Genomic DNA, 97,983 nt, shown 5'->3' with positions numbered 1-97,983 from the left:
AAACCCCCCCCCGCCGGGTGGGGGGGGGGGGGTGGTGGGGCCCCCCCCCCCCCCCCCCCCGCCCCGCCCCCCCCCCCCCCCGGGGGGCCGCCCCCCCCCCCCCCCGGGGGGGGCCCCCCCGCTTCGGGTCAGGCCAGCGGCAGGTAGACCCGGCCGCCCGAGGAGACGAACTCCTCCGACTTGTCCTTCATGCCGCGCGCCGCGTACTCCTTGAGCTCCTGGGTGATCTTCATGGAGCAGAACTTCGGCCCGCACATCGAGCAGAAGTGGGCCGTCTTCGCCGGCTCGGCGGGCAGGGTCGCGTCGTGGTACGACCGCGCGGTCTCCGGGTCCAGCGAAAGGTTGAACTGGTCCTCCCACCGGAACTCGAACCGCGCCTTGGAGAGCGCGTCGTCCCACGCCTGCGCGCCGGGGTGCCCCTTGGCCAGGTCGGCCGCGTGCGCCGCGATCTTGTACGCGATCACGCCGGCCTTCACGTCGTCCCGGTCCGGCAGCCCGAGGTGCTCCTTCGGGGTCACGTAGCAGAGCATCGCGGTTCCGAACATGCCGATCATGGCGGCGCCGATCGCCGAGGTGATGTGGTCGTACGCCGGGGCGATGTCCGTGGTCAGCGGGCCGAGCGTGTAGAACGGCGCCTCGTGGCACCACTCCTGCTGGAGGTCCACGTTCTCCTTGATCTTGTGCATGGGCACGTGTCCCGGGCCCTCGATCATCACCTGGACGTCGTGCTCCCAGGCGACCTTCGTCAACTCGCCCAGGGTGCGCAGCTCGGCGAACTGCGCCTCGTCGTTGGCGTCCGCGATCGAGCCGGGGCGCAGCCCGTCGCCGAGCGAGAACGTCACGTCGTAGCGGGCCAGGATCTCGCACAGCTCGGCGAAGTTCGTGTAGAGGAAGTTCTCCTCGTGGTGGGCCAGGCACCAGGCGGCCATGATCGAACCGCCCCGCGACACGATCCCGGTGACCCGGTCCACCGCCAGCGGCACGTACGGCAGCAGCACCCCCGCGTGCACCGTCATGTAGTCGACGCCCTGCTCGGCCTGCTCGACGACGGTCTCCCGGAACACCTCCCAGCTCAGCTTCACCGGGTCGCCACCGACCTTCTCCAGCGCCTGGTAGATCGGCACGGTGCCGATCGGCACCGGCGAGTTCCGCACGATCGCCTCACGGGTCTCGTGGATCCGCCTGCCCGTCGACAGGTCCATCACCGTGTCCGCGCCCCACCGGGTCGCCCAGGTCAGCTTCTCCACCTCCTCAGCGACCGAGGAGGTGACCGCCGACGTGCCGATGTTGGCGTTCACCTTGACCAGGAACGCCTTGCCGATGATCGCCGGCTCGCACTCGGGGTGGTTGACGTTGAGCGGCAGCACCGCCCGCCCGGCGGCGATCTCGTCCCGGACGAACTCCGGCGCCATGCCCTCCCGGATCGCCACGAACTCCATCTCCGGCGTGACGACTCCCGCCCGGGCGTACGCGAGCTGCGTCGGGCGCTTCCCGTACGCCCCGGCCAGCGGCGTGCCCGCGCCGCGCACCGGGGCCACGTCCCCGCGCTCGGCGATCCACGGCCCGCGCAACGGCGGCAGCCCGACCTCCGGGTCGGACCCGGGCCCGGAGGTGTCGTAGAGCCGGACCGGCGCGTTGTCGCCGGTCAACTCCACCTCGGCGAAGGGCACCCGGACATCCGGCCGGGACCCCTCCACATGGACCTTGCGACGTGCCTGCACGACAGCCTCCCCTGTGCTCATGCGGACCACCCGAAGTGGTCCAGCGGGCCGCGTCCCGCGCCCAACTCCCAGTCCCGCCCGCCGGTCAGCGCGCGGAAGACGTACTCCTTGGCGGCGGCGACCGCCGTCGGCACCGGGTCGCCCAGCGCCAGCCGGACGGCGACGGCCGCCGAGAACGAGCACCCCGTGCCGTGGTTGTGCCGGGTGGCGACCCGGGGCGCGCGGAGCAGCGTGGTGACCCCGTCGCCGTGCAGCACGTCGACCGCCTCGCCGTCGGAGTCCACGTCGCCGCCGGTCACCACCACGTGCTCCGGCCCGCCGGCGGCCAGCGCCTCGGCGGCGGCCACCATCTCCTCGACCGTGGTCACCGGGCGTCCGAGGAGGACCGCCGCCTCCGCGCAGTTCGGCGTCGCCACCCGGGCGTACGGCAGCAACCGCTCGGCTGCGGCGACCGTGCCCAGCCGGTGCCCGCTGGTGGCGACGAGCACCGGGTCGACGACGAGGTGCGGCAGCCGACCGTCCCGGGCGGCGTCGGCGACCGCGTCGGCGATGGCCGGGGTGCCCAGCATGCCCGTCTTGACGGCCCGCACGGCGAAGTCGGCGAGCACGCTGTCGAGCTGCTCGGTGACCGTGCGCGGCGGCAGCGGCAGGACGGCGTCGACGCCCCTCGTGTTCTGCGCGGTGACCGCGGTGATCACGCTGGTGCCGTACGCGCCGAGGGCGGCGAAGACCTTGAGGTCGGCCTGGATGCCCGCTCCGCCGCCGGAGTCCGAGCCGGCGATGGTGAGCACGGTGGTGGGTGTCATCGGCCCCCCAGGATGGTTGAGGTCGGGGGCCGCGGCATGGTGGCGCTGGGGGGCTGCGGCCGACCGTGCCCACTCCGGGCGGTCAGGCTTGATCCCTCCGTGGGCACGGTCGGCCGCAGCCCCGTACCGGAGACCTCCGCGCGGTCCTGCGCGGTACGCGGCGGCGGGGAGACCGCCGACCGGAAGGCGGCGGTGAGCGTGGCGGCGACCTCGGTCGGGTCGTCGGCGCGCATGATCGCGCCGACCACCGCCACTCCCGCCGCTCCGGCCGCGATGCAGGCGTGCAGGTGCTCCGGGGTCTCCACCCCGCCCAGCGCGAGGACCGGCACGGGGCTGGCCTCGATCAGTTCCCGCAGCCCGTCCGGACGTAGCGGTGGACCGTAGCCGGGTTTGGTGCGGCTGGAGAAGACCGGCGACAGGGTCGCGTAGTCCTCGGTGGTCAATCGGGCCAGCTCGGGGCGGCTGTGGCAGGAGCGGCCGACCAGGCCGAGACGCGGCGGCGGGTACGGGCCGGCCGACGGCAGGTGCACCGCGTCCCCGTCGAGCGGGTCGAGCCCGGCGACGACCAGGGTGCCGCCCGCCTCGGCGAGGATCGAACGCAGGTCGGCGGCGATGGCGACGCGGTCGGCGCGGGGCAGGTCCTTCTCCCGCAGCACCACCCACCGCACTCCCCCGGCCACCGCCCCGGCGACCACCTCGGTCAACGGCCGCCCCGCCTGCCACCGGTCGGTCAGCAGAACGACGCCGGACGGCCCACGCGGAATCCTGGTAGGAAACGGCCCCGCCAGGGGCGCTTCCGCACCAGGATCCGCCGGAACGGGACCGGGGCGGGTCACAGGTCCGGCCGTCCGTCGTCGGGGGTGGATGCCAGGGCGTGGAAGCGACGGGCGATCCGGCCCGCCCCGTACGCGAGCCGCCCCGCCTCGACCGCGTACCGCATCGCGGTGGCCATCGCCACCGGGTCGGCGGCCCGGGTGACCGCGCTGGCCAGCAGCACCGCGTCGCAGCCCAGCTCCATCGCCAGCGCCGCGTCGGAGGCGGTGCCGATGCCGGCGTCCAGAATCACCGGCACGTCGACGCTCTGCCGGATCAGCCGGATGTGGTGCGGGTTCGACACGCCCAGCCCGGAGCCGATCGGCGCGCCCGCCGGCATCACCGCGGCGCAACCGACGTCGGCCAGCCGCCGCGCCAGAATCGGGTCGTCCGACGTGTACGGCAGCACCACGAACCCGTCCGCGACGAGTTCCTCGGCGGCGCGCAGCAGCTCCACCCCGTCGGGCAGCAGCGTGCGCTCGTCGCCGATCACCTCCAGCTTCACCCAGTCGGTGCCGAACGCCTCCCGCGCCAGGTGGGCCACCTTGACCGCCTCGCCCGCCGTGTAGCAGCCGGCGGTGTTCGGCAGCAGCCGCACCCCGCACCGGTCGAGCAGGTCCAGCAGCCCGCCGGCGGTGCCGGGGGCGGTGTCGACGCGGCGCAGGGCCAGGGTGACCAGTTCGGTGCCGGAAGCGCGGATCGCGTCCTCCAGCACGCGCAGGTTGGCCGCGCCACCGGTGCCGAGGATCAGCCGGGACGTGAGGCGCACGCCGCCCAGGTCGAGGCTCACCGCGTCACCCGCCCTGGGCGGCGCTGAGCACCTCGACCCGGTCGCCGTCGCGCAGCACGGTCGCCGGCCAGCCGGTACGCGGCACGACCTCCCCGTTGACCGCGACGGCGAGGCCGCGCCGCTGGTCGGTGACCGCGCGGACCAGGTCCGCCACGGTCGAGCCGCCGGGCAGGCTGCGCCCGGCGCCGTTCACCGTCAGTTCCACGTGTGCTCCTCCTCGGGTGCGTAGGCGCCGGACCGATCGTCGGCGGCGGCCCGGACCACCGGCCCGGCACTGCCGGCCTGCCCAGCGCCGCCGGCCTGCCCAGCGCCGCCGGCCTGCCCAGCGGTGACAGCCGGATCGGCGGTGGCGGCCGGCGCGAACCGGTCCGGGGTGAAGGGGGCGAGCAGCGGGTCCGCCGTACCGGTGACCACCAGGTCGGCGACCAGGTCGGCGGTGATGGGGGTGAGCACGATGCCGTGCCGGTGGTGCCCGGTCGCGGCGAGCACGCCCGGCCGGCCGGGCAGCGGGCCGAGGATCGGGGCGTTGTCGGGGGTGCCGGGGCGCAGGCCGGCGAGGGTCTCGACGAGGTCGTACTCGGCCAGCTCCGGCAGCAGGTCGACGGCGGCGCGGAGCAGGCGTAGCACCGCCCCGGCGGAGACGTCGGTGTCGGCGCGCTCCTCGACGGTCGCGCCCACCACCACCTCCCCGCTGTCGCGGGGCACGAGATAGACGTGCTCGCCGTCGGCGTACCCCCGGATGACGTGCCGGAAGCCCGGCGCGCCGCCGCCGGGCGCGCGGAGCCGCAGCACCTGGCCCTTCACCGGCCGCACCGGCAGCCCGGTCAGGGCCGCCGCCCCGCAGCCGGCCGCCACCACCGTGACGCGCGCGTCCACGTCGGACAGCCGGCGCACGGCGGCGGGCACCAGCGTGACGCCGGCCCGTTCGGCGGCCGTGCGCAGCGCCGGCACCAGCCGGCGCGGGTCGACTTGGTGGTCGGTGGCGGCGAGCGCGCCGCCACGCACCCGGGGCGCCAACGCCGGCTCGCGGTCCCGCAGCGCCGAGGGGCGCAGCGGCGTCACCGGCAGCCCGAGACCCTGCTGGTACGCCCACAGCCGGCGTGCCTCGGCCAGGTCGTCGGCGGTGAGCCCGACCATCAGCGTGCCCTCGGTGCGGTAGCCGACGTCCGCGCCGGTGGCGGCGGTCAGCTCGGCGGCGAAGGCCGGCCAGCGGGCGGCGGAGGCGGTCAGCAGCCCGGTCAGCTCGTGCTCGCCGAAGTACGCCTCGGCGACCGGGGCGAGCATCCCGGCGGCGACGTGCGACGCGCCGGAGCCCGGGGCGGGGTCGTGCACGGCGACCCGGAGGCCGCGCGCAGCGCAGCGCCAGGCGATCGCCAGCCCGACCGGTCCCGCCCCCACCACGGCGACGTCCGGCCGGCTCAGCACCCCAGCGCTCCCAGCAGCTCCGCCGTCGCCCGGGCCGGATCGGCCGCCCCGGACAGCGCCCCCACCACCGCTACCCCGTACGCCCCGGCGGCCAGCAGCGCGGGCGTGTTCGCGGCGGTCACCCCGCCGATCGCGACCACCGGTACGTCCACGGCGGCGGTGACGGCGCGCACCCCGGCCGGGCCGATCGGCGCCGGCAGGCCGGTCTTGGTGCTCGTGGCGTGGCAGGGGCCCACGCCCAGGTAGCTGGCCCCGGCGGCGACCGCCTCGGCGGCCGTCCCCGGCTCGCGGGCGGTGGCCCCGAGCACGGCGGTCGCGCCGAGCACCCGGCGGGCCGCCCCGACCGGCAGGTCGTCCGCGCCGACGTGCCCGCCGGCGGCGCCCACCGCCAGCGCCACGTGCAGCCGGTCGTTGACGAGGCAGGGGACGTCGTACGGCGCGCAGAGCGCGACCACCCGGCGGGCCAGGTCGTACGCCTCCCGGTCGGTGGCGTCGTCGGTGACGCGGACCTGCACGACCAGCTCGGCGCGGGCCACCGGGAGGGCGGCCCGCAGCACGGCCAGCGGATCCCGCCCGGGTCGGGTGTCGGTGATCAGATGCAGTCGCCCAAGGGACGGCACGGCAACACTCCTCCCTGCGCCGGCATTACCCGGATCAGGTTCGACGGTCGGGGGCTCTCAGCCCCCCTCTCAGCCCGGTGCACCGGGCTCCCGTGGGTCACTTGCGCGTGTCACCGTACGACGGATCGCCGGATCCGCCAAGGGCGGGACGCGGATTTCACACCGACCGTCCGAAGCCGACGATCGGGGCGGCACGTGACCGGCCCGTCACGCGATGCTGTCCGGATGCCCTCCCCCGCCCGGGTCCCGCCCCGGCTCGCCTTCCTGCCGTTCCGCGGCAGCACCGCGATCACGCAGGGGCTGCTGACCCGCGCCATGCTGCGCGGTCCGACCTGGCAACGCCTGCTCCCCGACGTGTACGTGCACCGGGACGCCCTGCGCGCAGCCGACCATCGGCTCTGGTGCGACGCGGTCGCCCTGCTCCTGCCCGCCGGTGCCGCGATCGCCGGGCCGAGCGCCGCGTACCTGTGGGGCGTCGACCTGCTGCCCCGGGACGCGCCGGTCAGCGTGCTCCTTTCTCGGCCGGCACGGCTGCGCCCGCACCCACAACTGGCCGTCACCCGCTCGGCGCTGCCGGCCAGCGACCTGACCCGCTTCGGTGGCCTACCGGTCACCACGCCGCTGCGAACGGTGTTCGACCTCGCGCGACGAGGGCCACGCGACGAGGCCCTCGTCGCCCTCGACGCCCTGCTGCACCGCCGGGTGGTAGGGCTGCCGGCCCTGCGGGCGTACGCCGAGACGCGTCCCCGCTGGCCCGGGCTGCCGCTGCTGCGCGAGGTGCTGGCGCTGGCCGAGCCGCTGAGCGAGTCCCCGATGGAGACCCGGTTGCGGCTCCTCCTGCTCGACGCCGGGCTGCCCCCACCCACGGCGCAGCACGACGTGCGCGACGCCCGGGGGCGGTTCGTCGGTCGGGTCGACCTGGCCTGGCCCGCCCTGCGCGTCGCGGTCGAGTACGACGGCGACCACCACCGCGAGCGCGCCCCCTTCCGCCAGGATGTCGCCCGGCTGAACGCGCTGCGCGCGGCCGGCTGGATCGTCCTCCGCTTCACCGCCGACGATGTGCTCCGGCACCGGACCCGGACGGTACGCCTCGTCACCGCCGCCCTGCGCGAACGCTCCGACGAGCGGAACAGCACGGCTGTCACCCACCCACGGTGACAGCCGTCCCGTTCCACCCGCGCGGGCGCACGTTCCCCCGGCCAGGTAACCAGCGCCCGCCCGGCAGGCCCACGGGACAACCGCCCCGCAGCCGGCCGAGACAGGCGCGCGGGGAAGGGTGACGGGGACGGGTGGAACACCAGGGCTGCCTCCCAGTGTCGGAGACGTGCGTGGTGTTCCACCCGTGGCAGCCCGGGCCTGGGCGGGCGCGACGGCGGACCGCCCCGGCACCGCGATGCGGTGCCGGGGCGGTGTCGACGTGGGTCAGAGGATGGCGCGGAGGGCGTCGACGTCCTCGTCGGTGGGCTGCCAGGAGCCCGCCTCCGCGTTGGAGCGCACCTGCTCGGGCGTGGTGGCGCCGGCAATCACCGAGGTCACCGCCGGCAGGGCGGCCAGCCCGCCGATGGCCACCTGGAGCATCGACAGCCCCCGCTCGTTCGCGTACGCCTCGATCGCCTCGATGGTGTCCCAGTCGGCGGCGGCAAAGCGCTGGGCGTACCGGCCGCCTCCGGCGAGGCGGCTGCCGGCGGGCGGGGCCTGGTCGCGCTTGTACTTGCCGGTCAGCAGGCCGTTGGCCAGCGGGAAGAACGGCAGCAGCCCGAGGCCGAACCGCTCGCAGGCCGGCACCACCTCGGCCTCGGCGGAGCGTTCCAGCAGGCTGTAGTGGTTCTGCGCGCTGATGAACCGGGACCGGCCGGTGGACGACGCCACCCAGTCCGCGTCGGCGATCTGCCACCCGGCGAAGTTGGAGTTGCCCAGGTAGCGCACCTTGCCGGCGCGGACCAGGTCGTCCAGCGCGGCGAGGGTCTCGTCGATCGGGGTGCCCGGGTCGGGCTCGTGCATCTGGTACAGGTCGATGTGGTCGGTGCCGAGCCGGCGCAGCGACGCCTCCACGGCGCGGGCGATGTAGCGCCGCGCGCCCCGGGCGCCGAAGTCGGGGCCGTTGAGGCCGTGCATGTCCATGCCGAACTTGGTGGCCACCACCACGTCGTCGCGGCGGCCCTTGAGCGCCTGGCCCAGCAGTTCCTCGGAGCCGCCCTGCGGCTCGCCGTAGATGTCGGCGGTGTCGAAGAAGTTGATCCCGGCGTCCAGCGCGGCGTCGACCACCGCCCGGGTCCCGTCGAGGTCGAGCTTGCGGCCGAAGTTGTTGCAGCCGATGCCGACGACGGACACCACGAGCCCGGAGTCGCCCAACCGGCGGTAGGTCATCTCAGTCACGAGATCCACCCTATGCCGGCCGGCCCGCCGCCCGGGTTCGCCTCAGCCCACGTCCCAGACCGGCTCGGGGGTCTCCACCACCTCGTTGTCACCGCGGAAGAGGACGAACCGGTCGAACGAGCGGGTGAACCAGCGGTCGTGGGTCACCGCGACCACGGTTCCCTCGAACGCCGTCAGCCCTGCCTCCAGCGCCTCCGCCGACGCCAGGTCGAGGTTGTCGGTGGGCTCGTCGAGCAGCAGCAGCGTCGCGCCGGACAACTCCAGCAGCAGCACCAGGAACCGCGCCTGCTGCCCGCCGGAGAGGGTGCCGAAGCGCTGGTCGCCCTGCCCCGCCAACTCGTACCGGGACAACGCCGCCATCGCCGCGTGCCGGTCCATGCCGGCCCGGTGGTCGTCCCCCCGCCAGAGGATCTCCACGAGGGTCTTCGCCATCAGCTCCGGCCGGTCGTGGGTCTGCGAGAAGTGCCCGGGGCGCACCCGCGCGCCGAGCCGGGCCACCCCGTCGTGCGCGACCGGCGCGAGCGCCGCCGCGCCGTCGACCGGGCCGTTGGCCGGGTCGGGGTCACTGCCGCCGCGGGCGAGCAGCCGGAGGAAGTGCGACTTCCCCGTGCCGTTGGCGCCGAGCACCGCCACCCGGTCGCCGTACCAGATCTCCAGGTCGAACGGGTAGGTCAGGCCGTCGAGCTCCAGCTGCTCGCAGACCACCGCGCGCTTGCCGGTCCGCCCGCCGGTCAGGCGCATCCGGATGTCCTGGTCCTTCGGCGGTACGGGCGGCGGCCCGGCCTCCTCGAACTTGCGCAACCGGGTCTGTGCGGCCTGGTAGCGCGAGGCCATCCCGTCGTTGTACGCGGCCTTCTGCTTGTACATCAGCATCAGCTCGCGCAGCTTCTGGTGTTCCTCGTCCCAGCGTTTGCGCAGCTCGTCGAGGCGGGCGTGCCGGGCCACGCGCGCGGAGTGCCAGCTCGCGAAGCCACCGGGGTGCACCCAGGCGCTGCCGCCCTCCACGGCGACGACCCGGTCGGCGGTGTGTGCCAGCAGCTCCCGGTCGTGCGAGACGTAGAGCACCGACTTGGCCGACTCGCGCAGCCGCCCCTCCAGCCAGCGCTTGCCCGGCACGTCGAGGAAGTTGTCCGGCTCGTCGAGGAGCAGCACCTCGTCGGGGCCGCGCAGCAGCAGTTCGAGGGCGAAGCGCTTCTGCTGGCCGCCGGAGAGGGTCCGGACGGGCCGCTCCCGGGCGCCGTCCCACGGCAGGCCGAGCACGATGGTGGCGACGGTGTCGAAGAGCACCTCGGCGTCGTACCCGCCGGCCTCGCCCCAGGCCGCGAGCGCGTCCGCGTACGCCAGCTGGGCCTTGCCGGCGGCGGTGCTGTACTTGCCGCGGACCTCGGCCGCCCGCATGGCCGCCTCGGTCTCGGCGAGCCGGCGGCCGGCGTCGCGCAGCGCCGGCGGGGCGAGCGACAGCGCCAGGTCGGCCAGTGTGGACTCGTCGCCGATCATGCCGATGAACTGGCGCATCACGCCCAGCCCGCCGGCCCGCGCGATCGCGCCGGTCTTCACCGGCAGGTCGCCGGCGACCATCCGCAGCAGCGTCGTCTTGCCGGCGCCGTTCGGCCCGACCAGGGCCACCTTGGCGCCCTCCCCGACCCGGAACGAGACGTCGGTGAAGAGTTCCCGCCCGTCGGGGAGGAGGTGCCCGACGGCTGCCACGTCCACGTATCCCACGTCGGCATCCTGCCCGAGCACCCGCCGGGCGGCCCAACCAATTACCGGGTGACGCGCAGCACCCGGTAGCCCTTCTGGCTGGCGTGCCGCTCGACCTGCCAGCCCTGGTCGGCCAGCCAGCGGTGCAGCGAGTCGCCGCCGAGGTGGCGGGCGACCACCAGCCAGGCGACGCCGTCCGGGGCGAGCCGGGGCAGCCAGCGCAGCAGCATCCGGTGCAGGTCGTCCTTGCCGACCCGGATCGGCGGGTTGGACCAGAGCTGGGCGAACGTCACGTCGGCGGGCACGTCGTCCGGCTCGGCGACGCGTACCCGGTCGGCCGCGCCGACCCGCGCCGCGTTGGCCGCGGTCAGCTCCCGGGCCCGCTCGTTGACGTCGACGGCCCAGACGGTCGCCGACGGCGCCGAGGTGGCCAGCACGCAGGTGATCGGCCCGAAGCCACAGCCGAGGTCGAGCAGGGCACCGGCCGTGTCGGCGGGCGGCAGCTCGGCCTTGCGCAGCAGCACCGCCGTGCCGGGGTCGAGGCGGGTGGCGGAGAAGACCCCGCCGGAGGAGGTCAGGGTGTAGTCGCGGCCGGCGACGGCGAACTCGACCTCACGCGGGTGGGCGGCAGTCGCGGGTTCAGCGGTGAAGTAGTGGTCGCCGGTCACGCCGGCAATTCTCGCACCGCCCTCGCCACCGGCCGGTCCGGGGCCGAGGAGCGGACCAGCACGACACGAAACAGTCAGGCACCCAATTTCCCGTTATTACCCCCTAAAGGGACAATGCCTCCTACCCTGGGCGACATGGTGTATCGGTACGAGTCCGATGAGGAAGCATTCATGGAGTACCCGGAGCCCCGGTCCGGCCGCTCGGTGCTCGGTGCCGGTCCGCCGGCCGGTCCCTCCCCGTCCCGCTTCCCGACGCCGTCGCTGCCCCGGCCCAACCGGGTCGCGCCGCCCCCCGCCGAGCCGGAGCCGGTCCGCGCCGCGGCCCCGGTGTCCCCCGCGCGGCACACGCCAGCACCACAGGCGCCGCCATTGCCACAGGCAGAGGTACCGCCCGACCCGCAGGCTCCGCCAGCCCCACCGGCCCCGCAGGCTCCGCCGGCCCCGCAAGCCCCGCCGGACGCGCAAGCCCCGCCGGACGCGCAGGCCCCGCCGGACGTGCAGGTGTCGCCGGCGCGGCCGGACGTGCAGGTGTCGCCGGCACCGGCCGAGCCGGCCGTAGCGGCCGAGGCGCCCGTGGCCACCGAGGCACCCGTAGCGGTCGAGGCACCCGTAGCGGTCGAGGCACCCGTGGCGGTCGAGGCACCCGTGGCGGTCGAGCGCCCCGTGCCGCAGCGGGGCGGCGGCCGGCTGTGGCAGGTGCTCGTCGGCGGCGCAGCCGTCCTCGTGCTGCTCGCGCTCTGCGGCCTCGGCGCCGCCGCCCTGCTGGTCGAGCGCGACCGGACGCCGCAGGCCACGCCCACCGGCCAGCCCCAGGTGGCCGAGTCGGCCGAGGCCGGGGCGCACGACCTCGACTCCCGGGACACCGACCAGGCGCCGCTGACGGCCAAGGAGCTGTTCCCCGGCACGCAGTTGGTCGTCGCCGACGGGCAGCCCGCGTACCGGGTGTTGAAGACCCACTCCAGCGCCAGCTGCGCGGTCGCGGCCACCGGGGAGGTCGCCGACCTGCTGGTCCGGCTCGGCTGCAACCAGGTGGTCCGGGCCACCCTGCGCACGCCCGACGGCGACCACCTGGTGACCGCCGGCCTGTTCAACCTGACCGACCGCGCCAGCGCCGAACGCGCCCGCGACCGGATCCGGCAGATGCTCGACGAGCGGCAGGGCCGATTCCGGGGCATGCCGGCCGACAACGGCACCGAGGCGATCGCCACCGCGCCGGCGCGGGTCGGCTGGCAGGTGCGCGGCCACTACCTCGCGTACGCGGTGGTCGCCCGCGCCGACGGCGAGACGATCAGGTCGGGCGACACGAAGGCCAGAGAGATCCTCTTCGACATGATCGAGCTGCACCTCAACCAGGGCGTGCTGGAGCGCCGGGCGAACGGTGGGACGGCCGGCCAGCCGACCGATGAGGGCGCGGACCGCACCGGCACACAGGACGGGAGCGAACTGCCGGGCGCGTGACGAGCCCCCGGGTCTGGACGGGTGCGCGGGCCACCGGGCCGCGCACCCGTTCCCTTCGGCACCCCGACGGGGTCACCCGCCCAGCTCGACCCGGTACGTCCGCAGCAGCGCCAACGGCCGGCACCCTGGCCGGATCGGCGCCGACCCGCCGAGATGGCGTACGCCGGACGCGTCCCTGCGGTCAACCCTCCACGGGGACGCGCAGCCGGCGGGTCGCCTCGGCGCGGCGGGCGTACTCGGCCGGGTCGTCGGGGTAGCCCACGGCGACCAGGGTCAGCCCGTGCGCCGGGGCCACGGTCACCTCGCTGGAGCGTTCCCGGCGGGTCAGCAGGCTGCCCGGCCACCCGACCGGACGGCGCCCGTCCCCCGCGACCAGCATCGCGCCGACCAGGCTGCGCACCATCGCCTGGCAGAACGCGTCGGCCTGCACGGTGGCCACGAGGAGCCCGTCGGGATCCCGCCGCCAGTCCAGCCTGGTCACCTCGCGCAGCGTGGTGGCGTTCTCCTTGCGCCGGCAGTACGCGGCGAAGTCGTGCTCCCCCACCAGCCCCGCCGCGGCGGCGTTCAACGCGTCCAGGTCGAGCGGCTTCGGCCAGGCCAGCACCTCGTGCCGGCGCAGCGGCTCGGCGCCCCACGGCGCGTCGGTGACCCGGTACTCGTAGCGGCGGAAGGTGGCCGAGAACCGGGCGTCGAAGTCGGCGGGCACCTCGGTCATCGCCCGCACCCGCACGTCGGTGGGGAGCAGCCGGGCCAGCCGGCGCAGCAGCCGCCCCTCGTGCTCCCGCCACACGGCGGTGGGCAGGTCCACGTGGCAGACCTGCCCGGTGGCGTGCACCCCGGCGTCGGTGCGGCCCGCCACGGTCAACCCCGTCGCCGTCCCCGCGCCGAGCACCAGGTCGAGGGTCTCCACGAGCACCCCGGCGACCGTACGCCGCGTCGGCTGGGCGGCCCAGCCGGAAAAGCCGGTGCCGTCGTACGCGACGTCCAGCCGCAGTCGGGTGCGCTCGTCCACTCGTACCTCCGCCTCACGGGGTCGGGCCCGGCACCCCACAAGGGGTGCCGGGCCCGACGGTGGCCTGGATCAGGCCTTGTCGTTCTCGCCGGCCTCGTCGCTGTCCTCGCGGGCGGCGGCGGTGTCGCCGGACGCCGACACGGGCGCCTCGGCGTCCTGGTCGCCCGAGTTCGACTTCGGGGCCTCCTCGGCCGGGGCGAGCGCCTCGACCTTGTCCTGCTGCGCGGCCTTGCGGGCGGCGGTCTTCTTGTTCGCCTTCGGCTCGGCGACCTGAAGCTCCTCGACCAGCTCGATGATCGCCATCGGCGCGGCGTCACCCTTGCGCGGACCGGTCTTCACGATCCGGGTGTAGCCACCGTTGCGGTTGGCGTACCGGGGCGCGATCTGGTCGAACAGGGCGTAGACCACGTCCTTGTCCTTGACGACGCCCAGCACCCGCCGGCGGGACGCCAGGTCGCCGCGCTTGGCCTTGGTGATGAGCTGCTCGGCCAGCGGACGCAGCCGCCGGGCCTTCGTCTCGGTGGTCTGGATCTTGCCGTGCTGGAACAGCGCGGTGGCCAGGTTGGCCAGCATCAGCCGCTCGTGCGCGGGGCTGCCGCCGAGGCGGGGGCCCTTGGTGGGCGTGGGCATGCTTGGTGCTCCTCAGGTGTGGCGGCAGCGCGGACTAGAGCTGCTCGGTCTCGCGGTAGTCGTCGGTGTCGTAGTCGGCCTCGCCGAAGGTGTCCACGACGTGCGCCGGGTCGAAGTTCGGGGCCGAGTCCTTCAGCCCCAGACCCATCCCGGCGAGCTTCATCTTGACCTCGTCGATCGACTTCTGACCGAAGTTGCGGATGTCGAGGAGGTCGGCCTCGGTACGCCCGATGAGCTCACCAACGGAGTTGATGCCCTCGCGCTTGAGGCAGTTGTAGGAGCGGACGGTCAGGTCCAGCTCCTCGATCGGCAGCGCCAGGTCCGCCGCGAGCTGGGCGTCCTGCGGGGACGGCCCGATGTCGATGCCCTCGGCGGTCTCGTCCAGCTCCCGGGCCAGGCCGAACAGCTCCACCAGCGTCGAGCCGGCCGAGGCCAGCGCGGTACGCGGGCCCATCGACGGCTTGGTCTCGACGTCGATGATCAGCCGGTCGAAGTCCGTCCGCTGCTCGACACGGGTCGCCTCGACGCGGTAGGTCACCTTGAGCACCGGCGAGTAGATCGAGTCGACCGGGATCCGGCCGATCTCGGCGCCGGCCTGCTTGTTCTGCGCCGCCGTGACGTAGCCGCGACCCCGCTCGACGGTCAGCTCCATGTCGAGCCGGCCCTTGCCGTTGAGGGTGGCGAGCTTCAGGTCGGGGTTGTGCACCGAGACGCCGGCCGGCGGCTGGATGTCACCCGCGGTCACGTCGCCGGGGCCCTGCTTGCGCAGGTACATGCTGACCGGCTCGTCGTGCTCGGAGCTGACGCAGAGCTCCTTGATGTTCATGACGAGCTCGACCACGTCCTCCTTGACACCGGGGATCGTGGTGAACTCGTGCAGCACACCGTCGATCTTGATCGAGGTGACCGCCGCACCCGGGATCGACGACAGCAGCGTACGCCGCAGCGAGTTGCCCAGGGTGTAGCCGAAGCCCGGCTCCAGCGGCTCGATGGTGAACCGGGACCGGGTCTCGTTGATCGACTCCTCGGAGAGGGTCGGTCGCTGGCTGATGAGCATGTCTTCTCTTCTCTTCCGGGGCGCCCGCCATATGACGCCCACGACAAACTGTTCCGGTGGCCCGCCCGTGTCGGGCGGGCCACCGCAACGAGCTCCGACTACTTGGAGTAGAGCTCGACGATCAGCTGCTCCTGGACCTGCGTGTCGATGACCTGGCGGGCCGGGAGCGAGTGCACGAGGATCTTCATCTGGCTGGGGATCGCCTCGAGCCACGCCGGAACCGACCGCGAGCCGGCCTCGGCCTGCGCCACGATGAACGGGGTGAGCTCCTTGCTCTTGCCCCGGACCTCGATGATGTCGTGCTCCTTGACGCGGTACGACGGGATGTCGACCTTCTTGCCGTTCACCGTGAAGTGACCGTGCTTGACCAGCTGACGGGCCATGTCCCGGGACTTGGCGTAGCCGGCCCGGTAGACCACGTTGTCCAGCCGCGACTCGAGGATCTGCAGGAGGACCTCACCGGTCTTGGCCTGCTTGGCCACGGCCTCCTCGTAGTAACCGCGGAACTGCTTCTCCAGCACGCCGTAGACACGGCGGGCCTTCTGCTTCTCACGGAGCTGGAGCAGGTACTCCGTCTCCTTCGTGCGACCGCGGCCGTGCTGCCCGGGCGGGAACGGCCGGGACTCGAACGGGCACTTCGGGCCATCGCACTTGCTGCCCTTGAGGAACAGCTTCATCTTCTCCCGCCGGCAACGGCGGCAGTCAGCACCGGTGTAACGAGCCATCTCTCTCTAACCTCTCAGACCCGGCGACGCTTCGGCGGACGGCACCCGTTGTGCGGCTGCGGGGTCACGTCGGAGATCTGACCGACCTCCAGGCCCACGGCCTGCAGCGAACGGATGGCGGTCTCCCGGCCGGAGCCGGGGCCCTTGACGAACACGTCGACCTTGCGCATGCCGTGCTCCATCGCCCGGCGCGCGGCGGCCTCGGCGGCGAGCTGCGCGGCGAACGGGGTCGACTTGCGGGAGCCCTTGAAGCCCACCTGACCCGCGGAGGCCCAGGAGATGACCGCACCGGTCGGGTCCGTGATGGACACGATGGTGTTGTTGAAGGTGCTCTTGATGTGCGCCTGCCCGTGGGCGACGTTCTTGCGTTCCTTGCGCCGGACCTTCTTGACAGCGGCTCCGGCACGAGCCTTCGGTGGCATAAGTCTGTGCGCTCCTATTTACTTCTTGCCGGGCTTCTTCTTGCCGGCCACGGTCCGCTTCGGGCCCTTGCGGGTCCGCGCGTTGGTCCGGGTCCGCTGGCCACGCACGGGCAGGCCCCGGCGGTGCCGGATGCCGGCGTAGCAGCCGATCTCGACCTTGCGGCGGATGTCAGCGGCGACCTCGCGGCGCAGGTCGCCTTCAACCTTGTAGTTGCCCTCGATGTGGTCGCGGAGCTGGACCAGCTCCTCGTCCGTGAGGTCCCGGGCGCGCTTGTCCGGCGAGATGCCGGTGGCGGCGAGCGTCTCCAGGGCGCGGGTCCGACCCACGCCGAAGATGTAGGTGAGCGCGATCTCCATCCGCTTCTCGCGGGGGAGGTCGACGCCGACTAGACGTGCCATGTGCGGGCGTGCTCCTCGTGGTGTTCTGGCGGAGGTGTGGACCCGTCCCACCCCGCTACCGACCGTTCCGCCTCCGGCGTCGTGCGCCGGCGACCGGAAACGGTCGCTGCCCGAGCGGGCCCCGGCCTCCGACCGGGGGTCAACCACGAAGAGGTACGCGACGCGCACCGCCCGCGGCTGGGACGAGCAATTGATTCGTTGTCTGGATCCGCGGCCCGGACCGATTACGACCGACCGTTGTCACACGGCCGGTCGGAACTGGTTCAGCCCTGGCGCTGCTTGTGGCGCGGGTCGGTGCAGATGACCATGACCCGGCCGTGCCGGCGGATGACCCGGCACTTGTTGCAGATCCTCTTGACGCTCGGCTTGACCTTCACGGTTGCCTTACTTCCCATCTGGCCCGACGACGCGCCGAGGCGCGACACCGGACGTCGAAGACGGACACGGGGACGTCCCGGCCGTCGTCAGGCTTACTTGTAGCGGTAGACGATGCGCCCGCGGGTCAGGTCGTACGGCGAGAGTTCGACGACGACCCGGTCCTCCGGCAGGATGCGGATGTAGTGCTGCCGCATCTTGCCGCTGATGTGAGCCAGCACCTTGTGACCGTTCGCGAGCTCCACGCGGAACATTGCGTTCGGCAGGGGCTCGATGACCCGACCCTCGATCTCGATGGCTCCGTCTTTTTTCGGCATGTCCTCCGCTGTCCTGACGTCGGTTACTCCGGACGGCCCACAACGTCTTACACGGGCGACCGATCAAGATCAGGAAGCCCGCGCCAGCCGCGGCTCCGACTCCCACCGAAGCGCGGGGTGGGCATGCCGGAGTGGACGCTGTGCGCCGATCAGAAAGTGTACGCCCGCCTGCGGGCCGTCGCCAAACCGGCCACCCTCGGGAGCGTCGGACCACCCGAAAAGGCGACAATCAGGCATCCAGGTCACCCGCCCGGCGTTCCGGTCCGGCGGTGCCCCGACCAGGTACAGGGCAGGGCCCGCCGGCGTCGCGAACCTCCCGCCGCAGGACGGCGGGCGCCGGCGGGCCGGTGACGAGGGCGTCCCGCTCCCCGTACGCCCGCGGCGACCGCTCGTCGTGTCGGGCGGCTCCAGCCGGCCCTGTCGGATCAGACGGCCGGCGAGTCGGCGGGCTGGCGGGAGGTGACGAGTTCACCGAGCCGGGCGCGGCCGCCGTCCGGCGCGGTCAGCACCCAGACGCCGTCCGGGAGCAGCGCCATCGTGTGCTCGACGTGCACCGCCATCGACCGGTCCCGGGTGACCACGGTCCAGCCGTCGGAGAGCTCCACCGTCCGGGGCGAGCCCATGGTGATCATCGGCTCGATCGCCAGCGCCATGCCCGGCACCAGGCGGGGGCCCTTGCCCGGGCGTCCGTGGTTGAGCACGTGCGGGTCCTGGTGCATCTCGGTGCCGATGCCGTGGCCGCCGTAGCCGTCGACGATGCCGTACCGGCCGCCCTTGCGGACGGCGTTCTCCACGGCGTGCGAGATGTCGGTGAGCCGACCCTTACCGCTGGCCGCCCCGCGGGCGGCGGCGGCGATGCCCGCCCACATGGCGTCCTCGGCCACCTCGGCCATCTTGAGCAGCGCCGGGTCGACCTCGCCCACGCCGACCGTGATCGCGGCGTCGCCGTGCCAACCGTCGAGCACCGCGCCGCAGTCGATCGAGATCAGGTCCCCGTCGCGGAGCACCTGCTGCGGCGCCGGGATGGCGTGCACGACCTGCTCGTTCACCGACGAGCAGATCGATGCCGGGAAGCCGTGGTAGCCCTTGAACGAGGGGACGGCGCCGGCCTCGCGGATGGTCGACTCGGCGATGGCGTCCAGGTCGGCGGTGCTGACCCCGGGGGCGACCGCCTCCCGCATCCGACGCAGCGCCTCGGCGACCACCAGCCCGGCGGCCCGCATCTTCTCGATCTGGTCAGGGGTCTTCAGCTGGATGTCCAGCTGGGGACGACGCATGGAGCCGTTACCTTTCGTTGCCGAAGCCGAAGAGCGGGGCACGTCGGACGTACCCCGCTCTTCGCACTCTATCCGCCGGAGCCCGGCGGGACGTCAGCCGCCGTACGACCGCAGGGCGTCGATGGCGCGGAGCGTGACGTCCTCCACCGGGCCGGTGGCGTCGATGCCCACCAGCTTGCCCTGGGCGCCGTAGTAGTCGACCAGCGGCGCGGTCTTGTCCGCGTACTCCCGCAGGCGGGTGGCGATGGTCTCCGGCTTGTCGTCGTCGCGCTGGAACAGCTCGGCGCCGCACCGGTCGCAGATGCCCTCGCGGGTGGTCGCGTCGAACTCGACGTGCCAGATCTTGCCGCAGCCCCGGCACGTACGCCGGCCGGAGAGCCGCCGGATCACCTCGTCGTCGTCGACGACGAGTTCCAGCACCAGGTCGAGCGCGGTGCCCAGGTCGGCGAGGAGCTTGTCCAGCGCGGCGGCCTGCGGCGTGGTGCGCGGGAAGCCGTCGAGCAGGAAACCCTCGGCGGCGTCCGGCTCGGCGAGCCGGTCCCGCACCATGTTGATCGTGACCTCGTCGGGCACCAGCTCGCCGGCGTCCATGTAGCGCTTCGCCTCGATCCCCAGCGGCGTGCCCTGGGAGACGTTCGACCGGAAGATGTCACCGGTCGAGATCTTCGGGACCGAGAGGTGCGCGGCGACGAACTCGGCCTGCGTACCCTTGCCCGCACCCGGCGGGCCAACAAGAACGAGTCTCATCTACCGCAGGAACCCTTCGTAGTTCCGCTGCATCAGTTGGCTCTCGATCTGCTTGGTGGTTTCCAGACCGACGCCGACCATGATCAGGACAGCGGTGCCGCCGAACGGGAAGTTCAGGTACTGCTGCTTGTCCAGCCAGATGAAGAAGAAGTTCGGCAGGATCGAGATGATGCCCAGGTAGAGGGCGCCCGGCAGAGTGATCCGGCTGAGGATGAAGTCGAGGTAGTCGGCGGTCGGCTTGCCGGGGCGGATGCCCGGCACGAAGCCGCCGTACTTCTTCATGTTGTCCGCGACCTCGGTCGGGTTGAACGTGATCGAGACGTAGAAGTACGTGAAGAAGATGATCAGCAGGAAGTAGACCGAGATGTAGATCGGGCTGGTCGGGTCGACCAGGTTGTTCTGGATCCACGCCTGGGTCTTGCCCGGGTTGGTCTGGTCGAAGAACTGCAGCGCCAACTGGGGCAGGTAGAGCAGCGACGAGCCGAAGATGACCGGGATGACACCCGCCTGGTTGACCTTCAGCGGGATGTAGGTCGAGGTGCCGCCGTACATGCGCCGGCCGATCATCCGCTTGGCGTACTGCACCGGGATCCGGCGCTGCGCCTGCTCGATGAAGGTGACCGCGGTGATGACCACCAGGACCAGCGCGATGACGAGGATGAACTTGCCCCAGCCGCCGGTCTGCTTGATCTGCCAGCCCTCACTGGGAAGCCGGGCCGCGATCGAGGTGAAGATCAGGACGGACATGCCGTTGCCGACGCCCCGGTCGGTGATCAGCTCACCGAGCCACATCACCACGCCGGTGCCGGCGGTCATCGTCATGACCAGGAGGGTCAGCGTCAGCCAGTCCGGGATCCCGGTGCCCTCGGGGATGATCGGGAACTGGTCGCACTGGTTCTGGAACAGCTGCCCGGAGCGGGCCAGCGCCACGAACGCCGACGCCTGGAGGACGCCCAGGCCCAGCGTCAGGTAGCGGGTGTACTGGGTGATCTTCGCCTGCCCGGCCTGGCCCTCCTTGCGGAGCTGCTCGAGCCGCGGGATGACCACGGTCAGCAGCTGCAGGATGATCGACGCGGTGATGTAGGGCATGATGCCCAGCGCGAAGACCGAGAGCTGCAGCAGCGCGCCGCCGGAGAAGAGGTTGAGCAGGTTGAGGACCCCGGTGGAGCCGTTCTCCAGGGTGTCGAGGCACTTCTGCACGTTGCCGTACGAGACACCCGGGCTGGGCAGCGTAGCCCCGAGCCGGTAGACCGCGATGATGCCTACTGTGAACAGCAGCTTCTTGCGCAGGTCAGGCGTACGGAACGCACTGAGAAAGGCGGACAGCAACTTCTTCCTCCTGCGCGCGGCGGGCCGCCGGTGATCCCGGGCGGGTCGGGGTGGGTGCCGGGCGAGCGCCCGATATCCATAGCTGGGAAGGGACTCTAACAGCCCGATCCCGGTCCGGGCAGATGTGCCCGGCTACATAAACCGAATCCGATGTTACCCGGCGCACACATGCCGGGGAGACCATGGCGCCCGCCCAGTTGGGACAACTGAGCGGGCGCCATGTGTCGTACAGCTCTTACAGCTCGGTGACGGTGCCACCGGCGGCGGCGATCTTCTCCTTGGCCGACGCGCTGAACGCGTGCGCCGACACCTGGAGGGCGACCCCGCCGAGGTCCCCGGTGCCGAGGACCTTGACCGGCTGGCCCTTGCGGACCGCGCCGGCCTCGACGAGCTCCAGCGGGCCGACCTGGCCGCCGTTCGGGAACAGCTCGGCGAGCCGGTCCAGGTTGACCACCTGGAAGACCACCTTGAACTTGTTCTTGAAGCCCTTCATCTTCGGCAGGCGCATGTGGATGGGCATCTGCCCACCCTCGAACGCCGCCGAGATGTTCTTGCGGGCCTTGGAACCCTTGGTACCGCGACCGGCGGTCTTGCCCTTCGAGCCCTCACCGCGACCCACACGGGTCTTCGCGGTCTTGGCACCGGGCGCCGGGCGCAGGTGGTGGACCTTGATCGTCATTACTCGACCTCCTCGACCTTCACGAGGTGGTTGACCGCGAAGATCATGCCGCGGATCTCCGGACGGTCCTCCTTGACCACCACGTCGTTGATCCGCTTGAGACCGAGCGAGCGCAGCGAGTCACGCTGGTTCTGCTTGGTCCCGATCTCGGACCGGACCTGGGTGACCTTCAGGCGAGCCATCAGGAAGCCACCCCCGCCCGCGACGCCAGCATGGCGGCCGGCGCGACGTCCTCGACCGGCAGGCCACGACGGGCGGCGACGGCCTCGGGGGACTCGAGCCCCTTCAGCGCCGCCACGGTGGCGTGCACGATGTTGATCGGGTTCGACGAGCCGAGGCTCTTGGAGAGCACGTCGTGGATACCCGCGCACTCCAGCACGGCGCGCACCGGACCACCGGCGATGACACCCGTACCGGCGGAAGCCGGCTTGAGCAGCACCACACCGGCCGCCGCCTCACCCGTCACCGGGTGCGGGATGGAGGAGGCGATCCGCGGAACCTTGAAGAAGTGCTTCTTGGCCTCCTCGACGCCCTTGGCGATCGCCGCGGGCACCTCCTTGGCCTTTCCGTAGCCCACACCGACGGTGCCGTCGCCGTCGCCCACGATCACCAGGGCGGTGAAGCTGAAGCGACGACCACCCTTCACGACCTTGGCGACGCGGTTGATCGCGACGACCCGCTCGAGGTGCGGGGTCTTCTCGACGGGCGCGTTTCCGCGGCCGCCCTCACGGCGGTTGTCGCGGCGACCACCCTCGTTGCCACCGGACCCGCCGCCACGGCGCTGTTGACCTGGCATCAGCAGCCTTCCTTCTCTCTCGTGACGGGGTTTCTAGAACTCGAGCCCGGCTTCGCGGGCGGCGTCGGCAAGCGCGGCGACCCGCCCCGCGTACCGGTTGCCACCGCGGTCGAAGACGACCTTGGAGATGCCGGCGGCCTTGGCCCGCTCGGCGAGCAGGGCGCCGACCTTGCCGGCCAGGGCGCTCTTGTCGCCCTCCGAGCCGCGCACCGAGGCGTCCAGGGTCGAGGCCGACGCCAGGGTGTGACCCTTGGTGTCGTCCACGATCTGGGCGACGATGTGCCGCAGGGAGCGGGTGACCACGAGGCGGGGACGCTCGGCGGTGCCGCTGATGTTCTTGCGGACCCGGAAGTGCCGACGCGCACGCCCGACGGCACGCTTGGCGGCGACGCCGCGGCGGCGCTTGAGCAGCGTGGCGCTCACTTCTTACCTGCCTTTCCAGCCTTGCGGCGGATGACCTCGCCCTGGTACTTCACGCCCTTGCCCTTGTAGGGCTCCGGCGGGCGGATCTTCCGGATGTTGGCGGCAACCTCACCGACGAGCTGCTTGTCGATGCCGGCCACGTGGAACAGCGTCGGCTTCTCCACCGTGAAGGTGATGCCGTCCGGCGCCGGAACCAGCACGGGGTGCGAGAACCCGAGCGCGAACTCCAGGTCCTTGCCCTTGGCGGTCACGCGGTAACCGGTGCCGGCGATCTCCAGGCTCTTGCGGTAGCCCTCGGTGACGCCGACGATCATGTTGGCGACCAGGGTACGGCTGAGGCCGTGCAGTTCCTTGGCCTTGCGCTCGTCGTTCGGGCGGTTGACGTTCAGCTGCCCGTCCTCGGCCCGGTCGATCGTGATCGGCTCGGCCAGGGTGTGCGAGAGCTCGCCCTTCGGGCCCTTGACCTTGACGGTCTGCCCGTCGATCGTGATGTCGACGCCGGCTGGCACCGGGATCGACTTACGTCCAATACGCGACATTTCTACCTGTCTCCCGTTACCAGACGAAGGCGAGGACTTCCCCGCCAACGCTCCGCTTGCGGGCCTGCCGGTCGGTGAGCAGCCCCTGGGACGTCGAAATGATCGCCACGCCCAGCCCGCCGAGCACCCGCGGGAGCCCGTCCGACTTGGCGTAAACCCGCAGACCGGGCTTGGACACGCGCTTGATGCCGGCCAGGCTCCGCTCCCGGTTCTGGCCGTACTTCAGCTCGACGACCAGTCGCTTGCCGACGGCGCCCTCCTCGGGCTCCTCGACCGACCAGGTGGCGATGTAACCCTCGGCCTTGAGGACCTCGGCGATGTTCGCCTTGATCTTCGAGTAGGGCATCGTCACCCGGTCGTGGTACGCCTGGTTGGCGTTACGCAGACGCGTGAGCATGTCTGCGATCGGGTCGGTCATCGTCATGGAATTCGTCAGCCTTTCTCGCCGGGGTTCCCGGGGCGGTGAGCCCCGGGCCTACGGCGAAGAGCAATAGCTATTACCAGGAAGCCTTGGACACGCCGGGCAGCTCACCGCGGTGGGCCATCTCCCGGATGCACACCCGGCAGAGACCGAACTTGCGGTAGACCGCCTTGGGACGCCCGCACCGCTGGCAGCGGGTGTACGCGCGAACCGAGAACTTCGGCTTCGCGGCCGCCTTGAGGATCAGCGCCTTCTTGGCCATCTCAGTTCTCCTTGAACGGGAAGCCCAGGAGCTTGAGCAGCGCCCGGCCCTCGTCGTCGGTCGTGGCGGTCGTGACCACCGTGATGTCCATGCCCCGCTGCCGATCGATCTTGTCCTGGTCGATCTCGTGGAACACCGACTGCTCGGTCAGGCCGAACGTGTAGTTGCCGTGCCCGTCGAGCTTGCGCCCGTCGAGACCGCGGAAGTCGCGGATACGCGGCAGCGCGATCGACAGCAGCCGGTCCAGGAACTCCCACATCCGGTCGCCGCGGAGGGTCACCTTCGCGCCGATCGGCATGCCCTCGCGGAGCTTGAACTGCGCGATGGACTTGGTCGCCCGCCGCACCTGCGGCTTCTGGCCGGTGATGGTGGCCAGGTCGCGGACGGCGCCGTCGATCAGCTTGGCGTCCCGGGCAGCCTCGCCGACGCCCATGTTGACGACGATCTTGACCAGCCGCGGCACCTGCATCGGGTTGCCGTACTTGTGCTGCTCCTGCAGCTGGGCCACGATCTCGTTGCGGTACCGCTCCTTGAGGCGCGGCATGGTCTTGGTTTCGGTAGCCGTGGTCATCACAGGTCCTTACCGGTGCTACGCGCGATGCGGACCTTCTGGCCGTTTTCGTCGATCCGGTAACCGACGCGGGTCGGCTTGCCGTCGGAGTCCAGGACCTGCACGTTCGAGACGTGGATCGGGGCCTCCTGGGTGACGATGCCACCGGTCTTGGCGCCACGCTGGGTGGTGCTGATGCGGGTGTGCTTCTTGACCCGGTTCACGCCCTCGACCAGGACCTTGTCCTGCCGCGGGTAGGCCGCGATGACCTTGCCCTTGGCACCCTTGTCCTTGCCGGCGATGACGACGACCGTGTCGCCCTTCTTGACCTTCACGGTCACAACACCTCCGGCGCGAGAGAGATGATCTTCATGAACCGCTTGTCCCGCAGCTCCCGACCCACCGGGCCGAAGATACGGGTGCCGCGCGGGTCCCCGCCGTCCTTGATGATGACGGCGGCGTTCTCGTCGAAACGGATGTACGAACCGTCCGGCCGCCGCCTCTCCTTGGCGGTGCGAACGACGACGGCCTTGACGACGTCGCCCTTCTTCACACCGGCACCCGGGATCGCGTCCTTGACGGTGGCCACGATGACGTCGCCGATGCTCGCGTAGCGCCGACCGGAGCCACCGAGAACCCGGATGCACAGGATCTCCCGAGCACCCGTGTTGTCGGCGACGCGCAGTCGCGACTCCTGCTGAATCACGTCTATCTCCTATGTCTGCCGGTTCTCCGGCCGCACGGGGCGGCCGGAGCCTGGCGGAACCCGCGCCCGACTGACGCCGGGCGAGCTTGAGCCTTCGCTACTTGGCCTTTTCCAGGATCTCCACGAGCCGCCACCGCTTGGTGGCGGACAGCGGCCGGGTCTCCATGATCAGGACCCGGTCGCCGATGCCGGCGGTGTTCTGCTCGTCGTGCACCTTCAGCTTGCTGGTACGGCGCATGATCTTGCCGTACAGCGCGTGCTTGACCCGGTCCTCGACCTCGACGACGACGGTCTTTTCCATCTTGTCGCTGACCACGAGGCCCTCACGCACCTTGCGGCGGGCCCGCGCGGCGGCGGTGGTGTTCTCGCTCATGATGCAGTCACCTCAGTCGGCGCGGCCGAGAGACCCAGCTCGCGCTCACGCATGATCGTGTAGATCCGGGCGATCTCCCGACGGATGACCTGCAGCCGCCGGTTGTTGTCCAGCTGCCCGGTTGCGGCCTGCACGCGGAGGTTGAACAGCTCCGCCTTGGCCTCACGCAGCTTCGTGACCAGCTCCTCCTCGGAGAGCTCACGCAGCTCGGAAGGCTTGACGCCCGCTGCCATCAGGATTCACCCACTTCGCGCGTAACAATCCGGCACTTCATCGGGAGCTTGTGGATCGCGCGACGCATCGCCTCTCGCGCGATCTGCTCGTTGGGGAAGGACATCTCGAAGAGGACCCGCCCCGGCTTCACGTTGGCGACCCACCACTCGGGCGAACCCTTACCGGAACCCATCCGGGTCTCGGCCGGCTTCTTGGTGAGGGCCTGGTCCGGGAAGATCGTGATCCAGACCTTGCCACCACGCTTGATGTGGCGGGTCATCGCGATACGCGCCGACTCGATCTGGCGGTTGGTCACGTACGCCGGCTCGAGAGCCTGGATCCCGAACTCGCCGAACACCACCCGGTTACCACCCTTGGACGCGCCGTGGCGGTCCGGGTGGTGCGGCTTGCGGAAGCCCTTCGGGGGCTTGCGCGGCATCAGCATCTGTCAGCCCTCCTGCTGCGTTTCTGCCGCGGCGGAGACGGCGGCGGGATCCACCGCGTCACCACTCGGCGTCTCGGCCTGCTGCGCGATGGTGGTCGCGGCGGCCCGGCCGGCCTCGGTGCCGCCGGCGGTCGTGCCGGACGAGCCGGACCGACCACGGCGCGGCCGCTCGGGGCGGTCGCCGCGCTCACGGCGCGGGCGCGACGGAGCCTCGGCCGGGGTCTCCCGACCCGGCACCGCGTCGCCCTTGTAGATCCAGACCTTCACGCCGATCCGGCCGAAGGTGGTACGGGCCTCGAAGAAGCCGTACTCGATGTTGGCCCGCAGCGTGTGCAGCGGGACCCGGCCCTCGCGGTAGAACTCGGTCCGGCTCATCTCGGCGCCGCCGAGACGGCCCGAGACCTGGACCCGGATGCCCTTGCAGACCGGGTTCTTCATCGCGGACTGCATGGCCTTGCGCATCGCCCGACGGAAGCTGACCCGGCTGGACAGCTGCTCGGCGACGCCCTGGGCGACGAGCTGCGCGTCCGACTCGGGGCTCTTCACCTCGATGATGTTCAGCTGGACCTGCTTGCCGGTCAGCTTCTCGAGCTCGCCACGGATCCGGTCGGCCTCCGCACCCTTGCGGCCGATGACGATGCCCGGCCGGGCGGTGTGGATGTCGACGCGGACCCGGTCCCGGGTGCGCTCGATGTCGACCTTGGAGATGCCGGCACGCTCGAGGCCCTTGGACATCATGCGGCGGATCTTGACGTCCTCGCCGATGTAGTCCTTGTAGAGCTTGTCCGCGAACCAGCGGGACTTCCAGTCGGTCGAGATGCCGAGCCGGAACCCGTGCGGGTGAACCTTCTGACCCATTACTCGGCGCCCTCCGTCTTGCTCTGCGTCTCAGCCGGCTCCGCCTGCTTCGCCGGGGCCGCCTTCTTCGCCGCGGCCTTCTTCGGCGCGGCCGGCGCCACGGCCTCGACCGCGACGGTGATGTGGCAGGTGCGCTTGCGGATCCGGTACGCCCGGCCCTGCGCCCGCGGCTGGAACCGCTTCATGGTCGGGCCCTCGTCCACGTACGCCTCGCTGACGAGCAGCGCGTCGGGGTCCAGCCGCTCGTTGTTCTCCGCGTTGGCGATCGCGCTCGCGAGCACCTTATACACCTGCTCGCTCGCAGCCTGCGGCGCGAACTGCAGCACCGTGAGCGCCTCCTTCGCGGGCAGGCCGCGGACGAGGTTGACCACCCGGCGCGCCTTCATCGGCGAGATGCGCACGTGCCGCGCAACCGCCCGCGCGCCCGGAAGCACCGGAGCGTCGCCCTTTCCTGGCATCGCTGTAACCCCTTGTTCCTCTATCCGTATGCCCGCGGCGTCAGCGCCGACGGCTCTTCCGGTCGTCCTTCTCGTGACCCTTGAACGTGCGGGTCAGCGCGAACTCGCCGAGCTTGTGCCCGACCATCGCCTCGGTCACGAACACCGGGACGTGCTTGCGTCCGTCGTGCACGGCGATCGTGTGACCCAGCATCTCCGGGATGATCGTCGAGCGCCGCGACCAGGTCTTGATGACGTTCTTCGAGCCCTTGTCGTTCTGCGTCTCCACCTTCTTGAGCAGGTGGTCGTCGACGAACGGGCCCTTCTTCAGGCTGCGAGGCATGTCTTATCTCCCTCAGCCGCGCTTACGCGTGGCGTAGCGGCGGCGGACGATCAGCCGGTCACTCGGCTGGCCCTTACGACGGGTGCGGCCCTCGGGCTTACCCTGCGGGTTGACCGGGTGGCGACCGCCGGAGGTCTTACCCTCACCACCACCGTGCGGGTGGTCGACCGGGTTCATCGCGACACCACGGACGGTCGGGCGCTTGCCCTTCCACCGCATCCGGCCGGCCTTGCCCCAGTTGATGTTCGACTGGTCGGCGTTGCCGATCTCGCCGATGCTGGCGCGGCAGCGGACGTCGACCCGCCGGATCTCACCGGACGGCATGCGCAGGGTCGCGTACGCGCCCTCGCGGCCGAGCAGCTGGATGCCGACGCCGGCCGAGCGGGCCAGCTTGGCGCCGCCGCCCGGGCGCAGCTCCACGTTGTGGATGGTGGTACCGACCGGGATGTTGCGCAGCGGCAGGTTGTTGCCCGGCTTGATGTCGGCGCCCGGACCGGACTCGACCACGTCGCCCTGCTTCAGGTCCTTCGGCGCGATGATGTAGCGCTTCTCGCCGTCGGCGTAGTGCAGCAGCGCGATGCGCGCGGTGCGGTTCGGGTCGTACTCGATGTGGGCGACCTTCGCCGGCACGCCGTCCTTGTCGACCCGCTTGAAGTCGATCAGACGGTACTGGCGCTTGTGACCGCCACCGTGGTGCCGCGTGGTGATCCGGCCGTGGGCGTTGCGTCCGCCCTTCTTCGGCAGCGGAGCCAGCAGCGACTTCTCGGGCGTCGACCGGGTGATCTCGGCGAAGTCGGCGACGCTCGAGCCACGCCGGCCCGGCGTCGTCGGCTTGTACTTACGGATAGCCATTGTCTACACCCCTCAGCTGACCGGGCCGCCGAAGGCCTCGATACGGTCACCGTCAGCCAGCTTCACCATCGCCCGCTTGGTGTCCTTGCGCTTGCCGAACCCGGTGCGGGTCCGCTTGCGCTTGCCCTCGCGGTTGAGCGTGTTGACCGTCAGGACGCGGACGTTGAAGATCTGCTGGATAGCGATCTTGATCTCGGTCTTGTTCGCGTCCGGGTGCACCAGGAAGGTGTACCAGTTGCGGTTCAGCTCGCTGTAGCTCTTCTCCGAGACGACCGGCGCCACGATGATGTCGCGCGGGTCGGCGATCGTGCTCACTTGCCACCCTCCTCGGTGGTCTCGGCGGGAACACCGAGGAACTCGTCCAGGGCGTCCTTCGTGAAGACCACGTCGTCGGCCACCAGCACGTCGTACGTGTTGAGCTGGCCGGCCTCGATCAGGTGCACCCGCGGCTCATTGCGCAGCGACACCCAGTTCAGCTCGTCGGTGCTGCTCAGCACGACCAGGACCCGGCGGGCCTCGGTCAGCTTGGCCAGCGTGGCCAGGGCGGCCTTGGTCGACGGCTTCTCGCCCGAGACGAACGCCTCGACGACGTGCACCTGCCCGGCGCGGGCCCGGTCCGACAGGGCGCCACGCAGGGCGGCGGCCTTCATCTTCTTCGGGGTGCGCTGGCTGTAGTCGCGCGGCACGGGACCGTGCACCACGCCACCGCCGGCGAACTGCGGCGCGCGGATCGAGCCCTGCCGGGCACGACCGGTGCCCTTCTGCTTGTACGGCTTCTTGCCGCCACCGGCGACCTCGCCGCGGGTCTTGACCTTGTGCGTGCCCTGCCGGGCCGCTGCGAGCTGGGCCACCACGACCTGGTGCATCAGCGCGACGTTGGCCTGGACGTCGAAGATGTCGGCGGGCAGCTCGACGGAGCCGCTCTTGTTGCCTTCGACGGAGAGGACGTCAACGGTGGTCACTTGGCCACACCGCCCTTCTTCACCTTGGTCTTGGCCGCGGTGCGGACCAGGACCAGCGCGCCCTTGGGGCCGGGAATGGCGCCGCGGACGAGCAGGAGGTTGTTCTCGGTGTCGACCGCCTGGACGGTCAGGTTCTGGACGGTGTAGCGCACGCCACCCATCCGGCCGGCCATCCGGGTGCCCTTGAAGACACGACCCGGGGTGGCGCAGGCGCCGATGGAGCCCGGCGAGCGGTGCTTGCGCTCGACGCCGTGGCTGGCGCGCAGACCGTGGAAGCCGTGACGCTTCATCGGGCCGGCGTAGCCCTTGCCCTTGGTCTTGCCGGTCACGTCGATCGAGACACCGGCCGGGAACTCCTCGACCGTGATCTCCTGGCCGAGCGAGTAGTCCGCCGCGTCGGCGGTGCGCAGCTCGACGATGTGCCGGCGCGGCGCGACGTCGGCCTTCGCGTAGTGCCCGCTGATCGGCTTCTTGACCTTGCGCGGGTCGATCGTGCCGTACGCCAGCTGGACCGCGGAGTAACCGTCCTTGTCGGCGCTACGAACCTGGCTGATGACGCACGGGCCGGCCTGAACCACGGTCACCGGGACAACGCGGTTGTTGTCCCAGACCTGGGTCATGCCGAGCTTTGCGCCCAGGATCCCCTTGACTTGCCTGTCCATTTGTCCGGTCCCTACAGCTTGATCTCGATGTCGACGCCAGCCGGCAGGTCGAGGCGCATGAGCGAGTCGACCGTCTTCGGGGTCGGGTCGATGATGTCGATCAGCCGCTTGTGCGTGCGCATCTCGAAGTGCTCGCGCGAGTCCTTGTACTTGTGCGGCGAGCGGATAACGCAGAAACGGTTGATCTCCGTGGGCAGCGGCACCGGGCCTGCGACCTGCGCCCCGGTACGCGTCACCGTCTCGACGATCTTCCGAGCCGAGGAGTCGACGACCTCGTGGTCATAGGCCTTGAGCCGGATGCGGATCTTCTGTCCCGCCATGGTGGCTTCTGTTCCTTCTCTCGATGCCGCTGTGTTGCGGGCGCCTGTACCGGCTGGTACAGGCCCACTTCGCCGACCCCCGCGGTCGGGCGTGTCGCGCCCTCGGGCCAGGCTCCGCCCCGGGACTCCGGAGCGATTCTGACCGCGCGGTGGGTCAAGGCGCCGATCGCGCTACCGCGACCTGAACGCCGTGCGAGGGTGGTTGGCGGACGGGCCGCCAACCACCCTACGCCCGACTGTCCTGCAGCCCGGAGGTTCGACGAAAGCCGAACACGGGCAGCGAACTGTCGTTACGCAACCTGACTAGTATGCCGCACGACCGGCGGCGGGTCTAATCGGGGTTACCTAGCTCACTTGATGATCTTGGTGACGAACCCGGCGCCGACGGTGCGGCCACCCTCGCGGATCGCGAACTTGAGGTTCTCCTCCATGGCGATGGGCTGGATCAGCTTCACCGTCATGGTGGTGTTGTCACCCGGCATGACCATCTCGGTGCCCTCGGGGAGCGTGACGACACCGGTGACGTCCGTGGTCCGGAAGTAGAACTGCGGACGGTAGTTCTGGAAGAACGGGGTGTGCCGGCCGCCCTCCTCCTTGGAGAGGATGTAGACCGTCGCCTCGAACTCCGTGTGCGGGGTCGTGGTGCCCGGCTTGATGACGACCATGCCGCGCTCGACGTCCTCGCGCTTGATGCCACGCAGCAGCAGACCGACGTTCTCACCCGCGCGGGCCTCGTCGAGCAGCTTGCGGAACATCTCGATGCCGGTGCAGGTGGTCTTCATCGACTTCTCGCGGATGCCGACGATCTCCACCTCCTCGTTCGGCTTGAGGATGCCACGCTCGGCGCGGCCGGTGACCACGGTGCCGCGGCCGGTGATCGTGAAGACGTCCTCGATCGGCATGAGGAACGGCTTCTCGGTCTCGCGCTCCGGCTGCGGGATCGCGGTGTCGACAGCGGTCATCAGGTCCAGCAGCTTGCCGGTCCACTCGGGGTCACCCTCGAGGGCCTTCAGCGCCGAGACCCGGACGACCGGCAGGTCGTCACCCGGGTACTCCTGCGACGAGAGCAGCTCGCGGACCTCGAGCTCGACGAGCTCCAGGAGCTCCTCGTCGTCGACCATGTCGCTCTTGTTGAGCGCCACGACGATGTAGGGCACGCCGACCTGGCGGGCCAGCAGCACGTGCTCGCGGGTCTGCGGCATCGGGCCGTCGGTCGCCGCGACCACCAGGATCGCGCCGTCCATCTGCGCGGCACCGGTGATCATGTTCTTGATGTAGTCGGCGTGACCGGGGCAGTCGACGTGCGCGTAGTGCCGCGCCTCGGTCTGGTACTCGACGTGCGCGATGGAGATCGTGATGCCGCGGGCCTTCTCCTCCGGCGCCTTGTCGATCTCGTCGAACGGCGTGTACGGGTTCAGGTCCGGGTACTGGTCGTGCAGGACCTTGGTGATGGCCGCCGTCAGCGTCGTCTTACCGTGGTCGATGTGACCAATGGTGCCGATGTTGACGTGCGGCTTAGTCCGCTCGAACTTCGCCTTCGCCACTGGTGTCCTCCTGTGGACTTCTTGGTTCGTTCGCCCCGGCGCGCCGGTCGGCGCTTAGGACTCTGTCGACAGCCTTTCCGGCCTGGCGGCCGGAGAGCTTTGGTGGGTTCTGCGGCGATGAAGCCTACAGGCCCGGTCTCACGCATCCCGACCGAGGTGGCCGCGGGCGGGGAGCACCCTCCCGCGACCGCCCCGGATCATCGGAGCACGTCAGGTGAGGTCACTCACCCGTCGCCTTGGCGATGATCTCCTTCGCGACCGAGGCCGGAACCTCGGCGTAGGAGTCGAACTGCATGCTGTAGCTAGCCCGGCCCTGGGTCTTCGACCGCAGGTCGCCGACGTAGCCGAACATCTCCGACAACGGCACCAGGGCCCGGACGACGCGGGCGCCGCTGCGCTCCTCCATCGCCTGGATGATGCCACGGCGGGAGTTGAGGTCGCCGATGACGTCACCCATGTTCTCCTCGGGAGTGGTGACCTCAACGGCCATCATCGGCTCGAGCAGCGCGGGGTCGGCCTTGCGGGCCGCCTCCTTCATCGCCATCGAGCCGGCGATCTTGAATGCCATTTCCGACGAGTCGACCTCGTGGTACTGGCCGTCCACCAGGGTGAGCTTGACGCCCACCAGGGGGAAGCCGGCGAGGATGCCGTACTGCATGGCGTCCTGCGCACCCGCGTCCACCGACGGGATGAACTCCCGGGGGATGCGGCCACCGGTCACGGCGTTGGCGAACTCGTAGGTCGGGGCGTCGTTGCCCAGCGGCAGCGGCTCCAGGCTGATGATCACCCGGGCGTACTGGCCGGAACCGCCGGTCTGCTTCTTGTGGGTGTACTCGACCTTCTCCACCTTGCGGCGGATGGTCTCGCGGTACGCCACCTGCGGCTTACCGATGTTGGCCTCGACGTTGAACTCGCGGCGCATCCGGTCGACCAGGATGTCCAGGTGCAGCTCGCCCATGCCGGAGATGACCGTCTGGCCGGTCTGGTCGTCCAGCTTGACGCGGAAGGTCGGGTCCTCCTCGGCCAGCCGCTGGATGGCGGTGCTGAGCTTCTCCTGGTCGGCCTTGGTCTTCGGCTCGATGGCGACCTCGATGACCGGCTCCGGGAAGGTCATCGACTCCAGGATGACCGGGTTCGCCGAGTCGCACAGGGTGTCACCGGTGGTGGTCTGCTTGAGACCCTGCACCGCGATGATGTCGCCGGCCTGGGCCGAGCTGCGCTCTTCCCGCTTGTTGGCGTGCATCTGGTAGATCTTGCCGATCCGCTCCTTGCGGTCCTTGGTGGAGTTGACCACCTGGGAGCCGGACTCGAGCGTGCCGGAGTAGATCCGGACGTAGGTGAGCTTGCCGAGGTGCTTGTCCGTCTGGATCTTGAAGGCCAGGCCGGAGAACGGCTCCGAGACGGACGGCTTGCGCTGCATCGGCGTCTCGCCGTCGGTGGCCGTGCCCTCGATCGCCGGGATGTCCAGCGGCGACGGCAGGTACGCGATGACCGCGTCCAGCATCGGCTGGATGCCCTTGTTCTTGAAGGCGGTGCCGGTGAGGACCGGGTTGGCCTTGCCGGCGATGGTGGCCCGACGGATGGCGGCCTTGATCTCCTCGACGGAGATCTCCTCGCCCTCCAGGTACTTCTCCATCACCGCGTCGTCGACGTCGGCCAGGGTCTCCATCAGCTTCTCGCGCCACTCGGCGGCGGAGTCGGCGAGGTCGGCCGGGATCTCCTCGACCGCGTAGTCCTCACCCTTCTGGGTCTCCCCGCGCCAGGTCAGCGCCCGCATCTCGACCAGGTCGACCACACCGATGAAGTCGGACTCGGCGCCGATCGGGATCTGGAGCACCAGCGGGGTGGCGTTGAGCCGGTCGATCATCATCTGCACGCAGCGGAAGAAGTCGGCACCGGTCCGGTCGAGCTTGTTGACGAAGCACATCCGGGGGACGTTGTACTTGTCCGCCTGCCGCCAGACGTTCTCCGTCTGCGGCTCCACGCCGGCGACGCCGTCGTAGACCGCGACCGCGCCGTCCAGCACCCGCAGCGACCGCTCGACCTCGACCGTGAAGTCGACGTGGCCGGGCGTGTCGATGATCTGGATCGTGTGGCCCTTCCACTCACACTTGGTAGCAGCGGAGGTGATGGTGATACCACGCTCCTGCTCCTGCTCCATCCAGTCCATGACGGCACCGCCCTCGTGGACCTCACCGATCTTGTACGTGATGCCGGTGTAGAACAGGATCCGCTCGGTGGTGGTGGTCTTACCGGCATCGATGTGGGCCATGATGCCGATGTTGCGTACGTTGGCGAGCGCGTCTGCGGCGGCCACTTCAATCCCTACTTATCGTCGTCTCGACACAACTGGTGGCGGTTCCGGCGTCACGCGGACGCCGGAACCAGGGTGTTACCAGCGGTAGTGCGCGAAGGCCTTGTTGGACTCGGCCATCTTGTGCGTGTCCTCGCGCCGCTTGACGGCGGCGCCGAGGCCGTTGCTCGCGTCCAGCAGCTCGTTCATCAGCCGCTCGACCATGGTCTTCTCGCGACGGGCGCGGGAGTAGGTGACCAGCCAACGCAGGCCCAGGGTGGTCGCCCGGGCCGGGCGGACCTCGACCGGGACCTGGTAGGTGGCGCCACCGACGCGGCGGCTGCGCACCTCGAGGGTCGGCTTGACGTTGTCCATCGCCCGCTTGAGGGTGACGACCGGGTCGGTGCCGGACTTCTCGCGGCAGCCCTCGAGGGCCGCGTAGACGATGCGCTCGGCGAGCTGACGCTTACCACGCAGCAGGATCTTGTTCACCAGCTGGGTGACCAGCGGCGAGTTGTACACCGGGTCAGCGACCAGCGGCTTCCGCGGAGCGGGTCCCTTACGCGGCATCTCAGCTCTTCTCCTTCTTCGCGCCGTAACGGCTGCGAGCCTGCTTGCGGTTGCGGACACCCTGGGTGTCCAGCGAGCCGCGAACGATCTTGTACCGCACGCCGGGGAGGTCCTTCACACGGCCGCCGCGGACGAGCACGATCGAGTGCTCCTGCAGGTTGTGGCCGACGCCCGGGATGTAGGCGGTCACCTCGATCTGGCTGCTGAGCTTGACACGAGCGACCTTGCGGAGCGCCGAGTTCGGCTTCTTCGGGGTGGTGGTGTACACGCGGGTGCACACGCCGCGCCGCTGGGGAGACCCCTTGAGCGCCGGGGTCTTCGTCTTGGTCGTCTTGGCCTGACGGCCCTTTCGGACCAACTGCTGAATGGTGGGCACCGGGCTTCTCCGCTCCCTTCGGCCGCTGTGTGGCGGCCGCGCCTTCTGCCGTAGCCGACCTGATGACCGGCTCTCCTACATTCCGACCAGGGCCACCTCGCGGAGGTCCCGGCACCCGCGGTCGGGCGTGTCGCCCAGCTCACGGTCCCGGCGTCGGCGCTCACGCGTGTCGACCGGGGTCTTTCACCGGCACACGGCAGGCCGCGCGCCGGGTCTTTGGCTTTGTCGTGCTCCCGCGCGATCTCCGGCTCGCCGGATCCAGCGCACGCACGAGTTGCCCGGGCCTGCCCGGGCACAAGGGGAAAGAGTACCTACCACAACCGCACAGGTCAAAACGGAGTGGCCGGCGTAGCGTCTCACCCGCCCGCCGATCGAACCCGTCGCGCCTGCCCGCCCGTGATGGGCACCTACGGTCACAAGTGTACCGGCTTCCCCAGGAACCGGCCCGTCGACCCCGGGGCGGCTCCGCTCACGCCCGGCCGTCGCGGCTCCGCGTCACGCCAGCGCCACCAGCAACGCCAGCCCCAGCCCGAGCAGGCTGAGCAGCAGTCCCGCTCCGCCGCAGCTCACGCCGGCCACCGCCAGCCCCCGCCCGGTGAACCGGACCGCCGGCGGCGGCGCCGCACGGCGGATCTGTCGCAGCCCGAACAGGCCGGCGACGACCGCGCCCGCCCCCGACAGGACGCCCAGCACGGTGAAGGCGCCGGCCGCCCAGGCGCCGCCCATGCCGGCGACCGCGCCGAAGCAGACCACCAGCAGCGCGACGAGGATCGAGACGATCCCGGCCACCAGGGAACCGACGGCGAGGCCGGAGGTGACCGGGGGCACGTCCAGGTGCACCACGCCGAACGGCGTGCCGGCGACCGCCTCGACCCGCTTCGGCGGCCGACCCGGCTCCCGCGGCGGCGGAGGCGTCGGTGCCGGGAAGGCGGAGCCGCCACCCCAGCCGGGACCCGAACCGGGAGCCGTGCCCGGAGGCGTGCCGGGACCCGGGCCTGGAGCCGCCCCGGGAGGCGTGCCGGGACCCGGGCCCGAAGGCGTGCCCCAGCCGCCGGCCGTGGACGGTGGCGGGTATCCCGTCGGGGCGGACGGGGCAGCCGCGTCGGGCCGCGCCCACTGCCCCGCGTCGGACGGGGCGGCGTCCGGGTGCGTGGCGGGGGGCGCCGCGGGGTCGCTGCCCGGGAAGCGCGCCGGTTCCGTCACGGGTCCTCCTGTCGACGTCTCGGCGTCCACCGCCGCGCGACGGACACCGGGCCAGGCTACCGCCGGCGGGCGGACGGCCCACTCCCGGCGGGACCCGTTCCCCCGGGCGGTCAGTCCACGTTCGGCGCGAAGTCCTGCCCGTAGGGCGCGTCGGCGAGGCGGACCACCCCGACCACCACCGCGGCCACCACGGTGACCGCAGCCAGGACCAGGCCCGTCCAGGCCAGCCGCTCCCCCTGGCGCAGCCAGGCCGCACCGGTCAGGAAACCCCCCGACGCGTACGCCTCCCGGCGCGCCTGCCGGGCGAGCTGGAGCGCCACCGTGGCGGGCACCACGCCGCCGACGAACAGGCCGGTCAGCGCGCCGATCAGGCCCAGCGCGAAGACCGCCTTCGCCTTGGTGGCCCGGGCCGGGTCCGGGTCGAGCGGGTGGCGCGGCGGCACCGGCGGGGCGACGGGCGCCTGCCCGGGTGCGGTCGTCATGCCCTCCATCATGCCCCGGCCCCGCCGGATCGGGCCGGCCGATCCCGGGACACGACGAGGCCCCCGGCGGCTGCCGGGGGCCTCGTCGTCCGTGCTGTTTAGCGGTACGACCCGAAGTCGAAGTCGTCCAGCGGAACCGCCTGGCCGCTGGCCGGCCCGAAGCCGTAGTCGGTCTCCGGGTAGCCGGTCATCGAGTAGACCTTGGCCTTCGCCTCCTCGGTCGGCTCGACCCGGACGTTGCGGTACTTGCTGATGCCCGTACCGGCCGGGATGAGCTTACCGATGATCACGTTCTCCTTGAGGCCGACGAGCGAGTCGCTGCGCGAGTTGATCGCCGCGTCGGTCAGCACCCGGGTGGTCTCCTGGAAGGAGGCCGCCGAGAGCCAGGAGTCGGTGGCCAGCGAGGCCTTGGTGATACCCATCAGCACCGGGCGACCGGCGGCGGGCTCGCCGCCCTCGGAGACGAGTCGGCGGTTCTCCGACTCGAACAGCGCCCGGTCGACCAGCACGCCCGGCAGGAACTCGGTCGAGCCGGAGTCGATGACCGTCACCCGCTTGAGCATCTGGCGGATGATGATCTCGATGTGCTTGTCGTGGATGAGCACACCCTGCGAGCGGTAGACCTCCTGGACCTCCTGGGTCAGGTGGACCTGGACCGCGCGCGGGCCGAGGATGCGCAGCAGCTCGTGCGGGTCGATGGTGCCCTCGGTGAGCTTCTCGCCGACCTCGACGTGGTCGCCGTCGTGGGTCCGCAGCCGGACCCGCTTGGAGATCTTGTCGTAGACGATCTCGTCGCTGCCGTCGTCCGGCACCACGATGATCTTCCGCGACCGCTCGCCGTCCTCGATCCGGATCCGACCCGGGGTGTCGGCGATGGGCGCCTTGCCCTTCGGGACCCGGGCCTCGAAGATCTCCTGGACACGGGGCAGACCCTGGGTGATGTCCTCACCCGCGACACCACCGGTGTGGAAGGTACGCATCGTCAGCTGCGTACCCGGCTCACCGATCGACTGAGCGGCGATGATGCCGACCGCCTCGCCGACGTCCACGGTCTTGCCGGTCGGCAGCGAACGGCCGTAGCACGCACCGCAGACGCCCAGCTTCGACTCGCAGGTGAGCACGCTGCGCACCCGGACCGTCTCCACCCCGGCGGCGACGATCTTGTCGACCCCGATGGAGTTGATGTCCTGACCCCGCTCGGCGACGACAGTGCCGTCCGGCCCCTTGATGTCGTCGGCCAGCGTCCGGGCGTGCACGCTGGTCTCGGCGTGCTCGTGCACGACCAGCTTGCCGTCGATCCGCTCGCCGATCTGCATCGGGATGGCGCGGTCGGTGCCGCAGTCCTCCTCGCGGATGATCACGTCCTGCGAGACGTCCACCAGACGACGGGTCAGGTAACCCGAGTCGGCGGTACGCAGGGCGGTGTCCGCGAGACCCTTCCGGGCACCGTGCGTGGAGATGAAGTACTCCAGCACGGAGAGACCCTCCCGGTAGCTGGCCTTGATGGGCCGCGGGATGATCTCGCCCTTCGGGTTGGCCACCAGACCACGGATCGCCGCGATCTGCCGGAGCTGGAGCAGGTTACCGCGGGCACCCGAGTTGATCATCTTCCACAGCGGGTTCTCCTGCGGCAGCGCGGTGTCCATCTCCTTGGCGACCTCGTTGGTCGCCTTGGTCCAGATCTCGATGAGCTCGCCGCGGCGCTCCTCGGCGGTCATCAGACCACGCTGGTACTGCTTGTCGATCCGGTCGGCTTCCTTCTCGTACCGCTCCAGGATCTCCCGCTTGCGCGGCGGAGCGATGACGTCCTCCATGCCGATCGTCACGCCGGACCAGGTGGCCCAGTGGAAACCGGCCTCCTTGAGCCCGTCCAGGGTGGCGGCCAGCGCCACCTTGGGGAAGCGCTCGGCGAGGTCGTTGACGATCGCGGAGAGCTGACCCTTGCGGATCTCGTAGTTCACGAAGCGGTAGCCCTGCGGCAGCGTCTCGTTGAACAGCACCCGGCCGAGGGTGGTCTCCACGGTCAGCGGGTCGCCCTCGACCCAGCCCTCCGGGGCGGTCCACGGCTCGGCGCCGGCGCCGTTGTCGACCCCGACCACGCCACGCAGCCGGATCTTCACCGGGGCCTGCAGGTGCAGCTCGCCGTTGTCGAAGGCCATCCGGGCCTCGGCGTCCGAGCTGAACGCCCGGCCCTCGCCCCGCTCACCGGCGGTGAGGTGGGTGAGGTGGTAGAGCCCGATGACCATGTCCTGGGTGGGCATGGTGACCGGCTTGCCGTCGGCCGGCTTGAGGATGTTGTTCGACGACAGCATCAGGATCCGCGCCTCGGCCTGGGCCTCGGCGGAGAGCGGCACGTGCACCGCCATCTGGTCACCGTCGAAGTCGGCGTTGAACGCGGTGCAGACCAGCGGGTGGATCTGGATGGCCTTGCCCTCGACCAGCTGCGGCTCGAAGGCCTGGATGCCCAGCCGGTGCAGGGTCGGCGCCCGGTTCAGCAGGACGGGGTGCTCGCCGATGACCTCTTCCAGCACGTCCCACACGACCGGCCGCTGCCGCTCGACCATCCGCTTGGCGGACTTGATGTTCTGCGCGTGGTTGAGGTCCACCAGCCGCTTCATCACGAACGGCTTGAACAGCTCCAGCGCCATCTGCTTGGGCAGGCCGCACTGGTGCAGCTTGAGCTTCGGGCCGACCACGATGACCGAACGGCCGGAGTAGTCGACGCGCTTGCCCAGCAGGTTCTGGCGGAACCGGCCCTGCTTGCCCTTGAGCATGTCGGACAGCGACTTGAGCGGGCGGTTACCCGGGCCGGTGACCGGCCGGCCGCGACGGCCGTTGTCGAACAGCGCGTCGACGGCCTCCTGGAGCATCCGCTTCTCGTTGTTGACGATGATCTCGGGCGCGCCGAGGTCGATCAGCCGCTTGAGGCGGTTGTTCCGGTTGATCACGCGGCGGTACAGGTCGTTCAGGTCGGAGGTCGCGAAGCGGCCACCGTCGAGCTGCACCATCGGGCGCAGGTCCGGCGGGATGACCGGGACGCAGTCCAGCACCATGCCGAGCGGCGAGTTGCGGGTGTTCAGGAACGCCGCGACGACCTTCAGCCGCTTGAGCGCCCGGATCTTCCGCTGGCCCTTGCCGGAGCGGATGGTCTCGCGCAGGCTCTCGGCCTCGGCGTCGAGGTCCATGTTCTGGACCAGCGCCTTGATGGCCTCGGCGCCCATGCCGCCGGTGAAGTACTCGCCGAACCGGTCCCGCAGCTCGCGGTAGAGCAGTTCGTCGGTGACCAGCTGCTTCGGCTCCAGCTTGCGGAAGGTGTCGAGCACCTCGTCCAGGCGGTCGATCTCGCGCTGGGCCCGGTCGCGGATCTGGCGCATCTCGCGCTCTCCGCCCTCCTTGACCTTGCGCCGGACGTCCGCCTTGGCACCCTCGGCCTCCAGCTCGGCCAGGTCGGCCTCGAGCTTGGCGGCACGCTTCTCGATCTCCGAGTCGCGGCTGTTCTCGGCCTGCCGCTTCTCGGCCAGGATCTCGTTCTCGATCGTCGAGAGGTCGCGGTGACGCGCCTCGGCGTCCACGCTCGTCACGACGTACGAGGCGAAGTAGATGATCTTCTCGAGGTCCTTGGGGGCGAGGTCCAGCAGGTAGCCCAGCCGGCTCGGCACGCCCTTGAAGTACCAGATGTGGGTCACCGGAGCGGCGAGCTCGATGTGGCCCATGCGCTCACGGCGGACCTTCGACCGGGTCACCTCGACGCCGCAGCGCTCGCAGATGATGCCCTTGAAGCGGACCCGCTTGTACTTACCGCAGTAGCACTCCCAGTCCCGCTGCGGACCGAAGATCTTCTCGCAGAAGAGCCCGTCCTTTTCCGGCTTCAGGGTGCGGTAGTTGATCGTTTCAGGCTTCTTGACCTCGCCGTGCGACCACTGACGGATGTCGTCGGCGGTGGCGAGGCCAATGCGCAGCTCGTCGAAGAAGTTGACGTCGAGCACCATGTCCCCTATGTCGTCGTCTGTACTGCTAGCTAGTGGGTGGGGTCGGGAGCCGGCGAGCCGGCCCCCGACCACTCACCTCAGACCTCTTCGACCGAGCTCGGCTCGCGCCGGGACAGGTCGATGCCCAGCTCCTCCGCGGCCCGGAACACCTCGTCGTCGGTCTCGCGCATCTCGAGGGCCACACCGTCGCTGGAGAGCACCTCGACGTTGAGGCACAGCGACTGCAACTCCTTGAGCAGCACCTTGAACGACTCGGGGATGCCCGGCTCGGGGATGTTCTCGCCCTTGACGATCGCCTCGTAGACCTTGACCCGGCCGAGGACGTCGTCGGACTTGATCGTCAGCAGTTCCTGCAGGGCGTACGCGGCGCCGTACGCCTGCATCGCCCAGCACTCCATCTCACCGAAGCGCTGGCCACCGAACTGCGCCTTACCACCCAGCGGCTGCTGCGTGATCATCGAGTACGGGCCGGTCGACCGGGCGTGGATCTTGTCGTCGACCAGGTGGTTGAGCTTCAGGATGTAGATGTAGCCGACCGCGATCGGGTCCGGCAGCGGCTCGCCGGAGCGGCCGTCGAACAGCTGTGCCTTTCCGGAAGAGCCGATGAGCTGCTTGCCGTCCCGGTTGGGCAGGGTCGACGCGAGCAGGCCGGAGATCTCCTCCTCACGGGCGCCGTCGAACACCGGCGTGGCCACGTTGGTGTCCGGCTCGGACTCGTGGGCCTCGATCGAGCGGAGCTGACGCTTCCACTCGGCGTCGTCGCCGTCGACGCTCCACCCCGTCTTGGCCACCCAGCCGAGGTGGGTCTCCAGCACCTGGCCGATGTTCATCCGGCTCGGCACACCCAGCGGGTTGAGCACGATGTCGACCGGCGTGCCGTCCTCCAGGAACGGCATGTCCTCGATCGGCAGGATCTTGGAGATGACGCCCTTGTTGCCGTGCCGGCCGGCGAGCTTGTCACCGTCCTGGATCTTCCGCTTCTGGGCGACGTAGACCCGGACCAGCTCGTTGACGCCCGGCGGCAACTCGTCGCCGTCCTCGCGGGAGAAGGTACGCACGCCGATGACCGTGCCGGTCTCGCCGTGCGGCACCTTCAGCGAGGTGTCGCGGACCTCGCGCGCCTTCTCACCGAAGATCGCGCGGAGCAGCCGCTCCTCCGGGGTCAGCTCGGTCTCGCCCTTGGGCGTGACCTTGCCGACCAGGATGTCGCCGGGGACGACCTCGGCGCCGATCCGGATGATGCCGCGCTCGTCGAGGTCGGCGAGCATCTCCTCGCTGACGTTCGGGATGTCGCGGGTGATCTCCTCCGGGCCCAGCTTGGTGTCCCGGGCGTCGACCTCGTGCTCCTCGATGTGGATCGAGGTGAGCACGTCCTGCTGCACGAGGCGCTGCGACAGGATGATCGCGTCCTCGTAGTTGTGGCCCTCCCAGCACATGAACGCCACGAGCAGGTTGCGCCCGAGCGCCATCTCGCCCTCGTCGGTGCACGGACCGTCGGCGATGACCTGGCCGGCCTCGACGCGGTCGCCCTCGAAGACCACCGGCTTCTGGTTGACGCAGGAGCCGGCGTTGGAGCGGCGGAACTTGTGCAGCAGGTACGTGCGGCGGTGGCCGTCGTCCTGGTGGATGGTGATGTAGTCGGCGCAGAGGTCCTCGATGACGCCACCGACCTCGGCGACCACCACGTCACCGGCGTCGACCGCGGCACGGTATTCCATGCCGGTGCCGACCAGGGGCGACTCGGCCTTGACCAGCGGCACCGCCTGGCGCTGCATGTTCGCGCCCATGAGCGCCCGGTTGGCGTCGTCGTGCTCGAGGAACGGGATCATCGCGGTCGCGACCGAGGTCATCTGCCGCGGCGACACGTCCATGTAGTCCACGGCCGCCGGCGGGACGTCCTCGGTCTCGCCGCCCTTACGGCGGACCAGGACGCGGTCCTCGGCGAACGACCCGTCGGCCGTCAGCGGCGCGTTGGCCTGCGCCTTGACGAACCGGTCCTCCTCGTCCGCGGTCAGGTAGTCGATCTGGTCGGTGACCCGACCGTCGACGACCTTCCGGTACGGCGTCTCGATGAAGCCGAACGGGTTGACCCGGGCGAAGGTGGACAGCGCGCCGATCAGACCGATGTTCGGGCCTTCCGGCGTCTCGATCGGGCACATCCGGCCGTAGTGGGACGGGTGCACGTCGCGGACCTCGAAGCCGGCCCGCTCCCGGGACAGACCACCCGGGCCGAGCGCGCTCAGCCGGCGCCGGTGGGTCAGGCCCGCCAGCGGGTTCGTCTGGTCCATGAACTGGGACAGCTGCGAGGTGCCGAAGAACTCCTTGATCGCCGCCACGACCGGGCGGATGTTGATCAGGGTCTGCGGCGTGATCGCCTCGACGTCCTGGGTGGTCATCCGCTCGCGGACGACCCGCTCCATCCGGGACAGCCCGACCCGGACCTGGTTCTGGATCAGCTCGCCCACCGTACGCAGACGCCGGTTGCCGAAGTGGTCGATGTCGTCGGCCTCGTAGCCCTCCTCACCGGCGTGCAGCCGGCAGAGGTACTCCACGGTGGCGACGATGTCGTCCTCGGTCAGCGTGCCGGTGGTGATCGGCACGTTCAGCTCGAGCTTCTTGTTGAACTTGTAACGCCCGACCTTGGCGACGTCGTACCGCTTCGGGTTGAAGAAGAGGTTGTCGAGCAGGGTCTGGGCGTTCTCGCGGGTCGGCGGCTCGCCAGGGCGGAGCTTCCGGTAGATGTCGAGAAGCGCCTCGTCCTGGCCGGCGATGTGGTCCTTCTCGAGCGTGGTCATCATCAGCTCGGACCAGCCGAACCGCTCGCGGATCCGCTCGGCCGACCAACCGATGGCCTTGAGCAGCACCGTGACGGCCTGCCGGCGCTTGCGGTCGATGCGAACGCCGACCGTCTCGCGCTTGTCGATGTCGAACTCCAGCCAGGCACCCCGGCTGGGGATGACCTTGACGCTGGAGAGGTCGCGGTCGGAGGTCTTGTCCGGCTGCTTGTCGAAGTAGACGCCCGGGGACCGGACGAGCTGGCTGACCACGACGCGCTCGGTGCCGTTGATGATGAAGGTGCCCTTCGGCGTCATCATCGGGAAGTCACCCATGAACACCGTCTGGCTCTTGATCTCGCCGGTGGTGTTGTTGGTGAACTCCGCGGTCACGAACAGCGGGGCGCAGTAGGTCAGGTCCTTCTCCTTGCACTCCTCGATCGAGGCCTTGACCTCGTCGAAGCGCGGAGCCGAGAAGGAGAGCGACATGGTGCCGGAGAAGTCCTCAATGGGACTGATCTCGTCGAGGATCTCCGCGAGACCCGAGCGTGCGTGCGGGTCGTCCGCCGACCGGCCCTGCCAAGCCTCGTTGCCGACGAGCCAGTCGAAGGACTCGTTCTGGATGGCGAGGAGGTTGGGGACCTCGAGGTGTTCGGTGATCCTGCCGAATGAGACTCGGCGGGGAGCGAATGCGCTCGACGTACGACTGGTCTTCGCAGGGCGGGAAGCTGCCAAGATGCGTCCTTCCGAGGACCGGTGCTGCAGAACGGCTGGTACGCGTGCACTCCAATGACCCCACCAGAATTATCCGTAAACGGACATTTCCGAGCAGGGGTCAAGTCGGAAGGCAGCGCAAACTAGCAGTGTAGCCGAGAGGCTAACCGCTGTCCAGCCCACCCCGCAGGTCGTCGCGGAACGTGCCTCGGGACCCCCAGGAACCGGGTCTCACCGGGCCGCTCGGAACGCGACGTTCCTGCCGGGCCGCTCGGGTGCGGCGGCCGATGGTGCTGCCGCTGCCATTACCCAAGTGGTGGCCGTTGCAAGCGCGGAAGGTCTTGCTGGTGTCAGCGTGCCTGTCAGCCCGGGGCCGCGTCAAGGGCCGGCATCCGGGTCGCCCCGTCTTTCCCACCCACGGGCTATCGCCACGCACCGCGTACGCGCCGACGCCAGGCGTGGACGCCCTGCTCACCGCGCTGCGACCGGGGCCACCAAGACGGCGGGCGGCGATCCACTGTCGGATCACCGCCCGCCGTGACGCGGTGTGCCCCGGCTCACGTGAGCCGGACGCGCGCCTGGTCGACCTCAGGTCACTTGAGGGTGACCTTGGCGCCCTCACCCTCGAGCTTGGCCTTGGCCTTCTCGGCGGTCTCCTTGTTGGCCTTCTCCAGGACGGCCTTCGGAGCGGCCTCGACGAGGTCCTTGGCCTCCTTGAGGCCCAGGCCGGTCAGCTCGCGCACGACCTTGATGACCTGGATCTTCTTGCCGCCGTCAGCCTCGAGGATGACGTCGAACTCGTCCTTCTCCTCCTCGACCGGGGCGGCCGTGGTCGGGCCGGCCGGGCCCGCGACGGCGACCGGAGCCGCGGCGGTGACCTCGAAGGTCTCCTCGAACTGCTTCACGAACTCGGAGAGCTCGATCAGCGTCATCTCCTTGAACGCGTCGAGCAGCTCGTCGGTGCTGAGCTTCGCCATGTCTGGCGTCCTTTCCTGAATCTGTTAGGTAAGAACTGGGTGCGCCGCGGGGCCTCAGGCCGCCTCGGCGCCCTCCTTCTCGCGCTTGTCCGCCAGGGCGGCCGCCGCACGGGCGGCCTTGGAGAGCGGGGCCTGGAACAGGGCCGCGGCCTTGCTCAGGTTGCCCTTCATCGCGCCGGCCAGCTTGGCCAGCAGCACCTCACGGGACTCCAGGTCGGCGAGCTTCGTGACCTCGGCCGCGGAAATGGCCTTGCCCTCGAAGACACCGCCCTTGATGACGAGCTTCGGGTTGGCCTTCGCGAAGTCGCGAAGCCCCTTCGCCGCCTCGACGACGTCGCCCGAAACGAAAGTCAGCGCGGTAGGACCGGTGAACATCTCGTCGAGACCGGAGATGCCAGCGTCGGACGCGGCACGCTTCGCGAGCGTGTTCTTCGCGACCGTGTAGCTGGTCTCCTTACCGAGCGAGCGCCGCAGCTGGGTGAGCTGGGAAACCGTCAGACCGCGGTACTCGGTCAGCACCGTGGCACCCGCGTTGCGGAAGCTCTCGGTCAGCTCAGCGACGGCCGTGGCCTTGTCGGCCCGGATCGGCTTGTCCGCCATGTCCCTCCTCTCTCGTTGCTCGAGGCTGGTCACCGTCGTCGGCCGGAGCTTTCGACGGGAGCGGAGGCATCACGAGAACGAGAAAGCCCCGGCGCAGGGCGCACGGGGCGAGGGCCGGACGCGGGCACAGTCGGCGGACCGTGCTCAGCACCGATTTTCGCTTACCGCCCTGCGCGGGTCGCCCGTCGTCGCGGGACCTTCGACCGTGCCGGGGCACGGTGACCAGCGGTCTCTGGGTGGAACTTCGCGCCAAGGTTACGCGAAGAGTGCCCTGACCACCAAATCGCCCCCCGAGTGCGCCACGTCACCCCTCCGGTGGGACCCGGGGTGCGGCCGCCGGTCAGGGCCGGGTGCGACGCCGCCACAGGTAGGCCGCCCCGGCGCTCGCGCTCCACGCCGCGGCCCAGCCGGTCAGCAGCGCCACGGTCGGCGCGGCCAGGTCGCCGGCGACGGCCCGCGCGGTCGCCATCACCGGCGGCGCCAACCAGGGCGCCACCGAGCCGGTCAGGCCGAGGGCGACCGCGCCGACCCCGCCGAGCGCCAGCACCGCGACGCCGTAGCCGGCGCTGCCCGCGCAGGCGCGGCTGGCCAGCGCCCCGAGCGCCACCGCGGCGGGCACGGCCAGCAGGTGCGCCCACAGGCCGACGGCGATGCCGAGGGGCACCGAGCGGTCGTCCGGCCCCACGGGGCCGGCGACTCCGCCGACCAGCCAGGGGAAGACCAGCGCGACGACCACCGTGCCGAGCCCGGCCACGCCGGCGGCGAGCAGGCCGGCCAGCCGCTCCCGGCGCACCCCGACCAGCGCCTGGGCCAACCGGCGCTGCACGTCGGGCTCCACGTCCAGCAGCACCTTGGTCTGCCAGGCCAGCACCGGGAAGAGCACCACCGCCGAGACGCCGTACGCCTCTCCCGGCTGGGCCCGGCCGCCGCCGTAGAGGACGCCGAGGGCCACCAGGCCCGCGAGCAGCGGCGCCAAGGCCCGCCCCGTCCGCAGGAAGCCGGCCAGCCGCAGCCGGAGCAGGGCGGTCACCGCGCTCCCCCGGTGGCCGGACCGGTCGGCTCCGCCGCGCCGACCTCCGCCGTCCCCTCGGCGGTCGCGACCCCGTCCGGGGTGCCGGAAGGGGTCGGCGCCTCGGGGCGTACGCGCAGGACGTGATGGCCCTCGGCGCGCAACCGGGCGACGGTGCCGGCGACCCGCGCGGCCGGCACCGCGACCTCGACCACCACCATCGCCGCGTCGGCCGGTGGCGCACCCTCGGTGACCGTGCCGTCGGCCACCGTCCAGCGGCGGGCGCCGGGCAGCCGGGCGATCTCGCCGCGGTGGTCGCTGACCAGCACCGACCCGCCCGTTGCCAACACCTCGGCGATCACCGCGGGCACCAGCTCCCGGGTGGCGGCGTCGAGGCCCTCCCACGGCTCGTCGAGCACCAGCAGGCCGGGGGTACGCAGCATCGCCTGGGCCAGGCCGACCTTCTGGGCGGTGCCCTTGGACAGCTCCGGCAGCCGGACCCGGCGGAACCGGGCCAGGCCCAGCCGGTCGGTCCAGTGGTCGACCGCCCGGCCCGTCGCCGCCGGATCGAGGCCGGCGACCCGACCCATGGCGGTCAGGTAGCGCTCGACGGTGAAGGGCTGGTCGGCCGGGAAACGCTCCGGGACCCAACCGACGTGTCGGGGCCGGTCGATCACGCGCCCCCGGCTCGGCCGCAGCACCCCGGCCGCCACCTGGAGCAGGGTCGACTTGCCCACGCCGTTGCGGCCGAGCACGACCACGACCTCACCGGAACCGACCCGCACATCCGTCTCCCGCAGCACCCACGGCCCGCGCCGCCGGTACCGCAGCCAGACGTTCTCCAGTCGCACCCGGCCGAGCATGCCACAGCGGAAAGGGAACGGGGCGCCGCCACGATGTGGCGACGCCCCGTCACGGGTGTGCTCAGCCCTCGGCCGAGCCCTCCTGCAGGTTCTTCACCAGGTTCGGGTCGACCGGGACGCCCGGGCCCATGGTGGTGGTGAGGGTGACCTTCTTGAGGTACTTGCCCTTCGCGGCGGACGGCTTGGCCCGCAGGACCTCGTCGAGGACCGCCGCGTAGTTGTCGATCAGCTGGGTCTCGGAGAACGAGGCCTTGCCGATGATCAGGTGCAGGTTGGAGTGCTTGTCCACCCGGAAGGTGATCTTGCCGCCCTTGATGTCCGAGACGGCCTTGGTAACGTCCATGGTCACCGTGCCGGTCTTCGGGTTCGGCATGAGACCGCGCGGGCCCAGGATCCGCGCGATCCGGCCGATCTTGGCCATCTGGTCCGGCGTGGCGATCGCCGCGTCGAAGTCGAGCCAACCACCCTGGATCCGGGCGACCAGCTCGTCGGTGCCCACCTCGTCCGCACCGGCGGCGACGGCCTCCTCGGCCTTCGCGCCGGCGGCGAAGACGATCACGCGGGCGGTCTTACCGGTGCCGTGCGGCAGGTTGACCGTGCCGCGGACCATCTGGTCCGCCTTGCGGGGGTCGACGCCGAGGCGCATCGCGACCTCGACCGTGGCGTCGAACTTGACGTTGGTGGTCTCCTTGGCCAGCTTCACGGCCTCGGCGGGGGTGTAGAGCTTGGACCGGTCGATGACATCGGCGGCCTTGCGGTAGCTCTTGCTGCGCTGCATGGTCTGGTAACTCCTGTGGTCTATGGCGGGCCGCGGCGTCCGCGCGCCCTCCCACGAACTGGATCTGGCGGTGACCGGGGTCAGTCGGTGACGTTGAGGCCCATCGACCGGGCGGTGCCGGCGATGATCTTCTCGGCCTGGTCGATGTCGTTGGCGTTGAGGTCGGCCATCTTCTTCTCGGCGATCTCGCGCACCTGGGCGCGGGTGACCGAGCCGACCTTCTCCTTGTGCGGGACGCCCGAGCCCTTCTGCACGCCGGCGGCCTTGATCAGCAGCCGGGCGGCGGGCGGGGTCTTCAGCACGAACGTGAAGCTGCGGTCCTCGTAGACGCTGATCTCGGCGGGGACGATGTCGCCCCGCTGGGACTCGGTCTGCGCGTTGTAGGACTTGCAGAACTCCATGATGTTCACGCCGTGCTGGCCGAGCGCGGGGCCGACCGGCGGCGCCGGGGTGGCCTGGCCCGCCGGCAGCTGAAGCGTGAAAGTCTTGACGAGCTTCTTCTTCGGAGGCATGTCTCTTCCTGGGGCTTGGAACTGGGAAAGGTGCCGGCCGCGGGCGCGCACGGTCAGCGCGATGCGACAGCGGCGACGTTCTAGGGTAGCGCAGCGTCCCGCCGCCCCTCCCGCCGAGGTCGCACGGACGGGTGGAACGAGTACGCCGGCGGCGGGCCGCTGCCCACCGCCGGCGACCGGGACCTCAGATCTTGGTGACCTGGTTGAAGTTGAGCTCCACCGGCGTCTCGCGGCCGAAGATCGACACGAGCACCTTGAGCTTCTGCTGGTCGGCGTTGATCTCGCTGATCGTCGCCGGCAGCGAGGCGAAGGCACCGTCGGTGACCGTGACCGAGTCGCCGACCTCGAAGTCGAGGACCTTGATCTCGGGCTTGGCCTTCTTCTGCTCGGTCTCGACGGCCGGCGCCAGCCACTTCAGCACCTCGTCGAGGGAGAGCGGAGCCGGGCGGTCGGCCCGGTCCGTCGCGCCCACGAAGCCGGTCACGCCCGGCGTGTTGCGCACGCAGGAGTAGGACTCCGCGGTCAACTCCATCCGGACCAGGATGTAGCCCGGGAAGACCTTGGCCTGCACCTGCGACCGCTTCCCGTTCTTGACCTCGACCTCTTCCCGGGTCGGAACCTCGACCTGGTAGATGTAGTCCTCCATGTCGAGGCTCGTGATCCGGGTCTCGAGGTTGGTCTTGACCTTGTTCTCGTAGCCGGCGTACGAGTGCACCACGTACCAGTCGCCCGGCGCGTAGCGCAGCTTCTGCCGCAGCTCGGCGACCGGGTCGTAGTCCTCGTCCGGGGCGGGCTCGGTGGTGGGGAACTCCGGCTCGCTGGCGGCCTCGACCGACTCGTCACCAGCCGCCGTCGCCACCGTGGACTGCTCGTCCGTGGTCTCGGCGGTCTCGTCGTACTCAGGCACGCTCGCTCACTTCCGTCACTATCGGCTCAGTCGGCCGGTCAGCTGGGGTTGCCGAAGACCCACAGCACGCCCTTCGCGAAGGCGTAGTCCAGGCCGGCCACGATCGTCAGCATCACCGTGACGAAGGCGACCACCACGGCCGTGTAGGTCAGCAGCTCCTTGCGGGTCGGCCAGATGACCTTACGCAGCTCGGCCACGACCTCGCGGATGAATCGGGCGATGCGGCCGAACAGACCCACGCGATCGGTGTCCGTCTTGGTCTTGGGCCGGCTGTCGGCCGACTCGGCCTTCGCCCGCGACCGCGTCGCGGTGCCGCCCCGGGAGACCGGCTCCTCGGCGTCGGTGGCGTCGTCGTCGGCCACGTCGTCGACGACCTCGTCGTGCAGACGGTCGTCGCCGGCGTCCTCGCCGCGCCGCTTCTTGTCGGCCACTTCGCCCTCCGTCGCGGGATGTCGGGTCGCACGCGGTGGGCGTGCGCAGCGCTTGGTCACGCCGGCCGGACCAACCGTCCCGCGACGGGCCGCGGCCGGTGGACCGGCCGGACGGACCCGAATGCCTCGGAACCACCCCGCCGATACCACCACCACGGGCCGGACGCCGCCCTACGGCGGCGCGACCCACGGGAACGGTCAGGCCTGAGGCGCAGGGGTGACAGGACTTGAACCTGCAGCCTGCGGTTTTGGAGACCGCTGCTCTGCCAATTGAGCTACACCCCTGTGCGGCAACGCTCACCCCGCCCGGTCACAGGACCGTGCAGGGGTCACTTGCCCCACGGCGGACCAGTGTACGGGTAGTCGCACGACTTTCCCAACCGGTCTGCCCATCGCGCGTCGCGGGCCTGGTCAGCGGGCCGTCCGGACGGTCGCCCGGGCCTGCGAGAGCACCTTCTCCCCCAGGCAGGTCGCGGTCACGTCGAGCCTGGTCAGGCCCTCCTCGGTGACCTCCCGGGCGACCGCCGTGACCTCGATCTCGGTGCCCTCGTCGTCGTCTGGGACGACCACCGGCCGGGTGAAGCGGACGTTGTAGTCGACCACCGCGTCCGGCCTGCCGGCCCAATCCGTCAGCGCGCGGCCGACCAGCGCCATGGTGAACATGCCGTGGGCGATCACGCCGGGCAGACCCACCTTGGTAGCGAACCGGTCGCTCCAGTGGATCGGGTTGAAGTCCCCCGAGGCGCCGGCGTAGCGGACCAGGTCCGCGCGCGTCACCCGGAACGTCTTGGCTGGCAGCTCCATCTCAGCCCTCCCCGCGTACGACGAGCTTCGACCAGACGGTCACCACCGGCTCCCCGGCCGACGTGCCGACCTCGGTGCGGGTGGTCAGGAAGTCGTGCCCGCCGCGGCTGCTGACGTCCTCGACGACGCAGACGCAGACCAACTCGTCCCCCGCCACCACGGGGCGGGTGTAGGCGAAGCGCTGGTCGCCGTGGACGACCCGGCTGTAGTCCACGCCGAGGGCCGGGTCGTCGATGATCTGCTGGCTGGCGGCCATGCTGACCACCACGGGGAAGGTCGGCGGGGCGACCACGTCCGGGTGGCCGAGCGCGCGGGCGGCCTCCGGGTCGTGGTGGGCCGGGTCGGCGGCGCCGATCGCCGTCGCGAACTCACGGATCTTTTCTCGGCCCACCTGGTAGGGGGCGGTCGGCGGGTACGTCCGGCCGACGAAGGACGGGTCCAGGGACATGCCGCGAACCTACACGCAAAACAAGATCGCCGATCCGTACGGGGCGGCGGCGGCCGGAGCCGCGCCGTCCTGACGGACCGGCGATCGGGAAGTGCGGGGACCGGGCCGGCGGAGCCGGCCGTGGGTCAGCGGGTCTCGCGGTGGACCGTGTGCTTGCCGTCCCGCGGGCAGAACTTCTTCAGCTCGATGCGGTCCGGGTCGTTACGGCGGTTCTTGCGCGTGATGTAGTTGCGCTCCTTGCACTCCACACACGCCAAAGTGATCTTCGGCCGGACATCGGTCGCCTTCGCCACGGCGGAGTGCCTTCCTCGCTACGGGTAACAACTACGGCGCATCAGCCTACGCGCTGACCACGCGGACATGCAAAGTGGGCGCCTGCGGCGCCCATCCCACCGGCCACCGGGAACAGGCCCGGTGGACGAGAGTAGCGGTGGCCGGACTTGAACCGGCGACACAGCGATTATGAGCCGCTTGCTCTACCATCTGAGCTACACCGCCGTGGCGGGTCCAGCCGGACCCTCTGAGCCCCCTTACGGAATCGAACCGTAGACCTTCTCCTTACCATGGAGACGCTCTGCCGACTGAGCTAAGGGGGCCTGCGCGATCTCCCCGGGGGGTGACGCGCAGGGGATACATTACACGGCCGTGCGGCGGAGATGAAATCGGATCCCCCAGAGCCGTATTTCCACAGCTCAGGGCACGACGCGCAGCCGGGGCAGCTCTCCGGCGGAGATCGTCTCCGGATCCACCTGGGCGCCGAACCAGGCCTCCAGCCGCTCGTACGGCAGTGGCCGGCTGAACAGGAAGCCCTGGCCGATCTCGCAGCCGATGTCCTGGAGTAGTTCCAGGGTCAGCTCGCTCTCCACGCCCTCGGCGACCACGGCCAGGCCGAACTGCTGGGAGAGGGTGACCACGGCGTTCACGATCGCCAGGTCGCCCGGGTCCGTCGCCATGCCCTGCACGAATGAGCGGTCGACCTTCACCTCGTGCACGGGCAGCCGGCGCAGGTGCGCCAGGGACGAATCCCCCGTGCCGAAGTCGTCCACCGACAGCCGTACGCCGAGGTCCCGCAGCCGCCGCAGCGTCGGGATGGGCCGGTCGGTGCCGTCCAGCACCCCGGCCTCCTTGATCTCCAGCGTGAGCCGTTGCGGCGGTACGCCGTACTCGTCGAGCAACTCCTGCACACGGGCCGGGAAGTGCTGGTCGGTGAGCGTACGGGCGGAGAGGTTGACCGCGACGGAGAGCGGCTGGCCGGCGTGCGACCAGTCCCGGCTGCGCCGCAGCCCCTCGCGGAGCACGAACTCGGTGAACCGGCCGAGCTGGCCGGTGTGCTCGGCCACCGCGACGAAGTCCTCCGGGGCGACCGACCCGTGGGCCGGGTGCTCCCACCGGGCCAGGCACTCCACGCCGACCAGCCGGCGGTCCCGCAGCGTCACCTTCGGCTGGAAGTAGACCTTCAACTCGCCGTCGTCCAGCGCCCGCCGCAGGTCACCGGCGAGGCCCAGCCGCCGCAGCGACCGGGACTCCAGCGCCGGGCTGAACAGCTGCACGCTGCCCGGCACGGACTTGGCCGCCGTCGCCGCCAGGTCCACCCGTTGCAACAGGGAGGCGGCGTCGCTGCCGTGATCCGGGTGTACGGCGACGCCGACCGCCGTGTCCACGTCCAGGGTGAGCGCGTCGAAGACCATCTCGTCGCGGATCTGCTCGCGCAACTGCGCGGCCAACTCCACCGCCGCCTCGGCGCTCTCCAGCCGCAGCGTGACCAGGAACTCGTCCCCGCCGGCTCGGCCGACCAGGGCCGACGACGGGGCGCAGGCGCGCAGCCGGTCGGCGACCTCGGCGAGGACCTTGTCGCCCGCCGCGTGCCCCAGGGACTCGTTGACCTGCCGCAGCCGGTCGACGTCGAACAGCAGGAGCGCCACCACCTCGCCGGGCGCCCGGATCTTGACCGCCTCGTCCAGCGCGCCGGTGATCCGCCGCCGGTTGGGCAGCTTGGTCAACGCGTCGTGGTACGCGTCGTGCCGCAGCCGGTCGACCAGCCGGGAATTCTCCAACGCCACCGCCGCGTGCGCCGCCACCGTCTCGAACAGGGGCACGTCGGTGCGGACGAAGTGGTTGCTGTCACCGAGGCGGTTGGCGACCTCCAGCGTCCCGATGACCGCCTGGCCGGACCGCAACGGGATGACGATCACGTCCTTGACGCGCTCCGCCGACAGCGCCGCGCGCAGGTCGCCGTCGGTCATCAGGCCCCGCCCGACGGCCACCGTACGGCCCTCGTCGCGGGCGCGTTCGCGCAGCGCGGCCGGCGTCTTGGCGAAGTCGAGCAGGCCCGGGTCGTCGTTGCGCGCGGTGAGCAGCACCTCCGGGTGCCGGCCCTGGGCGGGCAACCAGAGGGTGGCGTACTCGGCCTGCATCAGGGCCCGTACCCGCCCGAGGAGGGCGTCGGGCAGGGTGCCGTACTGACCGCTCTCGCTCACCGCGCGGCTCAGTTCGTACATGTCGGCGAGCGTGCGGTGCTGCCGGAAGAACTGGGCGTACGCCCGGTAGACGAGCGCCAGCGCGGCGACCAGGACCGCCAGCAGCAGCAACGACCACCAGGTGGCCGCGATGAGGATCAGGACGATCATCCCGCAGGCGATGTTGATCGCCGCGGCCAGCAGTCCCGGCGGGGACTTCCGGAAGACCTCGCGCCCGGCCTGCCAGCCCTGGAGCAGCGTGTGCACCCCGGCGATCGCGGTGAGGCTCACCAGGTTCACCATGCTCGCCGCGACGAACAGGGTCAGCCAGGTGGCCGGACCCACGCCCTGCACCGGCGGGAACGCCTGGAGCACCAGGACGGCCAGCGACGAGCCGGCGGCGGCCCGGGCCACGTTGAACCAGAACTTCGCGGCGGCGGAGGGGTGCCGCAGGTGGGTGATGATCGCCGAGAGTGTGTAGATGGCGACGACCGTGAGCGGCCGGACGAGGAAGAACGCCAGGACGAGCGGGATCTCGTTGAGCGTCATCCCGATGGACTGCCGCCGGACCGTGAAGTTCAGCACCGGCATGCCGGCAGCCACCATGGCCACCAGCAGCAGCACTGCCAGTGGCCATTCGCCGAACGGCTCCGGGGCGACCAGGCCGACGACCGTGGCGCAGACGACCGCGAGCATCGCCAACGGCCCGGTGATCAGCCAGGCGTACTCCGTCGAGCGGGGACCGGTGCGGCCTCGACCCGCCATGCCGCTCCCCTCACCGGCCGCGCCGGCTCACATCATCGACGTGGTGGTTCGTCAGAGCTTGGGCATGTTCCAGACGAAATCCAACAACTGAGCGTCGCCGACGTTCGAGGCGTCACCGACGAAGACGCCACCAGCCACAGCGGCGAGTACGAAAAACGAGCCAAGCAGCCGGCCCAGCCTTCGACCAGACATGTTTGCTCCTGTCGGGGAAGTGTCACGGGGATGGTGGAGGTTCCACGATCGTGCCACAAGGCAGGTACCCAGAAAAGCCGTGCGCCTGCCGGCGGCCCGAGCGTCGGTGACGTTCCGCCGTTCGGACCACCACCCTCGTCGCAGCAGGCCAGATCACGAGCCTGCGACGGCCACCACCCACTTCGTACAGTGCCGAATACGACCTTCGGCGCATTCCGCCCGGCGACGAGGCCGGCAGGGCCGGCCGACCCTACGGCTATCGTCCATCAGTCGCCCGGGGAGCCGCACCACCCATCCGGACACGCGCCCGGGCATCGACCACCATACCCGGTCTGCGCCATCGCACCAGTGTCGAGACATGATGCGTCCGATCGGTGGAGGGCAATGCGGCTGGAGCGGCGGATCCGGACAAGCCGGTCACGAAGGGGACCGCGGGAGTGAGCGCCTCCCGCCCGGCGCCGCACGGGCTTCGCCGGCCGTCCGACGTACGTCTCCCCGTCGATGCAGTCGGCGTAGACCCGAAGGAGGACGAGGCCGTGGCCCAGACGCCGGGCAACCTCCGCCGGCCGGCCACCTATCACCAGGTTGACCAACCTCCCTGGGCAGTACACCTAGTGCGCCGGGGAGGGCGCCTCGGGAGGACGGCCGGCGGCGTGGCGGGCGTCGGCCAGGGCGACGGCGAGCAGCACGAGCGCGGCCACGACCGCAGCGGCCAGCGACGAGGCGAAATACAGGGGGACGGCGGCGACCGCCAGGGCGGCGATGGCGACGACGCGGCGGACGGAAAGTCGGTCGAACACGATGCGTTCCAGACGGATGCGGCCGTAGAGGAACAATGCCGGGCCGCCGAGGATCGCGACGAGCCACACCGCCTCGGGCCGGCCGTCCGGGTGCTTCAGTACGATCTCGAACCCGACTGCGGCGGCGACGATGCCCGCCACCATGACGACGTGGGCGGTGCCGGTGGCGCGGCCGGCGGCGTACCGGTCCCCCGCCGCGGCGACAGCTTCGGAGAGGACCTGGCCGGAGCGGTAAAAGTAGATGCGCCACAACAGCACGGTCGACAGGAACGCCACCACGAGCCCCGCGGCGGCCGCCGCGGTGACCGGCTGGTTGGTCAGCGTGAGGCCGACGGCGAGGACGGTTTCCCCGAGGGCGATCATCAGGAACTGCTGGTATCGCTCGGGCAGGTGGTGGCGGCTGTCCATGGCCCACGCACTGACCTGCGCTGGCCGGGCCATCCCCGGCACCGGCCAGCGCAACTGCCCGGCGACGATGTCAATGGTCACGGCGACCCCCCACAGGGTGGCCCGGGCGCTGCCACTGACGGCCGCGCCGGCGAGCCAGATCACCGCCGTGGCCGCGTACCACAGCACTGACCGGAGGTAGAGCCGCCGAAGGGGGTGCCCGCGCAGCGCGGGCATCAGGATGAGCGGCCGGCCGAGCTGCAGGATCACGTACGGCAGCGCGAACGCCCACCCGCGGCCCACGAACGCGTACGGCAGCGAGGTCGACATGACCAGCAACCCGAAGGCACTGGCCAGCACAATCCACTGGATCTTGCGGCGGCGGGGGTCGAACCAGCTGGTGATGTGCGCGGTCGTGATCCACAGCCAGATCAGCGGCAGCGACAGCACCAGCAGGAAGGCCATCGACCGCCACCGGACGACAGCGTCTTCGCTGAGGACGTCCCGCGCGACGCGGCTGACCACCCCGGCCAGGGCGAACACCAACACCAGGTCGACGAACAGTTCCAGGAAGTTGGCCTGCCGCACGTCCTCGCGACGTTGCAACAGGTCCTGACCCTCTCCACCGCCTTCCGGATGTCCCATACCGCTCATACTCACCGCCACCTGCCCGGCTCACCGGGGGTTGGACGTCGTACACCCGGAGGGAAAGCCGCACAACGGTGACCGGCAGCGGCTCCTGGCCCGACCAGGATGTCGTACGAATGGCGAACGGCACCAGGTCCGCAACGCCGACCACGATGCACCCGAAGCCTCTGACCAGCATGAACGCCGACCCAACAGGGGTACGGCGACACAGCTGCGACACAGGGGCCGCAACCTTCCCTGCAGTTTCAGACCCTCGGCCTGGCGCGTCGTGATCGATCTGCGCGGCGGACCACCATCGAACACCGCAGGTCAGTGATGCGGCGACTCTCAATCGCAACCGGGCGGCCAGGATCCTGACGAAGTCACACGTATCACCCCGACCGGCCTATCCCGCTGTGGCAGCTTGCGGACCGGCTCGGCCGTCGCCTGGCTCGTTCATCGCCCTCGCTGACGTACCACCAATGAGGAAGCCCGCCCGCAGGTGCCGAGACTACCGTTGTTCCAGGATGTGCGAGCCCTATACCTGGGAGGTTCGCGCACGTGCACCCGTTCGCGCCGCAGGCGCCGACACGCATACGACACAGCCAGCGAGACTGCGTGGGCCATGGCGGGACTGAGCGAGACCGACAAAAGAGGCCCCTGACCGGCGTTTTCGCTGGTCAGGGGCCTCTCTCTGCACCTGGTGGCGGGTAGAGGATCCGAACCTCTGTAGCTATCGCGACGGATTTATAGGTCCTAACAAAGTCGTACGACGTGTCGGTACGTGATGATGCAGGTGGCCAGGCCGAGGAAGGCTTCGTGGATGTCGTCGCGGCGTTCCCACCGGATGCGTAGCCGTCTCATGCCGTGGTACCAGGCGATCGTGCGCTCGACGACCCACCGGAACACGCCCAGGCCGGAGCCGTGAGGCTGACCTCGGCGAGCGATCCGCGGGCGGATGCCCTTGGCGCGGACGGCCTTGCGGTACTTGTCGTGGTCGTAGGCGCGGTCGGCGAACAGTTGATCGGGGCGCCGTTGTGGCCGTCCGCGCCGCCCGCGTATCGGCGGGATCTTGTCGATCAGCGGGAGTAGTTCGGTGACGTCGTTGCGGTTGCCGCCGGTCAGCGACACGGCGAGGGGGATGCCGGCGCCCTCGGTCAGGACGTGGTGCTTCGAGCCCGGGCGGGCGCGGTCGACCGGGCTCGGGCCGCTCTTGGGCCACGTCGGGCGGCCCGTACATGGGAGGAGTCGATCACGGCGCGGGACCAGTCCAGCTTGCCGGCGGCCTGGAGTTCGGCCAGCAGCAGCTCGTGCAGCCGCTGCCACACCCCGGCCCGGTTCCACTCCTCCAGCCGCCGCCAGCAGGTCATCCCCGAGCCGAACCCCAGCTGCTGGGGCAGGAACTCCCACTGGATGCCGGTGTGCAGCACGAACAGGATCCCGCACAACACCTGCCGGTCCGGGATCCGCTTGCGTCCCGGGTGCCGCGGGTTGCGCTCAGGTTCGGGCAGCAGCGGCTCGATGCGCTGCCACAGCCCGTCCGGCACGATCCACGGCGGCTGCTCGCCACGCCTCACGGCCCGACATCGTAATCATCCTCTACAAGGGATGACAGACCCGGAGATCATTTTGTTAGGAACTCTTACTCTTGCCAGTGGAAGTACGGCGTGTCCGTCTGAAGCCAAGATGGGTCAACGCTGAGCCGCAAAATATCCCGTGCCTGCACCGCGATGACGGTTAACGGTGACGTTGAGATAATAGCTCTCTGGCGCAGCGCCTCGCCAATGGCTACGTAAAACCGCTTGCTGTCAGTGTCAGTGTCAGGAAGAAGATACACCACAACTGGTCGGAACTCCCGCTTCACCTCGCGTTCCGCAGTTGCTTTCGCCTCGTCGGCCGCCAAGATGCCCGACCAGGCCGATTGTTTCGCGCCCGCACTCCGGAGAGTTTTGACTTCGACAACCAGGCTGGGCAACTGGGGATGTGAGGAGGTGAAGACCGCGTCCATCTCTGCGCGGCCTAGACGAACGCCGCGCGCAACGTCAACTTGACCTTGGAAGGGTCTCGCTAGGCGATCTAGCAGCCGGTTCTGGTTGACGAGGTACGTCAGGAGCCCCCGGACGTTCGAAGGTGCATCAGCCGGGATCTCGAGAGACTCAGTCCAAGAAGCATCTACGTTGGATGCAGGGCGTGGGTGCGGCACTGCCGACGGCTCGGCCTCCTGAAGCTCCGACCCGACCGGTACGGCCAGCAGTTCGCCATCCTCTTCGATCTTCTCCTCTGCCACCCGCGCTTGCTCATCCGGCGACAGCTGGTGAGCGCGCATGAAGGAAGCAGCCTCCTGCGTTAACTTGCTTTCCTCGGCGGCAATGCGCTTAATCTCGGCGTCCTCTCGGTTATCCAGCACGCGCTGCCGCTTACGCCATATCGTCGCGCCACGCCACACGAGCACCAGACCGACGACCAACAATAACGCCGAGATTATCGGCCAGGCTTTCAACAACCAAAGAGTCTGCTCTTGCTGGAGAGCTAAGGCTTTTTGAGAAGCAGGGTCAAGCTTCCCGATATCTTCTGCCTTGATTGTTGGGACTTTCTGGGTCCTAAGGAGGAAGATTGGGAGTGCCGCCGCAAGCCCCACTGAAAGGCCGCCAACACTGACAAGAAACTTGTGATATTCGGTGAACTGGAGGCTTGGCAGCACATCGAGGACGATACTCCCCGCGGGCTCGGTGGAGGTGGTTGGACAAGCGCGCCGCCGCCGGTCAGCGTCAGCCGATCAAGCTCGTAGGGCCGGGGAGTGCCGCAGCCAAGATCATCCGCTCCCGCTATGTTCCCGCAACCAGCCACAGAGCGCCGGATCGGGCTGGACTCCGTTGGACTGAACGAGAACGGCCCCGGAGTGCGTTTCCGCAGCTCACGGGGCCGTTCGTGCACCTGGTGGCGGGTAGAGGATTCGAACCTCTGTAGCTTTCGCGACGGATTTACAGTCCGCTCCCATTGGCCGCTCGGGCAACCCGCCAGGGCACCCCACCGCGTCGTAACGCGGTAGCGGAAGCAAGGATAGCGGCTCCCCCCGGCAGGAGCGCAACCGGGTACCGTCAGGGGGTCGTACCGCTGGTCAGCGGGGGACACAGGACCACAAACCGCCGGACAGCAGGAGCATGAGCATGGCAGCGAACCCGTCGTTCGACATCGTGAGCAAGGTCGAGCGCCAGGAGGTCGACAACGCCCTCCGCCAGGTGGAGAAGGAGCTCGCGACGCGGTTCGACTTCCGGGGCACCGGCGCCGAGATCTCCTGGTCCGGCGAGGAGGCGATCAGCCTCCAGGCGGAGACCGAGGAGCGGGTACGGGCCGCGCTGGAGGTCTTCAAGGAGAAGCTGGTCAAGCGGAACATCTCGCTGAAGTCGCTGGACGCCGGCGACCCGCGCTCGTCGGGCAAGACCTTCAAGATCGACTGCAAGGTCATCCAGGGCATCGACTCGGACAAGGCCAAGGCGATCAGCAAGAAGATCCGCGACGAGGGCCCGAAGGGCGTCCAGGCGCAGATCCAGGGCGACCAGCTCCGCGTCACCGGCAAGAAGAAGGATGACCTCCAGGCCGTCATCGCGCTGCTCAAGGGCGAGGACTTCGGCGTCGCCCTCCAGTTCACGAACTACCGGTAAGCCTCAGCCGCCCTGGCTGATCATCAGGTCGTCGACCTGCTGCAGCCTGGCAGACGTCGTTGCCGTCGGCCGTCGTTCGGTATTTCCGTCTGATGGCCGGCGGCCCGGCGACGGCCTGGACCCCTGCGGTCGGGGCTCCGTGGTGCTCGCCCGGTGCCCGCCGGTCGTCGAAGGGGCTGTCAGACTGGCCGCCGATTCGACCGGGCCGATGTGGAGTGGTCGATCCATGGGGAGTGTGCTGTCGTTCCGGGTGACCCCGGAGGAGCTGGGCCGGGCGTCCTGGAGTGGGCCGCGGAGCACGTGGTCGACGACGAGGATCGGCCGGTTTGCTGCCTCGACAAGCCTGGGCCGGCCTCCAGTTCCTGCTGGACGGGGCAGAGGTGGGGGTCGACCTCTACGCGTCGGGCGGCGCCGCGATCCGGGACTTCACCTTCTGACGCCGCCACCCACCACCGCCGGAACCGGCCCCGCCATGCTCATAGGCTGCCCTCGGCAGAGGTCGCCGTGGTGGACCGGTGCGGGCGGGCCAGGGTGAGGACGACGGCGAGGGAGGCGGTCGCCGCACCGGTGATCACCACGGCCATCGGGACGGCGCTGCCTTCCCCGCCCAGCCCGACCAGCGGCGCCGCTGCCGCCCCCACCACCGACTGGATGGCGCCCAGCAGGGCGGCGGCGGTGCCGGCGTGGGCGGCGTGCCGGTCCAGGGCGAGCGCGGTGCCGTTCGGCGTCACCATGCCGAGCGATCCGACGAAGACGAACAGGGCCACCGCCACCAGCGGCAAGGCGTCGAGTAGTGCGCCTGCGAGCACCGCGGCGGCGGCCAGCACCCCCACCCCGAGCGGCCCGATCAGCAGCCTGCGGGGCTCGAAGCGGTCCAGCAGGCGGGCGTTCGCCTGGCCGACGGCGACCAGGGCGAGCGCGTTGACGCCGAAGATCAGGCTGAACGTGCCGGCCGAGACGCCGAAGACGTCCTGGAAGACGAAGGACGATCCGGAGATGTAGGCGAACAGTCCGGCGAAGGCGAGGCCCTGCGCCAACGCGTACCCCAGGAAGATCCGGTCGGTGAAGAGCGAGCGGCCGGCGGCGGCCGTGGCGGCGAGGCCGCCGGTGCTGCGCCGGGATGCGGGCAGCGTCTCCGGCAGCCGCCACGCGACGGCGGCGGCGAGCAGCGCGCCGATCACCGCGAGGGCGACAAAGACGGTACGCCAGGAGCCGAAGCGCAGCACCAGGCTGCCGAAGGCCGGCGCGGCCATCGGGGCGATGCCGAAGACCAGGGTGAGCCGGGAGAAGTACTTCGCTGCGTCCCGGCCGGCGTAGAGGTCGCGGACGACGGCGCGGGCGACGACCACGCCCATGCCGCCGGCGAAGCCCTGCGCGAACCGCGCCGCGGCCAGGGCCTCGGCCGACGGCACGGCCGCGCAGAGCAGCGACAGCAGGGTGTACGCGCCGACGCCCACGAGCACCGGTCGGCGCCGGCCCCAGCGGTCGCTGAGCGGGCCGGTGACGAGTTGGCCGAGCGCCATGCCGATCAGGCAGGTGGTGAGGGAGAGCTGGATCTGTGCCTGGCTGGCGGCCAGGTCGCGGGTCATCTCGGGGAACGCCGGCAGGTAGGTGTCCAGGGAGAGCGGCCCGAACGCGGTGATCGTGCCGAGCAGCACCAGCAGCACCGCGGCGGCCCGTCCCGTCGGCGCGGCGACGCGCTCGTCCGGGCGTACGGGCGGCGCGGTGGCGTGCGGCATGGCGGTCCCCTCCGTGGCGGCGGCCCGCATACGATAGCTCTGCCAACAGAGTTGTTGAAGCGGGGAGAGTGTCCTGTGACGGACGAGACGGTGGACCAGCTCAGCGGAGCCCTCGGCGATCTGCACCGGGTGCTGCGCCGCGCGGCCAGCCAGCGGGCCGGCAGCGTCGCCCTGCCGGACGCGCAGGTGGAGGTGCTGCGGCTGGTGCAGCGGCAGCCGGGCGTCGGCGTCCGTGAGGCCGCGGAGCGGCTGGGCACCGCGCCCAACACCGTCAGCACGCTGGTCGGTGAGCTGACCTCCGCCGGGCTGCTGCAGCGGGACCGGGACCCGGTCGACCGGCGGACCGTCCGCCTGGAACTGACCGACGCGGCGCGGGAGCGGATCGCCGCGTACGGGCGGCACCGGCGGGACCTGCTCGGCGCCGCGCTGGCGGGCCTGGACGACGCCGACCGGGAGGCGCTGCTCGCCGCCGCGCCGGCGCTGCGTCGCCTCGCCGACCGGATGACGCAGCAGCGCTGACCCCGCCGGCGGCCGGGACAGCCGGCAGCCGGCGGTGCGGGTCAGGCAGCGACCGGCGGTGCGGGTCAGCCGGCGACCGGTGGTGCGGGTCAGGCGGGCACGAGATCCTCGGCGCGTACCGCGGTGGCCTCCGCGCGGGCGATGGGGCCGGTGGGCAGGGCCGCGATCCCGGCCCCGACGGCGACCGCCGCCCCGGCGAAGAGGAACGCCCACGGCACCCCGCCGGCGTGGTCGACGATCAGGCCGGCCACCGCGCCGCCGGCGGCGCTGGCGCCCACCGACATGGTCACCACCCAGGTGTACGCCTCGTTGAGCATGCTGGTCGGCGAGATCCGGCCGACCAGGGTGTTCTCCAGGGTGAGCGCGGGCGCGATCGTGGCGCCGCCGATCACCAGGGCGGTGCCCAGCGCCGCCGGGGTGGGCATCACCGCGAAGACGGCGAAGCTGCCGGCCACCGCGGCGAGCAGCAGCGCGAACTGCCGGGTCATGTTCCGGGCCGGCTTGCGGACACCGAACCAGAACCCGCCCACCGCGCTGCCGACGCCCCAGACGGCCAGCAGCACGCCGGCGAGGCTGTCCGGGTCGTCGGAGGTGTAGTCGGTCGCGAACGCGGGCACGGTCACGCCGGCCGCGCCGAAGGCGATGCCGAGGCTGGCCACGCAGAGCAGCAGCGCCGGGAAACCGGGGACGCGCAGCGGCCCGAGCCCCCTGGTGTGGTGCTCGCGCGGGTGCGGCTGCCACCCCCGCATCACCCGGCCCAGCGCCACGGCGGTGGTGCCGACGAGGGTCACCACGGCCGAACCGACCAGGGCGGCCCCGGCGTCGGCGACCAGGATGAAGCCGGCGACCAGCAGCGGGCCGAGCACGAAGACGATCTCGAAGAGGGTGGTCTCGGCGGCGAGCGCGGTGTTGCGCAGCTGTCGCCGGCCCGATGCGGGCGAGGTCAGGTCGTTCCAGGCGCCCCGGATCGCGGCGGTCAGCGGCGGGTACGTCGCCCCGGCCACGCCGGAGGCCACGAAGACCAGCGCCAGGCTGCCGGCGTCGGCGCGGGCGGACCAGAGCAGGCCGATCAGGGCGAGCGGGTGGGCGACCGCCGTGCCGAGCAGCACGGGGCTGGGGCCGATCCGGTCGGCGATCCGGCCGGCCACGGGGCTGAGCGCGGCACCGGCCAGGGCGTAGATGCCCCCGGCGACGGCGGCCAGCGAGTATCGCCCGGTGACCTGCTCGACGACCAGCAGCAGCGCCAGCGGCGTCATCCCGATCCCGAGCCGCCCGATGATGCCGGTGACCAGCAGCATCGGTGCCCCGGGGATCCGCCAGACGCCCAGGTACTGGCGCAGTGCGGCCACGGTCGACCTCCAAGGGAGTGTAATGAGCGGGAACCCCTTCCGACCCTAACGCCGGCCAGCCTCGGGACGAAACGGTTAACACGCTCACACAGCGGTCCGCCCGTGCCCGGCGGGGCCGGGCACGGGCGGAGAGGTGATCAACGCCTCAGCGCTGGAACTGCACCGGGCCGCTGCTCGTGGCCATCTGCTCCAGGCGCGCGACCCGCTCCTCCATCCGCGGGTGGGTGGAGAAGAGCGCGGCGACGCCGCCGCCCCGGAACGGGTTGTCGATCATCAGGTGGGCGGTGCTGGTGAGCTGCCCCTGGGCCGGCAGCGGCCGGCGCTGGGTGCCCATGTGGATCTTCCGCAGAGCGCTGGCCAGGGCCAGCGGGTCCCGGGTCAGCCGGGCGCCGGAGGCGTCCGCCTGGAACTCCCGGCTGCGGCTGATCGCGAGCTGGATGACGGTGGCCGCGATCGGGCCCAGGACGATGGTGAGCAGCAGCACGATCGGGTTCGGGGAGTCCTCGTCGTCGCCACCGCCGAGCGGGATGAACCAGGCGATGTTCGCCAGCATGGTGATGATGCCGGCCAGACCGGCCGCCACGCTGGAGATGAGGATGTCCCGGTTGTAGACGTGCGACAGCTCGTGCCCGATCACCCCGCGCAGCTCCCGGTAGTCGAGGATCTCGGTGATCCCCTGGGTCACGCAGACGGCCGCGTGCTGCGGGTTCCGCCCGGTGGCGAACGCGTTGGGCTGGGACGTCGGGCTCACGTAGAGGCGCGGCATCGGCTGCCCGGCCTCGGTGGCCAGCTCGCGGACCATCCGGTACAGCTCGGGGAACTGTGCCTCGCTGACCGGTTGCGCCCGCATCGAGCGCAGCGCGAGCTTGTCGGAGTAGAAGTAGGTGACGCCGTTCATCAGCAGCGAGACGACGACGGCGATGACCAGTCCGCCACTGCCGCCGAACCAGTAGCCCACCGCCAGGATCAGCGAGGTGAGCAGGCCGAGCAACGCGGCGGTCTTCAGACGGTTGTGGTGCACGATCACTCCTTCGGTGCGCGGATCCACGCGGGACCCGCTGACCGGTTCAACAACCCGGTACCCGTCAACCATCCGTCTCATGGCTGTGAGTTGCCTGGGATGTCCGGAGTGCCCGCCTGCGATTACCGCCACGATCAGCGGGAATCCGGGCGCGGAGCCCGCCGCCTGGAATCCGGGCGCGGAGCCCGCCGGCTGACGGGTTCGCAGCGCGGGAGCCGCCGGCTGACTGGTTCGCTCAGCGGGCGGCGAGGTCGAGCACGAGTTGCGGAGCGAAACCGATCACCACTGCCACCACGGTTGCCACGACCAGCGCCGCGCCGACCGCCCCGGCCCGCACGGCGGCGATGGCCGGGGCACCGACCGGCGTGGCGTCCCCACCGGCGGGGGCGGTGGGCCCGGCGACCGGGGCCGTCGGAGCCACGGGCGGGGCGACCCAGAGGGCGGCGGTGAGGCGCAGGTAGTAGGCGAGGCCGAGCACCGCGTTCACGGCCACCACCAGGGCCAGCCAGCCCGCGCCGCCGTCCAGCAGCGAACGGACCACGGTCACCTTGGCGAAGAGACCGGCCAGGCCCGGCGGCAGACCGGCGAGCCCGATCAGCGCCAGTCCCAGCGCCGCCGCCCGCCACGGGTGCCGCCGGCCCGCGCCGCGCAGGTCGTCGACGGTGCCGCCGTCCGCGCCGGCCGGGCGCAACGCCACCACGGCCGCGAAGGCCGCCAGCTCCAGCACCACGAAGAAGACGGCGTACGCGACGGCGGCCGCGTACGCGGCGGTGCGGGCGTCGGCGGTGCGTCCGGCGGCCAGCGCCAACGCGCCCAGCGGGGCGAGGATGTAGCCGGCCTGGGCCACCGAGGACCAGGCGAGCAGCCGGACCGTACGCCGCTGGCGCAGCGCCACCAGGTTGCCCACGGTCATCGTCAGCACCGCGAGCAGGGCGAGCACCGGCCCCGTCACGTCGGCCGGCAGCGCGTGCTGCACGACGGCCAGCAGGGCGACCACGCCGCCCAGCTTCGAGGCGGTGGAGAGGTATGCCGCCACCGGCAGCGGCGCGCCGTCGTAGGTGGCCGGCGCCCACGCGTGGAAGGGCACCGCCGCCACCTTGAACGCCAGCCCCAGCACGACCAGCGCCACGGCGGCGGTGGTCAACGGCAGGTCGAGCAGGTCCGGCCGGTCGGTCAGGATCGCGCCGAGCCGGCCCAGGTGCAGCCCGCCCGTGGCCGCGTAGAGCAGCGCCGCCCCCAGCAAAGTCAGCGTGGTGGCGACGACGCTGACCACGAAGAAGGTGACGGCCGCCTCGGCGCTGGCCAGGCTGCCCCGGCGCAGCCCGACGAGCACGTAGAGCGGCAGGGTGAGCGTCTCCAGCGCCACGACCAGGGTGATCAGGTCGCCGGCCGCGCCGAGCACCACGCCGCCCGTCATCGAGCAGGCGAGCAGGAAGCAGTACTCCCCCGTCGGCGACTGCCCCGCCCGCAGCAGCGGCCCCGACAGTGCGAGCACCCCGAGCGTGAGCAGGGCGACGACCGCCGCCACCAGGGCGGCCCGGCCGCCGAAGACGTACGAGCAGTCGGGGCCGACGCAGAACGTCCGCCGCTCGTCCCCGGCGCCGACCAGGGCCGCGCCGAGCGCCGTGGCGACCGCGCCGACGGCGGCCGTCGCCAACGTGACCTGGGAGCGGGCCACCAGCAGGTCGGCGAGCAGCACCAGCACGGCCGTCCCGGCGGCCAGGTACGCCGGGAGCAGCGCCACGTTGTCGACGCTCTGCACCACGCTCATGCCGGCACTCCGCTTCGCTGCGTGCCGTCATGAGGCACCAAAGCGCTGAGCCCGATGATTCGCTCGCTCCGCTCGCTCATGCCGGCACTCCGCTTCGCTGCGTGCCGTCATGAGGCACCAAAGCGCTGAGCCCAATGATTCGCTCGCTCCGCTCGCTCATGCGGACACCTCGCCGCGTCCGTTCCGCCGGCCCGGCTCGCTCATCGCAGCACCTCCACCAGGGCGTCCACCGGGGCCTCGGCGACGCCGAGCACCAGGGTCGGGGCCAGACCGACCGCGAGAGCCAGCAGCACCAGCGGCGCCCACGCGGCCAGTTCCGCGCCGGCCAGGCCGGGGGTCAGCCGCCCGACCGCCGGGCTGGGCCGCCCGTGCGTCACCCGCCGCAGCAGCCGCAGGAAGTACGCCGCGGTGAGCGCCCCGCCGAGCGCGGCCAGCACGCCCAGGGTGGTCCAGAGCGCCCCACCGACCTCGACGGCGGCCACCACCGCGAACGCCTCGCCCCAGAAGCCGGCGAGCCCGGGCAGGCCGAGCGAGGCGACGGCGGCGAAGCCGAGCAGCCCGGCGAGCCGGGGCGCGGTCTCCCGCAGCCCGGACAGCTCGTCGAGCGAGCCGGTGTGCGTACGGTCCTTGACCGCGCCGGCGAGGAAGAACAGCAGGCCGGTGATCACCCCGTGCGCGACGTTGCCGATCAGGGCCGCCTGGATGCCGGTAGTGGTGAGCGTGGCGATCCCGAGCAGCACGAAGCCCATGTGCCCCACGCTGGAGTACGCGATCAGCCGTTTCAGCTCGCGCTGCGCGAGGCAGACCAGCGACCCGACCAGGATCGCCGCGACCGCGAGCACGCCGAGCACCGGGGCGGCCCAGCGGGCGCCCTCCGGCGCCACTCCGACCGCGATCCGGATCAGCCCGTACGTGCCCATCTTGAGCAGCACCCCGGCGAGGACGACGCTGCCGACGGTGGGCGCCTGGGTGTGCGCGTCGGGCAGCCAGGAGTGCAGCGGCCAGAGCGGGCTCTTCACCGCGAACGCCAGCGCGAGCAGGGTGAACGCGGCGAGCTGGGTGTTCCGGGACAGCCCGGCCCCACCGGTGAGCGCCACGATGTCGGCGGTGCCGGCGGCAGCCACCACCGTGTAGACGCCGACCAGCAGCAGCACCGAGCCGAACAGCGTGTAGAGGGCGAACTTCGCCGCCGCCCGCCGCCGGTCCGCGCCGCCCCAGCCGGCGATGATCGCGTACATCGGCAGGAGGACGACCTCGAAGAACACGAAGAACAGCACGAGGTCGAGGGCGAGGAAGGTGCCGAGGATGCCGACCTCGACGACCAGCAGCAGTGCCACCAGCGCCCGCCCGCTGCCGCCCTCGGGCACCCGCCACAGGGTGTAGGCGCAGCAGAGCAGGGTGAGCAGGGCCGTCAGCACGACCAGCGGCCAGGAGATGCCGTCCACCCCGAGGTGGAAGCGCAGGTCCAGACCGGGCACCCAGGGCAGGTCGAGCCGGTGCCACGGGCGCACGGCGGGCACGCCGGCCGCGTAGGTGGTCCAGCCGCGCTCGCCGAGGACGAGCAGCGCGGCGGCCACCAGGGTCAGCGCGGCGACGGCCGTGCCGAGCGCCCGGGCCGCCCGCTCCCGGGGGGTCGCGGCCACCGCGAGCGCGCCCAGCGCCGGCAGCGCCAGCACCGCGACCAGCAGGAACTCCCCGAACCTCACGGCGTCACCTCGGTTCGCGACTGCGGGGCTCGCAAACCCGGCTCACTCCTCGCGCTCACGGCGTCACCTCGGTTCGCGACTGCGGGGCTCGCAAACCCGGCTCACTCCTCGCGCTCACGGCGTCACCTCGGTTCGCGACTGCGGGGCTCGCAAACCCGGCTCACTCCTCGCGCTCACGGCGCCACTCCGATCAGGGCGGCGGCCAGCCCGATCAGCAGCGCGCCGGCGAGCACCCCGGCTGCCGCGCGCGGCAGCGCGGCCCGGTGCAGGGCCGCCAGCCCGCCGCCGAGGCCGAGCGCGGCCCGGCCGCTGCCCTCGACCGCGCCGTCCACCACCACCTCGTCCGCCGTACGCATCGCCCGGGCCAACGCCGTCGTCGGGCGTACGACCAGGGCACGTTGGACGTCGTCGAGCCGGAACGCGGCGGCGAACACCGGCCGGAGCGGACCCAGCGCGGCCGCCGGGTCGGCGGCCGGGTCCCGCCGCCAGCGGAGCCAGGCCAGCCCCGCCCCGACGGCCAGCAGCGCCAGCGGCAGCAGCAGTTCCGGGCCGACGTGGATCAGGGCGTGCTCCCCGGCCGGCGCGCCGGCGGTGGGCGTGAGCAGCAGCCGGCGGGCGAAGGCCCAGTCGAAGCCGGCGAGGCCGAGCAGGGCGGCCGGCACGGCGAGCAGCAGCACCGGCCAGCGCATCACGGCGGGCGGGTCGTGCGGGTGGGCCAGCGGGATCCGCGTCTCGCCGAAGAAGGTGCGCAGCAGCAGGCGGGTGGCGTACCAGGCGGTGACCGCGACGCCGACCAGCCCGGCGAGCCAGACCAGCCAGCCCACCCAGGACGGGGCCGGGCCGGCGCCGTGCAGGGCGGCGTCCCCGGCGGCGGCGAGCACGCCGTCCTTGCTCCAGAAGCCGGACAGTGGGGGCAGCCCGGCCAGGGCGCCCAGGCCGACCACCGTGCACCAGAAGGTGACCGGCATGGCGCGGCGCAGCCCACCCATCCGGGACATCAGCGTGGTGCCCACCGCGTGGATCACCGCGCCGGCGGCGAGGAAGAGCAGCGCCTTGAACGCGGCGTGGGTGAGCAGGTGGAACAGCGCGGCGGGAGCCGAGCCGACCGCGAGCGCGCCGGTCATGTAGCCGATCTGGGAGACCGTCGACCAGGCCAGCACCCGCTTGAGGTCGTCCTGGGCGGTGGCGGCGAAGGCGCCGAGCAGCAGGGTGACCGAGGCCATGACCCCCAGCACGGCCAGCGCGACCGGGGTGGCCTCGAACAGCGGGTAGAGGCGGGTCACCGCGTACACGCCGGCGGCGACCATCGTGGCGGCGTGGATCAGCGCCGAGATCGGCGTCGGGCCGGCCATCGCGTCCGGCAGCCAGGTGTGCAGCGGGAACTGGGCGCTCTTGCCGGCAACCCCGGCGAGCAGCAGCAGGCAGGCGGCGGTCAGCGTGCCGGTGCCGTGGTCGTGCGCGAGCACGTCGGCGATCCGGAAGCTGCCGGCCGAGACGCCCAGCAGTGCGATGCCGAGCAGGAAGCCGACGTCGCCGACGCGGGTCACCAGGAACGCCTTCATCGCGGCGGCCGGCGCCTCGGGGAGCCGGCGGTCGTGGGCGATGAGCAGGTAGGAGCAGATGCCCATCACCTCCCAGCCGACCAGCAGCAGGATCAGGTCGCCGGCGACCACCACCAGCAGCATGGCGGCGGTGAAGAGGCTGATCTGCGCCGCGTACGGCGGGTAGCGGTGGTCGGCGTCGACGTCGTCGTGCGGGCCCCGGCGCAGGTAGCCGATCGAGTAGACCTGCACGGCCAGGGCCACCGCGGCGACCGCGACGGCCACCAGCGCGGCGGCCGAGTCGAGCCGGACCCCGAGGGTCACGGTCAGCCCGCCCAGGTCGACCCAGGTGGTGGACGCCTCGGCCGGCCGGTCGAGGGCGACCAGCAGGGCGACGGCGAGCGCCAGCGCGCCGGCCGCCCCGGCCACGCCGAGCGCGATCGCCACCCGGCGGGCCCGATCCCCGCCCGTCCCGGTGCCGCGCGGCGAGGGCGGCAGCAGCAGGCCGAGCAGGCCCGCGACCAGCGGTACGGCCGGCAGCAGCGCGCCGAGCGTCGTGGTCGTGCTCACCGCTCCCCCTCCGGACGGTCGGACCCGGGCCGGGCGTCGGTCCCGGCGGCGGAACCGGACCGGGCGTCGGTCCCGGCGGCGACCCCGGCCGCGGCCGGCCCGGCCGGACGTGCGGTCGGCGGGCGCTCGGTCAGCGGGACCTCGTCGACGGCGACGCTGGCCCGGAGCCGGTAGAGCTGGAGCACGATCGCCAGGCCGACCCCGATCTCGGCGGCGGCCAGCACGATCACGAAGAGCGCGAAGACCTGCCCGCCGTGCGGCAACTGCGCCCGCACGGTGGTGTCGGCGGTGACCAGGATCAGGTTGACCGCGTTGAGCATCAGCTCGACGGCCATCAGCACCAGCACCGCGTTGCGCCGGCGCAGCACGCCGTAGACGCCGAGGCCGAACAGCAGCGCGGCGGTGACGTACGGGATGACCGGCCTCACCGCGACCGCCCGCCATCGCCGCCCGGACCGCTCCCGGTGGTCGCCGTCCCCGGCCGCCCGCCGGACCGGTCGGTGCCCGGTCGGCCGATGTCGGGGCGGGAGAGCACGATCGCGCCGACCAGGGCGGCCAGCAGCAGCACCGAGAGCACCTCGAACGGGAGCACCCAGCTCCGGAAGATCTGGTCGCCCAGGCGTTCCGCGGTGCCCGCGTCGGGCAGGTCCACGGCCGTCCAGCGGTAGGCGTCGACCAGCAGGGCCGCCAGGCCCAACCCGGTGCCACCGCCGATCAGCGCCGCGGGCCAGCCGGGCCGGTCCAGGTCGTCGGAGGCGCCGATCGGGGCGCGGGTGAGCATCACCGCGAACAGCAGGAGCACCACCACCGCGCCGACGTAGATCAGCACCTGCACCCAGGCCACCAGCTCGGCGGTGAGCACCAGGTACATCCCGGCCAGCGCGCCGAGGCAGACCACGAGGTAGAGGCCGGCCCGCACCAGGTGCCGGGTAGCCACCACCAGCACCCCCGAACCGACCGCCACCGCGCCGAGGGCGAGCAGCAGCACGTCCGCACCGGTCATGCGCGGGCCTCGGGCTCGGGGCGTACGGGCGGGGCGGCGGGACGGGCGGCGGGGGCCGCCGGGACCGCGGCCTTACGCGCGGCGGTGGTCTCCTCCTTGGCCGGCTCGCCGTTCGGATCGTGCGCGGGCGGCGGCGGCACGGTGCCCATCCACTGCCCGAGGTGGTCCTTGTCGTGCAGCAGGTCCTTGATGTCGTACTCGGCGTACTCGAACTCGGGCGACCAGTAGAGCGCGTCGAAGGGGCAGACCTCCACGCAGATGCCGCAGTACATGCAGAGCGAGAAGTCGATGTCGAAGCGGTCGAGCACGTTGCGCTGGCGGGGGCGGGCGGCACCGGGCACCGCCACCTCCTCCTTGTGCGAGTCGATGTAGATGCACCAGTCCGGACACTCCCGCGCGCAGAGCATGCAGACCGTGCAGTTCTCCTCCAGCAGCGCGATCACCCCGCGCGAGCGGGGCGGCAGCTCGGGGGCGACGTCCGGGTACTGCTGGGTGGTCGAGCGGCGGGTCATCGTCTTCAGCGTGACCGCGAGCCCCTTGACCAGGCCCGCGCCCGGCAGGCCACGTTCTGGGCCGGCGCCGCCCGGCTCGCTGCGCTCGCTGCGGTCGGTCATGCCGACCATCCTGCCCTGTGGCCCCGGCGCGCGCGACCACCACCCGGGGTTGACCGGCGTACCGTGAGCGTGGGGAGAACGACGCACCGGAAAGGGCTCGCCATGACCGCCGCGCTGCACGACGACTTTCCGCCGCCGGGCGAGTGGACGGCCGACGATCTCGACCGCCTGCCCGACGACGGCCGCCGCCACGAACTCCTGGACGGAAATCTCATCATGTCGCCCTCCCCCACGCGACTCCACCAGTCGATCGCTGGTCGCCTCATGGCCGCGCTCGAGGAGACCTGCCCGCTCGACCTCGACGTCACCCAGGCCGTCGAGGTGCGACTGTCCCGGACCCGCGCGTTCATCCCCGACGTGCTGGTCACCGAGCTGGACGCGGCCTCGCGCAATCCCTCGCACTACCGGCCCCACGAGGTGATGCTGGTGGTCGAGATCGTCTCGGAGGGATCGCGGAGCATCGACCGGGTGCTCAAGCCCGCGCTCTACGCCGAGGCGGACATCCCCTACTTCTGGCGCATCGAGACCGAGTCAGGGATCGTCGTGCATGCCCACAAGCTCGACCCGGCGAAGCGCGTCTACGTCGAGCAGGCCCGGATGACCGACGGCATCCTGGTTCCGGAGCCTTGGGAGATCGACATCCCGCTCAGCAGGATCATGCCGAGGTCCCGCTGATCCCACCCGCGGCGGGCGGCAGCATCTCGACGCCGAGCTGCTGGAGGAGTTGGAACAGCTCGTTGCAGCTCCACACGTCGACGATCCGGCCGGCGTCGTCGAAGCGCAGGAAACTCGCCCCCGAGTAGCTGACGACCTGTCCGGTCGGCGGCACCGGCCCGAACCGGCCGACCTGGGTGCCGGCCGCCCGCCAGTGCACCGCCACCCGGTCCCCGGCGGCCACCACGTCCACGATCTTGTAGCGCAGGTCGGGGAAGGCGGCGCGGCGTTCCCGGTGCCACGCGAGCGTCGCCTCCGGACCGGCGCCGCCCCACCCCGGGCACTCCGGCGCGACCAGCTCGTACGCGGACTCCTCCCGCGCGGCGTTCCACACGTCGGCGATGAAGCGCCGGGCCGTCGCCTCCACATCGGTCACCGCGGCAGCGTAACCGCCGGCCGCGCCGCCCGACCCGGACGCCGGCCGCGCCGGGGAGGAGCCCGCGGGCGCAGTGGGCTGGCGCTCGGTACACCGGCGGGCGGCGGAACCCGCCATGATGGGACGAGCGACAGGCGACGGCGGAGGGAGCGGGCGTGGGCGACACCACCGAGGACCGCGGCGGCGGCACGGCCAGCGGCGACGAGGTGCTGATGCGGACCGGCGGCAGGTACGTCGAGCTGGGCGGCGAGTTCACCCGGGACCAGCGTTACATCGCCACCCGGATCACCGCCGACGGCCGGGACGGCTGGCCGGTGCAGCCCGGCCGGTACCGGCTCGCCGTCAGCCGCGCCTGCCCGTGGGCGAACCGGCTGATCATCGTCCGGCGGCTGCTCGGCCTGGAGGACGCGATCTCGATGGCGGTGGCCGGCCCGACCCACGACAAGCGGAGCTGGACGTTCGACCTGGACCCGGGCGGGCGCGACCCGGTGCTCGGCATCGAGCGGCTGGCGGAGGCGTACTTCGCGCGGTTCCCCGGCTACGAGCGCGGCATCACCGTGCCGGCGATCGTGGACGTGCCGACCGGGCAGGTGGTCACCAACGACTTCGGGCAGATGAGCCTCGACCTGTCCACCGAGTGGACGGCGTACCACCGGGCGGGCGCGCCCGAGCTCTACCCGGAGCGGCTGCGCGACGAGATCGACGAGCTGAGCGCGATCCTGTTCCGGGACGTCAACAACGGCGTCTACCGGTGCGGCTTCGCCGGCGACCAGGGGGCGTACGAGAAGGCGTACCACCGGCTCTTCGACCGGCTGGACTGGCTGAGCGACCGGCTGGCCGGGCAGCGCTACCTGGTCGGCGACACCATCACCGAGGCCGACGTGCGGCTGTTCACCACGCTGGTCCGCTTCGACCCGGTCTACCACGGCCACTTCAAGTGCAACCGGAGCAAGCTGACCGAGATGCCGGTGCTCTGGGCGTACGCCCGGGACCTGTTCCAGACCCCCGGCTTCGGCGACACGGTCGACTTCGACCACATCAAGCGGCACTACTACGAGGTGCACCGCGACATCAACCCGACCGGGGTGGTGCCGCTCGGCCCTGACCTGGCGAGCTGGCTCACCCCGCACGGCCGGGAGGCCCTCGGCGGTCGCCCCTTCGGCGACGGCACCCCGCCCCCGCCGCCCCCGCCCGAGGAGCGGGTCGACCCCGCCCACAGCCCGCTGCGCTGAGCCGGCACCCGGCCGAGGTGTAAGGAAGGGGCCCTTCCTATACCGAATACGTTAGGAAGGTGCCCTTCCTTACAGCGCGACGCGGACGGCGGCGGTGAGGACGAGCTGGCCCAGGGAGACGGGGACCAGGACGAGCCAGCAGAGGCGCTGAAGCTGGTCCTCGCGCAGGCGGGGATAGGACACCCGGAGCCAGATGATCACGAAGGAGACGGCGAAGACCTTCAGCAGGGTCCACAGCCAGCCGAGCTGCGCGTCGGCGAACGGGCCCTGCCAGCCGCCGAGGAAGAGCACGGTGGTGAGCGCGGCGATCACGACGATGCCGACGTACTCCGCGAGCAGGAAGAAGGCGAACCGCAGGCCCGTGTACTCGGTCATGTAGCCGAAGACCAGCTCCGAGTCGGCGACCGGCATGTCGAACGGCGGGCGGCGGATCTCGGCGAGCCCGGCGAGGAAGAAGACGACCATGGCGGGGGCCTGCCAGAGCAGCCACCACGGCTGCCACGCCTCGACAATGCCGGAAAGGCTGAGCGTGCCGGCCGCCATCGCCACCGACGCGGCGGCCAGCACCAGCGGCAGTTCGTAGCCGAGCAGCTGGGCCGCCCCGCGCAGCCCGCCGAGCAGGCTGTACTTGTTGGCCGACGCCCACGCCGACATCAGCACCGCCAGCACGCCCACCCCGACGACGGCCAGCACGAAGAACAGGCCGATGTCGAGCGGCTGCCCGACCAGGTCGTCCGGGCCGAGCGGGATCACCAGCAGGACCAGCAGGTAGGGCACGAGGGCGACCGCCGGGGCGAGCCGGAAGACCGCCCGGTCCGCCTCCCGGGGCGTGACGTCCTCCTTCTGCACGAACTTCACGCCGTCGGCGACCAACTGGGCCCAGCCGTGGAAGCCGCCCGCGTACATCGGGCCGAGCCGGCCCTGCATGTGCGCCATCACCTTGTGCTCGGCCTGGCCGACCAGCAGCGGCAGGGTCAGGAAGGCGACGAGCACGCCGCCCACCCGGATCACCAGCTCCAACCACAGCGGCATCAGGGCGTACCTCCGTCGTCGGCCCGCTCGGTCGCGGCCGGGCCCTGCCGGGACGGCCGGTCGGCCGGCGGTCCGGAGCGGGCGGCCCCCTCGCCGCGACCGCCGGGCGCACCCGGCAGTGGACCGGTCGGGCCGGCTGCCCCCGGACCGTCGGCAGCGGTCTGGTCGGCCGGCGCCGGAGCCTCGGCGGTCGGGCCGGCCTGCGCGGGGCCGTCGGCGGCGCCGGCGGGCCGGGCGGTACGGGCCGGACGGGCCCCCGGGGCCGGCCGGGCGGGCCGCTCCCGGGCCGGGCGGGCCGGGACGCCGCCGCGCGGACCCTCGCCGGCGCCGCCCGCGCCGGCCGGCGTCGGCGTCGTCCCCCACTCCCCCGGCGCGGGTACGCCCGGCGGGCGGATCGGTCGGCGCCCGCCTCCGGCCTCGGACTCGCCCGGTTCCTTGGCGCCCGGCCACGGCTTGGCCACCCGCGAGGCGAGCACGAACTCCTTGCGCAGCGGGTGCCCCTCGAACTCGGGCGGCAGCAGCAGCGGCGCCAGCCCGGCGTGGCCGGGGAAGTCGATGCCGAACATCTCGTGCGTCTCCCGCTCGTGCCAGGCGGCGCCCGGGTAGACGTCGACCACCGAGGCGACGGCCGGCGCCTCGCGGGGCACGCGGGTGCGCAGCAGGAGGCCGTGCCGGTGGGTGGTGGACCAGAGGTGCGCCACCACGTCGAAGCCGCCGGCCAGCTCGTCGACGGCGGAGAGCCAGTCGAAGAAGTCGCAGGCCAGCTCCGCGTCGTCGCGGGCCGCGCGGAGCGCGTCCGGCCAGGTCGCCGGGGGTACGTCGACGGTGGCGCGGGCGTGCGCCTGACCGCCGGAGACCGACGGGGTGGCCTCGGCGGGCGCGAGCAGCGCGACCATCCGCTGGCCGACCTCTTCCGGAGTCATGCCGCTGATCCTAGGGCCTCTCCCGCGGGGCCCGCCGGAGCGAGCCGAGGCCCCCGGGCGGCGGACGGCCCCGGCCGGTCCCGCCGGTTCGCGGGCGATCTGGCCGCTTTGCCCGGCGGCGGGCTGGCCGGCGGGGAAAGATGAGGCCGTGCGTGCTGTGACTGTCACCCCTGGTGTCGCCGACTCCCTGCGGCTGGTGGAGGACCATCCCGAGCCGTCGCCCGAGGAGGGCTCGATCCTGGTCGAGGCGCTGTCGGTCGGGATCTGCGGCACCGACCACGAGATCATCGCGGGCGAGTACGGCGAGGCTCCGCCCGGCACGGACCGGCTGGTGCTGGGGCACGAGTCGCTGGGCCGGGTGCTGGAGGACCCGACCGGCACCCTGCAACCCGGCGACCTGGTGGCCGGCATCGTGCGGCGCCCCGACCCGGTGCCCTGCCCGAACTGCGCGGTCGGCGAGTGGGACATGTGCCGCAACGGGCAGTTCACCGAGCACGGCATCAAGGCGCTGCCCGGCTTCGCCCGGGACCGGTGGCGGGTGCAACCCCGGTTCGCCGTCGGCCTGGACCGGGCGCTCGCCCCGGTCGGCATGCTGCTGGAGCCGACCAGCGTGGTGGCGAAGGCGTGGGACCACATCGAGCGGATCGGCGCCCGCGCCGAGTGGCAACCGCAGACCGTGCTGGTCACCGGGGCCGGGCCGATCGGCCTGCTGGCCGCGTTGCTGGCCACGCAGCGCGGGCTCGCCGTGCACGTGCTGGACCGCAGCACCACCGGGCCGAAGCCGGAGCTGGTCCGGGCGCTCGGGGCGACCTACCACACCGGGCCGGTCAGCGAGCTGGACTTCGCACCGGACGTGGTGCTGGAGTGCACCGGGGCGCCGGTCGTCGTCCTGGACGTGATGTGCCAGGCCGGGCCGACCGGCATCGTCTGCCTGACCGGGGTGTCCAGCGGCGGGCGGACCATCGACTTCGACGCGGGGGCGCTCAACCGCGCCCTGGTGCTGGAGAACAACGTGGTGTTCGGGTCGGTGAACGCCAACCGGCGGCACTGGGACATGGCCGCCGAGGCGCTGACCCGCGCCGACCAGTCGTGGCTCAGCTCGCTGGTCACCCGCCGCGTGCCGGTGGAGGCGTACGCCGAGGCGTACACCTCCGAACCGGACGACATCAAGGTGGTGCTGGAGTTCGCCTCCTGACGCCGCTCAGAGGCCGGGCAGCCGGCCGTTGCGGAACAGGTCGACGAAGAGCTGGTGGTCCTGCCGGGCCCGCACCCCGTACGCGTGGGCGAAGTCGACGAGGTGTGCGACGAAACCCGCCTCGTCGGCGTCCACCGCCGCCACGATGGCCTCCTCGGTGGAGTAGTCCACCAGGTCGTGGCTCGACTCGTCGTCGGCGACCGAGTGCATCCGGGCGACCGCCCGGCCCAGGTCGGCCAGCACCCCGGCCAGCTCCTCCGGCTCGTTCACGTCGGCCCAGTCGAGGTCGGCCGCGTACGGGGAGACCTCGGCGACGAGCTGGCCGACCCCGTCCAGCTCGGTGAAGCCCAGCCACGGGTCGGCGTGCGCCTGGAGCGCCCGCTGCGACTCGGCGGTGCGGTGCCCCTGGTGCTGGAAGTAGCCCGCGATCGACTCGTCGGCGATGTGCCGGGCGACCGCCGGCACCTGGGCCTGCTTCATGTAGATGACGACGTCGTTCTCCAGCGCCTGGGTGTGCCCCTCCAGCAGCAGGTTGTACGACGGCAGCCCGGCCGAGCCGATGCCCACCCCCTTGCGCAGCACCACGTCCTTGATGTGTGCCGCCACCGGGCGCAGCCGGGCCGAGGAGACCGGCAACGTGCCGAGGTAGTGCTCGAACGCGGCGCACACCTTCGCCCGGGTCTCACCGTCGACCTCGAAGACGCCGTCGCCGAGGGAGAACCGCCGCTCGTAGTTGTCGATGGTGGTCTGCGTGGCGAGCAGGTCGACCCGGGTGTTGAGCCGGGCCTGCTGGAGCACCCGGCGCAGCACCCCGTCGGCGTTGTCCAGGGTGATCGAGCCGATCGCGTCGTCGCCGCCGGCGGCGATGGCCCGCAGCTCCGTCAGGTACGAACCGGCGAAGCCGGCGACCAGGTCGCTGATCGCCCGGTCGGAGAGCGCCTTGGCGTAGCCGAGCAGGGCCACGCTGGCCGCCAGGCGCTTCAGGTCCCAGCTGAACGGCCCGACGTACGCCTCGTCGAAGTCGTTCACGTTGAACACGAGCTGCCCGGAGGCGTTCATGTACGTGCCGAAGTTCTCCGCGTGCAGGTCGCCGTGGATCCACACCCGGCTGGTCCGCTCGTCGAGGAACCGGTCGTCGGCGAAGTCGCCGAGCTGGTCGGCGTAGAACAGCGAGGCGCTGCCCCGGTAGAAGGCGAACGGCGACGCGGCCATCTTGCGGAACTTGCGCCGGAAGGCGGCCGGGTCGAGCGCCATCGACTCGCCGAACTCCTCGGTGAGCACGTGGACGATGTGGGCGGAACGCTGGTCCGCGGACTGGCTCATGGTGCGCAGGCTAGCCCCCGCCGACCACCCGGGGGTGTCGTCCGACCGACCGGCCTTCCCGACCCGACGGCCGGAGTCGGCGCGGGCGGGGACGCGCCTCAGCGGGTGGGCGGGCGGACCGGCGGGGCGGTCAGCGACTCCGCCGAGCGCGGGGGCGCGCCGGTGGACCCGGCGTCGGCGGGCGGGGCGTCGACCGGCGCGGCGAGCGCGTCCGGCCGGGGCACCCCGCCGATCCCGGACTGCTCGGCGGCGATCTTCTCCTGGAGGCGCAGGATGCCGTGCAGCAGCGCCTCTGGCCGGGGCGGGCAGCCGGGCACGTAGACGTCGACCGGGATGAGCTGGTCGACGCCCTTGGTCACCGAGTAGGAGTCCCAGTAGGGGCCGCCGCAGTTGGAGCAGGCGCCGAACGAGATCACGTACTTCGGCTCGGGCATCTGGTCGTAGAGCCGCTTGATCGCGGGGGCCATCTTGTCGGTGACCGTCCCGGAGACGACCATGAGGTCGGCCTGCCGGGGGCCATGCGCGAACGGGATCACGCCGAGCCGCATGAAGTCGTGCCGGCCCATGCTGGTGGCGATGAACTCGATCGCGCAGCAGGCCAGGCCGAAGTTGAAGACCCAGAGCGAGTAGCGGCGGCCCCAGTTCAGCACGAACCGGATCGGCTCGCCGAGCACTCCCGGCACCTGCACGACCGCCCCCTTCCCCGAGCCCGCCCCAAGTCAACCACAGCCGCCGGCGGCACCGACCGGTCGCTCCGCGCCGCCGGCCGCCAGCGGCCCCGACCGCACCACTGTCGGGTAGGCGACGTCAGTTCGTGTTCGTCCGGTCGCAACCGTTCCCGGGGGTGACAGGTGTCTTGCCCGTAACACCGCCCGACGGCAAGGGCCGCGGGCGGAACCACGGGGAACTGGAGGACACGGACATGGCACGTACCATCGCCCGTCGGCTCGCCGCCGGCGTTCTGGGCGCGGGGCTCGCCCTGCTCGGCGCGGCAGCGCCCGCCGCGCAGGCCGCAGCCGTGCCCGCCGACACGTCGGTGTCGGTCGGCCAACTGGTGCTCGAACCGACCGATCGTGGGTACGCCGGCAGCCTGCCGGTGACCGTCACCTACCGGGGCGCCCAGGCGAGCTCTCTCAACCTGACCGTCACCGAGCCGGTGCCGGGCGCCTTTGCCGGGCTCACCCCGGCGGAACCGTGCTTCTCCGGCAGCCCGAACCCGGTGCGCACGATCTACTGCACGGTTCCCGGCGGGGCCCTCCAGCCGGGTGAGCGCCGACGGTTCACCGTCGACTTCCGGGTGTCGACCACCCTGCGCGACCACGCCATGTCCGCCCCGGCGGGTCGGGTGACGGTGGAGACCGGGGACGCCAACCCGACCAACGACACCAGCGAGTTCAGCACGCTGTTCCGCTCCACCACCGGCTCGCTGCGCGACCCGCAGCCGTACGTCTGGGACACCCTGACGGACGCGTCGCTGGCGGTGGGGGCGGCGACCCTGACCCGGCAGGAGGACGGGAGCTGGCGGGGCCGGCTGCCGGTGACCGTACGGGTCGCGGGCGACGCCGCGCACGACGCGTACTGGCTGGAGCCGACGCTGCCGGCCGGGGTCAGCCTCGCCGGCATCGAGCCGGAGGAGACCTGCGCCGGCGCCTGCGCCGTGCCCGGCGGGCGGTTCGTGCCGGGTGAGGAGCGCACCGTGTCGCTGCTGCTCCGCGCGCCCGCGGAGGTCGCCCCGGGCGACCTGGGCACGGGCTCGGTACGGCTGTACGCCGTCTTCGGCTGGGACGGCGAGCGGCTCGACGTCGACCCGGCCGACAACACCGCCGCGTTCACCGTCACCGCCGTCGACTGACGACAATGACGCAGACCGATGCGCGGCCGTGGGTGACCCCACGGCCGCGCACCACCCCTCCGCCACGCGGGACGGAGCGACCGACGATCGAGGTGAGGGCCGCGGTGGTGGAGGATGCCGGTCCCGGCTTCGACGACGTCTACCGCCACCACTTCCAGCCCCTGGTGGTGCAGTTGTACGCGTTCGTCGGCGACATGGGCGAGGCCCAGGACCTGGTGCAGGAGGCGTTCAGCCGGGCGTGGCCACGCTGGCACCGGATCGCCCGGTACGACGACCCGGTGGCCTGGGTCCGCCGGGTGGCCTGGAACGCGGGCGTCAGCCGGTGGCGCCGGCTGCGCACGGCCCGGCTGTTCCACCAGCGCCAACGGCTGGAGGTGGTGGACGGTCCGGGCCCGGACCGGGTCGCGCTCGCCACCGCACTCCGTACGCTGCCGGCCCAGCAGCGACGCGCGGTGGTGCTGTACTACCTGGCCGAACTGACTGTCGGCGAGATCGCCGAGGAATGCGCGGTGGCCCCCGGGACGGTCAAGTCCTGGCTGCACCGCGCCCGCACGACACTCGCCGCCAGCCTCTCCGACAACGGCCCGGAGCATCCGGACGGCAGCCGCCCGGCGGCACCCCCGACCCGAAGGACGGTGGACTGAGATGGACCAGCGGGACCTGGGTCCTGACCGGCTGGCGGGCGCCTTCGCCGAACTGCGCTCCGCCAGTCTGCGTCAGGTCACCGACCCTGATCCGGACGAGCCGCGCCGTCGGGCGTACCGCCGGCTGCGCAACCGGACCGCCGTCCCGGCGGTGGCGACGGCGGTCGTCCTGCTGGCCGGCGCGGTGGGGCTGGCCGGGAGCGCGGTCCGTCTGCCGCCCGCGCCGGTGACGGCGACCGACCCCACCGACCTTCCCTCCGCCTGGCCCTCGACCAGATCGACCCCGCCCGACCCGTCACCGTCCAGCCCGTCCGCGGCCCCGAGCGACGGCACCCCCTCGGCGACGCCGAGCCGCACGGCGACGCCGGCGCCGACCACCGGCGCGCCGGTCCCGTCCGGGCCCGGCCCCGGCGGCGCGCCGTCGGTGACCTCGGCCCGGTACGTCGACCTGTCGATCGACGCCCCGCGCACCCTCACCCTGCAACCGTCCGACGGCGCCTACACCGGCTGGCTCGACGTCACCATGGCCAACGCCGGCACCCGCGCGTACGACAGCGGGGACCTGATCGTGGTGCTGCCGGTGGAGGCGACGATCAACCTCGACGGCACCGGCGTCGGCGGCTGCTTCCACCAGGGCGGGGACGACGACACGAAGACGATGTTCTGCACCGGGGACAGCCAGATCCCGGCGGGCGGCTCCCGGTCGTACCGGTTCCGGGTGCGGGTGGACGTCGCGCCGGGCGGGCCGGCGCGCACACTCACCGGCTTCGCGCTGACCGTCCGGGCGAACGTGCGGGGCGCCTTCCCCGCCGACCGCACCCCCGCCGACAACACCGCTCCGACCGACCTCAGGCTGCCCGCCGCGTGACCGCGTCGGCCGCGTGGTGACCGGCGGCGTTGCCGGTCACCAGGTCGGGCGTTGCAGCAGGCCGACGAACTCCACGAGCAGCCGTTCCCGCAGCGCGGGCGGCGCGGCGTTGAGCAGCGTGTTCACCACCGCCGTCCGCCCCGGCACCGGGCGCGCCGGGGCGTCCGCACCGGTCGGGGCCGGGTCGCCCAGGCCCAGCCCCGCGGCCAGTCCGGCGACCAGGTCCGGGGTGAGCGCGTCGGGGGTCAGCGTGGTGGCGAGGGCGAGCAGCTCGCCGGGGAGCGCGACCGGCCCGGCCGCCCGGGCGGCGGCCACCGCGTCGGCCAGGGCCGGGCCGAACTCGGCCACCCGGGGCGCCACCGCGGCGGTCACGGTCAGGTGCACGCTCGGCGGCAGGTCGGCGTACGCGAGCTGGGGCTGGGTGTGCCAGCCCCGGGCGGTCAGCTCGTCGACCAGCACGAAGAGGTCCAGCCCCGGGTCGGTGGCGGTGAAGCAGACGACGGTCGACTCCGGCTCGGCCATCAGCCGCAGCCCGTCGACCGCCCGGACGGCGTCGGCCAGCCCGGCCACGGCGTCCCGCGTCGCCGCCGCGAGCCGCAGGTAGCCGTCGTCGCCGAGGTGGCGCAGGGTGGCGTACGCGGCGGCGATCGGGCCGCCGGAGCGGGTCGAGGCGATGACCGGGTTGACCATCGTGTAGCCGGGCCAGTCCGCGTACGCGAAGTACTGCGGGGCGCGCAGCGCCGGGTCGCGGTGCAGCAGCACCGACACGCCCTTCGGGGCGTACGCGTACTTGTGCAGGTCGACCGAGATCGAGGTGACCCCGGGGACGGCGAAGTCGAACGGCGGCACGGACGCCCCGAGCCGGCGCAGGTACGGCAGGGTCCAGCCGCCGAAGCAGGCGTCGACGTGGCAGCGCACCCCGGCCTCGGCGGCCGCCCCGGCGATCTCGGTGACCGGGTCGACGACGCCGTGCGCGTACGAGGGGGCGGAGCAGGCCACGAGGACGGTCTCCGGACCGATGGCGGCGGCCACGTCGGCGGCGGCGGGCCGGAGCGTGGCCGCCGACACGGGCACCTGTTCCACCGCGACCCGCAGGTAGTGCGCCGCCTTGGCGAACGCGGCGTGCGCGCTGGCCGGCACCACGATCCGGGGCGCGGCGATCGCCGGGTGCGCGTCCCGGGCGGCCTTCACGGCCAGGATCAGCGACTCCGTCCCGCCGCTGGTGACGCTGCCGACGGCGTCCGGCGCGGCGCCGCCCGGGCCGCCGCCGAGCAGCCGGGCCGCCGCGCCGACCAGCGCGTTCTCCATCGCCAGCAGCGACGGAAAGGCGGTCGGGTCGAGCCCGTTGACGTGCGCGCTCCCGGCGTACGCGGCGGCGGCCAGCTCGTCCAGCCCCGGCACCGCCGGGTCGTAGACGTACGCGAAGAGCCGCCCCCCGTGCGTGGGCCGGTCGGCGCCCCGCAGCGCCCGCAGCTCGGCCAGCACCCGCTCGGCGGGCACCCCGCTCCCGGGCAGCGCGCTCCGGCCCGGCCTCTCGTCGATCATGGAGTCGTGATGCCCTTTCCATAGGGTTCAGCGGCTTTCGTCCCCGCCCCGACCGCATCGACGGCGGGGCGACGGGCGGCCTGGGCCTGGGCTTGGGCCTCGGCTTCGGCGAGGCGGGCGGGGGTGAGGTCGTAGGGGCGCAGGAGGAGGACGGCCAGGGCCACCAGGAGGGCGGGCAGGACGGTGAAGCCGAGCAGGATGCCGAGGCGGGCGCCGTCGGACTGGGCGGCGGCGGTGCCGGTGTCGGCGGAGACGTAGCCGCTGAGCTGGAGCACGAGGCCGAAGATGCCCGGACCGAGGGCCAGCCCGAGGGTCTCTCCCGCCGTCCAGAGGCCGGTGAAGACGCCGGCCTGCCGCCGGCCGGTGCGCGCCGTGTCGTACGCGATGCAGTCCGGGAGCATGGCGAGGGCGAAGACCTGCTGGCCCGCGTACCCGACGCCGACCAGCGCGACCAGGAGGTAGACCGCCGCCCCCGGCAGCACCGGCGCGGCGACCAGGGCCAGCGCGCCCGCCGCGAAGGTCAGCGACGCGGCGACCAGGGCGGTCGGCTTGCCGACCCGCGCGCCGACCCGGGTCCAGACCGGCATCACCAGCAGCGCCGGCCCGACGAAGCAGGCGAACAGGACGGTCGGCCCGCCCTCGGGGTCGCGCAGGATCTGGTCGGCGAAGTAGTTGACCCCGGCGAGGATCGTGGCCACCCCGGCGGACTGCACCACGAAGCAGACCAGCAACGCCCGGAACGGCCGGTTGCGCCCGGCGACGGCGAGTTGGGCGCGCAGCGTCGGCTCGCTCGCCCCCACCGTGCCCTCGGGGGCGGACCGGGTGCCGAGGAACGCGCCGAGCGCGCCGGCCACGATCAGCCCGGCGACGAAGAGCCCCATCCAGCGGTGCCCCGCGACGCCACCGCCGCCCGCGTCGCGCACCAGCGGGGCCACCGCCCCGGAGACGAGGATGGCCAGCGCCAGCACCGCGATCCGCCAGCTCATCAGCCGGGTACGTTCCGCGTGGTCGCCGGTCAGCTCGGCCGGCATCGCCACGTACGGCACCTGGAAGAAGGCGAACGCGGTGGCGGTGGCGAGGAAGGCGACGGCGACGTACGCCCCGGCGGCCGGCCCGGCCCCGAACGGCGCGGCGAAGATGGCGGCGAAGAGCACGCCGAGCGCCACCCCGGCGCCCAGCAGGTACGGCCGGCGGGCGCCCCAGCGCGACCGGGTGCGGTCGGAGACGCGGCCGGCGACCGGGTTGACCAGCACGTCCCACGCCTTCGGCAGGAGCACCAGCAGGGCGGCCGCGCCCGCCGCGACCCCGAGGGTGTCGGTCAGGTAGGGCAGCAGGAGCAGCCCGGGCACGGTCCCGAACGCGCCGGTGGCCAGCGACCCGAGCGCGTACCCCGCGTGCACCCGGCGCGGCAGCCCACCCGGCGCGGGCGGGCCGGCGGCCGGCGGCACCGGGACGGCCGGCGCGGCCACGCCCGGGGAGCCGGCTCCACCCGGCGGCGCGTCCATGGGGCCGAATGTTACTCACGTTATGGCGTTGGTCACATCCCCTCTTCCGGGGACCAGCCCGCCGCCCGCATGTCCACCCCGTCGCCGCGCAGCGGCGTGCCTTCGGCGCGCAGCCGGGCCCGCGCCTCCCGCTCGTGACCGGGCGGGAGGCGGCCGGCTGCGTTCACCACCCGGTGCCAGGGCACCCCGCCGCCGTGCCGGGCCATGATCGAGCCGACCAGCCGGGCCGACGCCCGCCCCGAGCGCTCGGCCAGCGCGTCGGCGACCGCCCCGTACGACATCACCCGGCCGGGCGGGATCCGCTCGACCAGTTCCAGCACCGCCTCGACGTACTCGTCAGGTCTCACGAGCGGCCACGATATGAGAACGCGACGGGGCGCGCCCGCACCGACCACGCAGAATAGGCGGGTGCGCGACGCAGTCACGGCGGCCCGACGGGTCGTCGTCAAGATCGGATCCTCCTCGTTGACCACCGCCGCCGGCGGGCTGGACGACGAGCGGGTCGACGCGCTCGTCGGCACCCTCGGGGCGCTCGCCGCCGACGGCCGCGAGGTCGTGCTGGTCAGCTCCGGCGCGATCGCCGCCGGCCTCGCCCCGCTCGGGCTGGCCCGGCGCCCGCGCGACCTGGCCACCCAGCAGGCCGCCGCCAGCGTCGGGCAGGGCCTGCTCATCGGCCGGTACGCGACCGCCTTCGCCCGGCACGGGCTGACCGTCGGGCAGGTGCTGCTCACCGTCGACGACGTGACCCGGCGGGCGCACTACCGCAACGCGTACCGCACCCTGCGCAAGCTGCTCGACCTGCGGGCGGTGCCGATCGTCAACGAGAACGACACGGTGGCCACCGAGGAGATCCGGTTCGGCGACAACGACCGGCTGGCCGCCCTCGTCGCCGCCCTGGTCCACGCCGACCTGCTGGTACTCCTCTCGGACGTGGACGCCCTCTGGACCGGCGACCCCACCCGCCCGGGCTCCAGCCGGATCAGCGAGGTGCGCGACGAGCGGGACCTCAGTGGCGTCGACATCGGCGGCGCGGGGCGGGCCGGGGTGGGCACGGGCGGCATGGTGACGAAGGTGGAGGCGGCCCGGATCGCCACCGGCTTCGGCATCCCGGTGGTGCTGACGGCCGCGCCGCTGGCCGCCCCGGCGTTGGCCGGCGAGCCGGTCGGCACCCTGTTCCACCCGAGCCGCCGGCGCCCGGCGGCCCGGCTCTTCTGGCTGGCCCACGCCACCTCGCCCCGGGGGCGGCTGCACCTCGACCCGGGCGCGGTCGCCGCGGTGGTGGGCCGGCGCAAGTCGCTGTTGCCCGCCGGGATCACGGCCGTGGACGGGGCGTTCACCGCCGGCGACCCGGTCGACCTGGTGGACGTCGAGGGCGCGCCGGTCGCCCGGGGGCTGGTCAACTACGACGCGGTCGAGCTGCCCGGGCTGCTCGGCCGGTCGACCTCGGAACTCGCCGCGGCGCTCGGCCCGGCGTACGAACGGGAGGTCGTCCACCGCGACGACCTGGTACTGCTGTAAGGAAGGGCACCTTGTTATCGGATTCTGTATAGCAAGGGGCCCTTCCTAACGACTGAGGAGATGAGTGCGGCGATGAGCGTGAGCGAGCAGGCCCGGCGGGCGCGTACGGCGGCGGAGGCGCTGGCCGTCGCCACGCGTACGGCCAAGGACGCCGCGCTGGTCGCGATGGCCGACGCGCTGGTGGCGCGTACGCCGGAGATCCTGGCGGCGAACGAGGCGGACCTGGCGGCCGGGCGCGCGGCCGGGCTGAGCGCGGCCGTGCTGGACCGGCTCGCCCTCGACGCGGGGCGGGTGGCGGGCATCGCCGACGCGCTGCGGCAGATGGCCGCGCTGCCGGACCCGGTGGGCGAGGTGGTCCGCGGCTCGACCCTGCCCAACGGACTGGAGCTGCGCCAGATCCGGGTGCCGTTCGGCGTGGTGGGCATCATCTACGAGGCCCGGCCGAACGTGACCGTCGACGCCGCCGGCATCTGCCTGAAGTCCGGCAACGCGGCGCTGCTGCGCGGCTCGTCGTCGGCGGCGCACTCCAACGCCGCCCTGGTCGCGGTGCTGCGCGACGCCGTCTCCGGCGCGGGCCTGCCGGCGGACGCGGTGCAACTGCTCGACGCCAGCACCCGCGACTCGGTCAAGGAGCTGATGCGCGCCCGTGGCCTGGTCGACGTGCTGATCCCGCGCGGCGGCGCGTCCCTGATCCGCACGGTGGTGGAGGAGTCGACGGTGCCGGTCATCGAGACCGGCGTCGGCAACTGCCACGTCTACGTCGACGCCGCCGCCGACCCGGCGAAGGCGGTCGCGATCACGCTGAACGCCAAGACGCAGCGGCTGTCCACCTGCAACACGGCCGAGTCGCTGCTGGTGCACGCGGCGGTGGCCGACGCCTTCCTGCCGCCGGTGCTGGCCGCGTTCGCCGACGCGGGCGTGACCGTGCACGGCGACGACCGTGTCGCGGCCCACTCGCCGGCGGTGGTGCCGGCCACCGACGAGGACTTCGCCACCGAATACCTCTCCGCGGACATCTCGGTCGCCGTCGTCGACTCGCTCGACGCGGCGGTCACGCACATCCGGCGGTACGGCACGGGGCACACCGAGGCGATCGTCACGGACTCGGCCGCCGCCGCCCGGGAGTTCGTGGCCCGGGTGGACGCGGCGGCCGTGATGGTCAACGCCTCGACCCGGTTCACCGACGGCGGGGAGTTCGGCTTCGGCGCCGAGATCGGCATCTCCACGCAGAAGCTGCACGCCCGCGGCCCGATGGGCCTGCCCGAGCTGACCTCCACCAAGTACGTGGTCACCGGGGACGGCCACCTGCGCGGCTGACCCTCCGTAGTGGAGAGTTGTCCCGGATCGCCACGTTGGGCCCGGTTGGCACGGCCGCCACGGGGAACAAGCGGCTGACCCAGCAGCACGGCACCCCGGAGACCAACCAGTACCTGGCCAACAAGGACCTCGTCGACCGCCTCTACGGCGGCCGGGGCCGGTCAGCGCCCGAGGCGAGGGACCGACCCGGACCACGTCCACGAGCTGCAACTCGACAGAAAGGACGAATACGCTAACCTCAGGCCGATGGACGCCTGGACCAACCGCGAGATCTCCGTGGCGTTGCGCGACGTCGACCCGGGCACGAAGGTCGTCGTGAAGGTCCTGGCGTGACCCGCCCGGACCCGACCGTCCTCGCCCGGATCGCCGAGAAGTTGGAGCTGCTCACCCGGGTGGAGGCCGAGCACGGCTTCGGCGTGCGCATCGAGGGGCCGGCTCCGTTGGAGCCGATCGCCGAGCTGCCCGGCGTCGCCGAGGTCTACAGCCTGTTCCGGCGCATCGAGGGCGACAACTTCCGGTTCCACGCGCCGAAGGAGATCCTCACCCCGCAGACGTGGGAGGAGGACGAGGTCAACCCGAACGACCCGATGGGCAGCCCGCTGATCGTCGGCTACGAGATGGACAGCGTCCCCTCCGGCCTGCGCTCCGAGATCCGCGGCGGCGATCCGATCTACCTCGACCGAAAAGACCTGGACGTGTACTACATGGAGTCCACCGCCTACGTCTACCAGTACGAGCACCCCGACGAGGACGTCGAGTTCACCCTCATCGCCCCCGATGTCGCCACGTTCTTCGACGAGCACGTGCTCGGCCCCCGTTATCCGGAGCTGGTCGCCGCCGTCTTCGGTCCCGCCGCTCCCGAGAAGCGGCTACGCAAGGGCCGGCACGCCGGCGAGTACGCCGACAACTGGCGGCGGCTGCTGATCGCCGCCGGCCTGTCCTCCTGACCCACCCGTCGACCCTGCGAAGGACCGTCATGGCTGCTGATCCCCGGTTCACCGCGCTGTGGAACGAGGACGAGCTCATCCCCTACCCGCGCGAGGCGTGGCTGGAGGGGGGTTTCACCCCCGACATGCTCCCCGAGGGCGACGAGATCCCGCTCGACGTGGCGGTGGTCTTCACCGCCTTCCTCGAAGGCGACATCGAGCTGTACGACACCATCCAGCTGACCACCGAGGACGGCTCGCTGGACGTCCGGCTGATCGTGGTCGGCGCGGTGGCCGACAACACCGACCTGCTCTACGTGCTCGACCCGCGCACCGGGGAGATCCTCCAGTGCGACCTGGAGCAGCCGGACGTGCAGCCGGTGAACAGCAACTTCCGCACCTTCCTCGAGTTCCTCTACCAGTTCGCGCTCTTCGTCGAGGCGGACGAGGGCAAGCCGGGCCGGGCCGAACGGGCGGAGCAGCTACGGATGGTGCTGGAGAGCATCGACCCGGCCGCGTTCACCCCGGACGGCTGGTGGCCGCTGGTGATCAGCCAGCTGAAGTGACCGCCGGGCGGCAGGCCCGGATCGCGGTCAGGGTGGTGTGCACGTCGAACTGGTGTCCGTCGTCGCTGTCCCAGCCGCCGTCGCTGCGCTGGGTCTCGGTGAGCCGCCTGCGGGCGGACACCAGCAACCACTGCTCCTCGCCCACCTCGACCCGGCGCAGCGTGGCGGCCAGCCAGGCCACGTCGGCCGGGGACATCTTCGGCACCCGCTCGGCCAGCACCGCCTGGATACGCGCCGACTCGTCGTACATCTGCTGCCGGTGCAGCACGGCCGCGCTCAGCCAGCCGGCCGGCAGGAACGACGGCCAGCTGCCGTCGGGGGCGAGCGCCGCGGCCAGCGCGTGCGCCGCCGCCTGCACCACCCCGGCGTACGCCCCACCGACCCGGTGGTCCAGCGGGCCGGCGGCCCGGGCGTCGAGCCCGGCGACGGTCAGCCAGTAGCCGGCGTTGGCGGTCAGGTAGAGCCGGGCCTCCGGGTCACCGGGGCGGGCCCACTCCGGAGCCAGGCCGGCCAGCCGCGGGTCCTCCTCCCAGCCGCCGTCGGGCAGTTGCCGGGCGGCGAGCCAGTCCAGCGCGTGCCGGGCGGCGGGACGGCCGAGCGCGCCGAGGTCGTCCAGCTCGGCGAGGCGGAAGCAGGTCGCGTCGACCGAGGCGACCTCGCCGCCGAGCACTGCCGGCCAGCCACCGCCGGGCGCCTGCCCGGCCTCGGCCTCGTCGAGCAGCTCCACCGGCACCGGCGCGCCGGTGCGCAACCGGGAGAGACGGGCGCGGTCCACCGCGTCCCCGTGCGCCACGACGAAGCCGATCGCGGCGTCCATGTCGATCACGGCGGACACGCTACCTGCGAAAAGTCGGTCCCGCCTCCGGGAAACGGCTCGGCCGGGTCCACCGGGCAGCCACCGTCGACCGGCGCGACGTGCGGACCGGTCCGGTGTGCCGGGCTGGCGGCACGGCACAGAGGCCCTCCCGCGCGGGCGGAAGGGCCTCTGGTGCGACCGGTCAGTACGCGGGCAGTGACGGGTCGATCTGCTTGATCCAGGAGAGCACGCCGCCCTGCACGTGCACCGCGTCGCGGAACCCGGCCGCCTTGAGCGCGGCGAGCGCCTCCGCGGAGCGGACCCCGGACTTGCAGTGCAGCACGACCTGCCGGTCCTGCGGCAGCTTGGCCAGCGCCTCGCCGGAGATGATCTCGCCCTTGGGGATCAGCGTCGCGCCGGGGATCCGGACGATCTCGTACTCGGCCGGCTCGCGGACGTCGACGAGGAAGATGTCCTTGCCGGCGGCCTGCCATTCCTTGAGCTCCAGCGCGGTGATGGTCGCGTCGACCACCGCCTCCTGGGCCTCCACCGACACCGCGCCGCAGAAGTCCTCGTAGTCCTCCAGCAGGTCGGTGACCGTCGGGTTCTCGCCGCAGAGCACGCAGTTCGGGTCCTTGCGGACCTTGATCTTGCGGTAGCTCATCTCCAGGGCGTCGTAGACCATCAGCCGGCCGACGAGCGGCTCGCCGATGCCGGCGAGCAGCTTGATCGCCTCGTTGACCTGGATCGAGCCGATCGACGCGCAGAGCACGCCGAGCACCCCGCCCTCGGCGCAGGAGGGGACCATGCCGGGCGGCGGGGGCTCCGGGTAGAGGCAGCGGTAGCAGGGGCCGTGCTCGGCCCAGAACACCGACGCCTGGCCGTCGAAGCGGTAGATCGACCCCCAGACGTACGGCTTGCCGAGCAGCACCGCCGCGTCGTTGACCATGTAGCGGGTGGCGAAGTTGTCCGTGCCGTCGACGATCAGGTCGTACCGGGAGAAGATGTCGCGGACGTTGTCCCGGTCCAGCGCGGTGTTGTGGATCTCCACGTCGACCAGCGGGTTGATCTCCCGGATCGACGCCGCGGCCGACTCGGCCTTGGAGCGGCCGATGTCGGAGACGCCGTGGATGATCTGGCGCTGGAGGTTGGACTCGTCGACGGTGTCGAAGTCGATGATGCCGAGGGTGCCGACACCCGCGGCGGCCAGGTACATCAGGGCCGGCGAGCCGAGACCGCCGGCGCCGACGCAGAGCACCCGGGCGTTCTTCAGCCGCTTCTGCCCCTCGACCCCGACGTCCGGAATGATCAGGTGGCGCGAGTAGCGGCGGATCTCGTCAACGGTCAGCTCGGCGGCGGGCTCGACGAGCGGGGGCAACGACACGGTGGACTCCCCGGGATCGGCTGATGGCGAACCGAGCCATTGTCGCCCGTCGTGGGGCCGGTCGGCCATGAGGAGGGACACGTCGCCCGAACTGCGGGAGCGGGAATATTCAGATCCCGGGGACCAGCTTGCCTTCGTAGCGCGAGCCGTCGACGTAGGGCCAGGCGTTGGCGACGCAGCCGTCCAGTCCGTACGTCTGCTGTTGCATCACCGGCGCCGGCTCGCCCGGGGCCGGGCAGGCCTGGTGTTCCTCGCCGAACTCGTGGCCCACCTCGTGGTTGACCACGTAGGCGCGGTAGATCTCCAGCGGCGCCCCGTAGTCCGGGACGGCCTCCACCCAGCGGGCGAGGTTGATGATCACCTGACCGGGGAGCCGGCAGGAGGTGTAGCCCTCGGTGCTCAGCCCGCCCTCCGCGCACATCCGCTCCGAGGTGCCCGGGGTCGCGAGGTAGACGGTGAAGTCGGCGTCGTCCGCCTCGGCCACCCGCTGCATTCGGAACTCCTCCGAGGCCGTCCAGCCGCGCGGGTCGCCCAGCACCTCGTCGACGGTGGCGGCGAAGGCGGCGACGTCCTGGCCGGTGCCCGACTCCACGGCCACCCGGTAGCGCCGGACCGGCCCGTCGGTGCCCCGCACCGGGGAGTCCCCGGTCGCGGCGACGAAGCTGCCCGTGCCCTCCCGTGGGTAGGGGGTGGGGGTGGGGCGCTGCTCGTGCTCGCCCGCCGCCGCCCCGTACGCCGCCCGACCCGGGTCGCCCGTGGGCGGCTCGCCGGCCTGCCCGTCGGGCCGGGGGGCCAGCGTCACCACGGCGGCCGCCGCGAGCAGCAGGGCCAGACCGATCCCGAGGGCGCGCCGGTCCCGGAGCAGGGCCAGCAGGCGGCGGTCCCGGGACAGGGGTCGCGGGGTCGGCGACGGCGACGGACGGTGGGTCGGCGGACCAGGCGGGTCGCAAGGGGACGACGACGTCATGACCTGAGCGTCCCACGCCAATCCGGGCATTTCCGCGCTTTTGCCGCTATTTTGGCTACAGCCAGTCTCGGCCGTCGACGACGGCGCCGGTGGTCGCTCCTCTGCCCCGTCGGCGGCGGCTAGAGCGGCGGCCCGGCGTAACGCCGACCGTCGCGGTACGGCCAGGGATTGGCGACGCAGCCGTTGAGGAAGAGCGTCTGCTGCATCATCACCGGCGCCGGGCGGCCCCTGCCCGGGCAGCGCTCGTGCCGGTGCCCCAACTGGTGCCCGACCTCGTGGTTCACCACGTACGTCCGGTAGACCGAGAGCGGTATGCGGGCGCTCACGTAGTGCGGCACCGACAGCCGCCAACGGTCCAGGTTGATGATCACCTTGCCGGGCGCCCGGCACGACGTGTACGGCCGCCCGCCCACCCGGATGTCGACCCCGCCCGCCGCGCACATCCGGCCCGCCGTGGCGGCGGTGGCCAGGTAGACCGTGAAGTCGTGCCGGGCGTCCGCGCGTACCTGCTGCAACCGCAGCCCGCCGTCGACCCAGCTCCCCGGCCCGGTGAGCGCCTCCTCGACGGCGGCCGCGAACTCGCCCGCGTCCTCGTCGGAGCCCGACTCCACGGCGACCCGGTAGCGGTGCAGCCTGCCGGCCTCTCCCAGCACCGGGCGCACCCGGTCGTCGTAGCCGAAGCTGCCCCGGCCCGCCGACGGCACCGGCCCGGGCAGCCGCAGCACCGGCGGCGGGGGCGTGGTGGCCGCGGCGGCGGGCGACGCCGGGACCGGCGAGGCGGACACCGGCGCGACCGCCGGCGCGGAGGCCAGTTCCTCGGCGGTGAGCACCTCCGCGTCGACGTCGGCACCCCGCCGGTCGGCGACCACCGCCACCGCCGCGCCGACCGCGAGGAGGAGTGCGACCAGCTCGACGAGGCGACGCCGGCGGGCCGGCCGGCGGTGCCGGGGACGGGACAGGTCGGGGCCCTGGGCGGCGGCCGGCGCCCGCCCTGTCGAGCGCCGACGCCCGCCGGCGGAGGCTGCGGCCCGCTGGCCCCGGGTCGGGGGCGGGGCGGGGCGGCGGGCGGAGGACATCCCGGTCAGCCTGCCATGTCGGACCGCTTCGCGGTGTCCCCCGTTTCGGCGAGCAGGCCCAGCACGGCACGGGCGACCAGGCGCGGCACCTCCAGTTGCGCCACGTGCCCGACGCCGTCGAGCATCAGCAGGCGGCTGTCCGGGACGACCCGCGCGGCCTGCGGCGCCACCCGGACGTCCACCAGCCGGTCGTGCCGCCCTCCGATGACCAGCGTGGGCGCCCGGACCACACCGGCCAGCCGCCACAGCGACCCCGACCCCGGCAGGTACGACCGCAGGAAACTGGAGACCAGGCCGCGGAACGTCCGGACGTACGCGGCGGCGTAGTGCTCGGCCTCGTAGCGCACCCGGATCTCCTCCAGCGCCTCCTGCCGGCGCTGCTCGCTGATCCGGCTCAGGTCGCCGATGCACGCCTCCATGACCTGCTGGGCCATCACCTCGGGGGCGAGCTTGGCCAGCTGCCGGGCGGCCAGGCGCTCGCCCCGGGGGATCGCCAGCAGCGGCAGCATCCGACCCTGCAACGAGCGCCGGAAGTCGAGGAACGGCAGAGCCGGCGAGATCAGGGTCAGGGTCCGGACCAGCTCCGGCCGCAGCCCCGCCACCTGCACCGAGATCGCCCCGCCCAGCGAGTTCCCGAACAGGTGCACCGGCCCCCGGCCGGAGTGCTCGATCCAGCGGATCACCCGCTCGGTGAAGGCCGGGATGGTGTAGCGGCGCCCCGGCTCGCTGCGGCCGAACCCGGGCAGGTCGATGGCCTGCCCGTCGAGGCGGTCGGCGAGCAGGCCGGCCAGGTCGGTCCAGTTCTGCGACGAGCCGCCCAGGCCGTGCACGTAGAGCGCCGGCTCCGCGCCGGGAGCGGTGGCCGGGGTGTCCCGGACGTACGTCACGGTGCCGTCGAGGCGCACCTCGCGCCCCGGCCAGGGCGGCGGGACGGAGTGCTCGGGGAGGAGATGGTCCGGCCAGAGGGTGGCGGGCTTCATCGCTCCAGTCTGCCCGTGCCCGCGCCGCCCGGCAGCGCGTCGAACCCCGCCCGCGGCGCGCGGCAGCGTTCGGACCACGCCTGCGGCGCGCGGGCCGCGAGCCGCCCGCACCGCTCCCCCGGCGCGTCGGGACCACACCCCCGCGCTCAGGCCAGCAGCGCCTCGATCCGGCGGTTGACCGCGGACAGGGTGGCCCGGACGACCGCCTGCCGGGGATCGCCGGCGACCAGCGCGGAGCCGACGAGCTGCTCGACCCAGCCGTCGCAGACGAGCAGCACCACGACCGTGGCCACCTCGCAGTTGCCGAACGGCACCACCGCGGCGTGCTCCACGAAGCAGCGGCCCCGCTCCGGCCCGGGATCCCCGCCGCGGAGCAGCTCGTCCACCGCCGCCGCGGCGGCCACCGCGCAGAGCCGCAGCACGTACCCGTCGACCGCCGGTCCCGTCGAGTAGCCGGCGGCGCTCTCCCCGCCGGCGACGAGGCGCACCTCCACGGTGGCGTCGAGCCCGAAGGTGCTCACCTGGACGTGGTCGATCACCACCCGGGGACCGGCCGCGCCGCCGGTGTCCAACGGCCGGGACGGCGCGGACTCCGTCGTCGTCACCTGCCCGCCGGAGTACGACGTGCCGACGGTCGCCGGGCTGCCGGTGGGGGTTCCGGCCGGGGCGGCCGACACCGAGCCCGGCTCCTCCACGGTGGCCCGGCCCCGGTGCGGGGCGACGGACTGCCGGCGCCGGCGCGGGGGCTCCGGCGCCGCCTCGGGGCGCTGCTCGGCGCGGGCCTGCGGGGCCTCGGTCGGGCTGCCGGCCGCGCGGCTGCCGGGCACCCGGGTCTCGGCGGCCGGCGGCTCGGCGCTCCGCGGCCCGGCGGAGCCGGGCGACCTGGTCTCGGCGGCGCGCGGCTCGGCCGACCGGCGGCGTACCGGCGGGGCCGGGGCGGCCGGCATGCCGGGCACGTTCCGCGGGGCGGCGGCGAGCCCCATCCGCTCCTGGAGCAGGCGGGCGACCTGCCGGCTCACCTCGGCCGGGTCGGCCCCGTCGGCCAGGTCGAGCCGCAGGCTGTGCGCGCCGGCCGGGGTGCGGCGCAGGGCCGCGTCGCGGACGCCGGCCACCCCGCGTACCGCGTCGAGGATCGCGTTGACGTCGAAGCCCTCCGGCCGCTCCCGCAGCGGTGCGGGCTCGTCGTCACGGCGCAGATGGGTGGCGATGCGGGCGAGTTCCGGGGTTTCGGCGGGTGGCTCCACGGCTGGCGGCTCCGGCACGACGGGCACGTCCGGTTCGGCGGGGACGCGCTGCGGCAACACCGCCAACGGGCGGTCCGGGAGCCGGTCGTCGCCGGCCGGCTCGGCCGTCGACGCCGGTTCGGGGGCGGATCGGCGGGCCGCGTAGGGAGGTGCGCTCGTCGGAGCGGGCGCGGACGGGGTGCGGTCACGTCGCCCGGGCCCGCTCGCGGCGGCCGCGGCGGCGGGACCGGAGGCGACCTGCGGGCCGACCGACGCCTCCGGCGGCACCGGGGGCGGCTCCTCGCTCACCGACCGGAGCCGGAACGGCCGGACCGCGGCCTCGTCCCCGGCCGGCGCAGGAGTGGTGCCCTCCGCCGTGCCGGCCAGGTCGTAGGCAGCCGGGGGCGCGCTCGCGGGCGCGCCGGACGGCCCCCCGCCCGCCCAGGCGGGTCGCTCGGCCGGGACCGGGATGGACCGGTCGGTCGCGGGCGACGCCGCCCGCCCGGCGGGATCGGCCGGCGGCTCGTACGCCGGGCGCGGCGCGGACTCGGTTCGGCCGACCTCGTAGGGGCGGCCCGGCTCGGCACGCGGCGGCTCGTAGGACCGGCCGGATGGCTCGGCGCGCGGCGGCTCGTAGGGTCGGTGCGGCTCGGCGGTCCAGCCCGACGCCCGGTCCTCCCGGGACCGGCGGCCCACGGGCTCGTCCTCCTCGCGCGCCCGGCGGCCGACCGGCTCGTCCTCCGCCCGGGACCGGCGGCCGGTGGTGGCGGGCTCGTCCCAGGCCCGGCGGCCGGCCGGCTCGCCTTCCTCACGGGACCAGGGGGGCGCCCAGCCACCGCCCCAGCTCGGCCGGTTCCAGTTCGGGCCGGACCAGTCCGGCTCGGTCGCCGGTGGCCGTTCGGCGGCGGGCGCGTGGGAGTCGCCCGGTTCCCGGCCGGCACCGGGCCCACGGTCGGCGCCCGGCGCGTGCTCCGCGGCCACCTGCCCGACGCCCGGCACGCGGTCGCCGGTGGCACCCGAGGTGCCGGCCTGCCCGGCGGGGGCCGGCGCGGGGTCCTGCCCGGCGACCGGGCCACGGTCGGGGTCGGAGCCGTGCTCCTGCCGGAAGGCGCGCTCCGCGCCGAGCGCGCGGTCTACGCCGGAGAGCCGGTCGCCGGTCACCGGCCGGTCGCCCGCCGACGCCTCGGGCGCGGACGGGCGCTCGCCGGCCGGCGGGAACGGGCGGGGGGCCGGGGACGGCGGCTCCGGCGGGAACGGGTCGACCCAGCCGGGGGCACCGGCGGCCGGGGAGGGCTCCTCGGTGGCGGAACGGTCGACGGTCGGCGCGTGGAAGCCGGGCGGCACCTCGAAGCCGCTGGCCGCCGTGCCGACGGGCGGCACCTGCGTGGCCGGCGGGGCCGAGGTCGGCAGGCCGGGGTCGGCCCAGCGCGGCTGGCGGCCGGCCGACGGGTCCGCGGAGGAGTGCCGGGCGGGGCCCGACTCGGGCTCGGCGAGCCCGGGCTGCGGGACCGACGGC

The 97,983-nt window shown here is 72.3% G+C and carries 103 protein-coding genes, 4 tRNA genes and 1 riboswitch; of the genes, 14 read left to right on the top strand and 93 right to left on the bottom strand.

All coding sequences use genetic code 11. The features are described from left to right. Window positions 1-128 precede the first annotated feature (128 nt). From thiC to thiE, 7 genes are all read right to left on the bottom strand, one after another. Window positions 129-1,721 (bottom strand): phosphomethylpyrimidine synthase ThiC, encoded by a 1,593-nt coding sequence (thiC, locus tag ACGF5G_RS20965; RefSeq protein ID WP_393265060.1) that lies wholly within the window; start codon window positions 1,719-1,721, stop codon window positions 129-131. 17 nt (window positions 1,722-1,738) lie between these two features. After that, entirely contained in the window at window positions 1,739-2,527 is a 789-nt protein-coding gene (gene thiD, locus ACGF5G_RS20960; protein WP_393265018.1) for a bifunctional hydroxymethylpyrimidine kinase/phosphomethylpyrimidine kinase, read from the bottom strand. Next, window positions 2,524-3,291, bottom strand: coding sequence for a thiamine phosphate synthase (locus ACGF5G_RS20955; RefSeq protein ID WP_393265057.1), 768 nt, complete (start codon window positions 3,289-3,291; stop codon window positions 2,524-2,526). The genes thiD and ACGF5G_RS20955 overlap by 4 nt, the downstream gene beginning before the upstream one ends. Window positions 3,292-3,359: 68 nt before the next feature. Next, complete coding sequence (locus tag ACGF5G_RS20950; RefSeq protein ID WP_357692509.1) at window positions 3,360-4,130, bottom strand: thiazole synthase; 771 nt, start codon at window positions 4,128-4,130, stop codon at window positions 3,360-3,362. Window positions 4,131-4,134: 4 nt separating this feature from the next. Further along, on the bottom strand, window positions 4,135-4,335 hold the full coding sequence (thiS, locus tag ACGF5G_RS20945) for a sulfur carrier protein ThiS (protein ID WP_393265015.1): 201 nt from the start codon (window positions 4,333-4,335) through the stop codon (window positions 4,135-4,137). Next, window positions 4,326-5,555 carry a glycine oxidase ThiO gene (gene thiO / locus ACGF5G_RS20940; protein WP_393265012.1) on the bottom strand — a complete coding sequence of 410 codons (1,230 nt, stop codon included), beginning with the start codon at window positions 5,553-5,555 and terminating at the stop codon, window positions 4,326-4,328. Before thiO ends, thiS begins: the two co-directional genes overlap by 10 nt. Continuing rightward, entirely contained in the window at window positions 5,549-6,175 is a 627-nt protein-coding gene (thiE, locus tag ACGF5G_RS20935; RefSeq protein ID WP_393265010.1) for a thiamine phosphate synthase, read from the bottom strand. Before thiE ends, thiO begins: the two co-directional genes overlap by 7 nt. Beyond that, window positions 6,170-6,278: riboswitch (TPP riboswitch) on the bottom strand. Its footprint overlaps the gene before it by 6 nt. A 122-nt stretch (window positions 6,279-6,400) precedes the next feature. Between thiE and ACGF5G_RS20930 the strand changes: the two genes are divergently transcribed. Next, complete coding sequence (locus ACGF5G_RS20930; RefSeq protein ID WP_393265007.1) at window positions 6,401-7,333, top strand: DUF559 domain-containing protein; 933 nt, start codon at window positions 6,401-6,403, stop codon at window positions 7,331-7,333. 264 nt (window positions 7,334-7,597) lie between these two features. Here ACGF5G_RS20930 and ACGF5G_RS20925 read toward each other — a convergent pair whose 3' ends face one another. Genes ACGF5G_RS20925 through ACGF5G_RS20915 form a run of 3 tightly spaced genes read right to left on the bottom strand, consistent with a single transcriptional unit; the run spans window position 7,598 to window position 10,920 of the window. Continuing rightward, window positions 7,598-8,560 (bottom strand): aldo/keto reductase, encoded by a 963-nt coding sequence (locus ACGF5G_RS20925; protein WP_393265004.1) that lies wholly within the window; start codon window positions 8,558-8,560, stop codon window positions 7,598-7,600. Between the two features lie 33 nt (window positions 8,561-8,593). Then, window positions 8,594-10,273 carry an ATP-binding cassette domain-containing protein gene (locus ACGF5G_RS20920; protein ID WP_357460265.1) on the bottom strand — a complete coding sequence of 560 codons (1,680 nt, stop codon included), beginning with the start codon at window positions 10,271-10,273 and terminating at the stop codon, window positions 8,594-8,596. 41 nt (window positions 10,274-10,314) lie between these two features. Next, window positions 10,315-10,920 (bottom strand): class I SAM-dependent methyltransferase, encoded by a 606-nt coding sequence (locus ACGF5G_RS20915; protein WP_393265002.1) that lies wholly within the window; start codon window positions 10,918-10,920, stop codon window positions 10,315-10,317. Between the two features lie 135 nt (window positions 10,921-11,055). On the opposite strand from ACGF5G_RS20915, the gene ACGF5G_RS20910 reads away from it, so the two are divergent. Then, the gene (locus ACGF5G_RS20910) at window positions 11,056-12,378 is read left to right on the top strand and encodes a hypothetical protein (RefSeq protein WP_393265000.1); all 1,323 of its coding nucleotides are present in this window, start codon (window positions 11,056-11,058) and stop codon (window positions 12,376-12,378) included. A 181-nt stretch (window positions 12,379-12,559) separates the two neighbouring features. Here ACGF5G_RS20910 and truA read toward each other — a convergent pair whose 3' ends face one another. The 60 genes from truA to ACGF5G_RS20610 form a co-directional block, all read right to left on the bottom strand. Next, window positions 12,560-13,390, bottom strand: coding sequence for a tRNA pseudouridine(38-40) synthase TruA (gene truA / locus ACGF5G_RS20905; protein WP_350712718.1), 831 nt, complete (start codon window positions 13,388-13,390; stop codon window positions 12,560-12,562). Window positions 13,391-13,459: 69 nt separating this feature from the next. After that, entirely contained in the window at window positions 13,460-14,020 is a 561-nt protein-coding gene (gene rplQ, locus ACGF5G_RS20900) for a 50S ribosomal protein L17 (protein WP_350711523.1), read from the bottom strand. Between the two features lie 34 nt (window positions 14,021-14,054). Continuing rightward, the gene (locus tag ACGF5G_RS20895) at window positions 14,055-15,077 is read right to left on the bottom strand and encodes a DNA-directed RNA polymerase subunit alpha (protein ID WP_091079335.1); all 1,023 of its coding nucleotides are present in this window, start codon (window positions 15,075-15,077) and stop codon (window positions 14,055-14,057) included. A 98-nt stretch (window positions 15,078-15,175) separates the two neighbouring features. Continuing rightward, window positions 15,176-15,802 (bottom strand): 30S ribosomal protein S4, encoded by a 627-nt coding sequence (gene rpsD / locus ACGF5G_RS20890; RefSeq protein ID WP_350711525.1) that lies wholly within the window; start codon window positions 15,800-15,802, stop codon window positions 15,176-15,178. 14 nt (window positions 15,803-15,816) lie between these two features. Then, the gene (gene rpsK / locus ACGF5G_RS20885) at window positions 15,817-16,224 is read right to left on the bottom strand and encodes a 30S ribosomal protein S11 (RefSeq protein ID WP_007073011.1); all 408 of its coding nucleotides are present in this window, start codon (window positions 16,222-16,224) and stop codon (window positions 15,817-15,819) included. An 18-nt stretch (window positions 16,225-16,242) separates the two neighbouring features. Then, window positions 16,243-16,623, bottom strand: coding sequence for a 30S ribosomal protein S13 (gene rpsM / locus ACGF5G_RS20880; RefSeq protein ID WP_043965541.1), 381 nt, complete (start codon window positions 16,621-16,623; stop codon window positions 16,243-16,245). Window positions 16,624-16,886: 263 nt separating this feature from the next. Then, window positions 16,887-17,000: a 50S ribosomal protein L36 gene (gene rpmJ / locus ACGF5G_RS20875; protein ID WP_012184307.1), complete on the bottom strand. Its 114-nt coding sequence runs from the start codon at window positions 16,998-17,000 to the stop codon at window positions 16,887-16,889. A 93-nt stretch (window positions 17,001-17,093) separates the two neighbouring features. After that, window positions 17,094-17,315, bottom strand: coding sequence for a translation initiation factor IF-1 (infA, locus tag ACGF5G_RS20870; protein WP_007073013.1), 222 nt, complete (start codon window positions 17,313-17,315; stop codon window positions 17,094-17,096). Window positions 17,316-17,740: 425 nt separating this feature from the next. Further along, entirely contained in the window at window positions 17,741-18,592 is an 852-nt protein-coding gene (gene map, locus ACGF5G_RS20865) for a type I methionyl aminopeptidase (RefSeq protein ID WP_350711527.1), read from the bottom strand. A 93-nt stretch (window positions 18,593-18,685) separates the two neighbouring features. Continuing rightward, complete coding sequence (locus ACGF5G_RS20860) at window positions 18,686-19,339, bottom strand: adenylate kinase (protein WP_357460255.1); 654 nt, start codon at window positions 19,337-19,339, stop codon at window positions 18,686-18,688. Then, window positions 19,340-20,668, bottom strand: coding sequence for a preprotein translocase subunit SecY (gene secY, locus ACGF5G_RS20855; RefSeq protein ID WP_357692533.1), 1,329 nt, complete (start codon window positions 20,666-20,668; stop codon window positions 19,340-19,342). Between the two features lie 235 nt (window positions 20,669-20,903). Then, complete coding sequence (gene rplO / locus ACGF5G_RS20850) at window positions 20,904-21,347, bottom strand: 50S ribosomal protein L15 (protein ID WP_350711532.1); 444 nt, start codon at window positions 21,345-21,347, stop codon at window positions 20,904-20,906. Further along, window positions 21,347-21,529: a 50S ribosomal protein L30 gene (rpmD, locus tag ACGF5G_RS20845; protein WP_007073018.1), complete on the bottom strand. Its 183-nt coding sequence runs from the start codon at window positions 21,527-21,529 to the stop codon at window positions 21,347-21,349. Before rpmD ends, rplO begins: the two co-directional genes overlap by 1 nt. Next, window positions 21,529-22,143, bottom strand: a complete 615-nt coding sequence (gene rpsE, locus ACGF5G_RS20840) for a 30S ribosomal protein S5 (protein ID WP_007073019.1) — start codon at window positions 22,141-22,143, stop codon at window positions 21,529-21,531. The genes rpmD and rpsE overlap by 1 nt, the downstream gene beginning before the upstream one ends. A 33-nt stretch (window positions 22,144-22,176) precedes the next feature. Further along, the gene (rplR, locus tag ACGF5G_RS20835; RefSeq protein WP_357692780.1) at window positions 22,177-22,554 is read right to left on the bottom strand and encodes a 50S ribosomal protein L18; all 378 of its coding nucleotides are present in this window, start codon (window positions 22,552-22,554) and stop codon (window positions 22,177-22,179) included. Between the two features lie 8 nt (window positions 22,555-22,562). Continuing rightward, window positions 22,563-23,105, bottom strand: a complete 543-nt coding sequence (rplF, locus tag ACGF5G_RS20830) for a 50S ribosomal protein L6 (protein ID WP_350711533.1) — start codon at window positions 23,103-23,105, stop codon at window positions 22,563-22,565. Between the two features lie 16 nt (window positions 23,106-23,121). Next, entirely contained in the window at window positions 23,122-23,529 is a 408-nt protein-coding gene (gene rpsH / locus ACGF5G_RS20825) for a 30S ribosomal protein S8 (protein ID WP_013288624.1), read from the bottom strand. 73 nt (window positions 23,530-23,602) lie between these two features. Continuing rightward, window positions 23,603-23,788, bottom strand: a complete 186-nt coding sequence (locus ACGF5G_RS20820; protein WP_007073023.1) for a type Z 30S ribosomal protein S14 — start codon at window positions 23,786-23,788, stop codon at window positions 23,603-23,605. A gap of 1 nt (window position 23,789) precedes the next feature. Then, window positions 23,790-24,359: a 50S ribosomal protein L5 gene (gene rplE, locus ACGF5G_RS20815; protein WP_350681992.1), complete on the bottom strand. Its 570-nt coding sequence runs from the start codon at window positions 24,357-24,359 to the stop codon at window positions 23,790-23,792. Then, window positions 24,359-24,679 (bottom strand): 50S ribosomal protein L24, encoded by a 321-nt coding sequence (rplX, locus tag ACGF5G_RS20810; RefSeq protein WP_172896341.1) that lies wholly within the window; start codon window positions 24,677-24,679, stop codon window positions 24,359-24,361. Before rplX ends, rplE begins: the two co-directional genes overlap by 1 nt. Beyond that, entirely contained in the window at window positions 24,676-25,044 is a 369-nt protein-coding gene (gene rplN, locus ACGF5G_RS20805) for a 50S ribosomal protein L14 (protein ID WP_007465279.1), read from the bottom strand. The genes rplX and rplN overlap by 4 nt, the downstream gene beginning before the upstream one ends. A 97-nt stretch (window positions 25,045-25,141) precedes the next feature. Next, window positions 25,142-25,417, bottom strand: a complete 276-nt coding sequence (gene rpsQ, locus ACGF5G_RS20800) for a 30S ribosomal protein S17 (RefSeq protein ID WP_088998356.1) — start codon at window positions 25,415-25,417, stop codon at window positions 25,142-25,144. Further along, the gene (rpmC, locus tag ACGF5G_RS20795; RefSeq protein ID WP_013288628.1) at window positions 25,414-25,650 is read right to left on the bottom strand and encodes a 50S ribosomal protein L29; all 237 of its coding nucleotides are present in this window, start codon (window positions 25,648-25,650) and stop codon (window positions 25,414-25,416) included. The genes rpsQ and rpmC overlap by 4 nt, the downstream gene beginning before the upstream one ends. After that, the gene (gene rplP / locus ACGF5G_RS20790) at window positions 25,650-26,075 is read right to left on the bottom strand and encodes a 50S ribosomal protein L16 (RefSeq protein ID WP_073834927.1); all 426 of its coding nucleotides are present in this window, start codon (window positions 26,073-26,075) and stop codon (window positions 25,650-25,652) included. The genes rpmC and rplP overlap by 1 nt, the downstream gene beginning before the upstream one ends. A gap of 3 nt (window positions 26,076-26,078) precedes the next feature. Beyond that, window positions 26,079-26,933, bottom strand: a complete 855-nt coding sequence (gene rpsC, locus ACGF5G_RS20785) for a 30S ribosomal protein S3 (RefSeq protein ID WP_091102569.1) — start codon at window positions 26,931-26,933, stop codon at window positions 26,079-26,081. Further along, window positions 26,933-27,391, bottom strand: coding sequence for a 50S ribosomal protein L22 (gene rplV / locus ACGF5G_RS20780; RefSeq protein ID WP_091102565.1), 459 nt, complete (start codon window positions 27,389-27,391; stop codon window positions 26,933-26,935). The genes rpsC and rplV overlap by 1 nt, the downstream gene beginning before the upstream one ends. 40 nt (window positions 27,392-27,431) lie before the next feature. Continuing rightward, a complete protein-coding gene (gene rpsS, locus ACGF5G_RS20775; RefSeq protein WP_007073032.1) occupies window positions 27,432-27,713 on the bottom strand; it encodes a 30S ribosomal protein S19 in 282 nt (93 codons plus the stop codon). Between the two features lie 12 nt (window positions 27,714-27,725). Then, window positions 27,726-28,565: a 50S ribosomal protein L2 gene (gene rplB / locus ACGF5G_RS20770; RefSeq protein ID WP_393264995.1), complete on the bottom strand. Its 840-nt coding sequence runs from the start codon at window positions 28,563-28,565 to the stop codon at window positions 27,726-27,728. A gap of 12 nt (window positions 28,566-28,577) precedes the next feature. Next, window positions 28,578-28,880 carry a 50S ribosomal protein L23 gene (gene rplW, locus ACGF5G_RS20765; protein WP_076466668.1) on the bottom strand — a complete coding sequence of 101 codons (303 nt, stop codon included), beginning with the start codon at window positions 28,878-28,880 and terminating at the stop codon, window positions 28,578-28,580. Continuing rightward, a complete protein-coding gene (rplD, locus tag ACGF5G_RS20760) occupies window positions 28,877-29,527 on the bottom strand; it encodes a 50S ribosomal protein L4 (RefSeq protein ID WP_357692538.1) in 651 nt (216 codons plus the stop codon). Before rplD ends, rplW begins: the two co-directional genes overlap by 4 nt. After that, window positions 29,524-30,189 (bottom strand): 50S ribosomal protein L3, encoded by a 666-nt coding sequence (rplC, locus tag ACGF5G_RS20755; RefSeq protein ID WP_357460245.1) that lies wholly within the window; start codon window positions 30,187-30,189, stop codon window positions 29,524-29,526. The genes rplD and rplC overlap by 4 nt, the downstream gene beginning before the upstream one ends. An 11-nt stretch (window positions 30,190-30,200) precedes the next feature. After that, on the bottom strand, window positions 30,201-30,509 hold the full coding sequence (gene rpsJ / locus ACGF5G_RS20750; protein ID WP_007073037.1) for a 30S ribosomal protein S10: 309 nt from the start codon (window positions 30,507-30,509) through the stop codon (window positions 30,201-30,203). Between the two features lie 350 nt (window positions 30,510-30,859). Then, on the bottom strand, window positions 30,860-32,053 hold the full coding sequence (gene tuf / locus ACGF5G_RS20745; RefSeq protein ID WP_357692539.1) for an elongation factor Tu: 1,194 nt from the start codon (window positions 32,051-32,053) through the stop codon (window positions 30,860-30,862). A gap of 220 nt (window positions 32,054-32,273) precedes the next feature. Then, window positions 32,274-34,370, bottom strand: a complete 2,097-nt coding sequence (fusA, locus tag ACGF5G_RS20740) for an elongation factor G (protein ID WP_393264992.1) — start codon at window positions 34,368-34,370, stop codon at window positions 32,274-32,276. Window positions 34,371-34,445: 75 nt separating this feature from the next. Further along, on the bottom strand, window positions 34,446-34,916 hold the full coding sequence (gene rpsG / locus ACGF5G_RS20735) for a 30S ribosomal protein S7 (protein WP_013735957.1): 471 nt from the start codon (window positions 34,914-34,916) through the stop codon (window positions 34,446-34,448). Between the two features lies 1 nt (window position 34,917). Beyond that, complete coding sequence (gene rpsL, locus ACGF5G_RS20730) at window positions 34,918-35,292, bottom strand: 30S ribosomal protein S12 (protein ID WP_007465318.1); 375 nt, start codon at window positions 35,290-35,292, stop codon at window positions 34,918-34,920. A gap of 495 nt (window positions 35,293-35,787) precedes the next feature. Then, the gene (locus tag ACGF5G_RS20725; protein WP_393265054.1) at window positions 35,788-36,135 is read right to left on the bottom strand and encodes a hypothetical protein; all 348 of its coding nucleotides are present in this window, start codon (window positions 36,133-36,135) and stop codon (window positions 35,788-35,790) included. 470 nt (window positions 36,136-36,605) lie between these two features. Further along, complete coding sequence (locus tag ACGF5G_RS20720) at window positions 36,606-36,977, bottom strand: hypothetical protein (RefSeq protein ID WP_393264989.1); 372 nt, start codon at window positions 36,975-36,977, stop codon at window positions 36,606-36,608. A gap of 98 nt (window positions 36,978-37,075) precedes the next feature. After that, the gene (locus ACGF5G_RS20715) at window positions 37,076-40,963 is read right to left on the bottom strand and encodes a DNA-directed RNA polymerase subunit beta' (protein WP_393265052.1); all 3,888 of its coding nucleotides are present in this window, start codon (window positions 40,961-40,963) and stop codon (window positions 37,076-37,078) included. A gap of 80 nt (window positions 40,964-41,043) precedes the next feature. Continuing rightward, window positions 41,044-44,475 (bottom strand): DNA-directed RNA polymerase subunit beta, encoded by a 3,432-nt coding sequence (locus tag ACGF5G_RS20710; protein ID WP_393264987.1) that lies wholly within the window; start codon window positions 44,473-44,475, stop codon window positions 41,044-41,046. Between the two features lie 572 nt (window positions 44,476-45,047). After that, window positions 45,048-45,431 (bottom strand): 50S ribosomal protein L7/L12, encoded by a 384-nt coding sequence (gene rplL / locus ACGF5G_RS20705; protein WP_393264986.1) that lies wholly within the window; start codon window positions 45,429-45,431, stop codon window positions 45,048-45,050. Window positions 45,432-45,485: 54 nt separating this feature from the next. Further along, a complete protein-coding gene (gene rplJ / locus ACGF5G_RS20700) occupies window positions 45,486-46,031 on the bottom strand; it encodes a 50S ribosomal protein L10 (protein WP_091102532.1) in 546 nt (181 codons plus the stop codon). 340 nt (window positions 46,032-46,371) lie between these two features. Then, window positions 46,372-47,061 carry a hypothetical protein gene (locus ACGF5G_RS20695; protein ID WP_393264984.1) on the bottom strand — a complete coding sequence of 230 codons (690 nt, stop codon included), beginning with the start codon at window positions 47,059-47,061 and terminating at the stop codon, window positions 46,372-46,374. Then, window positions 47,058-47,891, bottom strand: coding sequence for an ATP-binding cassette domain-containing protein (locus tag ACGF5G_RS20690; protein ID WP_393264982.1), 834 nt, complete (start codon window positions 47,889-47,891; stop codon window positions 47,058-47,060). The genes ACGF5G_RS20695 and ACGF5G_RS20690 overlap by 4 nt, the downstream gene beginning before the upstream one ends. Window positions 47,892-47,964: 73 nt before the next feature. Beyond that, on the bottom strand, window positions 47,965-48,681 hold the full coding sequence (gene rplA / locus ACGF5G_RS20685; RefSeq protein WP_393264980.1) for a 50S ribosomal protein L1: 717 nt from the start codon (window positions 48,679-48,681) through the stop codon (window positions 47,965-47,967). An 80-nt stretch (window positions 48,682-48,761) separates the two neighbouring features. Beyond that, window positions 48,762-49,193, bottom strand: a complete 432-nt coding sequence (gene rplK / locus ACGF5G_RS20680; protein ID WP_350681614.1) for a 50S ribosomal protein L11 — start codon at window positions 49,191-49,193, stop codon at window positions 48,762-48,764. A gap of 184 nt (window positions 49,194-49,377) precedes the next feature. Continuing rightward, the gene (nusG, locus tag ACGF5G_RS20675; RefSeq protein ID WP_393105632.1) at window positions 49,378-50,100 is read right to left on the bottom strand and encodes a transcription termination/antitermination protein NusG; all 723 of its coding nucleotides are present in this window, start codon (window positions 50,098-50,100) and stop codon (window positions 49,378-49,380) included. Window positions 50,101-50,138: 38 nt separating this feature from the next. Next, the gene (gene secE / locus ACGF5G_RS20670) at window positions 50,139-50,531 is read right to left on the bottom strand and encodes a preprotein translocase subunit SecE (RefSeq protein ID WP_357692566.1); all 393 of its coding nucleotides are present in this window, start codon (window positions 50,529-50,531) and stop codon (window positions 50,139-50,141) included. Between the two features lie 212 nt (window positions 50,532-50,743). Next, window positions 50,744-50,816 (bottom strand) — tRNA-Trp (locus tag ACGF5G_RS20665). Window positions 50,817-50,942: 126 nt separating this feature from the next. Then, complete coding sequence (locus tag ACGF5G_RS20660) at window positions 50,943-51,335, bottom strand: MaoC family dehydratase (RefSeq protein ID WP_393264977.1); 393 nt, start codon at window positions 51,333-51,335, stop codon at window positions 50,943-50,945. 1 nt (window position 51,336) lies between these two features. Further along, complete coding sequence (locus ACGF5G_RS20655) at window positions 51,337-51,783, bottom strand: MaoC family dehydratase N-terminal domain-containing protein (RefSeq protein WP_357692569.1); 447 nt, start codon at window positions 51,781-51,783, stop codon at window positions 51,337-51,339. A gap of 125 nt (window positions 51,784-51,908) precedes the next feature. Further along, window positions 51,909-52,076 carry a 50S ribosomal protein L33 gene (gene rpmG / locus ACGF5G_RS20650; protein WP_013288652.1) on the bottom strand — a complete coding sequence of 56 codons (168 nt, stop codon included), beginning with the start codon at window positions 52,074-52,076 and terminating at the stop codon, window positions 51,909-51,911. Between the two features lie 132 nt (window positions 52,077-52,208). Beyond that, window positions 52,209-52,281, bottom strand: a tRNA-Met gene (locus ACGF5G_RS20645). A gap of 25 nt (window positions 52,282-52,306) precedes the next feature. After that, window positions 52,307-52,379, bottom strand: a tRNA-Thr gene (locus ACGF5G_RS20640). Between the two features lie 96 nt (window positions 52,380-52,475). Continuing rightward, window positions 52,476-55,004 (bottom strand): bifunctional diguanylate cyclase/phosphodiesterase, encoded by a 2,529-nt coding sequence (locus ACGF5G_RS20635; RefSeq protein WP_357692571.1) that lies wholly within the window; start codon window positions 55,002-55,004, stop codon window positions 52,476-52,478. Window positions 55,005-55,055: 51 nt separating this feature from the next. Next, window positions 55,056-55,196, bottom strand: coding sequence for a hypothetical protein (locus tag ACGF5G_RS20630; protein ID WP_350711563.1), 141 nt, complete (start codon window positions 55,194-55,196; stop codon window positions 55,056-55,058). 611 nt (window positions 55,197-55,807) lie between these two features. After that, entirely contained in the window at window positions 55,808-57,028 is a 1,221-nt protein-coding gene (locus tag ACGF5G_RS20625) for a low temperature requirement protein A (RefSeq protein WP_393264974.1), read from the bottom strand. Window positions 57,029-57,766: 738 nt separating this feature from the next. Continuing rightward, a protein-coding gene (locus ACGF5G_RS20620) for an IS5 family transposase (RefSeq protein WP_393265049.1) occupies window positions 57,767-58,560 on the bottom strand; the annotation gives its coding sequence in 2 pieces (ribosomal slippage) (window positions 57,767-58,224 and window positions 58,224-58,560; 795 coding nt in all). Between the two features lie 92 nt (window positions 58,561-58,652). Next, window positions 58,653-59,711 carry a hypothetical protein gene (locus tag ACGF5G_RS20615; RefSeq protein ID WP_393264971.1) on the bottom strand — a complete coding sequence of 353 codons (1,059 nt, stop codon included), beginning with the start codon at window positions 59,709-59,711 and terminating at the stop codon, window positions 58,653-58,655. Between the two features lie 234 nt (window positions 59,712-59,945). Continuing rightward, window positions 59,946-60,029 (bottom strand) — tRNA-Tyr (locus ACGF5G_RS20610). Window positions 60,030-60,177: 148 nt separating this feature from the next. Between ACGF5G_RS20610 and ACGF5G_RS20605 the strand changes: the two genes are divergently transcribed. Beyond that, the gene (locus ACGF5G_RS20605; protein WP_393264969.1) at window positions 60,178-60,672 is read left to right on the top strand and encodes a YajQ family cyclic di-GMP-binding protein; all 495 of its coding nucleotides are present in this window, start codon (window positions 60,178-60,180) and stop codon (window positions 60,670-60,672) included. A gap of 476 nt (window positions 60,673-61,148) precedes the next feature. Here the strand turns inward: ACGF5G_RS20605 and ACGF5G_RS20600 are convergent, their stop codons facing one another. Then, window positions 61,149-62,411: a multidrug effflux MFS transporter gene (locus tag ACGF5G_RS20600; RefSeq protein WP_393264967.1), complete on the bottom strand. Its 1,263-nt coding sequence runs from the start codon at window positions 62,409-62,411 to the stop codon at window positions 61,149-61,151. 75 nt (window positions 62,412-62,486) lie between these two features. On the opposite strand from ACGF5G_RS20600, the gene ACGF5G_RS20595 reads away from it, so the two are divergent. Further along, the gene (locus ACGF5G_RS20595) at window positions 62,487-62,930 is read left to right on the top strand and encodes a MarR family winged helix-turn-helix transcriptional regulator (protein ID WP_393264964.1); all 444 of its coding nucleotides are present in this window, start codon (window positions 62,487-62,489) and stop codon (window positions 62,928-62,930) included. 89 nt (window positions 62,931-63,019) lie between these two features. Here ACGF5G_RS20595 and ACGF5G_RS20590 read toward each other — a convergent pair whose 3' ends face one another. The 8 genes from ACGF5G_RS20590 to ACGF5G_RS20555 form a co-directional block, all read right to left on the bottom strand. Then, entirely contained in the window at window positions 63,020-64,279 is a 1,260-nt protein-coding gene (locus ACGF5G_RS20590) for an MFS transporter (protein WP_357460159.1), read from the bottom strand. Window positions 64,280-64,424: 145 nt separating this feature from the next. Next, window positions 64,425-65,300 carry a zinc metalloprotease HtpX gene (htpX, locus tag ACGF5G_RS20585; protein ID WP_393264961.1) on the bottom strand — a complete coding sequence of 292 codons (876 nt, stop codon included), beginning with the start codon at window positions 65,298-65,300 and terminating at the stop codon, window positions 64,425-64,427. Between the two features lie 235 nt (window positions 65,301-65,535). After that, entirely contained in the window at window positions 65,536-67,071 is a 1,536-nt protein-coding gene (locus ACGF5G_RS20580) for an NADH-quinone oxidoreductase subunit N (protein ID WP_393264958.1), read from the bottom strand. Between the two features lie 200 nt (window positions 67,072-67,271). After that, window positions 67,272-68,777, bottom strand: coding sequence for a NuoM family protein (locus ACGF5G_RS20575; RefSeq protein ID WP_393264955.1), 1,506 nt, complete (start codon window positions 68,775-68,777; stop codon window positions 67,272-67,274). A 173-nt stretch (window positions 68,778-68,950) separates the two neighbouring features. Further along, the gene (locus ACGF5G_RS20570) at window positions 68,951-70,888 is read right to left on the bottom strand and encodes an NADH-quinone oxidoreductase subunit L (protein ID WP_393264953.1); all 1,938 of its coding nucleotides are present in this window, start codon (window positions 70,886-70,888) and stop codon (window positions 68,951-68,953) included. Continuing rightward, window positions 70,885-71,316: an NADH-quinone oxidoreductase subunit NuoK gene (gene nuoK / locus ACGF5G_RS20565; protein ID WP_393264951.1), complete on the bottom strand. Its 432-nt coding sequence runs from the start codon at window positions 71,314-71,316 to the stop codon at window positions 70,885-70,887. Before nuoK ends, ACGF5G_RS20570 begins: the two co-directional genes overlap by 4 nt. Then, window positions 71,313-71,891 carry an NADH-quinone oxidoreductase subunit J gene (locus ACGF5G_RS20560; protein ID WP_393264949.1) on the bottom strand — a complete coding sequence of 193 codons (579 nt, stop codon included), beginning with the start codon at window positions 71,889-71,891 and terminating at the stop codon, window positions 71,313-71,315. The genes nuoK and ACGF5G_RS20560 overlap by 4 nt, the downstream gene beginning before the upstream one ends. After that, a complete protein-coding gene (locus ACGF5G_RS20555; protein ID WP_393264947.1) occupies window positions 71,888-72,514 on the bottom strand; it encodes a NuoI/complex I 23 kDa subunit family protein in 627 nt (208 codons plus the stop codon). The genes ACGF5G_RS20560 and ACGF5G_RS20555 overlap by 4 nt, the downstream gene beginning before the upstream one ends. Before the next feature lie 93 nt (window positions 72,515-72,607). Between ACGF5G_RS20555 and ACGF5G_RS20550 the strand changes: the two genes are divergently transcribed. Then, window positions 72,608-73,180: a Uma2 family endonuclease gene (locus tag ACGF5G_RS20550; protein ID WP_393264945.1), complete on the top strand. Its 573-nt coding sequence runs from the start codon at window positions 72,608-72,610 to the stop codon at window positions 73,178-73,180. On the opposite strand, the gene ACGF5G_RS20545 is transcribed toward ACGF5G_RS20550, so the two are convergent. Further along, complete coding sequence (locus tag ACGF5G_RS20545) at window positions 73,161-73,595, bottom strand: ester cyclase (protein WP_393264942.1); 435 nt, start codon at window positions 73,593-73,595, stop codon at window positions 73,161-73,163. The genes ACGF5G_RS20550 and ACGF5G_RS20545 overlap by 20 nt on opposite strands. 212 nt (window positions 73,596-73,807) lie before the next feature. On the opposite strand from ACGF5G_RS20545, the gene ACGF5G_RS20540 reads away from it, so the two are divergent. Next, window positions 73,808-74,827 (top strand): glutathione S-transferase family protein, encoded by a 1,020-nt coding sequence (locus ACGF5G_RS20540; RefSeq protein ID WP_393265048.1) that lies wholly within the window; start codon window positions 73,808-73,810, stop codon window positions 74,825-74,827. Window positions 74,828-74,896: 69 nt separating this feature from the next. On the opposite strand, the gene ACGF5G_RS20535 is transcribed toward ACGF5G_RS20540, so the two are convergent. Next, the gene (locus tag ACGF5G_RS20535) at window positions 74,897-75,859 is read right to left on the bottom strand and encodes a complex I subunit 1 family protein (protein ID WP_350818982.1); all 963 of its coding nucleotides are present in this window, start codon (window positions 75,857-75,859) and stop codon (window positions 74,897-74,899) included. Further along, window positions 75,859-76,782 (bottom strand): NADH-quinone oxidoreductase subunit C, encoded by a 924-nt coding sequence (locus tag ACGF5G_RS20530; RefSeq protein WP_393264941.1) that lies wholly within the window; start codon window positions 76,780-76,782, stop codon window positions 75,859-75,861. Before ACGF5G_RS20530 ends, ACGF5G_RS20535 begins: the two co-directional genes overlap by 1 nt. A gap of 148 nt (window positions 76,783-76,930) precedes the next feature. Between ACGF5G_RS20530 and ACGF5G_RS20525 the strand changes: the two genes are divergently transcribed. Then, window positions 76,931-77,977: a glucose 1-dehydrogenase gene (locus ACGF5G_RS20525; RefSeq protein ID WP_393264939.1), complete on the top strand. Its 1,047-nt coding sequence runs from the start codon at window positions 76,931-76,933 to the stop codon at window positions 77,975-77,977. A gap of 6 nt (window positions 77,978-77,983) precedes the next feature. Here the strand turns inward: ACGF5G_RS20525 and ACGF5G_RS20520 are convergent, their stop codons facing one another. Beyond that, window positions 77,984-79,300, bottom strand: a complete 1,317-nt coding sequence (locus ACGF5G_RS20520; protein ID WP_393264936.1) for a DUF2252 domain-containing protein — start codon at window positions 79,298-79,300, stop codon at window positions 77,984-77,986. 98 nt (window positions 79,301-79,398) lie between these two features. Then, on the bottom strand, window positions 79,399-79,989 hold the full coding sequence (locus ACGF5G_RS20515) for an NADH-quinone oxidoreductase subunit B (RefSeq protein WP_393264933.1): 591 nt from the start codon (window positions 79,987-79,989) through the stop codon (window positions 79,399-79,401). Between the two features lie 233 nt (window positions 79,990-80,222). Between ACGF5G_RS20515 and ACGF5G_RS20510 the strand changes: the two genes are divergently transcribed. The 3 genes from ACGF5G_RS20510 to ACGF5G_RS20500 are packed head-to-tail and all read left to right on the top strand — an operon-like array spanning window position 80,223 to window position 82,664. Further along, window positions 80,223-81,152, top strand: a complete 930-nt coding sequence (locus ACGF5G_RS20510) for a hypothetical protein (RefSeq protein ID WP_393264931.1) — start codon at window positions 80,223-80,225, stop codon at window positions 81,150-81,152. Window positions 81,153-81,157: 5 nt separating this feature from the next. Next, the gene (locus ACGF5G_RS20505) at window positions 81,158-81,796 is read left to right on the top strand and encodes a SigE family RNA polymerase sigma factor (RefSeq protein ID WP_393264928.1); all 639 of its coding nucleotides are present in this window, start codon (window positions 81,158-81,160) and stop codon (window positions 81,794-81,796) included. Window position 81,797: 1 nt separating this feature from the next. Next, the gene (locus ACGF5G_RS20500; protein ID WP_393264926.1) at window positions 81,798-82,664 is read left to right on the top strand and encodes a hypothetical protein; all 867 of its coding nucleotides are present in this window, start codon (window positions 81,798-81,800) and stop codon (window positions 82,662-82,664) included. A 36-nt stretch (window positions 82,665-82,700) separates the two neighbouring features. On the opposite strand, the gene ACGF5G_RS20495 is transcribed toward ACGF5G_RS20500, so the two are convergent. The 3 genes from ACGF5G_RS20495 to ACGF5G_RS20485 are packed head-to-tail and all read right to left on the bottom strand — an operon-like array spanning window position 82,701 to window position 86,061. Beyond that, window positions 82,701-84,209 carry a pyridoxal phosphate-dependent decarboxylase family protein gene (locus ACGF5G_RS20495; protein WP_393264924.1) on the bottom strand — a complete coding sequence of 503 codons (1,509 nt, stop codon included), beginning with the start codon at window positions 84,207-84,209 and terminating at the stop codon, window positions 82,701-82,703. After that, complete coding sequence (locus ACGF5G_RS20490; RefSeq protein ID WP_393264921.1) at window positions 84,206-85,714, bottom strand: MFS transporter; 1,509 nt, start codon at window positions 85,712-85,714, stop codon at window positions 84,206-84,208. Before ACGF5G_RS20490 ends, ACGF5G_RS20495 begins: the two co-directional genes overlap by 4 nt. 32 nt (window positions 85,715-85,746) lie before the next feature. After that, a complete protein-coding gene (locus ACGF5G_RS20485; protein ID WP_350711609.1) occupies window positions 85,747-86,061 on the bottom strand; it encodes an MGMT family protein in 315 nt (104 codons plus the stop codon). 13 nt (window positions 86,062-86,074) lie between these two features. Here ACGF5G_RS20485 and proB point away from each other — a divergent pair, with 13 nt between their 5' ends. The 4 genes from proB to ACGF5G_RS20465 all read left to right on the top strand — a co-directional run bounded on the left by proB (window position 86,075) and on the right by ACGF5G_RS20465 (window position 90,041). Beyond that, window positions 86,075-87,232, top strand: a complete 1,158-nt coding sequence (gene proB / locus ACGF5G_RS20480; RefSeq protein ID WP_393264917.1) for a glutamate 5-kinase — start codon at window positions 86,075-86,077, stop codon at window positions 87,230-87,232. Between the two features lie 72 nt (window positions 87,233-87,304). After that, window positions 87,305-88,549 carry a glutamate-5-semialdehyde dehydrogenase gene (locus ACGF5G_RS20475; protein ID WP_393264916.1) on the top strand — a complete coding sequence of 415 codons (1,245 nt, stop codon included), beginning with the start codon at window positions 87,305-87,307 and terminating at the stop codon, window positions 88,547-88,549. 329 nt (window positions 88,550-88,878) lie between these two features. Then, entirely contained in the window at window positions 88,879-89,496 is a 618-nt protein-coding gene (locus ACGF5G_RS20470) for a hypothetical protein (RefSeq protein ID WP_393264914.1), read from the top strand. Between the two features lie 29 nt (window positions 89,497-89,525). After that, window positions 89,526-90,041 (top strand): SUKH-4 family immunity protein, encoded by a 516-nt coding sequence (locus ACGF5G_RS20465; RefSeq protein ID WP_393264912.1) that lies wholly within the window; start codon window positions 89,526-89,528, stop codon window positions 90,039-90,041. Here the strand turns inward: ACGF5G_RS20465 and ACGF5G_RS20460 are convergent. The 6 genes from ACGF5G_RS20460 to ACGF5G_RS20435 all read right to left on the bottom strand — a co-directional run bounded on the left by ACGF5G_RS20460 (window position 90,025) and on the right by ACGF5G_RS20435 (window position 97,466). Continuing rightward, a complete protein-coding gene (locus tag ACGF5G_RS20460) occupies window positions 90,025-90,858 on the bottom strand; it encodes a prenyltransferase/squalene oxidase repeat-containing protein (protein ID WP_393265046.1) in 834 nt (277 codons plus the stop codon). The two genes, ACGF5G_RS20465 and ACGF5G_RS20460, sit on opposite strands and share 17 nt — an antisense overlap. Window positions 90,859-91,039: 181 nt before the next feature. After that, a complete protein-coding gene (gene moeZ / locus ACGF5G_RS20455; RefSeq protein ID WP_393264911.1) occupies window positions 91,040-92,221 on the bottom strand; it encodes an adenylyltransferase/sulfurtransferase MoeZ in 1,182 nt (393 codons plus the stop codon). Between the two features lie 109 nt (window positions 92,222-92,330). Further along, entirely contained in the window at window positions 92,331-93,188 is an 858-nt protein-coding gene (locus tag ACGF5G_RS20450) for a DUF3152 domain-containing protein (RefSeq protein WP_393264908.1), read from the bottom strand. 119 nt (window positions 93,189-93,307) lie between these two features. Beyond that, the gene (locus ACGF5G_RS20445) at window positions 93,308-94,264 is read right to left on the bottom strand and encodes a DUF3152 domain-containing protein (RefSeq protein WP_393264906.1); all 957 of its coding nucleotides are present in this window, start codon (window positions 94,262-94,264) and stop codon (window positions 93,308-93,310) included. Window positions 94,265-94,269: 5 nt separating this feature from the next. Beyond that, complete coding sequence (locus tag ACGF5G_RS20440; protein ID WP_393264903.1) at window positions 94,270-95,244, bottom strand: alpha/beta fold hydrolase; 975 nt, start codon at window positions 95,242-95,244, stop codon at window positions 94,270-94,272. Between the two features lie 146 nt (window positions 95,245-95,390). Further along, the gene (locus tag ACGF5G_RS20435; RefSeq protein ID WP_393265043.1) at window positions 95,391-97,466 is read right to left on the bottom strand and encodes a hypothetical protein; all 2,076 of its coding nucleotides are present in this window, start codon (window positions 97,464-97,466) and stop codon (window positions 95,391-95,393) included. Window positions 97,467-97,983 lie beyond the last annotated feature (517 nt).

Origin of the sequence: Micromonospora sp. NPDC047730 (assembly GCF_043204765.1) — a bacterium.
Classification (GTDB): domain Bacteria; phylum Actinomycetota; class Actinomycetes; order Mycobacteriales; family Micromonosporaceae; genus Micromonospora.
The sequence above is the reverse complement of the archived record's forward strand: the minus strand, read 5'-3'. Positions and strand labels throughout refer to the sequence as shown.

Coding starts and splice junctions, on each gene's coding strand:
- ACGF5G_RS20535 (WP_350818982.1), bottom strand. CDS start 75,859: ATGCCGCTGTGGTTGGAGCTGGTGATCCGGGTGGGCGGCGTGCTCGTC.
- rplJ (WP_091102532.1), bottom strand. CDS start 46,031: ATGGCGGACAAGCCGATCCGGGCCGACAAGGCCACGGCCGTCGCTGAG.
- ACGF5G_RS20500 (WP_393264926.1), top strand. CDS start 81,798: ATGGACCAGCGGGACCTGGGTCCTGACCGGCTGGCGGGCGCCTTCGCC.
- ACGF5G_RS20580 (WP_393264958.1), bottom strand. CDS start 67,071: ATGAGCGTGGTGCAGAGCGTCGACAACGTGGCGCTGCTCCCGGCGTAC.
- ACGF5G_RS20475 (WP_393264916.1), top strand. CDS start 87,305: ATGAGCGTGAGCGAGCAGGCCCGGCGGGCGCGTACGGCGGCGGAGGCG.
- ACGF5G_RS20540 (WP_393265048.1), top strand. CDS start 73,808: ATGCGGACCGGCGGCAGGTACGTCGAGCTGGGCGGCGAGTTCACCCGG.
- ACGF5G_RS20720 (WP_393264989.1), bottom strand. CDS start 36,977: ATGACGACCGCACCCGGGCAGGCGCCCGTCGCCCCGCCGGTGCCGCCG.
- ACGF5G_RS20450 (WP_393264908.1), bottom strand. CDS start 93,188: ATGACGTCGTCGTCCCCTTGCGACCCGCCTGGTCCGCCGACCCACCGT.
- rpsS (WP_007073032.1), bottom strand. CDS start 27,713: ATGCCTCGCAGCCTGAAGAAGGGCCCGTTCGTCGACGACCACCTGCTC.
- rpsQ (WP_088998356.1), bottom strand. CDS start 25,417: ATGAGCGAGAACACCACCGCCGCCGCGCGGGCCCGCCGCAAGGTGCGT.
- rplL (WP_393264986.1), bottom strand. CDS start 45,431: ATGGCGAAGCTCAGCACCGACGAGCTGCTCGACGCGTTCAAGGAGATG.
- ACGF5G_RS20660 (WP_393264977.1), bottom strand. CDS start 51,335: ATGGAGCTGCCAGCCAAGACGTTCCGGGTGACGCGCGCGGACCTGGTC.
- rpsG (WP_013735957.1), bottom strand. CDS start 34,916: ATGCCGCGTAAGGGACCCGCTCCGCGGAAGCCGCTGGTCGCTGACCCG.
- ACGF5G_RS20440 (WP_393264903.1), bottom strand. CDS start 95,244: ATGAAGCCCGCCACCCTCTGGCCGGACCATCTCCTCCCCGAGCACTCC.
- ACGF5G_RS20495 (WP_393264924.1), bottom strand. CDS start 84,209: ATGATCGACGAGAGGCCGGGCCGGAGCGCGCTGCCCGGGAGCGGGGTG.
- map (WP_350711527.1), bottom strand. CDS start 18,592: ATGCGTCGTCCCCAGCTGGACATCCAGCTGAAGACCCCTGACCAGATC.
- ACGF5G_RS20655 (WP_357692569.1), bottom strand. CDS start 51,783: ATGTCCCTGGACCCGTCCTTCGTCGGCCGGACGTACCCGCCGACCGCC.
- rpsH (WP_013288624.1), bottom strand. CDS start 23,529: ATGACGATGACCGACCCGATCGCAGACATGCTCACGCGTCTGCGTAAC.
- ACGF5G_RS20550 (WP_393264945.1), top strand. CDS start 72,608: ATGACCGCCGCGCTGCACGACGACTTTCCGCCGCCGGGCGAGTGGACG.
- rplC (WP_357460245.1), bottom strand. CDS start 30,189: ATGGACAGGCAAGTCAAGGGGATCCTGGGCGCAAAGCTCGGCATGACC.
- rplA (WP_393264980.1), bottom strand. CDS start 48,681: ATGCAGCGCAGCAAGAGCTACCGCAAGGCCGCCGATGTCATCGACCGG.
- ACGF5G_RS20910 (WP_393265000.1), top strand. CDS start 11,056: ATGGTGTATCGGTACGAGTCCGATGAGGAAGCATTCATGGAGTACCCG.
- ACGF5G_RS20560 (WP_393264949.1), bottom strand. CDS start 71,891: ATGACCGGTGCGGACGTGCTGCTGCTCGCCCTCGGCGCGGTGGCGGTC.
- infA (WP_007073013.1), bottom strand. CDS start 17,315: ATGCCGAAAAAAGACGGAGCCATCGAGATCGAGGGTCGGGTCATCGAG.
- rplE (WP_350681992.1), bottom strand. CDS start 24,359: ATGACCACGGCTACCGAAACCAAGACCATGCCGCGCCTCAAGGAGCGG.
- rpsJ (WP_007073037.1), bottom strand. CDS start 30,509: ATGGCGGGACAGAAGATCCGCATCCGGCTCAAGGCCTATGACCACGAG.
- ACGF5G_RS20635 (WP_357692571.1), bottom strand. CDS start 55,004: ATGGCGGGTCGAGGCCGCACCGGTCCCCGCTCGACGGAGTACGCCTGG.
- ACGF5G_RS20895 (WP_091079335.1), bottom strand. CDS start 15,077: ATGCTCATCAGCCAGCGACCGACCCTCTCCGAGGAGTCGATCAACGAG.
- rpmD (WP_007073018.1), bottom strand. CDS start 21,529: ATGGCTCGCCTGAAGGTCACCCAGGTCCGGTCCGAGATCGGGACCAAG.
- rpsD (WP_350711525.1), bottom strand. CDS start 15,802: ATGGCTCGTTACACCGGTGCTGACTGCCGCCGTTGCCGGCGGGAGAAG.
- ACGF5G_RS20600 (WP_393264967.1), bottom strand. CDS start 62,411: ATGCCGCACGCCACCGCGCCGCCCGTACGCCCGGACGAGCGCGTCGCC.
- rpmC (WP_013288628.1), bottom strand. CDS start 25,650: ATGGCAGCGGGCGTCAAGCCTTCCGAGCTGCGTGAGCTCTCCGAGGAG.
- ACGF5G_RS20860 (WP_357460255.1), bottom strand. CDS start 19,339: ATGAGACTCGTTCTTGTTGGCCCGCCGGGTGCGGGCAAGGGTACGCAG.
- rpsK (WP_007073011.1), bottom strand. CDS start 16,224: ATGCCACCGAAGGCTCGTGCCGGAGCCGCTGTCAAGAAGGTCCGGCGC.
- ACGF5G_RS20605 (WP_393264969.1), top strand. CDS start 60,178: ATGGCAGCGAACCCGTCGTTCGACATCGTGAGCAAGGTCGAGCGCCAG.
- ACGF5G_RS20930 (WP_393265007.1), top strand. CDS start 6,401: ATGCCCTCCCCCGCCCGGGTCCCGCCCCGGCTCGCCTTCCTGCCGTTC.
- rpsC (WP_091102569.1), bottom strand. CDS start 26,933: ATGGGTCAGAAGGTTCACCCGCACGGGTTCCGGCTCGGCATCTCGACC.
- ACGF5G_RS20625 (WP_393264974.1), bottom strand. CDS start 57,028: ATGGGACATCCGGAAGGCGGTGGAGAGGGTCAGGACCTGTTGCAACGT.
- ACGF5G_RS20445 (WP_393264906.1), bottom strand. CDS start 94,264: ATGTCCTCCGCCCGCCGCCCCGCCCCGCCCCCGACCCGGGGCCAGCGG.
- ACGF5G_RS20820 (WP_007073023.1), bottom strand. CDS start 23,788: ATGGCCAAGAAGGCGCTGATCCTCAAGGCGGCCGCGAAGCCGAAGTTC.
- ACGF5G_RS20460 (WP_393265046.1), bottom strand. CDS start 90,858: ATGGACGCCGCGATCGGCTTCGTCGTGGCGCACGGGGACGCGGTGGAC.
- ACGF5G_RS20630 (WP_350711563.1), bottom strand. CDS start 55,196: ATGTCTGGTCGAAGGCTGGGCCGGCTGCTTGGCTCGTTTTTCGTACTC.
- ACGF5G_RS20465 (WP_393264912.1), top strand. CDS start 89,526: ATGGCTGCTGATCCCCGGTTCACCGCGCTGTGGAACGAGGACGAGCTC.
- ACGF5G_RS20510 (WP_393264931.1), top strand. CDS start 80,223: ATGGCACGTACCATCGCCCGTCGGCTCGCCGCCGGCGTTCTGGGCGCG.
- rplB (WP_393264995.1), bottom strand. CDS start 28,565: ATGGCTATCCGTAAGTACAAGCCGACGACGCCGGGCCGGCGTGGCTCG.
- rplK (WP_350681614.1), bottom strand. CDS start 49,193: ATGCCTCCGAAGAAGAAGCTCGTCAAGACTTTCACGCTTCAGCTGCCG.
- ACGF5G_RS20530 (WP_393264941.1), bottom strand. CDS start 76,782: ATGACTCCGGAAGAGGTCGGCCAGCGGATGGTCGCGCTGCTCGCGCCC.
- ACGF5G_RS20505 (WP_393264928.1), top strand. CDS start 81,158: ATGACGCAGACCGATGCGCGGCCGTGGGTGACCCCACGGCCGCGCACC.
- rplP (WP_073834927.1), bottom strand. CDS start 26,075: ATGCTGATGCCGCGCAAGCCCCCGAAGGGCTTCCGCAAGCCGCACCAC.
- ACGF5G_RS20520 (WP_393264936.1), bottom strand. CDS start 79,300: ATGAGCCAGTCCGCGGACCAGCGTTCCGCCCACATCGTCCACGTGCTC.
- ACGF5G_RS20490 (WP_393264921.1), bottom strand. CDS start 85,714: ATGGACGCGCCGCCGGGTGGAGCCGGCTCCCCGGGCGTGGCCGCGCCG.
- proB (WP_393264917.1), top strand. CDS start 86,075: ATGAGAACGCGACGGGGCGCGCCCGCACCGACCACGCAGAATAGGCGG.
- ACGF5G_RS20555 (WP_393264947.1), bottom strand. CDS start 72,514: ATGGTCGGCATGACCGACCGCAGCGAGCGCAGCGAGCCGGGCGGCGCC.
- rpsE (WP_007073019.1), bottom strand. CDS start 22,143: ATGCCAGGTCAACAGCGCCGTGGCGGCGGGTCCGGTGGCAACGAGGGT.
- rplV (WP_091102565.1), bottom strand. CDS start 27,391: ATGCCAGGAAAGGGCGACGCTCCGGTGCTTCCGGGCGCGCGGGCGGTT.
- thiD (WP_393265018.1), bottom strand. CDS start 2,527: ATGACACCCACCACCGTGCTCACCATCGCCGGCTCGGACTCCGGCGGC.
- rpsM (WP_043965541.1), bottom strand. CDS start 16,623: ATGGCACGTCTAGTCGGCGTCGACCTCCCCCGCGAGAAGCGGATGGAG.
- rplF (WP_350711533.1), bottom strand. CDS start 23,105: ATGTCGCGTATTGGACGTAAGTCGATCCCGGTGCCAGCCGGCGTCGAC.
- rplO (WP_350711532.1), bottom strand. CDS start 21,347: ATGACGATCAAGGTCCACCACCTGCGCCCGGCGCCCGGTGCCAAGACC.
- rplQ (WP_350711523.1), bottom strand. CDS start 14,020: ATGCCCACGCCCACCAAGGGCCCCCGCCTCGGCGGCAGCCCCGCGCAC.